The organism is Roseicyclus sp. (assembly GCF_018402035.1).
Lineage (GTDB): Bacteria > Pseudomonadota > Alphaproteobacteria > Rhodobacterales > Rhodobacteraceae > Roseicyclus.
Map to the genome: position 1 here is coordinate 1 of NZ_JAGYJN010000002.1, position 112,115 is coordinate 112,115.

113 protein-coding genes, 2 tRNA genes and 13 pseudogenes (1 of these 128 running past the window's edge) are annotated in these 112,115 nt (G+C 61.8%); 39 read left to right on the plus strand and 89 right to left on the minus strand.

Annotated elements, in window-relative coordinates; all coding sequences use genetic code 11:
- Positions 1–24: 24 nt before the first annotated feature.
- The 4 genes from KG698_RS03985 to KG698_RS04000 are packed head-to-tail and all read right to left on the minus strand — an operon-like array spanning position 25 to position 6,747.
- On the minus strand, positions 25–2,079 hold the full coding sequence (locus tag KG698_RS03985; protein ID WP_213684308.1) for a hypothetical protein: 2,055 nt from the start codon (positions 2,077–2,079) through the stop codon (positions 25–27).
- 2 nt (positions 2,080–2,081) lie between these two features.
- On the minus strand, positions 2,082–4,853 hold the full coding sequence (locus KG698_RS03990) for a DUF4159 domain-containing protein (protein WP_213684309.1): 2,772 nt from the start codon (positions 4,851–4,853) through the stop codon (positions 2,082–2,084).
- Complete coding sequence (locus KG698_RS03995) at positions 4,850–5,743, minus strand: DUF58 domain-containing protein (protein WP_300982893.1); 894 nt, start codon at positions 5,741–5,743, stop codon at positions 4,850–4,852. The genes KG698_RS03990 and KG698_RS03995 overlap by 4 nt, the downstream gene beginning before the upstream one ends.
- Positions 5,740–6,747 (minus strand): MoxR family ATPase, encoded by a 1,008-nt coding sequence (locus KG698_RS04000; protein ID WP_213684310.1) that lies wholly within the window; start codon positions 6,745–6,747, stop codon positions 5,740–5,742. The genes KG698_RS03995 and KG698_RS04000 overlap by 4 nt, the downstream gene beginning before the upstream one ends.
- A gap of 62 nt (positions 6,748–6,809) precedes the next feature.
- On the opposite strand from KG698_RS04000, the gene KG698_RS04005 reads away from it, so the two are divergent.
- Entirely contained in the window at positions 6,810–7,430 is a 621-nt protein-coding gene (locus KG698_RS04005) for a DUF1285 domain-containing protein (RefSeq protein WP_213684311.1), read from the plus strand.
- A gap of 4 nt (positions 7,431–7,434) precedes the next feature.
- Here the strand turns inward: KG698_RS04005 and KG698_RS04010 are convergent, their stop codons facing one another.
- On the minus strand, positions 7,435–8,280 hold the full coding sequence (locus KG698_RS04010; RefSeq protein ID WP_213684312.1) for a cobalamin-dependent protein: 846 nt from the start codon (positions 8,278–8,280) through the stop codon (positions 7,435–7,437).
- Between the two features lie 331 nt (positions 8,281–8,611).
- On the opposite strand from KG698_RS04010, the gene KG698_RS04015 reads away from it, so the two are divergent.
- Genes KG698_RS04015 through KG698_RS04025 form a run of 3 tightly spaced genes read left to right on the plus strand, consistent with a single transcriptional unit; the run spans position 8,612 to position 12,020 of the window.
- Complete coding sequence (locus tag KG698_RS04015) at positions 8,612–9,574, plus strand: TAXI family TRAP transporter solute-binding subunit (protein ID WP_213684313.1); 963 nt, start codon at positions 8,612–8,614, stop codon at positions 9,572–9,574.
- Positions 9,571–10,041, plus strand: coding sequence for a DUF1850 domain-containing protein (locus KG698_RS04020; protein ID WP_213684314.1), 471 nt, complete (start codon positions 9,571–9,573; stop codon positions 10,039–10,041). The genes KG698_RS04015 and KG698_RS04020 overlap by 4 nt, the downstream gene beginning before the upstream one ends.
- Entirely contained in the window at positions 10,041–12,020 is a 1,980-nt protein-coding gene (locus KG698_RS04025) for a TRAP transporter permease (protein WP_213684315.1), read from the plus strand. The genes KG698_RS04020 and KG698_RS04025 overlap by 1 nt, the downstream gene beginning before the upstream one ends.
- 15 nt (positions 12,021–12,035) lie before the next feature.
- Here KG698_RS04025 and KG698_RS04030 read toward each other — a convergent pair whose 3' ends face one another.
- Positions 12,036–12,917 carry a hypothetical protein gene (locus tag KG698_RS04030; RefSeq protein ID WP_213684316.1) on the minus strand — a complete coding sequence of 294 codons (882 nt, stop codon included), beginning with the start codon at positions 12,915–12,917 and terminating at the stop codon, positions 12,036–12,038.
- A gap of 533 nt (positions 12,918–13,450) precedes the next feature.
- On the opposite strand from KG698_RS04030, the gene KG698_RS04035 reads away from it, so the two are divergent.
- A complete protein-coding gene (locus KG698_RS04035) occupies positions 13,451–13,903 on the plus strand; it encodes a helix-turn-helix domain-containing protein (protein ID WP_213684317.1) in 453 nt (150 codons plus the stop codon).
- Between the two features lie 65 nt (positions 13,904–13,968).
- On the opposite strand, the gene KG698_RS04040 is transcribed toward KG698_RS04035, so the two are convergent.
- The 4 genes from KG698_RS04040 to KG698_RS04055 all read right to left on the minus strand — a co-directional run bounded on the left by KG698_RS04040 (position 13,969) and on the right by KG698_RS04055 (position 17,646).
- Positions 13,969–14,045 (minus strand) — tRNA-Arg (locus KG698_RS04040).
- 56 nt (positions 14,046–14,101) lie between these two features.
- Positions 14,102–15,487: an ATP-binding protein gene (locus KG698_RS04045; RefSeq protein ID WP_213684318.1), complete on the minus strand. Its 1,386-nt coding sequence runs from the start codon at positions 15,485–15,487 to the stop codon at positions 14,102–14,104.
- Between the two features lie 24 nt (positions 15,488–15,511).
- A complete protein-coding gene (locus KG698_RS04050; protein WP_213684319.1) occupies positions 15,512–16,924 on the minus strand; it encodes an FAD-dependent oxidoreductase in 1,413 nt (470 codons plus the stop codon).
- A complete protein-coding gene (locus KG698_RS04055; protein ID WP_213684320.1) occupies positions 16,921–17,646 on the minus strand; it encodes a VTT domain-containing protein in 726 nt (241 codons plus the stop codon). The genes KG698_RS04050 and KG698_RS04055 overlap by 4 nt, the downstream gene beginning before the upstream one ends.
- Positions 17,647–17,940: 294 nt before the next feature.
- Here KG698_RS04055 and rpmH point away from each other — a divergent pair, with 294 nt between their 5' ends.
- The 10 genes from rpmH (at position 17,941) to KG698_RS04105 (ending at position 25,147) form a co-directional block, all read left to right on the plus strand.
- Positions 17,941–18,078, plus strand: a complete 138-nt coding sequence (gene rpmH, locus KG698_RS04060) for a 50S ribosomal protein L34 (protein ID WP_168624034.1) — start codon at positions 17,941–17,943, stop codon at positions 18,076–18,078.
- A 14-nt stretch (positions 18,079–18,092) separates the two neighbouring features.
- Positions 18,093–18,476 (plus strand): ribonuclease P protein component, encoded by a 384-nt coding sequence (gene rnpA / locus KG698_RS04065; protein WP_213684321.1) that lies wholly within the window; start codon positions 18,093–18,095, stop codon positions 18,474–18,476.
- On the plus strand, positions 18,473–18,694 hold the full coding sequence (gene yidD, locus KG698_RS04070; RefSeq protein WP_213684322.1) for a membrane protein insertion efficiency factor YidD: 222 nt from the start codon (positions 18,473–18,475) through the stop codon (positions 18,692–18,694). The genes rnpA and yidD overlap by 4 nt, the downstream gene beginning before the upstream one ends.
- 62 nt (positions 18,695–18,756) lie before the next feature.
- Positions 18,757–19,659, plus strand: coding sequence for a tRNA 2-thiocytidine(32) synthetase TtcA (gene ttcA / locus KG698_RS04075; RefSeq protein ID WP_213684651.1), 903 nt, complete (start codon positions 18,757–18,759; stop codon positions 19,657–19,659).
- Between the two features lie 96 nt (positions 19,660–19,755).
- Positions 19,756–21,579, plus strand: a complete 1,824-nt coding sequence (gene yidC / locus KG698_RS04080) for a membrane protein insertase YidC (RefSeq protein ID WP_213684323.1) — start codon at positions 19,756–19,758, stop codon at positions 21,577–21,579.
- Complete coding sequence (locus KG698_RS04085; RefSeq protein WP_213684324.1) at positions 21,576–22,319, plus strand: MOSC domain-containing protein; 744 nt, start codon at positions 21,576–21,578, stop codon at positions 22,317–22,319. Before yidC ends, KG698_RS04085 begins: the two co-directional genes overlap by 4 nt.
- The gene (gene yihA / locus KG698_RS04090; protein WP_213684325.1) at positions 22,316–22,969 is read left to right on the plus strand and encodes a ribosome biogenesis GTP-binding protein YihA/YsxC; all 654 of its coding nucleotides are present in this window, start codon (positions 22,316–22,318) and stop codon (positions 22,967–22,969) included. The genes KG698_RS04085 and yihA overlap by 4 nt, the downstream gene beginning before the upstream one ends.
- A 97-nt stretch (positions 22,970–23,066) precedes the next feature.
- Positions 23,067–23,927, plus strand: a complete 861-nt coding sequence (gene argB / locus KG698_RS04095; RefSeq protein ID WP_213684326.1) for an acetylglutamate kinase — start codon at positions 23,067–23,069, stop codon at positions 23,925–23,927.
- 66 nt (positions 23,928–23,993) lie between these two features.
- Entirely contained in the window at positions 23,994–24,644 is a 651-nt protein-coding gene (locus tag KG698_RS04100) for a ferredoxin (protein ID WP_213684327.1), read from the plus strand.
- Positions 24,641–25,147, plus strand: a complete 507-nt coding sequence (locus KG698_RS04105; protein ID WP_213684328.1) for a histidine phosphatase family protein — start codon at positions 24,641–24,643, stop codon at positions 25,145–25,147. Before KG698_RS04100 ends, KG698_RS04105 begins: the two co-directional genes overlap by 4 nt.
- Positions 25,148–25,270: 123 nt before the next feature.
- On the opposite strand, the gene KG698_RS04110 is transcribed toward KG698_RS04105, so the two are convergent.
- From KG698_RS04110 to KG698_RS04160, 11 genes are all read right to left on the minus strand, one after another.
- Positions 25,271–26,071 carry an amino acid ABC transporter ATP-binding protein gene (locus tag KG698_RS04110; RefSeq protein WP_213684329.1) on the minus strand — a complete coding sequence of 267 codons (801 nt, stop codon included), beginning with the start codon at positions 26,069–26,071 and terminating at the stop codon, positions 25,271–25,273.
- 12 nt (positions 26,072–26,083) lie between these two features.
- Positions 26,084–27,577 (minus strand): amino acid ABC transporter permease, encoded by a 1,494-nt coding sequence (locus KG698_RS04115; RefSeq protein ID WP_213684330.1) that lies wholly within the window; start codon positions 27,575–27,577, stop codon positions 26,084–26,086.
- A gap of 1 nt (position 27,578) precedes the next feature.
- The gene (locus tag KG698_RS04120) at positions 27,579–28,793 is read right to left on the minus strand and encodes an ABC transporter permease subunit (RefSeq protein ID WP_213684331.1); all 1,215 of its coding nucleotides are present in this window, start codon (positions 28,791–28,793) and stop codon (positions 27,579–27,581) included.
- A gap of 129 nt (positions 28,794–28,922) precedes the next feature.
- Positions 28,923–29,942, minus strand: coding sequence for an amino acid ABC transporter substrate-binding protein (locus tag KG698_RS04125; protein ID WP_213684332.1), 1,020 nt, complete (start codon positions 29,940–29,942; stop codon positions 28,923–28,925).
- 237 nt (positions 29,943–30,179) lie between these two features.
- Positions 30,180–30,896 (minus strand): ATP12 family chaperone protein, encoded by a 717-nt coding sequence (locus KG698_RS04130; protein ID WP_213684333.1) that lies wholly within the window; start codon positions 30,894–30,896, stop codon positions 30,180–30,182.
- Positions 30,893–31,573 (minus strand): HAD-IA family hydrolase, encoded by a 681-nt coding sequence (locus tag KG698_RS04135; RefSeq protein ID WP_300982899.1) that lies wholly within the window; start codon positions 31,571–31,573, stop codon positions 30,893–30,895. The genes KG698_RS04130 and KG698_RS04135 overlap by 4 nt, the downstream gene beginning before the upstream one ends.
- Complete coding sequence (locus tag KG698_RS04140; RefSeq protein ID WP_213684335.1) at positions 31,570–32,616, minus strand: RluA family pseudouridine synthase; 1,047 nt, start codon at positions 32,614–32,616, stop codon at positions 31,570–31,572. The genes KG698_RS04135 and KG698_RS04140 overlap by 4 nt, the downstream gene beginning before the upstream one ends.
- The gene (gene crcB, locus KG698_RS04145) at positions 32,613–32,987 is read right to left on the minus strand and encodes a fluoride efflux transporter CrcB (RefSeq protein WP_213684336.1); all 375 of its coding nucleotides are present in this window, start codon (positions 32,985–32,987) and stop codon (positions 32,613–32,615) included. Before crcB ends, KG698_RS04140 begins: the two co-directional genes overlap by 4 nt.
- 126 nt (positions 32,988–33,113) lie before the next feature.
- Positions 33,114–34,430, minus strand: coding sequence for a replication-associated recombination protein A (locus KG698_RS04150; RefSeq protein ID WP_213684652.1), 1,317 nt, complete (start codon positions 34,428–34,430; stop codon positions 33,114–33,116).
- A gap of 47 nt (positions 34,431–34,477) precedes the next feature.
- Positions 34,478–35,065 (minus strand): acyl-homoserine-lactone synthase, encoded by a 588-nt coding sequence (locus tag KG698_RS04155; RefSeq protein ID WP_213684337.1) that lies wholly within the window; start codon positions 35,063–35,065, stop codon positions 34,478–34,480.
- Positions 35,066–35,146: 81 nt separating this feature from the next.
- Positions 35,147–35,758, minus strand: coding sequence for an autoinducer binding domain-containing protein (locus KG698_RS04160; RefSeq protein ID WP_367114029.1), 612 nt, complete (start codon positions 35,756–35,758; stop codon positions 35,147–35,149).
- Positions 35,759–35,852: 94 nt separating this feature from the next.
- On the opposite strand from KG698_RS04160, the gene KG698_RS04165 reads away from it, so the two are divergent.
- Positions 35,853–36,041 carry a hypothetical protein gene (locus KG698_RS04165; RefSeq protein WP_213684338.1) on the plus strand — a complete coding sequence of 63 codons (189 nt, stop codon included), beginning with the start codon at positions 35,853–35,855 and terminating at the stop codon, positions 36,039–36,041.
- Between the two features lie 74 nt (positions 36,042–36,115).
- On the opposite strand, the gene rplQ is transcribed toward KG698_RS04165, so the two are convergent.
- The 39 genes and pseudogenes from rplQ to KG698_RS04355 all read right to left on the minus strand — a co-directional run bounded on the left by rplQ (position 36,116) and on the right by KG698_RS04355 (position 70,452).
- On the minus strand, positions 36,116–36,535 hold the full coding sequence (gene rplQ, locus KG698_RS04170; protein WP_213684339.1) for a 50S ribosomal protein L17: 420 nt from the start codon (positions 36,533–36,535) through the stop codon (positions 36,116–36,118).
- Between the two features lie 139 nt (positions 36,536–36,674).
- The gene (locus tag KG698_RS04175; protein WP_213684340.1) at positions 36,675–37,691 is read right to left on the minus strand and encodes a DNA-directed RNA polymerase subunit alpha; all 1,017 of its coding nucleotides are present in this window, start codon (positions 37,689–37,691) and stop codon (positions 36,675–36,677) included.
- Positions 37,692–37,801: 110 nt separating this feature from the next.
- Positions 37,802–38,191, minus strand: coding sequence for a 30S ribosomal protein S11 (gene rpsK, locus KG698_RS04180; RefSeq protein ID WP_213684341.1), 390 nt, complete (start codon positions 38,189–38,191; stop codon positions 37,802–37,804).
- Positions 38,192–38,206: 15 nt separating this feature from the next.
- Positions 38,207–38,575, minus strand: a complete 369-nt coding sequence (rpsM, locus tag KG698_RS04185) for a 30S ribosomal protein S13 (RefSeq protein ID WP_213684342.1) — start codon at positions 38,573–38,575, stop codon at positions 38,207–38,209.
- A 248-nt stretch (positions 38,576–38,823) separates the two neighbouring features.
- A complete protein-coding gene (locus tag KG698_RS04190) occupies positions 38,824–39,393 on the minus strand; it encodes an adenylate kinase (RefSeq protein WP_213684654.1) in 570 nt (189 codons plus the stop codon).
- Positions 39,394–39,395: 2 nt separating this feature from the next.
- Positions 39,396–40,766, minus strand: a complete 1,371-nt coding sequence (gene secY, locus KG698_RS04195) for a preprotein translocase subunit SecY (RefSeq protein WP_213684343.1) — start codon at positions 40,764–40,766, stop codon at positions 39,396–39,398.
- 133 nt (positions 40,767–40,899) lie between these two features.
- Positions 40,900–41,373 carry a 50S ribosomal protein L15 gene (rplO, locus tag KG698_RS04200; protein WP_213684344.1) on the minus strand — a complete coding sequence of 158 codons (474 nt, stop codon included), beginning with the start codon at positions 41,371–41,373 and terminating at the stop codon, positions 40,900–40,902.
- 110 nt (positions 41,374–41,483) lie between these two features.
- Entirely contained in the window at positions 41,484–41,672 is a 189-nt protein-coding gene (rpmD, locus tag KG698_RS04205) for a 50S ribosomal protein L30 (RefSeq protein ID WP_213684345.1), read from the minus strand.
- A gap of 5 nt (positions 41,673–41,677) precedes the next feature.
- On the minus strand, positions 41,678–42,283 hold the full coding sequence (gene rpsE / locus KG698_RS04210) for a 30S ribosomal protein S5 (protein WP_213684346.1): 606 nt from the start codon (positions 42,281–42,283) through the stop codon (positions 41,678–41,680).
- Positions 42,284–42,513: 230 nt separating this feature from the next.
- Complete coding sequence (gene rplR / locus KG698_RS04215; RefSeq protein ID WP_213684347.1) at positions 42,514–42,873, minus strand: 50S ribosomal protein L18; 360 nt, start codon at positions 42,871–42,873, stop codon at positions 42,514–42,516.
- An 11-nt stretch (positions 42,874–42,884) separates the two neighbouring features.
- The gene (gene rplF, locus KG698_RS04220) at positions 42,885–43,418 is read right to left on the minus strand and encodes a 50S ribosomal protein L6 (protein WP_213684348.1); all 534 of its coding nucleotides are present in this window, start codon (positions 43,416–43,418) and stop codon (positions 42,885–42,887) included.
- Between the two features lie 13 nt (positions 43,419–43,431).
- On the minus strand, positions 43,432–43,824 hold the full coding sequence (gene rpsH, locus KG698_RS04225) for a 30S ribosomal protein S8 (RefSeq protein WP_213684349.1): 393 nt from the start codon (positions 43,822–43,824) through the stop codon (positions 43,432–43,434).
- A gap of 12 nt (positions 43,825–43,836) precedes the next feature.
- Positions 43,837–44,142, minus strand: a complete 306-nt coding sequence (gene rpsN / locus KG698_RS04230; protein ID WP_213684350.1) for a 30S ribosomal protein S14 — start codon at positions 44,140–44,142, stop codon at positions 43,837–43,839.
- Between the two features lie 19 nt (positions 44,143–44,161).
- Positions 44,162–44,722: a 50S ribosomal protein L5 gene (gene rplE, locus KG698_RS04235; RefSeq protein WP_213684351.1), complete on the minus strand. Its 561-nt coding sequence runs from the start codon at positions 44,720–44,722 to the stop codon at positions 44,162–44,164.
- A pseudogene (gene rplX, locus KG698_RS04240) lies at positions 44,715–45,011 on the minus strand (50S ribosomal protein L24); the annotation flags it as partial. The gene rplE and the pseudogene rplX, both read right to left, overlap by 8 nt.
- A 45-nt stretch (positions 45,012–45,056) precedes the next feature.
- Positions 45,057–45,391 (minus strand): annotated as a pseudogene (gene rplN, locus KG698_RS15425) (50S ribosomal protein L14).
- A gap of 55 nt (positions 45,392–45,446) precedes the next feature.
- Positions 45,447–45,708: pseudogene (locus KG698_RS04250) on the minus strand (30S ribosomal protein S17).
- Positions 45,708–45,891: pseudogene (gene rpmC, locus KG698_RS15435) on the minus strand (50S ribosomal protein L29). The pseudogenes KG698_RS04250 and rpmC overlap by 1 nt, the downstream one beginning before the upstream one ends.
- Before the next feature lie 1,885 nt (positions 45,892–47,776).
- Positions 47,777–48,148, minus strand: a pseudogene (rplP, locus tag KG698_RS04255) (50S ribosomal protein L16).
- Between the two features lie 161 nt (positions 48,149–48,309).
- Positions 48,310–48,903: pseudogene (gene rpsC / locus KG698_RS04260) on the minus strand (30S ribosomal protein S3); the annotation flags it as partial.
- 64 nt (positions 48,904–48,967) lie between these two features.
- A pseudogene (locus tag KG698_RS04265) lies at positions 48,968–49,333 on the minus strand (50S ribosomal protein L22).
- A 3-nt stretch (positions 49,334–49,336) separates the two neighbouring features.
- Positions 49,337–49,616 (minus strand): annotated as a pseudogene (gene rpsS / locus KG698_RS04270) (30S ribosomal protein S19).
- A gap of 3 nt (positions 49,617–49,619) precedes the next feature.
- On the minus strand, positions 49,620–50,462 hold the full coding sequence (gene rplB, locus KG698_RS04275; RefSeq protein ID WP_213684353.1) for a 50S ribosomal protein L2: 843 nt from the start codon (positions 50,460–50,462) through the stop codon (positions 49,620–49,622).
- A gap of 166 nt (positions 50,463–50,628) precedes the next feature.
- Complete coding sequence (locus KG698_RS04280; protein WP_213684354.1) at positions 50,629–50,925, minus strand: 50S ribosomal protein L23; 297 nt, start codon at positions 50,923–50,925, stop codon at positions 50,629–50,631.
- The gene (gene rplD / locus KG698_RS04285) at positions 50,922–51,542 is read right to left on the minus strand and encodes a 50S ribosomal protein L4 (protein WP_213684355.1); all 621 of its coding nucleotides are present in this window, start codon (positions 51,540–51,542) and stop codon (positions 50,922–50,924) included. The genes KG698_RS04280 and rplD overlap by 4 nt, the downstream gene beginning before the upstream one ends.
- The gene (gene rplC / locus KG698_RS04290; protein ID WP_213684356.1) at positions 51,539–52,372 is read right to left on the minus strand and encodes a 50S ribosomal protein L3; all 834 of its coding nucleotides are present in this window, start codon (positions 52,370–52,372) and stop codon (positions 51,539–51,541) included. The genes rplD and rplC overlap by 4 nt, the downstream gene beginning before the upstream one ends.
- A 14-nt stretch (positions 52,373–52,386) precedes the next feature.
- Positions 52,387–52,695, minus strand: coding sequence for a 30S ribosomal protein S10 (gene rpsJ, locus KG698_RS04295; RefSeq protein WP_213684655.1), 309 nt, complete (start codon positions 52,693–52,695; stop codon positions 52,387–52,389).
- Between the two features lie 222 nt (positions 52,696–52,917).
- Positions 52,918–54,093 (minus strand): elongation factor Tu, encoded by a 1,176-nt coding sequence (gene tuf, locus KG698_RS04300; protein ID WP_213684357.1) that lies wholly within the window; start codon positions 54,091–54,093, stop codon positions 52,918–52,920.
- An 80-nt stretch (positions 54,094–54,173) separates the two neighbouring features.
- Positions 54,174–56,297 carry an elongation factor G gene (fusA, locus tag KG698_RS04305; protein WP_213684358.1) on the minus strand — a complete coding sequence of 708 codons (2,124 nt, stop codon included), beginning with the start codon at positions 56,295–56,297 and terminating at the stop codon, positions 54,174–54,176.
- 27 nt (positions 56,298–56,324) lie between these two features.
- On the minus strand, positions 56,325–56,795 hold the full coding sequence (gene rpsG, locus KG698_RS04310) for a 30S ribosomal protein S7 (protein WP_213684359.1): 471 nt from the start codon (positions 56,793–56,795) through the stop codon (positions 56,325–56,327).
- Between the two features lie 12 nt (positions 56,796–56,807).
- Entirely contained in the window at positions 56,808–57,179 is a 372-nt protein-coding gene (rpsL, locus tag KG698_RS04315) for a 30S ribosomal protein S12 (RefSeq protein ID WP_085835153.1), read from the minus strand.
- A gap of 261 nt (positions 57,180–57,440) precedes the next feature.
- On the minus strand, positions 57,441–58,370 hold the full coding sequence (locus KG698_RS04320; protein ID WP_213684360.1) for a DMT family transporter: 930 nt from the start codon (positions 58,368–58,370) through the stop codon (positions 57,441–57,443).
- The gene (locus tag KG698_RS04325; RefSeq protein WP_213684361.1) at positions 58,367–59,215 is read right to left on the minus strand and encodes a glycosyltransferase; all 849 of its coding nucleotides are present in this window, start codon (positions 59,213–59,215) and stop codon (positions 58,367–58,369) included. The genes KG698_RS04320 and KG698_RS04325 overlap by 4 nt, the downstream gene beginning before the upstream one ends.
- 135 nt (positions 59,216–59,350) lie before the next feature.
- Positions 59,351–63,554, minus strand: a pseudogene (gene rpoC / locus KG698_RS04330) (DNA-directed RNA polymerase subunit beta').
- A gap of 109 nt (positions 63,555–63,663) precedes the next feature.
- Positions 63,664–67,800 carry a DNA-directed RNA polymerase subunit beta gene (rpoB, locus tag KG698_RS04335; RefSeq protein ID WP_213684362.1) on the minus strand — a complete coding sequence of 1,379 codons (4,137 nt, stop codon included), beginning with the start codon at positions 67,798–67,800 and terminating at the stop codon, positions 63,664–63,666.
- A 257-nt stretch (positions 67,801–68,057) separates the two neighbouring features.
- Positions 68,058–68,435, minus strand: coding sequence for a 50S ribosomal protein L7/L12 (gene rplL / locus KG698_RS04340; RefSeq protein WP_213684363.1), 378 nt, complete (start codon positions 68,433–68,435; stop codon positions 68,058–68,060).
- Between the two features lie 63 nt (positions 68,436–68,498).
- Positions 68,499–69,011 (minus strand): 50S ribosomal protein L10, encoded by a 513-nt coding sequence (rplJ, locus tag KG698_RS04345; protein ID WP_213684364.1) that lies wholly within the window; start codon positions 69,009–69,011, stop codon positions 68,499–68,501.
- Positions 69,012–69,308: 297 nt separating this feature from the next.
- Positions 69,309–69,641, minus strand: coding sequence for a hypothetical protein (locus KG698_RS04350; protein ID WP_213684365.1), 333 nt, complete (start codon positions 69,639–69,641; stop codon positions 69,309–69,311).
- Between the two features lie 34 nt (positions 69,642–69,675).
- Entirely contained in the window at positions 69,676–70,452 is a 777-nt protein-coding gene (locus KG698_RS04355) for a hypothetical protein (RefSeq protein ID WP_213684366.1), read from the minus strand.
- A 68-nt stretch (positions 70,453–70,520) separates the two neighbouring features.
- On the opposite strand from KG698_RS04355, the gene KG698_RS15445 reads away from it, so the two are divergent.
- The gene (locus KG698_RS15445) at positions 70,521–70,649 is read left to right on the plus strand and encodes a hypothetical protein (RefSeq protein WP_300982904.1); all 129 of its coding nucleotides are present in this window, start codon (positions 70,521–70,523) and stop codon (positions 70,647–70,649) included.
- Positions 70,650–70,652: 3 nt separating this feature from the next.
- Here KG698_RS15445 and rplA read toward each other — a convergent pair whose 3' ends face one another.
- The 4 genes from rplA to secE form a co-directional block, all read right to left on the minus strand.
- The gene (rplA, locus tag KG698_RS04360; protein WP_213684367.1) at positions 70,653–71,351 is read right to left on the minus strand and encodes a 50S ribosomal protein L1; all 699 of its coding nucleotides are present in this window, start codon (positions 71,349–71,351) and stop codon (positions 70,653–70,655) included.
- A 3-nt stretch (positions 71,352–71,354) separates the two neighbouring features.
- Positions 71,355–71,807, minus strand: a complete 453-nt coding sequence (gene rplK / locus KG698_RS04365) for a 50S ribosomal protein L11 (protein ID WP_213684368.1) — start codon at positions 71,805–71,807, stop codon at positions 71,355–71,357.
- Positions 71,808–71,980: 173 nt separating this feature from the next.
- Positions 71,981–72,514, minus strand: a complete 534-nt coding sequence (nusG, locus tag KG698_RS04370; RefSeq protein ID WP_213684369.1) for a transcription termination/antitermination protein NusG — start codon at positions 72,512–72,514, stop codon at positions 71,981–71,983.
- A 196-nt stretch (positions 72,515–72,710) separates the two neighbouring features.
- Entirely contained in the window at positions 72,711–72,902 is a 192-nt protein-coding gene (gene secE, locus KG698_RS04375) for a preprotein translocase subunit SecE (protein WP_213684370.1), read from the minus strand.
- A 122-nt stretch (positions 72,903–73,024) separates the two neighbouring features.
- Between secE and KG698_RS04380 the strand changes: the two genes are divergently transcribed.
- Complete coding sequence (locus KG698_RS04380; protein ID WP_213684371.1) at positions 73,025–73,900, plus strand: lysophospholipid acyltransferase family protein; 876 nt, start codon at positions 73,025–73,027, stop codon at positions 73,898–73,900.
- A gap of 25 nt (positions 73,901–73,925) precedes the next feature.
- On the opposite strand, the gene KG698_RS04385 is transcribed toward KG698_RS04380, so the two are convergent.
- From KG698_RS04385 to KG698_RS04400, 4 genes are all read right to left on the minus strand, one after another.
- Positions 73,926–74,001: transfer RNA gene (locus tag KG698_RS04385), tRNA-Trp, on the minus strand.
- A 219-nt stretch (positions 74,002–74,220) separates the two neighbouring features.
- Positions 74,221–75,396 carry an elongation factor Tu gene (gene tuf, locus KG698_RS04390; RefSeq protein WP_213684357.1) on the minus strand — a complete coding sequence of 392 codons (1,176 nt, stop codon included), beginning with the start codon at positions 75,394–75,396 and terminating at the stop codon, positions 74,221–74,223.
- Between the two features lie 133 nt (positions 75,397–75,529).
- Complete coding sequence (locus KG698_RS04395; protein WP_213684372.1) at positions 75,530–76,171, minus strand: hypothetical protein; 642 nt, start codon at positions 76,169–76,171, stop codon at positions 75,530–75,532.
- Between the two features lie 165 nt (positions 76,172–76,336).
- Positions 76,337–78,652 carry a DNA topoisomerase (ATP-hydrolyzing) gene (locus tag KG698_RS04400; RefSeq protein ID WP_213684373.1) on the minus strand — a complete coding sequence of 772 codons (2,316 nt, stop codon included), beginning with the start codon at positions 78,650–78,652 and terminating at the stop codon, positions 76,337–76,339.
- A gap of 128 nt (positions 78,653–78,780) precedes the next feature.
- Between KG698_RS04400 and KG698_RS04405 the strand changes: the two genes are divergently transcribed.
- The 4 genes from KG698_RS04405 to KG698_RS04420 all read left to right on the plus strand — a co-directional run bounded on the left by KG698_RS04405 (position 78,781) and on the right by KG698_RS04420 (position 81,022).
- Positions 78,781–79,290, plus strand: a complete 510-nt coding sequence (locus KG698_RS04405; protein WP_213684374.1) for an SH3 domain-containing protein — start codon at positions 78,781–78,783, stop codon at positions 79,288–79,290.
- 70 nt (positions 79,291–79,360) lie between these two features.
- Complete coding sequence (locus KG698_RS04410; protein WP_213684375.1) at positions 79,361–80,182, plus strand: SDR family NAD(P)-dependent oxidoreductase; 822 nt, start codon at positions 79,361–79,363, stop codon at positions 80,180–80,182.
- 56 nt (positions 80,183–80,238) lie between these two features.
- The gene (locus tag KG698_RS04415; RefSeq protein WP_367114030.1) at positions 80,239–80,445 is read left to right on the plus strand and encodes a twin transmembrane helix small protein; all 207 of its coding nucleotides are present in this window, start codon (positions 80,239–80,241) and stop codon (positions 80,443–80,445) included.
- A gap of 4 nt (positions 80,446–80,449) precedes the next feature.
- Positions 80,450–81,022, plus strand: coding sequence for a cob(I)yrinic acid a,c-diamide adenosyltransferase (locus KG698_RS04420; protein ID WP_213684376.1), 573 nt, complete (start codon positions 80,450–80,452; stop codon positions 81,020–81,022).
- A gap of 40 nt (positions 81,023–81,062) precedes the next feature.
- Here KG698_RS04420 and KG698_RS04425 read toward each other — a convergent pair whose 3' ends face one another.
- The 3 genes from KG698_RS04425 to KG698_RS04435 form a co-directional block, all read right to left on the minus strand.
- On the minus strand, positions 81,063–82,112 hold the full coding sequence (locus KG698_RS04425) for a permease (RefSeq protein ID WP_300982905.1): 1,050 nt from the start codon (positions 82,110–82,112) through the stop codon (positions 81,063–81,065).
- A gap of 55 nt (positions 82,113–82,167) precedes the next feature.
- On the minus strand, positions 82,168–82,485 hold the full coding sequence (locus KG698_RS04430) for a helix-turn-helix transcriptional regulator (protein WP_213684378.1): 318 nt from the start codon (positions 82,483–82,485) through the stop codon (positions 82,168–82,170).
- A 70-nt stretch (positions 82,486–82,555) separates the two neighbouring features.
- Entirely contained in the window at positions 82,556–83,188 is a 633-nt protein-coding gene (locus tag KG698_RS04435; RefSeq protein ID WP_213684379.1) for a ribonuclease T2, read from the minus strand.
- Between the two features lie 128 nt (positions 83,189–83,316).
- Between KG698_RS04435 and KG698_RS04440 the strand changes: the two genes are divergently transcribed.
- On the plus strand, positions 83,317–84,084 hold the full coding sequence (locus KG698_RS04440) for a DUF1013 domain-containing protein (RefSeq protein WP_213684380.1): 768 nt from the start codon (positions 83,317–83,319) through the stop codon (positions 84,082–84,084).
- 178 nt (positions 84,085–84,262) lie between these two features.
- Here KG698_RS04440 and KG698_RS04445 read toward each other — a convergent pair whose 3' ends face one another.
- Entirely contained in the window at positions 84,263–85,249 is a 987-nt protein-coding gene (locus KG698_RS04445; RefSeq protein ID WP_213684381.1) for an MBL fold metallo-hydrolase, read from the minus strand.
- A gap of 53 nt (positions 85,250–85,302) precedes the next feature.
- On the opposite strand from KG698_RS04445, the gene KG698_RS04450 reads away from it, so the two are divergent.
- Positions 85,303–85,905, plus strand: a complete 603-nt coding sequence (locus tag KG698_RS04450) for a TetR/AcrR family transcriptional regulator (protein WP_213684382.1) — start codon at positions 85,303–85,305, stop codon at positions 85,903–85,905.
- Between the two features lie 130 nt (positions 85,906–86,035).
- On the opposite strand, the gene KG698_RS04455 is transcribed toward KG698_RS04450, so the two are convergent.
- From KG698_RS04455 to clpS, 3 genes are read right to left on the minus strand one after another with little or no spacing between them, the layout of a single operon-like run.
- Positions 86,036–86,848: an SDR family oxidoreductase gene (locus KG698_RS04455; protein WP_213684383.1), complete on the minus strand. Its 813-nt coding sequence runs from the start codon at positions 86,846–86,848 to the stop codon at positions 86,036–86,038.
- Entirely contained in the window at positions 86,845–87,870 is a 1,026-nt protein-coding gene (locus KG698_RS04460; protein ID WP_213684384.1) for a methyltransferase, read from the minus strand. The genes KG698_RS04455 and KG698_RS04460 overlap by 4 nt, the downstream gene beginning before the upstream one ends.
- A 19-nt stretch (positions 87,871–87,889) precedes the next feature.
- A complete protein-coding gene (gene clpS, locus KG698_RS04465; protein ID WP_213684385.1) occupies positions 87,890–88,234 on the minus strand; it encodes an ATP-dependent Clp protease adapter ClpS in 345 nt (114 codons plus the stop codon).
- Positions 88,235–88,327: 93 nt separating this feature from the next.
- Between clpS and KG698_RS04470 the strand changes: the two genes are divergently transcribed.
- Positions 88,328–89,032 carry an HAD family hydrolase gene (locus tag KG698_RS04470; RefSeq protein WP_213684386.1) on the plus strand — a complete coding sequence of 235 codons (705 nt, stop codon included), beginning with the start codon at positions 88,328–88,330 and terminating at the stop codon, positions 89,030–89,032.
- A 57-nt stretch (positions 89,033–89,089) separates the two neighbouring features.
- Entirely contained in the window at positions 89,090–89,758 is a 669-nt protein-coding gene (locus tag KG698_RS04475; RefSeq protein WP_213684387.1) for a CDP-alcohol phosphatidyltransferase family protein, read from the plus strand.
- A gap of 36 nt (positions 89,759–89,794) precedes the next feature.
- Here the strand turns inward: KG698_RS04475 and KG698_RS04480 are convergent, their stop codons facing one another.
- Positions 89,795–90,481, minus strand: a complete 687-nt coding sequence (locus tag KG698_RS04480; protein ID WP_213684388.1) for a COQ9 family protein — start codon at positions 90,479–90,481, stop codon at positions 89,795–89,797.
- A gap of 117 nt (positions 90,482–90,598) precedes the next feature.
- Here KG698_RS04480 and rpsU point away from each other — a divergent pair, with 117 nt between their 5' ends.
- Complete coding sequence (rpsU, locus tag KG698_RS04485; RefSeq protein WP_058263026.1) at positions 90,599–90,805, plus strand: 30S ribosomal protein S21; 207 nt, start codon at positions 90,599–90,601, stop codon at positions 90,803–90,805.
- Between the two features lie 92 nt (positions 90,806–90,897).
- Here the strand turns inward: rpsU and KG698_RS04490 are convergent, their stop codons facing one another.
- The 4 genes from KG698_RS04490 to KG698_RS04505 form a co-directional block, all read right to left on the minus strand.
- Positions 90,898–91,548: a hypothetical protein gene (locus KG698_RS04490; RefSeq protein ID WP_213684389.1), complete on the minus strand. Its 651-nt coding sequence runs from the start codon at positions 91,546–91,548 to the stop codon at positions 90,898–90,900.
- Complete coding sequence (locus KG698_RS04495) at positions 91,545–91,685, minus strand: aa3-type cytochrome c oxidase subunit IV (RefSeq protein WP_213684390.1); 141 nt, start codon at positions 91,683–91,685, stop codon at positions 91,545–91,547. The genes KG698_RS04490 and KG698_RS04495 overlap by 4 nt, the downstream gene beginning before the upstream one ends.
- 101 nt (positions 91,686–91,786) lie before the next feature.
- A complete protein-coding gene (locus tag KG698_RS04500) occupies positions 91,787–92,812 on the minus strand; it encodes an MBL fold metallo-hydrolase (RefSeq protein ID WP_213684391.1) in 1,026 nt (341 codons plus the stop codon).
- Positions 92,809–94,497, minus strand: a complete 1,689-nt coding sequence (locus tag KG698_RS04505) for an acyl-CoA dehydrogenase (RefSeq protein WP_213684392.1) — start codon at positions 94,495–94,497, stop codon at positions 92,809–92,811. Before KG698_RS04505 ends, KG698_RS04500 begins: the two co-directional genes overlap by 4 nt.
- 126 nt (positions 94,498–94,623) lie before the next feature.
- On the opposite strand from KG698_RS04505, the gene KG698_RS04510 reads away from it, so the two are divergent.
- A complete protein-coding gene (locus tag KG698_RS04510) occupies positions 94,624–95,574 on the plus strand; it encodes an L-threonylcarbamoyladenylate synthase (RefSeq protein WP_213684393.1) in 951 nt (316 codons plus the stop codon).
- Between the two features lie 238 nt (positions 95,575–95,812).
- Here the strand turns inward: KG698_RS04510 and KG698_RS04515 are convergent, their stop codons facing one another.
- From KG698_RS04515 to KG698_RS04525, 3 genes are all read right to left on the minus strand, one after another.
- The gene (locus KG698_RS04515) at positions 95,813–96,913 is read right to left on the minus strand and encodes a site-specific DNA-methyltransferase (RefSeq protein WP_213684394.1); all 1,101 of its coding nucleotides are present in this window, start codon (positions 96,911–96,913) and stop codon (positions 95,813–95,815) included.
- A gap of 79 nt (positions 96,914–96,992) precedes the next feature.
- The gene (locus KG698_RS04520; RefSeq protein ID WP_213684395.1) at positions 96,993–97,631 is read right to left on the minus strand and encodes a ribonuclease HII; all 639 of its coding nucleotides are present in this window, start codon (positions 97,629–97,631) and stop codon (positions 96,993–96,995) included.
- Between the two features lie 84 nt (positions 97,632–97,715).
- Entirely contained in the window at positions 97,716–98,186 is a 471-nt protein-coding gene (locus KG698_RS04525; protein WP_213684396.1) for a hypothetical protein, read from the minus strand.
- Positions 98,187–98,396: 210 nt separating this feature from the next.
- Here KG698_RS04525 and KG698_RS04530 point away from each other — a divergent pair, with 210 nt between their 5' ends.
- Both KG698_RS04530 and KG698_RS04535 read left to right on the plus strand, forming a co-directional pair.
- Complete coding sequence (locus KG698_RS04530; protein WP_213684397.1) at positions 98,397–98,681, plus strand: hypothetical protein; 285 nt, start codon at positions 98,397–98,399, stop codon at positions 98,679–98,681.
- Entirely contained in the window at positions 98,653–99,354 is a 702-nt protein-coding gene (locus KG698_RS04535; protein WP_213684398.1) for a hypothetical protein, read from the plus strand. The genes KG698_RS04530 and KG698_RS04535 overlap by 29 nt, the downstream gene beginning before the upstream one ends.
- A gap of 379 nt (positions 99,355–99,733) precedes the next feature.
- On the opposite strand, the gene KG698_RS04540 is transcribed toward KG698_RS04535, so the two are convergent.
- A complete protein-coding gene (locus KG698_RS04540; protein ID WP_300982906.1) occupies positions 99,734–100,876 on the minus strand; it encodes a Coenzyme F420 hydrogenase/dehydrogenase, beta subunit C-terminal domain in 1,143 nt (380 codons plus the stop codon).
- A gap of 260 nt (positions 100,877–101,136) precedes the next feature.
- On the opposite strand from KG698_RS04540, the gene KG698_RS04545 reads away from it, so the two are divergent.
- From KG698_RS04545 to KG698_RS04565, 5 genes and pseudogenes are all read left to right on the plus strand, one after another.
- Positions 101,137–103,935, plus strand: a complete 2,799-nt coding sequence (locus KG698_RS04545) for a molybdopterin oxidoreductase family protein (protein WP_213684400.1) — start codon at positions 101,137–101,139, stop codon at positions 103,933–103,935.
- A gap of 322 nt (positions 103,936–104,257) precedes the next feature.
- A complete protein-coding gene (locus tag KG698_RS04550; RefSeq protein ID WP_213684401.1) occupies positions 104,258–105,094 on the plus strand; it encodes an alpha/beta hydrolase in 837 nt (278 codons plus the stop codon).
- Positions 105,091–105,837 carry a 4Fe-4S dicluster domain-containing protein gene (locus KG698_RS04555; protein ID WP_213684402.1) on the plus strand — a complete coding sequence of 249 codons (747 nt, stop codon included), beginning with the start codon at positions 105,091–105,093 and terminating at the stop codon, positions 105,835–105,837. The genes KG698_RS04550 and KG698_RS04555 overlap by 4 nt, the downstream gene beginning before the upstream one ends.
- Positions 105,837–106,715, plus strand: a complete 879-nt coding sequence (locus tag KG698_RS04560; protein ID WP_213684403.1) for a DmsC/YnfH family molybdoenzyme membrane anchor subunit — start codon at positions 105,837–105,839, stop codon at positions 106,713–106,715. The genes KG698_RS04555 and KG698_RS04560 overlap by 1 nt, the downstream gene beginning before the upstream one ends.
- Before the next feature lie 36 nt (positions 106,716–106,751).
- Positions 106,752–107,154: pseudogene (locus KG698_RS04565) on the plus strand (PaaI family thioesterase).
- Between the two features lie 5 nt (positions 107,155–107,159).
- Here the strand turns inward: KG698_RS04565 and KG698_RS04570 are convergent.
- Entirely contained in the window at positions 107,160–107,381 is a 222-nt protein-coding gene (locus KG698_RS04570) for a hypothetical protein (protein WP_213684404.1), read from the minus strand.
- A gap of 21 nt (positions 107,382–107,402) precedes the next feature.
- On the opposite strand from KG698_RS04570, the gene KG698_RS15450 reads away from it, so the two are divergent.
- Positions 107,403–107,525 (plus strand): hypothetical protein, encoded by a 123-nt coding sequence (locus KG698_RS15450; protein WP_300982907.1) that lies wholly within the window; start codon positions 107,403–107,405, stop codon positions 107,523–107,525.
- Positions 107,522–107,813 (plus strand): annotated as a pseudogene (locus KG698_RS04575) (response regulator transcription factor); the annotation flags it as partial. The gene KG698_RS15450 and the pseudogene KG698_RS04575, both read left to right, overlap by 4 nt.
- Before the next feature lie 219 nt (positions 107,814–108,032).
- Here the strand turns inward: KG698_RS04575 and KG698_RS15770 are convergent.
- Both KG698_RS15770 and KG698_RS04585 read right to left on the minus strand, forming a co-directional pair.
- Positions 108,033–108,233: pseudogene (locus tag KG698_RS15770) on the minus strand (5-formyltetrahydrofolate cyclo-ligase); the annotation flags it as partial.
- A 34-nt stretch (positions 108,234–108,267) separates the two neighbouring features.
- Positions 108,268–108,570 (minus strand): hypothetical protein, encoded by a 303-nt coding sequence (locus KG698_RS04585; RefSeq protein WP_213684405.1) that lies wholly within the window; start codon positions 108,568–108,570, stop codon positions 108,268–108,270.
- Between KG698_RS04585 and KG698_RS04590 the strand changes: the two genes are divergently transcribed.
- Complete coding sequence (locus KG698_RS04590) at positions 108,569–109,498, plus strand: MurR/RpiR family transcriptional regulator (RefSeq protein ID WP_213684406.1); 930 nt, start codon at positions 108,569–108,571, stop codon at positions 109,496–109,498. The two genes, KG698_RS04585 and KG698_RS04590, sit on opposite strands and share 2 nt — an antisense overlap.
- A 936-nt stretch (positions 109,499–110,434) precedes the next feature.
- Here KG698_RS04590 and KG698_RS15460 read toward each other — a convergent pair.
- Complete coding sequence (locus tag KG698_RS15460; protein ID WP_367114031.1) at positions 110,435–110,860, minus strand: LysR substrate-binding domain-containing protein; 426 nt, start codon at positions 110,858–110,860, stop codon at positions 110,435–110,437.
- Complete coding sequence (locus KG698_RS15465; protein WP_300982910.1) at positions 110,857–111,060, minus strand: LysR family transcriptional regulator; 204 nt, start codon at positions 111,058–111,060, stop codon at positions 110,857–110,859. Before KG698_RS15465 ends, KG698_RS15460 begins: the two co-directional genes overlap by 4 nt.
- 193 nt (positions 111,061–111,253) lie before the next feature.
- On the opposite strand from KG698_RS15465, the pseudogene KG698_RS04605 reads away from it, so the two are divergent.
- Positions 111,254–112,115: pseudogene (locus tag KG698_RS04605) on the plus strand (aminopeptidase P family protein); it runs 352 nt beyond the window's last position.

A 112,115-nucleotide genomic window follows, 5' to 3' on the forward strand; every position in this document is an offset into this window, starting at 1 on the left:
CGCCTTTCGGCGCACCGCCCGCGATCAGCGCCGCCCTTCGCGCAGCCAGCCTGCAACGCTCAGCGCCAAGATCAACAGCATGAAAAGCCATGCCGCAATCAGCGGGGTAACTTTCACATCCGTGGTCACATAGGCGGCGCGCGGCGTTAGCCCAATCCAACCGCGCCCTTCTGTCATGCGCCCCTCGGCCACGCGGCGCAGATCGGGCATGCCATCTTGCAGGCGCAGCACTGCACCGCTCAGCGGCGCAAGCAGATGATCCGAGGCAATCGTCTGTTCAAACTCACGCGGCGCAGCAGGGCCAAGGGCGATGACCGTCTCGAAATCGCCCTCGACCAGCCGGTAAAGCCCTTGCTCGGCCGCCGTAATCTCGACCGCAAAGCGCCCCGGCATCACTTCTTCTAGCAAAACTGCGCTTTCGCTGCCGTCGGGTGCCGTCACCTTTAGTTGCCCCACCGTGTCGGCCAATGTGCGGCGGGTGACGCGGATGGTCTGGCCATCGGTTTCGGCCACCAGCGCTTCTTCTTCCAACTCGGGCTCACCCATCATCCAATGGGCAAGGCGGCGCAGCATCTCAAGCTGGGGGCCGCCGCCCTGATAGCCGCGATCCCAGAGCCACGCGTGATCCGAGGCCAAAAGCGCCACGCGCCCCTCGCCCACACGGTCCAAAATCAGCAAAGGCGCACCGCCATTGCCCGTCATCACGGTCTGGCCGGATTGTTCGATCACCTCGACCTGTCGGACCCAACGCCCCCAAGGCTGATCTTGGCCCGGAAGTGGCGTATGTGTCGCGGCCAGCCCAGCGGTCACCGGGTGACGCTGACCAAGCTCAGAGATTTCCGGCAAAAACGGCGTCTCGATCACCCGCGCGGTCGGGCGGCCCGGCAAGATATCGGCCAAGGGCGACCGATAGAGCGAGGCTGCCCCCGCATAATCCGGCCCAGCCGCCAGCAACAGCGCGCCACCGTCTTCGACATAGCGGCTGATATTATCGAAATAGGTCAGCGGAAGGATACCGCGCCGCTGATAGCGGTCGAAAATGATCAGGTCGAAATCATCGACCGAGTCCATGAACAATTCGCGTGTCGGAAAGGCGATCAAGCTCAACTCGGTCACCGGCACGCCATCTTGCTTTTCGGGCGGGCGCAGAATGGTGAAATGCACCAGATCGACCGATGGGTCGGCCTTAAGCAGGTTGCGCCATGTGCGCTGGCCCGGATGCGGCTCACCCGAGACCAACAAGACCGACAGGCGGTCACGTATCCCGTTGATCTGCACCACGGCGGCATTGTTGCGCGCGGTCAACTCATCCATCGCTTCGGGGATGGTGAATTGCACGACGTTCTGACCTGCATGCTCCAGCGTCAGCGGCAATTGCAGGGTTTGGCCCGTCGGCACCGCATAGCTTTGGGCGGGGGCGCCGTCGATGGAAATGGCGATCTCGGCCCGGCCTGACAGGCTGCTTGGCACAGCGCCTTGATCCTCGATGCGCAGGGTGATCATCAGCTCTTCGCCGATGATCCCAAAGGCGGGGGCTGTCTCGATCACTAGCCGCCTGTCCCAATCATCGCTGCGCCCGGTCAACAGCGCATGCAGCGGCGCGGGCAGGTCGGGGGCCAGCCCCACATCATGCAATTGCCCATCGGTCACAAGGATCGCACCCGCCACCCGCGCGCGCGGTTCCTCGGCCAACATGCGGGCCAATTCGGTCATCAACAGCGTTCCGGCGTTGTCGGCACCGTCGCCCACCCGCGCAAGCCGCATCTCCATGCCAAGGGCCGCGATCTGCGCCTCGAGTGCTGCAAGGGCCGCTTCGGTCTGATCGGGGCGGTCGGCGATGCGCTGGCTGGCCGATTGGTCAGCCACGACCAGCACGATATCGCTGAGCGGTTCACGCTGCTCTGATTGCAGCGCGGGGTTTGCCAGCGCCGACAAAAGCGCCACCGCCGCCAAGGCGCGCAGCGGCCAGCCCGCCAAGCCACGCCAAAGCGCCAAGCCAGTGATCAGCACGCTCAACACGCCCAGCGCCCAGATCAGCCAGACCGGCACCAGCGGATCGAAGAGGATCGTTTGCGCCATGGCTATTGCCCCAACCGGTCAAGCAGGGCCGGCACATGTACCTGATCGGATTTGTAATTGCCCGACAGCACATGCATCACCAGATTGACACCAAAGCGCAGCGCGATCTCGCGCTGGCGCTCACCTGTGGAGCCGCGCCCGACGGGGTAAAGGGGGCGGCCCATCTCATCTTGCGCCCAAGCAGCCGCCCAAGCGTTGCCGCCGATCATCACCGGCGTGACCCCGTCATTCAGGTTGCGAAATGGCATCCCCTCGACCTGTTCAGCGTCAGCTGGTGCCGCCTCGACCCAAACATCGCGCGAGGCGTGACGCCCCGGAAAATCCTGCAACAGGTAAAAGCTGCGCGTCAGCACGTGATCAGGCGGAATAGGTTCAAGCGGCGGAATATCCAGCGGTGCCGCCAACGCGCGCAAGCGCCGCCCCTCGGGCGTGCCAGAGCCGAAACCGCCGATATGGGCATCGCGCGTGTCGAACACGATCATGCCGCCCGCGCGCATGTAATCATTGAGCCGCCGATAGGCCGTGGCCGATGGCAGCGCTTGATCGGCCAAGACCGGCCAATAGAGCATTGGAAAAAAGCTTAACTCATCTGTTTCAAGATTAACGCCCATCGGCGCGGCAGGTTCGACCGAGGTGCGCTGGAAAAGCGTGTTGGACAGGCCCAAAAGCCCCGCGCGCGACATGGCGTCAATTTCTGCATCACCCGTGATCACATAGGCCAGCGTGACCTCGGCTGTCGCAAGGATGGCGATCTGGTCTTGCGGCGAAAGCGTTTGGGCATTTTGCGCCACCGCCTCTTGCGGCATGGCCCCAAGCGCCAAGATCAAGATGGCTGCATTCCGCGCCAAACCCGTGAGCCGCCCGGCCAGCCACAATGCGGCCAGCGCATCGAGCAACAGCAAAACAAGCGCCGCGATCAAGAATGCCGCCATCAAATCGGTGGGTGTGATCGTAACCAACCCCACCACTGGCACGCCAAGCGGCCATGCGGTCGGGGCAAGCGTGGTCTCGGCCCCAATGACATTGCGCGCGATGCGCCGATCATCGGCCGCATAAAGCCCCGGCAACAGCAATGCCGACACGGGCATCGCGGCCAGATCGGCACCATCGACGCCGGGCCTATCGCCAGCGTCACGCAGTTGCCCAAACCCATCAAGCACCTGCTCGGGCGTCCAGATCGTGCCAGCAAGTGCTGCCGCATCGGGTGCGGCGGGTCGGGTGGACACGGCAAGGCGTTCCAACATCTGCACAAACAGCCCCGAGATCGGCAAGCTCGACCATTCGGCATTGGCGGTGACATGAAACAGCACAACCGCCCCCTGACCTTGCCGCGCGCGGGTGACCAAGGGTGTGCCATCGCTCAGTGCGGCGATGGTGCGTTCGGCCAGCATCGGGTCAGGCTGGGCCATGACCTGCGCGGTGACGGTGACATCGGCGGGAATGCTTAGCCCGAAAAACGGCGATGTATCGTCAAAGGGGCTAAGCGCCTTTGGCTCACCCCAACTCATCGCGCCGCCAACACTGCGCCCACCGGCGCGCAGGCGTACGGGCATCAATGGCCCCGCCACATCGCGCGCGATGTCCGAGGCGGCAAGTCGGGGACCAGCAAAGCGCAAGAGCAAACCGCCCGCCTCGACCCAAGCGATCAGCCCCTCCTCTTCCTCGGGCGAAAGCGTGGCGATATCGACCAGCACGATCACATCAGGGCTGGCCAAGAGCACATCACGCAACGCCGCCTCGATCAGATCGGCGCTGGGGGCAAGCGCTTGGCGCAGGTAATGCAGCGGGGACAAAAGCGCTTGCTGCTCATCACTCGCACCACCCGCGATCAGCGCGACTTTGCGGCGCTGCAACGCGTCGTCGGTCAAGGCCACGCCACCCGCGCCACGCTGGCCTGCAATCTCGAAGCGGGTAATGCGGTTGCGCAGTTCAGGCGGCAAATCGAAGCTGGCCGTTGCGCTGTCGGCACTGGCGTCAAAATCAGCGGTCACGCGCGCCAATTCGCGTGCAATCCCCAGCGGGTCAAGCCCATGGGCCACAACCTCGACGGCCAGCGGGGCGATGGCATCGCGGCGCATGGCAGTGACCTCCAGCATCCCATCGACGACTTGCGGCGGGGCAAGCGCGATCACATCACGCGCCCCCTCAAACACCGAAAGCGCGCCTTTCTGCATCAAGGCTTGGGCCAAATCATCCCGCCCAGCATGGGCGATCCCGTCCGATATCCACCATGTTTCAAGCGGCGCAGGCAGCGCTTGCGCCCACTCTGCCGCAGCCGCCATATCGGGGGCAAAGGGTGCAGGCACAAGCGAAGGCAAGCGCGGCAGCACCGCATTGGCCGATTGCAACGCAATCTCGCCGCCGGGCAGGTCGGTGAGTTGCACCAAAGCGACGGGCCGCCCGCTGCGCGCGGCCTCGTCCAGCAGCAATGCAGCCCGGTCGCGCCTTGCGGCCCAATCAGGGGCCGATGCCCAAGAGCTATCCATCACGATCAAGACCGGCCCGGTGCCATCGCGCAGGGGTTGCGGGTTCAAGACCGGGCCAGAAAAGCCAATAATCGCGGCAGCCAAGGCCGCGATGCGCAGGGCCAAAAGCCACCATGGCGTCTTGTCAGTCTGGCTTTCATCATCGCGCAGCCCCAGCAAAAGCGCCACACCCGGAAAGCGGCGACGGATCGGCGCGGGCGGCACGGCGCGCAAGATCCACCACAAGATCGGCAGCGCCAAAAGCGCCAAAAGCGCAAGCGGCGTGGCAAAGGCCAAACCCGCGATCATGCCCGCACCCGCTCAAGCGCGCGATGCAACCACAAGAGCGTCGGCTCGGCGGGTTGGTCTGTGTGGTGCAGATGATAGCGCCAGCCCGTGCGGCGGCAGATCTCTTGCAATTGCGTTTTGCGCGCGGCCAACCGTTCCAGATAGGCATCGCGCAGGCCGCGCGCCTTGAGCGTTTCAAAACGGATCGCGCCGGTCATGGACTCAAAAATCGTGCGCCCATCGAAGGGAAAACGCTCCTCATCAGGGTCGAGGATCTGGACCAGCGCACCCTTGACCTCGCGGTCGGCGGCGCGACCAACGGCTTGCTCAATCATGCCGATATCGCCGAAGAAATCCGAAAAGAAGGCGGCGCGACTGCCCAATGGCATGATCTGGGCGCGCGGCGTGCCATGATCGACCGCGGCGTGATCCTCCATCAAGGCGGTGGCGATCCGCATCAGCTGCGCGTTGCCCGCGCGCGGCGCATCGGCCAGATGGGTTAGCCCCACACGCTCGCCCCCGCGCAGCGCGATGATCGCCAGCGCCATGGCCAAGGTCTGGGCCCGGCGGCGTTTCTCGGGGCGGGATTTGTGGCCGCTGAACTGCATCGATGCACCATCATCGACACCGATCATGATCGCCTGCGCCGCTTGCCATTCCGTTTGCCGAATGAAATGGCCATCCGACAAGGCCGAGCGCCGCCAATCGATCTGGCGGTAGCTGTCACCTGCCTGTGCCGGGCGATATTGCCAGAACTCATCACCGCTGCCTGCGCGTTTGCGCCCATGCACACCCAATAGCACCGTTGCCGCCAAATGCTGCGCATCGGCCATCAAGGCTGGCGCGGCGGCCGCGACAGCCTCCGAGCGCGAGCGCAGGGTTTGCGCGGTATGGCGGGCGGTATCGCTCAAGCGGCCTTTCCGATCCTTGTGACATGATCGACCACGGCATCGATGACCTGTTCGAGAACCGCACCCTCGGCGCGCGCACCATAGCTCAGCGCCATCCGGTGGCTTAGCACCGGACGGGCAAGGGCCGCGACATCCTCGGGCGATGGGGCAAGCCGCCCATCCAAAAGTGCGCGTGCGCGTGCGGTCAGCATCAAAGCCTGTGCCGCGCGCGGCCCCGGCCCCCATGCCACGGTGCGGCGCACGATCTCGGGCGCTTCCTCGGCGTCAGGGCGACAGGCGCGGACCAGATCAAGGATCAACTCGACCACGGTTTCGCCCACGGGCATGGCGCGCACCACGGCTTGCGCGGCGATCAATTCCTCAGGGGTGAAAACAGCATGCGCGCGCGCCTCATCCGTGCCGGTTGTGGCCAGCAAAATCCCACGCTCAGTCGCGCGGTCGGGATAGCCCACATCGATGCGCACCAAAAAGCGGTCAAGCTGTGCCTCGGGCAAGGGATAGGTGCCCTCTTGCTCGATCGGGTTTTGCGTGGCGAGCACTTGGAACGGGCGCGGCAAGGCATGGTGGGTGCCTGCAATCGTCACCTCGCGCTCTTGCATCGCTTGCAAAAGCGCTGATTGGGTGCGGGGGCTGGCGCGGTTGATTTCATCGGCCATCAAGAGCTGGCAAAACACCGGCCCTTGGATGAAGCGAAAGCTACGGCTGCCATCGGCGGCCATATCCAGCACCTCAGAGCCCAAGATATCAGCAGGCATCAGATCGGGGGTGAACTGGATGCGATTGGCCTTGAGCCCCATGACAGTCGCCAAGGTGTCGACCAAAAGCGTCTTTCCCAACCCCGGCAGACCCATCAAAAGGGCATGCCCACCCGAGAGCATTGCCGCCAAGGCCAGATCAACCACGTCGGTCTGGCCAATGATCTTGGTGGCAATCGCAGCCTTGGCCGCAGCCAGTTTTGCGCCCAGCGCTTCGATCTCGGCGACGCGTGTATCGGGGTCGGACATGGCATTGCTCCGCTGGGTGTTTATATCGAGTCGTGCTAACAGACCTATTGCGCCGATCACAAATGGCAAAGCATCCAAAGGGACAAAAGATCGTGACAGACGCGCAAAGACCCGGCACCGACCAGCTTTTGCAGGCCGCAACGCGTGCTGCGCGCGACGGCGGCTTGCCGCCCATTCACCTTTGGAACCCGCCCTTTTGCGGCGATATCGACATGGAAATCCGCCGCGACGGGACATGGTTTCACGAAGGCACCCCCATCGGACGCGCGCCCTTGGTGCGGCTTTTCTCGACCATCCTCAAGCGCGAGGGGGATCGCTATTTCCTTGTCACGCCTGTTGAAAAGGTGGGTATCCGGGTCGAGGATGCCCCCTTTGTTGTACAAGATTTCGAGGTTTCGGGCAGCGGCCCGTCACAATCCATCACCTTCGTGACCAATGTGGGCGATCATGTGCCCGCAGGCCCCGATTGCGCCATCAGGGTGACGCGCGATGAACAGGGCGCACCGCGCCCCTATGTCCATGTGCGCGCGGGGCTTGAAGCGCTCATTGACCGTAAAAGTTTTTATCGGCTGGTCGATCTGGGCGAGCCACACGAAGTCGCGGGCATAGGCTGGTTCGGCCTATGGTCGCGCGATGTGTTCTTTCCGATCATCCCGCTCAGCGAGTTGGGCCAAGAGGGATAAGCCCTTAAGCCATCGAGGCGCTGCGCCCACGCATGGGCCTAAGGCGGGTCACCTTGGACGAGGACAAAACCGCGTCCAGCCGCGCCATCTCGGCCTCTGCACTGTCAAGATCGCCCACCACCATGACCGGCACAGGCAAGGAAGCGATGCGCGCCGGGTCCGCGATGATCTGGCCCGCGATCAAGAACTGTGCATCGGGACGGGCATTGCCCAATGCTGCCAAAAGGCGGCGCAGCGCGCCGAAACTATGCTCGCCGGAACAACTTAGCCCGATCACCGGCCGGTCGTCGCGGGTCAGGCGGGCCAGCATCTCATCATGGGTGAGCCCGACGAAGAGGCTGACATCCCAGCCGCCGCGCCGAAACAGATCCGCCGCCATCATCACGCCCAATGTGTGCATCTCGCCCGGAACGGCGGCGAAAACCGCACCCGGCCCCCGCGCGGCCCGCAGGCCTGTCCGGCTGATCGGTAAGCGGCGCAAGATCGATTGGATACGCGCAGTGGCAAGCGCAACCTCGGTAAAGGGAAGGCGATCTTGATCCCACATCGTGCCAAGCCGCCGCGCCGCAGGGGCAAGGTGATGGCGACACAAATCCTCGACCGAAATCCCGGCCTCGAGCAGATCATCGACCAAAAACTGCGCCGCGGTTTCGTCTGGGTCGCACAAGGCAAAGGCCATGGCAGCGGCACACGGATCACCCAGCACGCTGACCGCATCGCGCGAGACGGCACCGGCCCTGTTGTCGTGGCACAAGCGCGCCAATGCCCGTTTGGCGAGGACGTCCAAAGCGCCGATTTGCGCCCCCTGACCCGAGGCCACCAGCGAAAGAAAGTCGGTCGTTTTTTTCATCGCGGTCGTTCTTCTCGTATCAACGCGGGGCTGACAGAACGGGCAGCCTGCGCGTATACGCCTTCCCTTTGTATCCCAGTGTACACCGAAAAAAGTGTCAATCAAGGTTTACAATGAACATTTTGTGACAAGTTTACACTACGCCGTTGATCGCATGATACGCAAGTTTGACGTGCAATCTAAGCGTGTAGGCAACTTCGCGTCATCGCCCTATGCGCGATAGCCTAGTGTCGCGCGGCCAATAGAATGCGCCCAAATGTCGAATCTCGTGTTGGAAGCGCGGCATGGATAGTCTAAATGCGACACACAACAAAAACCTTGGGAGGTTACTATGAAACTGTTCAAGGCCCTTGCGGCCAGCACCCTTCTCGTTGTCGCGACGCCTGTTTTCGCGCAAGAGCAACTCTCGATTGCCACCGGCGGTACGGGCGGCGTTTATTTCCCGATGGGCGGCGGCTTGGCCGAGATCATCAACGGCAAGATCGATGGCTATTCGGCCACCGCCGAAGTCACCGGCGCATCGGTTGAGAATATGGGCCTTGTAGCCACCGGCGATGCGGACCTTGCTATCGCCTTGGCCGACACCGTCCAGCAGGGCTACACCGGCACGGGCCGCTTTGAGGGTAATGCGCTGCCGATGGTGCGCGGCCTTGCCTCGCTTTACGCCAACATGATCCAGATCGTGGCACTTGAAGGATCGGGTATCACCTCGCTTGAAGATCTGCGCGGCAAGCGCGTGTCGATCGGCGCACCGGGTTCGGGCACCGAGGTGAACGCGGCGGCGATCCTGAATGCCAATGGCATTACCTATGACGACATCGACGAGCAGCGTTTGAACTTCAACGAAACTGCCGATGCGCTGGCCAATGGCGATATCGATGCAGGCTTCTGGTCGGTCGGTGCACCCACCTCGTCGATCTTGAACCTTGCCACCACCAACAACATCGTGCTGATCGCACTGACCGAGGCAGAGATTGCCGCATCACGCGCAGCCGATGCAACCTTTGCCACCACCACGCTGCCGGGCGGCACCTATAACGGTGTCGATGCTGACATGACCGTTTTGGGCATTCCGAACGTCTTGGTCGCCTCGTCCGAAATGTCGGATGATCTGGCCTATGCGATCACCCGCGCGATGTTCGAGAATATCGCCGACCTGCAGGCCGTGCATCCGGCGGCGAACGAGACGACGGTTGACTTCACCATGTCGGCCACGCCCATCCCGCTGCACCCCGGCGCCATCCGCTACTACGAGGAAATCGGCGCTACCATCCCGGACGCGCTGCGCCCGTGAGCAAACGGCTTGGAGGGGGGCTTTTTGCCCTCCTCCTTCTGACCGCACCCTTTTGTGCAACCGCAGCTGAGCTTGTCGCCACGCTAGAGGATGGCACGGAAATCGCGCGCTTGCCTGTGCCCGATGGCGCGGGTTGGTGCGTGTTGTGGCACCACTCCGTAAAGGGCTTCGAAGTTTCCGACTGCTACGAGAACCGCGCGGGCCAGATGGTCTTGGTGCGCGCACATCTGCCCGATTTTGCCGCAGGGCTTGATCACATCCCCGGCCGTGGGCGACAGGTGTCGGATGGGCAAGGCGGATACTGGATTTTGGATATCGACGAGGTGGTCGCAGGCAACGCCTATGTGCTGCGCCCCGGTCGCGGCATCGTCGACCACCGCTTGCAGGTGGGCAGCACGACCGTCTCGCTCTCGGCCATCGCGCCGCGCGCAAGGGTCACGATTGCATTGATGGAAGGTATGGATTGATGGTCAGCGATACCCAGATGACGGCACCGCAAGCGCAAGAACCTTGGATCGTGCTGCGCGTGATCGCGGTCGTTGGCATCGTCTTGTCGCTGTTCCATCTTTACGCCGCAGGTGTGCAGCCCTTGGGGCTTTTCTATCAACGCCCGATCCATCTGGGCTTTATCTTGGTGCTGTGTTTCTTGATCTATCCCGTCTGGGGTCGGGGGCGTGCGCGCGGGGCTTTGGGCTGGGCGATTGACGGCACGCTGATCGCGGCTGGCATCTTGGTCGGCGCATGGCTGCCCATCAATATCGACATTATCGCCAACCAGATTTTCCCGCGCAGCATCGATGTCTGGGTCGGTATTCTGACGATCCTCGTGGTGCTTGAGGGTGCGCGCCGGGCCGTGGGTCTTGGCATGACGATCATCGGCGCATTTTTCATCGTCTATGCCTTTGCCGGAAGCCGGGGCGAGTTGCCGTTTTTGGCCGATTGGATGCCCGGCATCATGAACCATCGCGGCTATTCGCTTGAGCGTGTGTCAAGCCAGATGACCTTGGGTGCCGAGGGGATTTTCGGCATCCCGCTGGGGGTTGCTGCAACCTTTATCTTTGTCTTCGTGCTGTTTGGTGCCTTTCTCGAGGTGACGGGCGCGGGCAAGTTTTTCATCGATTTGGCCTATGCAGCGACGGGCAAACAGCGTGGCGGGCCGGCAAAGGCCGCGGTCATTGCAAGCGCGGGCATGGGCTCGATCTCGGGCTCGGCCATTGCCAATGTGGTGACCACGGGGGCCTTCACCATCCCGCTGATGAAAAGGCTGGGCTACCGTCCGGCGCAAGCAGGCGGGATCGAGGCGGCGGCCAGCACCGGCGGGCAGATCATGCCGCCCTTGATGGGCGCGGGCGCCTTCTTGATGAGCGAGTTCACCCGCGTGCCATATGTCGACATCGTGCTGGTCTCGATCTTTCCAGCGATCCTGTATTTCGGGGCAGTCTATCTGTTGGTGCATATCGCGGCTGTCAAACAGGGCATGACCGGCCTTTCGGCTGAGGAATTGCCCAGCGTGCGCAGTGTCTTGGCGGGGGGCTGGCATTTCCTTTTGCCGCTGGTGGCGCTGGTCTGGCTTTTGGTCGCGGGCTATTCGCCGATGCGCGTGGGCTTTTACGCCATCGCAGCCATTGTCGCAGCAGCCAGCGCGCGGGCGCTCTGGGTATTTTTCGCCAATGGCCCCACAGCTACGGGCTTTGTTGCCCTTTGCCAGCGTGGCATCGCGCTGACCTTGCAAGCGCTCGAACTGGGCGCGCGCAACGCGGTGGCCGTGTCCATGGCCTGTGCCGTGGCGGGCATTATCGTGGGTGTCGTGGGCCTGACCGGTTTGGGGCTGAAATTCTCGGCCATGATGATCGCGTTCTCGGGCGGCAACATCGTCTTGGCGCTATTGTTGGTGCTACTGGCCAGCCTGATCCTTGGCATGGGCCTGCCGGTGACGGCGGCCTATATCGTCTTGATCATCCTTGTCGGTCCCGCGCTCACGCAGGAATTCGGCATCCCGCTGTTGATCGCGCATCTGGTGGTGTTTTGGTATTCGCAAGACAGCAACGTGACCCCACCCGTGGCCCTTGCCGGTTTTGCAGGCGCGGCCATCGCCGGATCGAAACCGATGGAGACAAGCTTGCAAGCGTGGAAATACGCCAAGGGTCTGTACCTGATCCCGCTGTTCATGGTCTTCAACGAAGAGATCATTCTGGGCGGCCCCTTGCCCTTGGTAATCTGGAGCGGTGCGATTGCCATCATCGCGCTGGTGGGCTTTGCCGCAGCGCTCGAGGGGTTCTTGTGGCGCGCCATGCCACTGTGGAGCCGTGCCTTGATGGTGCCGGGCGTGGTCGCCGTCTTTTGGCCCAGCTTGACGGTCGAAGTGGCAGGTGTTGCCTTGATCATCGCCCTGCTGGCGCTGAACTGGTGGGGTAGCAAGCAAATCGCAGCACCGCGCGCCGCTTAGAGTATCCATCCCGCATCATAGGGCGGGCTTCACCCTGTCCCAGTCAGCAAGCATGGCGGACAGATCACAGGCCTCCGCTTGCGCCAAATCACAGCGCGCGATGATTTCGGGCAACCATTGAGGGTTCGGCACCACCGCACAGCCGCCGGGCATTGGCAGCACAAGATCTGATCCAATCACAGCAGAGGGATGCAATCTCGCCTTTGCGAAATTGATCACCATGACCGAGATCCCGGCGGGCAAACCCGCTTGCCAGGCGGTAAGCTTGTGCTGTTGCTCGTGCCATGCGGCCGGACCCAGCGCTGCGTAGCACCCGCATCCTGCATGCATTGCCGCAAGCACCTGTTCATCGATCAAGAGCAACCCATCGGGCTGGGCTTGGAAGGGGGTGGCGTCATCATCCGCTACCCAGAATTCCGGCGCTTTGGACGCATGATCTGTCAAACCTTCGCAAGCCATCACCGCCGCCGTTTTGGCCGCCACGGGAAGGGTTGCAAGCAAATAGATGAACCGCTTGCCCTGCCTGTCATGCCACAGCCGTGCACAAAGATCGTCAATCGTGGCTGTGGGGTGAAACTGCACCTGCCCCCAATCCCCCATGCTGGGAGGGGGTGTTGGCAAACCCGCGATCTGGTTGGCCAGCCGCGCGGCCAATGCCATGTCGCCCACCCCTTCGGCAATGTCGGCTTGCACCCGGAACTCGGCAACGAGGGCCGCTTGGATATCGTCGCGCTGGCGACCGCCACACCCCGGCACCGCCTCAAGCCCCGCCACGAAACCGGCCAGCCCATCGGGCGATGTCATGATCGCATCAAGCGAAACCGCCAACACGCGGTCGGCAAGCACTGACTTGCGCACACGCAACGGCGCATAGCCATCGCGCAACAGTTGCGCCACGCTCCATCCGCGTCTTTCCTGCCGTTTGATGGTCAAATGCGCAATTCCTCGCCCAAGTGCTCTCGCGTTGATGGCAAAAGCACGCCGACCTGAAGCTATCAACACGATTGATCTTTCAGCCGGGTTGTAAACTGCGCAGTGTCGTTGCCTGAGTTCAACTCCCCCGCATGCCCAATTTGGGCAGATGCGCGGATGGCTTGGGATACAGCGCTCTCAATCTTGCCCGTTTTGCGTATGCCCAAAATGGGCATGCGCACCTGTTGCGCTTGGTCCGGATGGCTGTCCAGATATGGTGCGAAATCATTGATAAACCACATCCTTTGATCCGCCACTGGGTATCGAAGGACGACTTATCCCCGAAATAATCAAAAAGGTGATCGCAATTGGATGACGACACGCACCCAAGGCCAGTTTGGTTGACCCCGGCATGGCAGATTGCGTGCTCCCGACGTCAGATCAAAGCCGCAACTCAGAATTGCGCGTAAATTGCCGTCACGCCACTGCGACGGCCCAATCAGGAAGAGTGAACCACGATGTCGGATACATCTCAGCGGAGAAAGCCGCGCGAACGGATACTGGACGCTTTTGGAACGATATTTCCGGTACATCTGGCCAGTTCCGCCCGGCTTTTACATGCCGCGCGACAATGTTTCGACGGCGATCTGGACAAGCTGTTCATCCTTTGCGTCATCCTTGCCTCCGAGGACGAGGCCGCTTGGCAGGGCATCTTGCTTGATACGGTCAATACGATGCCAAGGATGGGCTGCACGAACACCGTCTCGATTGCGCTTTCTACAGGCATCCCGCGCGCGACGGTGCAGCGCAAGCTGGCCGAGTTGGTGGCGCGCGGTTGGGTCGAACGCCGCCCCGCAACAGGTTGGAGCATGACACCCAAAGCCGCACAGGATTTGCGCGGCCTCTCGGTCGAAACGCTGCGCTATCTTGAGGCGATCACCACAGCGCTGCGCAAAAGCGAAGCGCTGTGAAGCGTCAACAAAGGTTCGTTTGCAACACCAGAGGGTGTGATTGCGTCAGTTGGACAAGGGGAAAGTGGCGGACTGGGGAGGATTCGAACCCCCGACCCCTTGATTCGTAGTCAAGTACTCTATCCAACTGAGCTACCAGTCCGTGAGGGCGGGGTTTAACCGCGGGCTCGCAGCGTTGCAAGCACAATTCCGGGATGGTCAGGCCGCCAAACCCGCAGGCAGGAAAATGCGAAACAGCGTGCCGTCGCGGCCGGTACGGATCAGCTCAAGCCGCCCGCCATGCCCCTTGATCAACTCGGCGCAGATCGCCAGCCCAAGACCAGAGCCACCTTTGCGCACGCCACCGTGAAAGGGTTTGAACAGATGCTCGCGCGCCTTTTGCGGCAGGCCGGGGCCGGTGTCTGACACATCGATTTCCCAACCATCGTCGCTGTCGCGCGCGGCGACATCAATACGCCCCTCAACGTCCGTGGCGGCGATGGCCAGCCGCGCATTGCGCACCAGATTGGCCAAGACGCGGTAAAGCTGCTCAGGATCGGCGCGCAGCACCAGCGCAGGCGCGATGTCGCAGCGATAGGCGATCTTGTCACTGTCATCGGCCAGCTTTTCATTCTCGAACACATCCTCGACCAATCCGCGCAGCGCCACGCGCGTCAGCTTGGGGGCGGGTTCCTCGGCCCGGCCAAAGGCAAGCGTCGCCTCGGTCAGGTTGATCGCCCGATCAAGCGAGGCGACAAGGCGCGGCGCGATGCGCTGCACGGCCGGGTCTTGCGAGGCCTCAAGCCGGTCGCCCAGCATCGTGGCGACAGACAACATATTGCGCAGGTCGTGGCTGATCTTGGCCACCGCCTCACCCAGCTGGGCCAGCCGCTCGCGGTGGCGCAATGCGCCGGTCAAATCGGTTTGCAGCTTATAAAGCGCCTCCTCGGCGTCGCGCAGTTCAAGCACGCGCCCCTCAGGGCGGATGATGCGCGCGTCATCGCCCGGTGCCTCGGCATAGCGGGTCATGGAGGTGACCAAGCGCTTGATCGGCGTGACCATCAATTGGCGCACAGCGATGAACAACAAAACGGCGGTAAAAATCGAGATGACCGCCGATAGCACCAAGATACGCAGCCCGTAATCGATCAGCGCGGCGCGCAACGGGGCGGTGGGCATCGTGATCTCGATCAACAGCCCCGCTTCGCGCACCGGCTCACCGATGACGCGGATCACCTCATCGCGGGGGTTGAGCATACGGGCCAGCGCATCGCGCATCAGCACCCAAGAGGCCGGGTCGCGCATGTCGTAGCTTTTCGCGATCATCGGCATCTGGTCGGTCGACAAGATCAACTGGCGTACCGCGTCGCGCCTGAGCACGACGTTGAGCACCTCGGCATTCTCCAAAAGCTCGACCTCAAGGGCTTCGTCGATCATCCCATCGGTCGCAAGCAAGGCGAGCGAGGCAATCTGCGCGCGTTCAAGGCGAGCCAAAAGATAGTCTTCGCGAAACCGCGCGACCGAGGGCACAAAGATAAACACCTCGGCCAGCATCACGAAGATGACGGTAAGGATCAGAAATCGCCCTGAAAGTGTATTGGCCACGCCTACCCCGGTCCGCCCTGACGATCAGCGCAGGCGCTGCACGATTCGCACCACCCGCTTGACCCATCGGCTTTCAAACAATCTAGGCGCAAAATAGGCACCCGCGACACGTTTGTTAATCTCTCCCAATGTCGGATATGGCGCGATCATGCCGGCGATGGCCGACATCTTGAGGCGCGAGGCCATCGCAAGCGCCCAGATTTGGATCAATTCGCCCGCCTGTGGGCCGATAATCGTCGCCCCGACCGGGCGGCCGCGCACCACCATGACCTTGGCGAAACCATGCGCCTGTCCGGTGGCGATGGCACGGTCATTATGGGCAAAATCAGCGCGCACAACACTCAGGCGCGCGCCATGGGCCTTGCGCGCCTCAGCCTCGGTCAGGCCGACTTGGGCCAATTCGGGGTCGGTATAGGTGGCGCGCGGAATGTGATCCGTCCGCGCGCGCGCCCGCAGGCCAAACAGCATGGGCCGCAAGATCAGACCCGCCTGATAGCCCGCCACATGGGTGAACTGTGCGCCACCCGTCACATCACCGATGGCATAGATGCGCGGGTTGGATGTGCGCAGCCCGGCATCCACGGAAATACCCTTGGGGCTATGGGCGACCGCCGCCTGATCAAGCCCAAGATCGTCAAACACGGGCCGCCGACCGACCGCCACCAAAAGATGGGTACCAGTTATGCTGGCCCCTGCCGCTGTTTGCACGGTCATGGCACCATCCTGACCCGCGACCGATGTGACCGCCGCATCTTCGATGATCGTGATCCCTTCAGCACGCAGCTGCGCCAAAACGAGCGCGACCGCCTCTGGGTCATCGCGGCCAAGCGCGCGCGCGCCCTCAATCACCGTCACCGCGCTGCCCAAGCGGCGATGGGCCTGCGCCATCTCAAGCCCGATGGGGCCACCGCCGATGATGATCAGGTGCTCGGGACGGTCGCGCAGATCAAAGATCGTCTCATTGGTGTGATAGGCCACGGTGCTCAAACCGGGGATATCTGGCACAAAAGGTTGCGATCCTGTCGCAATCACAAAACGGCGTGCGGTGATGCGTTGGCCGCCTGCCTCAAGCATATCGGGCGCGACAAAGCGGGCGCGGGCGCGGATGACGGTAACACCCAAGCCCTCGAACCGCTCTTGGCTATCGATGGGGGCGATGCGGTCAAACACAGCGCGCAGATGATCCTTAGCGGCGGCGAAATCGGGGGCGGGATCATGGCCCGCAACACCGAATGCGGCCTGCGCCGTGTGATGCGCCTTGTGACCTGCGGCAAGCAGGGCCTTTGATGGCACACAGCCCGTGTTCAGGCAATCGCCGCCCATCTCGCCCGCCTCGATCAGCACGACGCGCGCGCCCATCTGCACGGCACCCGCCGCCACGGACAGACCGGCAGCACCCGCACCGATCACGCAGATATCGGTTTTCAGATCGCTCATCCGATCCCCCTTTCGCCGCGCACCATCTTGAGCATGACAGGCAGCAGCGCCAATGCGCAAAGACCGATAATGGGCAACAGGATCGCCGGTGTGAACAACAACCCCAGATCAGGGGCCGCGCCACGGGCAAAGACCTCGGACAGGCCCGCACCGATGGAGGTATAGACCAAAGCCCCCGGCATGATCCCAAAGAACGTCGAAATCACATAGCGGTGCAGCGGCACATCCAGAAAGGCGGGCACCAGATTGGCGATAACAAATGGCACAGCAGGCACAAGCCGGATCAAAAACAGCATCGACCATTGGTTGTTGTCGATCCCATCCTTGATGCGTTTGACCATACCTTCGGCCCCTTCAAGGCGGGCCGCAAAGCCCGCGCCGATGCTTGAGCGCGCGATTAGAAAGATGGCACTTGCCCCGAGCGTGGCACCCAAGACATTGAAAATCACACCGGGAAAGGTGGCAAACAAGAACCCACCCGTCAGCGTGGCGATACTTGCGCCGGGCAGCGAAAACCCGACGATCAGCGCATAGGCAAGGATAAACCCCAACACGGTTGCGGCGTAATTTGCATCGCGCAGCGCCAAAAGCGCCTCGCGATTCGCGGCTAGCGCTTCGAAATTGAGCAAATGGCCGAACCACCACCATCCCAACGCAGCGCCAAGCGCGATCACGGCCAGTGGCCATAGGCGGCGCAGGCGAGTTTTGGCGTTTTGCATCATCAATGCGTCATCTCTTGGATTTATCCATCTTGCAGCCATAGATGCGCCATCTGGCCGCCATGCGACAGGGGTGTCACGCCAGCTTGATCGGCTGTAACCTCTGCTAGCCGGTCAAGAAAACATGACCTAATCCGGCAAGCCTGCGAAAAGCGTGTAAAAACCGCCTTTGGCGATGCGCTGTTTGTTGACAGCCCGCCCGGCTTTCCGTATCTGCCGTGCTCTAGCGGAGATTCCCTTGGACCGTAGCGGCGCGTGTGTGGCGCGACCCGGTCCGATCGAACCACGGAGAAGACAATGTCGAAGCGTACTTTTCAGCCTTCCAATCTGGTGCGCAAGCACCGCCACGGTTTCCGTGCGCGCATGGCAACCAAGGGTGGCCGCAAGGTGCTCAATGCCCGCCGCGCCCGCGGTCGGAAGCGCCTGAGCGCCTGATCAAGGCCGGACCGATGGTCCCTGACACGCCTCCGCTGGGCGAAAGCCCGACGGGGGCTTTTTCTGTTTTGCGCAAGCGTGCCGATTTCCTGCGCGCTGCCCGCGCCCAGCGTGTGCCGCTGCCCGCCTTTTTGCTGCAAGCCCGACTGCGTGACCCGTCAGAGCCTTCGGAAACAGCGGTGCGCGTCGGCTTCACCTGTTCGAAAAAGGTCGGCAATGCGGTCGCGCGCAACCGTGCCAAGCGTCGCCTGCGCGAAATTGCGCGCGCGGTCTTGCCGGTGGATGGACGCCCCGGTTGGGATTATGTCTTGATCGGACGCGCCGATGCGACCGCTGACCACCCTTTTGAGGCGATGAAAGCCGATCTGGCCCGCGCCTTGCGAAAGCTGCATAAATGAGCCCGATGGCCTATATCGTCTCGCTGCCGGTGCGGTTTTACCGCTTGGTCTTTAGCCCTTGGGTCGGGCATGGCTGTCGGTATCAGCCGACCTGTTCGGCCTATGCGATGGAAGCGCTTGAAAAACACGGCGCACTCAAGGGAAGCTGGCTTGCCGCGTGGCGGATTGCGCGTTGTCACCCCTGGGGCGGATCGGGGATCGACAACGTCCCCGATTGAGGCGCGCTTGACGGGCGACCCGCCCCGGCCATATGGCCAGCCACGCAGGACAGGAGATGGTGATGCTCGACCGCGACGATATCGAGAACGATGGCTTGCCCGAGGCGGACGATATCCACCCGCTGTTTCATGGCGCACCCAAAACCACCGAATTCCGCAAGCTGCGCAAGCGCATCATCCGCGAAACCCGCGAGGCAATCGACCGCTACGGCATGGTTGACCGCAACCCCACCGCCCCGCGTCAGAAATGGTTGGTCTGCCTGTCGGGCGGCAAGGACAGCTACACGCTATTGGCCGCGCTGACCGAATTACAATGGCGCGGGCTTTTGCCCGTCGATCTGTTGGCCTGCAATCTCGATCAGGGACAGCCGGGCTTTCCGGCGACCGTTCTGCCCGAATTTCTGACCCGCATGGGTGTGGTCCATCGCATCGAATATGCCGATACCTATTCCATCGTCGTGGATAAGGTGCCGCAAGGCCGGACCTATTGCGCGCTTTGCTCGCGCCTGCGCCGCGGCAATCTTTACCGCGTCGCGCGCGAGGAAGGTTGCAGCGCCGTGGTGCTGGGCCATCACCGCGACGACATTCTGGCGACGTTTTTCTTGAACCTGTTTCACGGTGGTAAGCTTGCCACCATGCCGCCAAAGCTTTTGAATGACGAGGGCGATCTGTTCGTCTATCGCCCCCTCGCCCATGTGGCCGAGGCCGATTGCGAGGCGTTTTCGCGCTCCATGAACTACCCCATCATCCCATGCGATCTCTGCGGCAGCCAAGATGGGCTGCAACGCCAAGCCATCGCGCGGATGCTTGATGAGTGGGAAACCAAGGCACCGGGGCGCAAGGGCAAGATGTTCTCGGCGCTGATGCATGCGCGCCCCTCCCATCTGCTTGATCCCGAGCTGTTCGATTTCGCAGGTCTGGCACCGCGCGCGGCGCAAGCCACCCCTGACAAAGGCAAGGCTTAGCTGCGCAGGAACCGGCCCGCGCGGAAAAGGCCCCTTGACCTTTCGTCCCCCGATCTGTTGAACCCGCCAGAGCATCAATCGCGGGAAAACTGAGTAATGGACGATCAGAACAAGAACCTGATCCTGGCCACGGGCCTGAGCTTTTTGGTCATCCTCGTGTGGTTTGTCTTATTCCCGCCGCCGATGCCCGAGACAGACCCCAATGCGCCTGCGGTTGTGCAAACCCAAGATGGCGCAACAAGCACCGATATCGCCTTGCTGCCCCCGGCCGCAGGTGACGGCAGCGCGGCACCGGCTGATGCAACGGCTGCCACGACCGTTCCCGCGGCACCGCGTCTGCCCATCGACACGCCGGAACTGGAGGGCAGCATCTCGCTGATCGGCGGGCGCATCGATGATCTGTCGTTGCGCGGCTATTTTGAAACATTGGCCGAGGATAGTGCGATTGTCCGCCTTCTGGCCCCTGTTGGTAGCGCCGATCCCTATTACGCGCTTTATGGCTGGGCGCCCGGCGGCGATCTTGGCTTTGACGATGTGCCGGGTGCCAACACCGAGTGGCGCGTGGAACAGGGTGAAAAACTCACCCCGGAAAGCCCCGTGACGCTGGTCTGGGAGAACGGCAAGGGCCTGATTTTCCGCCGCGTTATCAGCATTGACGCCAATTTCATGTTCAGCGTCACCCAATCGGTCGAGAACACGGGCGCTGCCGCTGTGCGCCTTGCCCCTTATGGCATTGTCGCGCGTCATGGTTTGCCTGACGACCTGCAGAATTTCTTCATCCTGCACGAAGGTGTGGTGCGCAAGGTCGATGGGCAACTTGACGAACTGGCCTATGACGACATTCCCGATCTCGACGTTGTCGCGCGCGAAGGTGCCGCCGCCGAGGTGGTCGATGTTGCCGCCAACGGCTGGATCGGCTTCACCGATAAATACTGGATGACGACACTGATCCCCGGCGCTGACCAGCCCTTTAGCAGCGTCACGAAATATGTCGCCAATGCTGATATCTACCAGACCGAGGCGCGCCTGCCCGTCATGACGGTCGAGGCCGGGCAAAGCGCCTCGGTCACTACGCAGCTCTTTGCAGGTGCCAAAGAATGGGAAACCATCCGTAACTACCAAAACGCAGGCGGCATTGAACGCTTTCTTGATTCGATTGATTGGGGTTGGTTCTATTTCCTGACCAAGCCGATCTTCTGGTTGCTGCACAATCTCAATGTGCTGATCGGCAATATGGGTCTGGCCATCATCGCGCTGACCGTGATCATCAAGGCCGTACTGTTCCCGCTGGCCTATAAATCCTACGCCTCCATGGCGAAGATGCGCGAATTGCAGCCGCAGATGGAAAAGCTCAAGGAACGCGTGGGCGACGACCGCCAAAAGATGCAGCAAGAGATGATGGAGCTTTATAAGCGCGAAAAGGTGAACCCAGCCGCAGGCTGTTTGCCGATCTTGCTGCAGATCCCGATCTTTTTCTCGCTCTACAAGGTGATCTTTGTCACGCTGGAATTGCGCCATGCGCCGTTCTTTGGCTGGCTCAACGACCTGTCGATGCCTGACAGCTCATCCACCTTCAACCTCTTTGGTCTGCTGCCTTGGGATGCGCCCGAACCCACCAGCATCCTTGCGCTGATCTTCATCGGGGTACTGCCGATCTTGCTCGGCATCTCGATGTGGTTGCAGCAAAAGCTCAACCCGCAGCCGACCGATCCGACGCAGGCCGCGATCTTTGCATGGTTGCCTTGGGTGTTCATGTTCATGCTGGGCGGCTTTGCCAGCGGCCTGTTGGTTTACTGGATTGCCAACAACATGATCACCTTTGCGCAGCAGTACATCATCATGAAGCGGCACGGCTATACGCCCGACCTCTTCGACAATATCCGCGGCAGCTTTCAGCGGAAAAAGCCGGCGGACAAATGATCGGGCAACTGGCCCAGATTTGGCGTCACCCGATCAAGGGTGTCGGCGCTGAAGAGCTGGCCCATGTGGGCCTGCATATCGACCGGCCCCTGCCACTGGATCGGGCATGGGCCGTGCTGGAAGAAGGCGGCGAGGCGGCCGATGGCTGGCGCGCCTGCCGCAATTTCATTCGCGGGGCCAAAGCACCATCGCTGATGGCTGTACGTGCGCATGTGACGGGCGATGATTTCCACCTCTCCCATCCCAATCTCACTGATCTTGTGATCACGCCCGGCACGCCAGATGCTGGCCCTGCCCTGATCGCTTGGCTGAAACCAATCTATCCGACCGATCGACGCGCACCCGCTGCCTTGGTCAAGGCACCTGCAAGCGGCATGACCGATGCGCCCTATGCCTCGGTTGCGATCCTCAACCGCGCGTCGCTGCGCGCGCTCGGTGACAAATTGGGCCAAACCCTCGACCCGCGCCGCTTTCGCGGCAATCTGTGGCTCGACGGGTTGGCCCCATGGGAGGAGTTCGATCTCGTGGGCAAGCGGCTCCGCATCGGCGAGGCAGAGCTTGAGGTGATTGAACCCATCACCCGCTGCCGCGCGACCGAGGCAAACCCCGAGACAGGCCAGCGCGATGCCGCAACCTTGGCCGGACTTGAGGATGGCTGGGGTCATACAGATTTTGGCGTCTATGCCATGGTTCGCCGCGCAGGCCGCGTGGCCACAGGCGACAAGGTAACCCTCGCATGACTGCCCTGCCCTTTCCGCTTGCCCCCGAACCCGATGCGTTCACCACTGAGGTGGGGCGCAAGCTCTTCGCAGGCGGTGCAGATTTTCTCAAAGGCGTGGTGGCAATGGATGGCCTGCCCCCCGCCGACCGGGTCGAGGTTTGCTTTGCCGGCCGATCCAACGTCGGAAAATCGACCCTGATCAATGCCTTGACGGGGCGCAAGGCGCTGGCGCGGGCCTCGAACACGCCGGGGCGCACGCAAGAGATCAACTTTTTCACCCTGACCGAGCGCTACTATCTCGTCGACCTGCCCGGCTATGGCTATGCCGAGGCGCCGGTTGCCGTGGTGGCGAAATGGCAAAAGCTGCTCAAAGCCTATCTGTCAGGCCGCGCCACCTTGCGCCGGGCCTTTGTGCTCATCGACACGCGGCACGGGGCCAAACAGGTCGATGAAGAGATCATGAAACTGCTCGACAGCGCGGCGGTGCCGTTTCAGGTCGTGATGACCAAAGCCGATAAGGTAAGAGAAAAAGACCGCGACGAGGCGCTTGCACGCACCCGTGCGGCGCTGGCCAAGCATCCGGCTGCTTATCCTGAGATCATTTTGACCTCGTCGGAGATTGGCGAGGGCATCCCTACCTTGCGCGCCACCATCGCGGCGATCACCTAAGGCGCGGCCTTCATCTTTCTTGAAATACGCAAACGCGGTGCTTCACACGCGCCTCGCGCTCGCCTATGGATCGCACATGTCAGCCATAGGCCCCGAGATGAAACAACGAGACATGACCCGTGACCACCTTGCCGTCGCCCGCACGCTGAGCGAGGCGCTTCCCTATTTGCAGCGGTTCAAAAACGCCATCATCGTCGTGAAATTCGGCGGCAATGCGATGGGCGATGATGAGACGATGACCAGTTTCGCACGCGATATCGTGCTGCTCAGACAGGTTGGCGTGAACCCCGTCGTGGTGCATGGCGGCGGCCCGATGATCAATGAACTGCTTGATAAGCTTGGCATAAAATCCGAGTTCATCGATGGAAAGCGCGTCACTGATGCGGCTACGGTCGAGGTGGTCGAGATGGTTTTGTCGGGGCTGGTGAACAAGCGGATTGTGCAGGCGATCAATGCACAAGGGGGGCGCGCCGTAGGGCTGTCGGGCAAGGACGCGGAATTGATGATCTGCGAGGCGGCCGATCCCAAGTTCGGCTTTGTTGGCGAGCCGGTCGAGATCAATACCGAGGTGCTGAAGAACCTGTTCGGCGATGACATGATCCCGGTGATCGCGCCCTTGGGCATGGGCCGCAATGGCGAGACCTTCAATGTCAACGGCGATACCGCTGCCGGTGCCATCGCCGCAGCACTCAAGGCTGACCGCTTGTTATTGCTCACAAATGTCGCGGGCGTGAAAAATGCCGCCGGTGAATTGGTGACTGAGTTGAAGGCCGCCGAGGTCGAGGAAATGACCGCAAGCGGCGTCATCTCCGGCGGCATGATCCCCAAGACCGAAACGGCCCTTCAGGCGGTGCGCGGCGGGGTGCGCGCCTGCACCATCGTCGATGGCCGCGTGCCGAACGCCGTGTTGTTGGAGCTGTTCACCGAACATGGTGCCGGGTCGATGATCCGGGCCTGATGGCCAGTCACAGGGCGTACACAGGCTGTACACATCGCGTACATATAGGAAGTGGACAGGCCTGCTATGACCCTTGAGGAGATCGAAGCCCGCCTCGCCCCCCAAGGGCTGAGCATTTTCGGCGGCTTTCATCCCGGCCCCAATGACGGCACACCGGCAGGGTTTGACACCTTGCTGATGCTCGGCCCGCGCGAGCCGGGGTTTTGGGCGCATGTGACAGCTGAGGCAGAGTTCCAAGACGGGCAGCCCGATCCGCTGGACCGCTGGTCGCGCCGGGTCATCGGGCGCATCGCCTGTGATCTGGGGGGCAAGGCGCTGTTTCCCTTCGGCGGGCCACCCCATCACCCCTTTATCGCCTGGGCCTTGGCCACGGGGCGCGCATGGTCGAGCCCAGTGGGGCTATTGGTGCATGACCAAGCAGGGTTAATGGTGTCTTATCGCGGCGCGCTGGCCTTGCGCGGGCGGCTGGCCCTTGGCGCACCGCCGACGCAGAGCCCCTGTACCGACTGCCACCGCCCATGCGAAAGCGCGTGCCCGGTGGGCGCACTGGGTGCGCGTGGCTATGATGTTGCTTCCTGCCATGATCATCTCGCGACCGATGCGGGCCGCGATTGCATGGAGATGGGCTGTCGCGCGCGGCGCATTTGCCCGATCAGCCAAGGTGCGGGCCGCGCTGCCGCCCAATCGGCCTTTCATATGCGGAATTTTCATCCATGAGTTTGCATCTGATCCTGACACGACATGCGAAATCGGATTGGGATGATCCCGCGCTCAGCGATCATGACCGCCCGCTGAACCCAAGGGGGCAGCGGGATGCGCCGCGGATTGGCGCTTGGCTGCAAAGCCATGGGCATCGCCCCGATCTGGCGCTGATCTCATCGGCGGTGCGCGCACAAGAGACTTGGGCGCGGCTTGCGCCGGCCTTTGGCGCGGATGTGGCGATGACCACCTTGCCGGAGCTCTATCTTGCCGAAGCAGAGGTGATGCGCCGCGTCTTGTGCCAGATGGGCGGTGGTGCGCAAACCGTGATGATGATCGGGCATAACCCCGGTATCGGCGATTTCGCCCAGCGCATCGTCAGCCAGCTTGTGGCCCACCCACGCTTTCACGACTACCCCACCTGCGCCAGCTTGGTGGTCGGGTTCGCGGCACAGCAATGGGCAGAGGTCGATTGGGGATCGGGCCGCGCGGTCGATTTCATCGTGCCACGCGATTTGTGAGCGCCGTGACACAGCCGTTGCGCGATTGGGAAAACCGCAGTTTTCCCTGTCGCAAAACCCGGGTTTTGCGGGTGGGAAAACCCGGGTTTTCCCGTGCGTTTTCCGTGTCGGAAAACGCGCCCCTCAGTGACCCAAGATCTGGCTCAGGAACAGCTTGGTCCGCTCGTTTTGTGGGTTGTTGAAAAACGCCTTGGGCTCATTTTGCTCGATGATCTGGCCCTGATCCATGAAGATCACGCGGTTAGCCACAGCTTGGGCAAAGCCCATCTCATGGGTGACACAGATCATCGTCATGCCTTCTTCGGCAAGTGCGATCATGGTGTCGAGCACTTCCTTGATCATCTCGGGGTCGAGCGCCGAGGTGGGTTCGTCAAAGAGCATGATCCGCGGCTTCATGCACAAAGAGCGCGCAATCGCCACGCGCTGTTGCTGACCGCCCGACAACTGGCCGGGGTATTTCAACGCTTGTTCGGGGATCTTCACCTTTTCGAGGAAATACATCGCCGTTTCCTCGGCCTCGCGCTTGGGCACTTTGCGCACCCAGATGGGGGCCAGCGTGCAATTCTCGAGGATGGTCAGATGCGGAAAGAGGTTAAAGTGCTGAAACACCATCCCCACTTCCGAGCGCACCTTGTCGATGTTCTTGAGGTCAGTCGATAGCGTCGTGCCATCGACGGTGATCTGGCCCTTTTGATGCTCTTCCAGCGCGTTGATGCAGCGGATGAGCGTAGATTTCCCCGAGCCAGAGGGGCCACACACCACGATCCGCTCGCCACGGTTCACGGTCAGGTTGATGTCGCGCAGCACATGGAAGGTGCCGTACCACTTGTTCATCCCTGTAATCTGGATCGCGATCTCATCGGAGACCGTCATCTGCGAGCGGTCAATCTGACGCTCTGCCAGGGCGGTTTGTGCCTCACTCATCTTGTGGTCTCCTTATCGGCGGTCGGTCTGAAGCTTGCGCTCCAGATACATGGAATAGCGGGACATGAAGAAGCAGAAGGTAAAGAAGAGGAGCGCCACGAAAATGTAGAGCTCCCAGTAAATACCGTTCCATTCCGAGGTGGCGCGGATCGCGTTGGTCAGGCCAAGCGGATCGCGCAGGCCGACAAAGACCACCAGCGTGGTATCCTTGAACAGGCCGATAAAGGTGTTCACGATGCCGGGGATCGAGATCTTGAGCGCCTGCGGCAAGACGATCAACTGCATGGATTTCCAATAGTCGAGGCCAAGGCTATCGGCGGCCTCGTACTGGCCCTTGGGGAGTGCTGCCAAACCACCGCGCACCACCTCGGCGATATAGGCCGAGGCAAAGAGCGTCACCAAGATGATCACCCGCAAGAGCGCGTCAAAGCTAGAGCCGGGCGGCAAGAAATACTTGAGCAGGGTCGAGGCCACGAAAAGCCACACGATCAGCGGCACGCCGCGGATCACCTCGATAAAGGTGACACAGACCCAGCGGATGAAGGGCATGTTCGACTGTCGGCCCAGCGCCAGCAAAATGCCGATGGGCAGTGACAGCACGATGCCAGAGGTGCCGATAATGATGGCCAGCATAAAGCCGCCAAACTGGTCAGAGGGGATTGCAGGCAGGCCAAGCGGGATCACGCTGGCGGCCAATCCCTTCACATGCGGGAGCAGAGGAAACAGCCCCCCATGATCGATAAAGGGCAGAGGGTTGAGGAAGATAATGATAAAGGCCGCAACCGCCGCAAGCCCGCCGCCGAGCATCCCATACCCCGCAGCGACGAACCGACCGATATAGAGCGACGCCACGATCCCGAGCGCCACCATCACCGGACCCCAAACCGAGCCGCCCCAAAAGAGGAAGACCCCGATAAACGGATAGGCCAAGGAAAAGAGCAGCATTCCGCGCGGCAGGCTGGCGTAAAGGATCGGGGCGACCGCCACGACCAGCAAGAGCACCGCCACAAGCGGACGCCAGTAGCCGAAGAAGAAGATGGTCAGATTGCTCAGTTCCGCCTTCATCGCGTTGACGAATGCGATCCGGTCCGTGGCGTTGGAGCCCGCGCCAAACACCGCCTCGAGGCCACCGGCCGCTGCAAGCTGGTCGGCGTAGAAGAGGCTCGACAAGAGCCGGTCATCGGTCGGGTAGAAGCCGAACAAAAGCTGCAACCAGCGCTCGTTGATCACGGCCCAGCAGGCCGCACTTTCCAGCCCGCGCGCATCGCGGATCTCGCGGCATTCAGAGAGTGAGCCCGCCGCCCAGATACCGTTCAGCGTCCATGGCATGATGGCGGAGAGGACGCTCCAGATCAGGTAGATCGACAAGATGGTGAGCAAGGTATTGGTGACAGACGAGAACAGGTTCTCGCGCATCCATTTGACCACCCCCGCCTGACCGGGCGGCGGTGGTGCGGGGGGGAGGATCTCGCGCCGGACGAAAGCGACGGTGGATTGGTTGCTCATCTCACCGCTCCTTCAGTTTGACGCTGGAATTGTAGTAATTCATCGCCGACGAGATGATCAGGCTGACGATGAGATAGAAGGTGCCGAGCAGCAAAATCCCCTCGATCTCGCGGCCGGTCTGGTTGATCGTGATCCCCCCGAGCGTTGAGCGGACATCCATGTAGCCCACGGCCAGCGCCAGCGACGAGTTCTTGGTCAGGTTCAGGAATTGCGAGATGAGGGGTGGGATGATCACGCGCAGCGCTTGCGGCAAGATCACCAGCTGCATGGTGCGGTTGGGCTGCATGCCCAGTGCGAATGCCGCCTCGGTCTGGCCGCGCGACACGGCCAAGATGCCCGAGCGCACGATCTCGGCGATGAAGGCTGAGGTATACAGCGACAGGGCCAGCCAGAGCGCGATCAGCGAGTTGCGGATTTGAATACCGCCAACAAAGTTGAAACCGCCTAATTCTGGCATCTCAAGCGTGATGGGCTGGCCCATGACGAAAAAGGCCAAAAGCGCTGGGATGAAAAACAATGCAAGCGACAGGCGGAAAACGGGGAGTTGCTCACCCGTCTGTTCTTGGCGTTTGCGCGCGACGCGGCGCAGGATGAAAATCGCCGCGATGGACAGCAAGAAAACCGCCACGACAAGGCCCGAGCCCTCGCCCCAAAGCGGCTTGGGCACAAAAACGCCACGGTTCGAGATCGCGACACTGTCCCACAAGATCATCGAGGCGCCGCCACCTTCGCGGAAATCGCGCGGCTGCGGTGTCGCCTCGGTCATCACGGCGAACACGATCAAGATCCAGATCAGAAGCGGCGTGTTGCGCATCGCCTCGACATAGAAGGTCATGATGCCCGCAACGACGAAATTCTTGGACAGGCGCAAGACCCCGGCCAAAACGCCGATGACGGTGGCCAAGATACAGCCCATGAAGGCGACAAGCAGCGTGTTCAGAATGCCCACAAGGGCCGCGCGCGCATGGGTATCTTGCGATGAAAAGGGGATGATCTGCTGGTTGATGTCGTAACCTGCAGTCGTCCACAAAAAGCGGAAGCTGAAATCCTTGCCCAGCGCCGCAAGGTTTTGGACGGTGTTGTCAACCAACCAGGCCAGCGACAGCATCAGCAACATCGCGGCGATGACCTGAATGGTCATCGATCTATAGCGCGCGTCGTAGAGCAGCTGGCTCAGGCGGAATGTGTCCCGCGGCGTTCCTGTCATGTCGGCCATGCGCACTCCATTGGGTAAGGGGTGATGGTCCCACCGGACAAAAACCGGTCGACGAAATGGGTCAGTCTGGGCGGAAAAAAGGGCTGATAGGAGCCCGTGAATACACGGGCCCCTATCGTCAGATGCGGATCAGTTGAACGGCATTGCGTACATCAAGCCGCCATTGGTCCACTGCGCGTTCAGGCCACGCGCCAGACCAACGGGGGTATTTTCACCGATATAGGCTTCGAAAATCTCACCATAGTTGCCGACGGAGGAGATCACGTTCACGATCCAGTCGCTGGACAAGCCGAGCTTCTGACCAAGTTCACCCTCGGTGCCGAGCATGCGGTTAATCTCGGGGTTGTCGGTTGCCGCGCTCGCGATTTCGCGAACATTGGCCGAGGTGATCTCGTGCTCTTCAGCCGCGAGCAGAGCAAACAGCGTCCAGCGTACGATATCGCCCCACGCGTTGTCGCCATGGCGCACAACCGGGCCGAGCGGCTCTTTGGACACAACTTCCGGCAGGATGACGTGGTCGCCAGCGTTCTCAAAGGTCGCGCGGGTCGCCGCGAGGCCGGAGATGTCTGTGGTGTAAACGTCGCAAGCACCGGCGAGGTACTGCTGCTGGCCTTCGGCATTGGTGGCAACGGGAACCGGCTCGTAGCTGATGGCGTTGACGCGGAAGAAGTCAGCGAGGTTCAGTTCGGTGGTGGTGCCGGTCTGGATGCAGACGGTCGCGCCATCCAGCTCACGTGCCGAGGACACGCCCAGATCCTTGCGGACCATGAAGCCCTGACCGTCGTAGTAGTTCACACCGACGAAATCGAGGCCGAGATCGTTGTCACGGGTGAAGGTCCAGGTGGAGTTGCGGACCAGAACGTCAACTTCGCCAGCGGCCAGCGCGGTAAAGCGGGTCTGGCTGGTCAGCGGAACGAATTCAACCGCTTGCGCATCGCCGAGGGTCGCAGCAGCGATTGCCCGGCACAGCGCGACGTCAAAGCCCTGCATGTTGCCGTTGGCGTCGGGGAACGCAAAACCTGCGAGGCCTTCGTTCGAGCCGCACTTCAGCGAGCCACGTGCCTGAACATCCGCCAATGTCTGTGCGGATGCAAGACCGGCTGCAAGCCCGGCTACGGCAAGCGTGCCGAGAAAAATGGATTTTTTCATGTCTACCTCTTCCTGATGGACCGCCCTTTTGGGCTGTCGATTCCAATCCCCCAAAGGGCTTTGGTAAGTTCGTGTAAACGTATGTTAACGCTTACCGGGCGTAACTTGGACAAAATCCCATGCAGAGGTCAAGTGCCCGCACTCTAGCTACCCTAGGGTCATGCTGCATTTTTCCGCGAAGCCACCCGGTGCTGCATCTTTTTTGGCAGTATTTTTGGACTTATGCCCTAGGCTTGCTCAATCCGGGTGGGACATGGCCCAAAATTGCGCCGCGCGGAGAAAATCGCTGCGTTTATGGGCGGCCATGGCGGCGGCTTCCTCATCTGCGCCCCATTGCGCGATCTGCCAATCCTCATCGATTCGCGAAATCGCCCAAGCCTGTTCGGGTGCAAGCCGCCCCGCCGTGGTCGCCAGCGCGATGATCAGCGATCCAGAGATCGTGACCAGATCATGCAGGCCGGTCAGTTTGAACGCGTCAAGCGCAGCGACTTGGGCAGCAAGCCGGGCCAAAGAGGTGGGTGGTTGATCAACTGGCAAAACGCCCACCGTGGCGATCAGCGGTGCCGCAAGTGCCGCATCGGCCCATGCCAAAAGCGGATCCCATGCCGCGGCTTGGCCTGCGACCAGCGCGACGGGGGCGGCTGCGCGGTGACAGATCAGATCCGTTTCGGCGTAAGCGGCAAGCATGGCGGCCACTTCGGCGCGTTGCGGGGTCACACGCTCGATGGCGGAGTTGGCAGCGCGGGTGACAGGCATGCTGAGCGGTGCAATCTCACCCTCTTGCGCGTCCCATTCCGCGGCGATGGCATGGGCCATCATGCGGCTGGGCAGGGTCAGGGGAATTTTGCCCGGCGTCATGACGCGGCGTGCGTCAAGCATCACGCCATAGCCGCCATCGACCTCGGAGACCGAGACCGCGCTCCAGAACCGCTTTGCTTTCCATCCACCTGTCATGTGGGCGGACATATACGTGCAAGCGCCATGGGCAATGCGTCAAAGCTGTGCAAGATCGCGGCCGCGCCCGATGCGGTCAGGTTTTGGGCCGGGTGATAGCCCCATGCGACACCCAGCGCATGGATGCCCGCCGCGCGCCCCATATCGATGTCATAGGTCGTGTCGCCCAAGATCACGGCACGCGCAGGCAGGGTGCCCGTGTCGCGCAAACAGGCCGCGATCATGGAGGGGTGCGGCTTGGAGGGGTGGTCATCGGCGGTTTGCACCGATTGGAAGAACCCGCGCAGATCATGCAGATCAAGGATATGATCCATGCCACGGCGCGATTTGCCGGTGGCGATGGCCAAGAGCGTGTGATCCTCAGCCGCGAGCGCCTGCAATGCCGCCAGCGCGCCGGGGAAAAGCGGTGAAAGTGCTGCGCCATCAGGGGCGCGGCGCATCTGGCCAAAGGCATCTTTATAGGCCTCGACCAATGTTGGCTGATGATCGGGGTGATCGGGGGCAAGACGCGCCATGGCGATGGGCAGCGACAGCCCGACGATGGAGAGCGTCGCTGCACGCGCAGGCGGGGATAGGTTATGGGCCGCAAAGGCCGCATCCATCGCCGCCACGATATGGGCCTGACTGTCGATCAGCGTGCCATCGACATCAAAGATGACAAGGCGCAGATCGCTCAACCTAGGTCCTCGAACGGGTCTGCGGGCACATCGCTGGCGCGCCATTCCAGATGGTCCCATGTGCGCTGCATATGCTCGGGCAAGGGAGCGGTAAAGGTGAGGCGCTTGCCCGTGACCGGATGGGTCATGGTGATGGAGCGGGCATGCAGATGCAGCTTGCGGCTGATATCGCCGCCCAGCTGCGCGCCCCAGCCATCGCCAAGGTTTTCCTGACCCGAGCCGCCATATTTGCCGTCGCCCACGACCGGATGACCGATCGCGGCCATATGCGCGCGCAGCTGGTGCGTGCGCCCCGTGATCGGCACAAGTGCCACCCAAGCGGTACGCGAACCCAGCGCCGAGAGGACGGCGTAATCGGTATGGGCGTGCTTTGCGCCCTCGGTCGTGTCGATGTCATGGGGGGCGACGATCTGCATCTTTTCACCCTCGCCGCCCTTGCCGTGGCCGGGGGCTTTGACAAGGCCGTAGCGGATCGTGCCCATGCGGGGGCTGGGCACACCAGCGCAAACGGCCCAATAGATCTTGCGCGTGTCGCGCGCGCGAAAGGCTTTGGTCAGCGCATCGGCGGCCGCGCGGGTGCGCGCCAGCAGCAAAACGCCCGACGTATCCTTGTCCAAGCGATGCACAAGGCGCGGTTTTTCGGAAAGATCGAAACACAGCGCCTCGGCCAGACCGTCGATATGGCGGCTATGGCCCGACCCACCTTGGGTGGGCAGGCCCGCAGGCTTGTTCAGCGCGATGATGTGATCGTCGCGCCAGATCACCGCCGCGCGCATCATTGCGACATCGGCATCCGAGATGCGCGGCGCGGCCACGGGATGATCAGGCGCGGCCTCGTCCGGCAGGGGCGGGATGCGGATGGTCTGGCCCGTCTCGACCCTTGTGGCGGGCTTGGCGCGCGCGCCGTCGATACGAATTTCGCCCTTGCGGCACATCTTTTCGATGCGGCCTTGCGAAATCTGGGGAAACTGGCGGCGGAACCAGCGATCAAGGCGCTGATCGCCATCGCCGATAGCGACCGTCAGGGTTTGAACGCCGCTCATGCGAGACTCCGGCCTAGGGCGAGGCCGAGCATCAGCGCCGCGATGGAAATGGTGACATTGGCCAAAACATAGATCGCGGCAAGCCCCAGCGCGCCACGCTCATAAAGTGCGACCGCTTCGAGCGAGAAGGCCGAAAAGGTGGTGAACCCACCCAAAATGCCCGTCACGATCAAGGGCGATAGATGCGTCAGCCCGCGTGGCGCGGCCAGACCCACAAACAACCCTGCGGCCAGCGCGCCAAGGATGTTGACGGTCAGCACACCCAAGGGCATGGGCGTCGCCCCGAACAGGCGCAGAATGCCGATCCCGGTGAGGTATCGAAGCACGGCACCGATGGCGCCGCCAAGGGCGACTTGGAGAATGGCTGTCATGAATGGCTGCATGGGTCGGCGGCTTTGGGGAGTCAATGGGCAGGCAGCGGCAAGGGGGCGAAAAACTGCAGTTTTTCGTGGGGGAAAACTGCAGTTTTCCCCTGCGTTTTCCTTGAGGAAAACGCCTTAGCCCTTGCGCTTGGCGCGCAGGCCCGCGAACCAATCCAGCCGTTTCTTCAGATCGCGCTCATAGCCTCGTTCGACAGGTGCGTAAAAGCTGGGGCGCGACATGGTGTCGGGGAAATAATTCTGCCCGGAAAACCCATCCTCGGCGTCGTGATCATAGGCATAGCCCGCGCCATAGCCTTGATCCTTCATCATCTTGGTGGGCGCATTCAGGATATGCTTGGGCGGCGGGGCCGAGCCCGTGCTGCGCGCGCTGGCGCGTGCTGCCTTATAGGCGACATAGGCCGCGTTCGATTTGGGCGCGAGCGCCAGATAAAGCACCGCTTGCGCCAAGGCCAATTCCCCCTCGGGGCTGCCCAAACGCTCGTAAGTGGCCCAAGCATCAAGGCATTGGCGCTGCGCGCCGGGATCGGCCAGCCCAATATCCTCGACCGCCATGCGGGTGATGCGGCGGGCAAGAAATCGCGGGTCTTCGCCCCCTTCAAGCATCCGCGCAAGCCAATAAAGTGCCGCATCGGGATCAGAGCCGCGCACCGATTTATGCAGCGCCGAGATCAGGTTATAATGCCCCTCGCCGGATTTGTCGTATTGCGCCGCGCGCCGCTGGAGGCGTTGGCCAAGGGCTGTGGCATCAAGGGCTGTGTCCAGCTTCCATGCCGCGACTTGTTCCACAAGATTCAAGAGCGCGCGGCCATCGCCATCGGCCATGGAGATGAGCGCCGCCTTTGCATCAGGGGTGAGTGGCAGGGGATGGTTCAGCGTCGCCTCGGCATGGGCGATCATCTGCGCGAGCGCGTCATCATCGAGCCGGTTCAGCACCAAGACTTGGGCGCGCGACATCAAAGCGGCGTTCAACTCGAAGCTTGGGTTTTCGGTGGTGGCACCCACCAACAGGATCGTGCCATCCTCCATATGCGGCAAAAACCCATCCTGCTGGGCCTTGTTGAAGCGGTGGATTTCATCGACGAACAAAAGCGTGCCTTGGCCGCCCGCATGGCGCAGTTTCGCCGCCTCGAACACTTTGCGCAGATCGGGCACGCCGGTAAAAATCGCGCTGATTTGGACGAAATGCAGCTGCGTTTCTTGCGCCAAAAGCCGGGCGATGGTGGTTTTGCCCACGCCGGGTGGACCCCACAAAATAAGCGAGGTGAGCGCGCCTGCATCGCACATGATCCGCAGTGCACCCGTGGGGCCAAGCAGGTGATCTTGCCCGATCACCTCGGACAGATGCTTGGGCCGTAGCCGGTCGGCCAGCGGGCGCGGGCCAGCGGGGCGGGCGGCATCAGGGCCGGTTGGGGGCGTGTCGAACAAATCCATACGGGTTAGGCTACGCTCCCCAGCGCCGCTGCGCCAGATCATGCGTGTCAATGCATCTTGGAGGCCATGGTGACGAAATAGCACCGATGCGCGACGCCGCCGATCTTCATCAAGGGGCCGGCCGGTTCCATGTCGATGCCCAAACGCCGCCCAAGGCGCGGCACGGCGATGGGCAAAAGCCCGATCAGGGTCGAGGCCCCAAGTTCGCGCGCCGAGCGCACCATATGGCCCATCAGCGATAGCTGCACCGCGTGGCGGATATCTGTCGTCACCCCCTCGGCCACGAAAAGCCGGTTGGCATCCCAGATATGGTCGGCAATCGGCGCTGTCGCATCCAGCAGATGGGCAGGGATCGCATCAAGCAGGCCGCGCTGCGCATCGCGCACCATGTAGGAATAGATGCCGCAGCGCGCCGTGGTGGGCGTAAGCCGCACCCCCGCCAGCACCCGGTCGCCCGCATGCACACAGACCCAGCGGCTTTGCGCTGTGTCGTATTGGTCAAACTCCATCCCATCGGCATTGGGCAATTCCCAATTCATGCCCTCGATGAAGGTACGGTGGCGTGCGCGCAGCATGTTCGAGAAGAGCGCCCCATGCTGGTGCATATTGGCGAAAGACAAGGTCGTCATTTGCATTGGATAAGCCCCTTTTGTTGGCCGGTCGTCGAAACTCCGCACCGTGGGGGGACCCCCGTTTGCTTAGCGATCAGTGCCGTCCTAGATCAATCCGTATTCCCTTGCGCGCTGCACAGCCTCGGCCGTGGTGCGCGCCATCAGCTTTTGGCGCGCCGCGGTCAGGCGGGCCTTGAAAGCGCTTTCGGATATGCCCAGTCGGGCGGCGGCAGCTGCATGACGGTCCCCATCCGCGATGCATCTTAGGGCGTCGGCCTGCGGGCGCGACAGGCGCGCGGGCGGCTCGGACAGATCGTGCATGCGCTGCACGATCCGATGAATATGGGCCATCTCGTCATCGGTGAATTCGCGATCTGCACGCGCGGCACCCGCGATCGTGCGCGATGACATCGGGCCGGTTGACGAAATCATGCCGTAACGCAGCCCGAACTGCGCGGCTTCGGTCAAAAGGCCGAAAGGATCGGGCAGGCCGATCTGCGACCAGCGCCGCGTGCCGGAATGGCTGAGCCCCCATGCCAAGGTCGGGTCGCGTAGCCCATAGACCTTGGCGGTATACACCTCCTGCCAATCTTCGGGGTAGGTGTTGACCATGATCAGCGGCGAGACATAGCGAATATGCAGCCCAACGGCGAAGCCAGACGGCGCAGCAAGCGCCATCTCATGCAGCAAAAGATCAATAACCGGCGCTTTTGACACGAAAAACTATCCAAAAGGTCATGTCCTTTTAGACAGGTTGCCAGAAATGCGGTCAACCGTATTCTCGCGCTATGTTTGCGGAATGGTGAGGCGAATGGACGAAAAGATCGACCCGGATCTTTTTGCGCGTCTCATGCGGCTGTCGCCGCGCGCGCGCAAAGACATCCTTGAATATCTTGGCCAAGGCCCGGTGTCCTCAAAGGGGATGCTCGGCGGGATGTTGATGGCGGACGCATCAAAGCTGTCACCCACAGCCAAGGCGAAAGCCAACGCGGCTGAGTAAGCCAGATACGAAAACGCCCCCGCGGTGCGGGGGCGCAATCAGATCGCGGGATCACCCGAATGGGTGGGCGCGGATTATTCTGCGGTCGCCTCTTCGGTGGCGAGGCGGGCACGGTCGGCCGCACCTTTGGCGTCAAGATCACGATCAACGAATTCGATGATCGCCATCGGGGCCATATCACCATAGCGGAAGCCCGCTTTCATGATGCGGACATAGCCACCCTGACGGGTTGCATAGCGGGGGCCGAGGATCTCGAACAGCTTGGCGACATAAGCGTCTTGCTTGAGCTGCGAGGCGGCCTGACGGCGGGCATGCAGATCGCCGCGCTTGCCCAGCGTGATCAGCTTTTCGATGATCGGGCGCAATTCCTTGGCCTTGGGCAGGGTCGTTTTAATCTGCTCATGTTCGATGAGCGAGCCGCACATGTTGGAAAACATCGCCTTGCGATGTTCGTGGGTCCGGTTCAGGCGGCGGTATCCGCGGGCGTGACGCATGGGTCAATCTCCTATCACATTTTGCTTTGTCCGGAGGTCCGTGCGTGCAGACCTCTCACCTATTGGGGCAGAATTGCCCAGGGTTTGATGGTGGGTTTCACCCACCCTACGCGCGTGTAGGATGGGTGAAACCGACCGATCAGAAGTTGTCTTCGTACTTCTTGGCCAGTTCTTCGATATTGTCTGGCGGCCAATCGACGATATCCATTCCGAGATGCAGACCCATGCCCGAGAGCACTTCCTTGATCTCGTTGAGCGACTTGCGGCCGAAGTTCGGGGTGCGCAGCATCTCGGCTTCGGTTTTCTGGATCAAATCGCCGATATAGACGATGTTGTCGTTCTTCAGGCAGTTGGCCGAACGGACCGAAAGCTCTAGCTCGTCAACCTTCTTCAGCAGAAGCGGGTTGAACTCCAGATCATCCTCGGCATCGGCGCGGCCTGCGGCCTCGGGCTCGTCGAAGTTGACGAAGATCGAGAGCTGATCTTGCAAGATGCGCGCAGCATAGGCCACGGCGTCATCAGGCGTGACCGATCCGTCGGTTTCAAGCTTAAGGGTCAGCTTGTCGTAATCGAGCACCTGACCTTCGCGGGTCGGCTGCACCTCGTAGGAGACCTTTTTGATCGGCGCAAAGATCGCGTCGATCGGCATCAGGCCGATGGGTGCATCCTCGGGGCGGTTTTTGTCAGCCGAAACATAGCCCTTGCCGGTGTTGACCGTCAGTTCCATGTAGAGATCGGCACCGTCATCAAGATGGCAGATCACGTGATCCTTGTTGAGGATCTCGATCCCGGCGCTTTCCGAGATGTCACCGGCGGTCACGACCTTGGGGCCTTTGGCCGAAACGGAAACCCGCTTGGGCCCGTCGACATCCATACGGATCGCGACGCCCTTGAGGTTCAAGACGATGTCGGTGACGTCTTCGCGCACACCAGCCACCGAGGAGAACTCGTGCAGCACACCGTCGATCTGGACGGAGGTGATGGCTGCGCCCTGAAGCGAGCTCATCAACACGCGCCGCAGCGCGTTACCGAGCGTCAGGCCAAAGCCGCGCTCGAGCGGTTCGGCGATGACCGTCGCCTTGCGTGCGGGGTCGGTGCCCGGCTGAACGATCAGCTGGGTTGGCTTGATCAGCTCTTGCCAATTTTTATGGATCATGCGTCGCCTCCATTCTTGCACCGGGCGGATCCAGCTCCGGCACGCTCGAGGATCAAAATGACGTCAGCGGGCCACGCAGATCGCGTAGCCCGCCGTTGTTTCGTATCGGCTCAGACGCGGCGGCGCTTGGGCGGGCGGCAACCGTTATGGGCAATCGGGGTCACATCGCGGATGGATGTGATCTGAAAGCCGCAGGCCGCCAGAGCGCGCAACGCGCTTTCGCGACCCGAACCGGGGCCCTGCACCTCAACCTCGAGGGTCTTGACGCCATGCTCTTGTGCCTTCTTACCGGCGTCTTCGGCGGCCATCTGGGCGGCGAAGGGCGTCGATTTACGGCTGCCCTTGAAGCCCATCGTGCCGGACGAGGACCACGCAATCGCGTTGCCCTGAACGTCGGAAATCAGGATCTTGGTGTTGTTGAACGAAGAGTTCACATGCGCAACGCCTGCGGCGATGTTCTTGGAAACCTTACGCTTTGCGGGACGACGATCGCGTGCCATGGACCCGGTCCTCCCTTATTTCTTCTTGCCGGCAATGGCCTTTGCGGGGCCTTTGCGGGTGCGTGCGTTGGTGTGGGTACGCTGACCGCGAACGGGCAGGTTGCGGCGATGACGCAGGCCGCGATAGCAGCCAAGGTCCATCAGACGCTTGATGTTCATCTGCGTCTCGCGGCGCAGATCGCCCTCGACGGTGAGGTTGGCGTCGATATGCTCGCGGATCTGGAGCACTTCGGCGTCCGACAACTCATTGACGCGGCGCGACTGGTCGATGCCGACCGCATCACAGATCGCCTTTGCCGAAGTATGTCCAATGCCGGTGATATAGGTCAGCGCGATGGGTACGCGCTTGGATGTGGGGATATTGACCCCTGCGATACGTGCCAAGGTATTCTCGTCCTTTGCGTTGCGAGCCCGTAATGCCAGGCCCTTTTTTCACAACTAAAGGCCCCTGGTCGTAATGACCGAAGGACCCTTTCGTTCAGGTCGATCCAGCGCGACAACCGTCACAGAAGGATCATGATTCCCAATGGGAAGACGCCGTGTAGGCGCATTTGCCCGGGGCGTCAAGGGTTCGGGGCCTTGCTTGTCAAGGGAAAATTCTGCCGCTTTTGGGAATGGTAAACACGCACGCCCTAAAGCAACGCCGCGATATCGGTGGCGACCGCGTCAATCTCGGCCAGACCATCGACCGCCTTGAGCAACCCCTTGGCATGGTAGTAACCGATCAGGGGCGAGGTCTGCTTGTAATAGGCCATGAGCCGAGTCTTGAGGCTCTCGGCGTTGTCATCTGCCCGCACGGGTTGACCGGCGGCGCGGGCCTGTTCGGCGCGGCCCACGATGCGGTCAACCAACACCTCATCATTGACGCGCAATTCGATCACCGCATCAAGGCTTTGGCCCATCTCGGCCAGCAAGGCGCCAAGCGCATCGGCTTGAGCCAGCGTGCGTGGAAAGCCGTCGAAGATGAAACCAGAGCCACCCTGCCCCAGCTTTTCGCGGATCAGACCGATGACAATCTCGTCGGTGACAAGCTGACCCTTGGCCATGACATCGGCAACGATCTTGCCCATCTCGCTGCCCGAGGCTTGCGCCTCGCGCAGCATATCGCCGGTCGACAGCTGCACCAAGCCACGGGTTTCGGTCAGGATACCGGCCTGCGTGCCCTTGCCCGCGCCGGGCGGGCCGAGGAGGATGATATTCACACTCATCTGCGCGCGGGCGGCTTGCGTGGCTTGGCGGTCGTGCCTTTGCGGCCGCGCAATTGCGATTTCTCGATCAAGCCTTCGTATTGATGGGCCAGAAGATGCGATTGCACCTGCTGCACCGTATCCATGCCGACCGAGACGATGATCAAGATCGAGGTACCACCGAAATAGGCCGTGATGGCCAGATTGGTGCGCACGATCTCGGGCATGAGGCAGACGAGCGCGAGATATCCAGCACCCAGCACAAGCAGGCGATTGACGACATATTCCAGATACTCAGAGGTCTTTTTGCCCGGGCGGATACCGGGGATAAAGCCATTCTGGTTCTTGAGATTATCGGCAACATCATCGGTCTTGAACGACACGTTGAGCGTGTAGAAATAGGTGAAGAACACGATCATCGCGGCGAAGAACAACAGGTAAAGCGGTTGGCCGGGGCCGAAATTGGCCAAAATCCAACCCATCACCGGGCCTGCTGCCTCACCACCCGAGAAGGTGGTCAGCGTCGTGGGCAACAGCAACAGCGACGAGGCAAAGATCGCGGGGATCACGCCCGCGGGGTTCACCTTGACCGGCAAATGGCTAGAGCCGCCGTCATATACCTTCATCCCCACCTGACGGCGCGGATATTGGATATGGATCTTGCGCAAGCTGCGCTCCATGAACACCACGAAGAAAAGCGTGCCGATCAGCATCGCGATCACACCAAGGATCGCAGGCGTGCTGAGCGAGCCCGAGCGGCCCGATTCAAAGAATTGCGCCAAGGCGGCGGGGATTTCCGCGATAATGCCGACGAAGATGATCAGCGAGATGCCGTTGCCGATGCCGCGCTGGGTGATCTGTTCGCCCACCCACATCAAGAACATCGTGCCGCCGACCAGCGTGATCACGCAAGCCGCGCGGAAGAACCAGCCCGGATCAGAGGCAAGACCGCCCGATTCCATGCTGACGGCAAGGCCATAAGCCTGTGCGGTCGCCAAGAACACCGTGCCGTAGCGGGTATATTGGTTGAGCTTTTTGCGCCCTGCCTCACCCTCTTTTTTCAGCTGCTCCATCGCGGGGACCATGGCGGCCATCAGCTGCACGATGATCGAGGCCGAGATATAGGGCATGATGCCAAGCGCAAAGACACCCATCCGCGACAGCGCGCCGCCGGTGAACATGTTCAGCACACCGCCCAAGCCCGCCGCAGCCTGATCGAAGAAGGCCCGCAATTCGACACCGTCGATCCCCGGAACGGGGATATAGGTACCAATGCGATAGATGATGAGAAGGCCGAGGGTGAACCAGATGCGCTGGCGCAGTTCGGTTGCTTTACCGAATGCCCCCCAGCTCATGTTCGCGGCCATTTGCTCCGCTGCTGATGCCATGACGCCTCTCTCATGGGCAATGCGCCGCCGGATCGGATTGAGCGATCCTGCGGCGCGTACAAAACCTAAGCGCTATGTAGGCCGTGACGATACGGGCCACAAGCGACGGGGGGCCGCAGCCCCCCGATCTGGATCACTCCGCCGCAGTCGCCTGCGCGACGCGCAATGTGCCGCCGGCTTTTTCGACCGCGTCGATGGCCGCGCGCGAGGCGCCGGTCACCGCGATGGTGAGCTTGGTAGTCACCTCGCCCTTGGCCAGAACCCGGATACCGTCAAGCTTGCGGCGCACCAGACCCGATGCGACCAGCGCGTCTTCGGTGATCTCGGCGGTTGCGTCGATCTTGCCCGCTTCGACGAATTTCGCGATCAGGCCCAGATTGACCACGGCGAATTTCTTTTGGTTGGGCTTGTTGAAGCCACGCTTGGGCAAGCGCTGGTAGAGGGGCATCTGGCCACCCTCATAGGCGTTGATCGCAACGCCCGAGCGGGATTTCTGACCCTTGATACCACGGCCAGCGGTCTTGCCCTTGCCCGAACCGGGGCCGCGGGCGATGCGCTTGGCTTTCTTGGTGGCGCCGGGATTATCGTGAAGTTCATGCAGTTTCATGTCGCGTCTCCTTTGGACCGGATGTGACCTGCCTGCGACGGGCAGGCCAACCTCGGCATGTCGATAAATGGGCCATCGGGCGGGGCCAAGGCCGCCGCCCGATGAAGGGCTCAGCCCCGCTCTTCGATGATTTCAACCAGATGCGGGATCTTGGCGACCATACCGCGCACCGAGGGGGTATCCTCAAGCTCGCGGGTCTTGTGCATCTTGTTGAGCCCCAACCCGATCAGGGTGCGGCGCTGGATGTCGGGGCGGCGGGCCGCCGATCCGATCTGTTTGACGACGATCGTCTTTGCCATGGAACTCAGGCCTCCTCTGCGACGGCTTCAGCCGCGGGCGCGCCATCACGCTTCGGCAAAATGTCAGCCACTTTCTTGCCGCGACGGGCCGCGACCTGACGGGGCGAGGTTTCGTTGCGCAGACCGTCAAGCGTTGCGCGGATCATGTTGTAGGGGTTCTGGGAGCCGGTCGATTTCGCGACGACGTCCTTGATCCCCAGCATTTCGAACACGGCGCGCATCGGGCCACCGGCGATGATGCCGGTACCTTCGGGTGCTGTGCGCATCACGACATGGCCCGCGCCATGATGGCCCTGTGCGTCATGGTGCAGGGTACGGCCCTCTTTGAGCGGCACGCGGATCAACTGGCGGCGCGCCTGTTCGGTGGCCTTGCGGATTGCTTCGGGCACTTCCTTGGCCTTGCCTTTGCCAAAGCCCACGCGACCGCGCTGATCGCCAACGACCACGAGTGCGGCAAAGCCAAAGCGCTTACCACCCTTCACGGTCTTGGAGACGCGGTTGATCGCGACCAGACGTTCGGCGAATTCCGGTGTTTCTTCGCGCTCTTCGCGGCGGCGTCCCCGACGCTGGTCGCCACGCTCGCCCCGGTCACGTTGTTCACGTTCTGCCATATTCGGCATCCTTCTATCGGTGACGCCGCAGGGCGCCGGTTTGTTCGATCGCAGTCAGCGGGTATTGGCCCCTGCCCGATCATCGAGGCGGCGATTGCCGCCTGCGCTATCGTTTGCCATATCGGTGGGGGTCACCCACCCGACGCAGCGGGAAGGGTGAAACCGACCGTATGGCGTAGGGTGGGTGAAACCCACCGTGTGCCGTAAGGTGGGTGAAACCCACCACCAGCTTAGAACTTCAGCCCGCCCTCGCGCGCGGCGTCGGCCAAGGCCTTGACGCGCCCGTGGAACAAGAAACCGCCGCGGTCGAAATAGACTTCTTCCACACCGGCTTGCTTCGCGCGCTCGGCAATCGCGGCACCCACCTTTGCGGCGGCCTCCACGTTGTTCTTGCCCACGAAGCCCAGATCTTTTTCCAGCGAAGAGGCGGCGGCCAGCGTCACCCCATTCACATCGTCGATCAGCTGGACGCTGATATTCTTGCTCGAACGATGAACGGACAGACGGGGACGTCCGTTCGCCATCGCGCGCATTTTGTTCCGGTTGCGCAGGCGGCGCTTTTGGAACAGCTCTCTCTTGCTCAGTGCCATATGCGTCGCCCTTACTTCTTCTTGCCTTCCTTACGGAAGATATATTCGCCCTTGTAGCGAATGCCTTTGCCTTTGTAGGGCTCGGGCGCGCGCCACTCGCGGATGTTGGCGGCCACTTGGCCAACCAGTTGCTGGTCGATGCCTTCCACCACGATCTCGGTGTTCTTGGGGGTCGTGACAGTCACGCCCGCAGGAACGGCGAAATCAACGTCGTGGCTATAGCCCAAGGCCAGCTTCAGGCTTTCGCCCTGTGCCGTGGCGCGGTAACCCACACCTTGGATCTCAAGCTCGCGCTTGAAGCCTTCGCTGACGCCGGTCACCAGATTGGCGACCATGGAACGCGACATCCCCCACTGCTGGCGGGCGCGCTTGGACTTGCCGCGCGGAATGACCGACACAGCGTTGTCCGCGACCGTCAGCGTGACGTCGTCGGTTGCAGTGAATGTGCGGGTGCCCTTGGGCCCCTTCACTTCGATGGTCTGGCCGGAGACGGAGGCAGAAACCCCCGACGGCAGCTCGACCGGTTTTTTCCCAATGCGAGACATTAGCCGTTCCTCCTCAGAACACGGTGCAGAGCACTTCGCCGCCGACATTGTGCGCGCGGGCCGAAGCATCGGTCATCACGCCCTTGGACGTGGAGACGATGGAAACGCCCAAGCCCTGACGGACCTGCGGAATGTCGCCAACGCCCAGATAGACGCGGCGGCCGGGTTTCGAGACACGCTTGAGTTCGCGGATGACCGGTGTGCCCTCGTAGTACTTCAGGCTGATTTCGAAGGCCGGGTGGCCATTCACATCGGTCGCGGACTCATAGCCACGGATGTAGCCCTCATCGACCAAAACATCGAGCACACGTGCGCGCTGCTTGGAGGCAGGGGTCATGACGGTGGACTTTCCACGCATCTGCGAATTGCGGATGCGGGTCAGCATATCGCCGATAGGATCATTCATCGGGCGCTCTCCTTACCAGCTCGACTTGACCATGCCGGGGATCTGACCCATCGAGGCCAGATCGCGCAGCATGATCCGCGACATTTTCAGCTTGCGGTAATAGGCCTTGGGCCGTCCGGTCAGCTGGCAACGGTTGTGAAGCCGGCTTGGCGAAGAGTTCCGCGGCAATTGCGCCAATTTCAGGCGTGCCTTGAAGCGCTCTTCAAACGGCTTCTGTTCATCATTTGCGATCTCTTTCAGCGCAGCGCGCTTGGCGGCGTAGCGGGCCACCAGCTTCTGACGCTTGAGTTCGCGTTCAACCATGGAAACTTTTGCCATGTGTCTCTCTCCCTCTGCGTCAGGCGTTAAAAGGCATGTTGAAGTTCTTGAGCAGCGATTTCGCTTCATCATCGGACTTTGCGTTCGTGACGATAACGATATCGAGGCCCCAGACTTCGTCGACCTTGTCGAAGTTGATCTCGGGGAACACGATGTGTTCCTTGATCCCCATCGCAAAGTTGCCGCGCCCGTCGAATGCGGGTTTCACACCACGGAAGTCGCGGATGCGGGGCATCGCGACGGTGATCAGGCGGTCGAGGAAGTCATACATGCGGTCGCCGCGCAGCGTGACCTTGGCACCCAGCGTCATCCCTTCGCGGACCCGGAAGCCTGCGATGGAATTCTTGGCGAGGGTCGCCACGGCCTGTTGACCGGCGATGGTGGTCAGATCCTCGACAGCGGATTTCGCTTTCTTGGAGTCGCGCACCGATTCCGCACCGCAACCGATATTCAGCACGATCTTTTCAAGACGCGGGATCTGCATATCGTTTTTATAGGCGAACTCTTCCTTCAGCGCGGGCTTGATCGTCTCGCGGTAGAAGGTCTTGAGGCGCGGGGTATAGGTTGCTGTATCAAGCATCGATCACGTCCCCCGTGGTCTTGGCGACACGCAGCTTTTTGCCGTCTTCGATCTTGAAGCCGACGCGCGTGGGTTTGCCGTTCTTATCGAGCAGCGCAAGATTCGACAGCGCGATCGGCATCGCCTGAGGGATGCGGCCGCCCTGCGAAGAGGCGCTTTGCTTGGTGTGGCGGATGGCGATGTTGATGCCGTCCACGACAGCCTTGCCGTCCTTGGGCATCACGGCGGTGATTTCACCGCTTTTGCCCTTGTCCTTGCCGGCAAGCACGACGACCTTGTCGCCCTTTTCAGCTTAGCAGCCATTACAGCACCTCCGGCGCGAGCGAGATGATCTTCATGAAGTTCTTCGCGCGTAGCTCACGACCACCGGCCCGAAGATACGGGTGCCGACGGGCTCGTTGTTGTTGTTGAGGATAACGGCGGCGTTGCGGTCGAAGCGAATGGCGGTGCCATCCTCACGACGCACTTCTTTGGCGGTGCGCACGACGACGGCCTTGCGGACGTCGCCTTTCTTCACACGGCCACGCGGCATGGCCTTTGACCGGAGACGACGATAATGTCGCCGACCGGAACGTCGCTGGCGGTGTGAACCACCGAGGACCTTGATGCACTGAACTTTCGGGCACCGGAATTGTCAGCACCATCCAGATTGGTCTGCATCTGGATCATTTGGTTCTCCCTGACGTCCGGGGCCGCCTTGTCAGGACATTGACCCGGGTTTCGATCAAACCGAGATGTGATCGCCCGCGTCGAGCGCGGTCGACACCTCCCAGCGCTTGGTTTTCGACTTGGGCGCGCATTCCTGAATGCGAACAGTATCGCCTACGTTGAACTGGTTGGTCTACGTCGTGGCGCGCGGTACTTCTTGGACTTCCGGATCGTCTTTGGCGAGAACGGGGTGCTTGAAGCGACGCTCGACCGACACAGTGACAGTCTGGGCATTGGCGTTGGACGTGACGGTGCCCGGACAGGATACGCTTGGGCATCAGTTGGCCTCCCCTGCTGCGGCGGTCGCTTTTTTTTCGTTCAGGATGGTCGCTTTGCGACTGTCACGCTTGACGGTGCGCATGCGGGCCGTGTTCTCGAGCTGGCCCGATTGGCCTGCTGGAAGCGGAGTTGAAGGCCTCCTTCTTGAGCTGGACGAGCTGTTCTTTCAGCCCACAGTCCAGCGTCTTCTCGCGAGAAGTTCGCTGGCGTTCATCGCCTTGGTCCCTTTCAACATCACCGGGACGCCTGGGCGCGAGGTCGCCGATTCATGGAGGTCGGTGAATAGAGGGCGCGGCCATAGGGCAAAGCAGGGATCGCCGCAACCCCATATTCCTGCCGTCTGGGCTGGCCAGTATATACAGCCGTATAACCCTGAGGTCCGCCATGATCGAAACCAAGATCCGCAGGTCGGCGAATTTAACCGTCATGACCCTGCTCTGCCGAGATGCTGGCAGCCCTCGACGCCAAAGGCGTTTGCGCTGCGCTGTCGTGCGGGGCGATGACGAATCGCTGCGCATCATGGCGAATGATCCGGCGCTGGCGGCGGCGCTGGCAGCAGGTGAAACCGTGATGGACGAGAACAGGGGATCTTCTTCAGGCTCTGGCGTAACCGTGCCCGTACGGGTGCCATCCGCGCCGTCATCACCACCTTTCCGACCAGCGAATCGCACGTCGCGGCGGGGCGCCAGGATGCGGGACCGGGCTGCTGCGGAAGCGGCCTGCGCGCCCGTCCGGTGAACCGGGCAGCCTATGGCGAGACCGACCTTCATGCTGGCAGCAGCCCTGTGCCTTCGGGATCTGTAAGGCCCATGCTTTTGTGGATGGGGAACAAACGGACGGCGTTTGTCACGACGCTGACGTTCTGACTGAACGGGCTACAGATGCGCCCCGACCCGGCAGAGGGTGTGCGGATGATGGAGGACTTGGCTGCGGGGCGGTGACGAGGCGGCCTTCACCAGTTGGTTGGCAGGCCTGACCTCGCGGCTTTAGGCGGAGGGCGTTTCAGTCGGGCGGCCAGCCTCCATAGGGACTCGATTGTATCCGCGCGCAGGGTCGTTGGACGCAGAGTCGCTTGATCGTCATTTCTACCCTGCCACTTCGATCTTGTCGTCGCCTTCGAAAAGGATTTCCGCCGAATGCTGAAATCCATCAACTCTTCTTTGGAAAAGGTAGCCTCGACCAAACGATAATCCCGCTGTCCCAAATACCGGATAGTGTGGCCGTTGTGACCAATATCGCATAGCAGCAAATTTTTCCGTTTGATGTGATCTTAGCCAGACGTGTGTTGAATTTCTCAACGCTCAATCATCCCTGGGTTGGGGGCGTGAGGTTTCGCCCCTCTCCACCGATGGTTGAAGCTGACGCTCACCCCCGTCATCGCATCCATGTTCATCGGCACCTCGTGGCGCAGCCAACACCCACAGCGGCGCATTAACCCGCCTGCCCGGGTAGACGAAGGCACGCAACTCCCCTCGCACGGCCGTGGGGCGGCGGGTGGGGGCAGCCATCATCATGCGCGGCGCGGTCTTCCAGCTTGATGGATTTTTGCGCCGGGGGACGACCATAGGTCGTGCGGAAATCACCGAATGGGGGTGGTGCTGGCTGGTGTGGCGGTCGCCCTCGGGCGGATGTTGATCCAGATCTCGCGCTGCACGATCCCTCGAGGTGTCGAGATTCGAGGTCGGCTACGAAGGCGCGACGTGCGCATCGAAGCGCCACCACCAGCGTCTTGAAGATCGGAAAGCGCCACGGCAGGTCGGTCAGCGACGCGTAGGAGGTGTAGCCCGGAAGCTGTTTTCCTCGCACCACTCCTGCGCCTCGTCATCCTCGGCGATGGAGGAAGCACGAGGCTTCCAACTCGTCAGCGTCCACGGCGGAGCCAAGCTCGGCCAGTTTGTGTGATGAGGCGGGTGACGAAAGCGACAGTCGTGGGCATGGGCGTGATCCTTGGCGTTTGCGTAGGGTGTGCCGTCTGGCTGCCCGGCGCAACGGGGAAAAGAAAAAGCCCCGGCGCGATTGCGTCGGAGGCTCTTTCTCTGGTGCGGCGCGTGTTTGCAGGCAAACACGCTACCTACGCGCGCGGATTGGTGTTGCCGATCCTCGCGGACGTCGGGTTTTGATCGGCAGCTTCATCGCGGCAAGGCGCAGGGCCTCTCGCGCGCGGTTTCTTCGTTCACGCCGTCGATCTCGAACATGATCCGGCCCGGCTTGGCGCCACAGGCCAGTAATCCGACCGAACCCTTACCTTTACCCATCGGACTTCACCGGCTTGGGTACGACGGGCGTATCCGGAAGATCGGGATCCACGCACCCGGCCCTGACGCTTCATGTGGCGCGTCATGGCCCGGCGGGCGGCCTGATCTGGCGGGCGGTGACCCGCTCGGGCTGGGGCATGAGGCCGAAGGTGCCAAGGTCAGGTGGATATACTTGCTTCGCGATGCAGCCTTGTGGAGCTTTGCGGAACTTTGTGCGTTTTGCGGTTCTGGCATCATCTCGCGCTCCTTACCGGTCACGGCGGGGACGTGGGCCCCCACCTTCCTGGGCTCCGCCTGACGGCGATCGCGGGCCGACGGATCATGCCTCAGGATCCTTGAAGATCAGACCTTGACCCCGATGATCCCATACGGGGTCGAAGCTTCGGACAGGGCATAATCGGTATCGGCGCGGAGCGTGTGCAGCGGCGCCCAGCCCTCGCGATGCATTCGGTCGGGCGATCACCGGCCGCCAAAGGCGGCCCGCGACGTTGACCCGGATGCCCAGGGCGCCCATGCGCATGGCGTTCTGCACCGCACGCTTCACTCGCACGACGGAACGACACCCGGCGTTCCAGCTGCTAGGCCGATGGATCTCTGCGACCAGCGCGGCGTCCAGTTCGGGCTTGCGGACCTCGACGATGTTGAAGGTGCAGTTCCTGACGCGGTCAGCGTTCGGCCAGCTTCTTGACGCAGGCCTTCGATGTCGGCGCCCTTCTTTGCCGGTGAGTCCACGCCGGGGCGGGCAATGTGTGGATCGTTGACGCGGCACTTGCGGTGCGGGCGCTCGATGATCACGCGGCTGACGCCGGACTGCTTGCGCTCTTCCTGCGGATGAACGCCGCGCTTGATCTTGAGGTCTTCCAAGCAGAGCGCTGCCGTGTTCGCGGGTGTCGTGCATACCAGCGGCTGTCCCAGGTGCGGTTGGACCTGCAGGCGCATGCCGATCGGGCTGACTTATGTTACCCATCTGGCAGTCTGCTCGGCTTGAGCGGACCTTTGATGGTCAGCTCGCTTCTGAAAACGGCTTGACTGAATCTTGCCGGAACCGGGCCACGGCGCCCGCGGGCGGCCCCGCTTCATGACCGCGGTTCTTGCCGACCCAGGCCTCTGCGACGACCAGCGCGTCGACGTCGAGGCCGTGGTTGTTCTCGGCATTGGCGATGGCGGACTGAAGGCATTTCTTCACGTCGTCAGCGCGTATCCGCTTTTCGGAGAAGGCCAGGTCGCTGCAGGGCCTTTTCGACGCTACCGTTGCCGCGGATCAACTGCAGCCAGCAGGTTCAATAGCTTCTGCGGGCTGGTCTTCAGCATGCGCAGCTATGCCATCGCCTCGTTATCCGCCACGCGGCGGGGATTTATCCTTGCCCATGGCTTATTTCCTCTTGGCTTTTTTGTCGGCCGCGTGACCGTAATAGGTCCGCGTCGGCGAGATATTCCCCGAATTTCTGGCCGATCATATCCTCGGTGACATTCACCGGCACATGCTTTTGACCATTGTAGACCCCAAAGGTGAGGCCCACGAACTGGGGCAGGATGGTGGAACGGCGCGACCAGATCTTGATGACCTCGTTGCGGCCGGATTCCCGGGCTTTCTCGGCCTTCTTGAGGACGTAAGCGTCGACAAAAGGCCCTTTCCAGACGGAACGCGACATGGATCAGCGCCCTTTCTTCTTGGCGTGACGCGAGCGGATAATCAGCTTTTGCGACGCCTTGTTCTTGTTGCGGGTACGACGACCCTTGGTGTCCTTACCCCAAGGCGTAACCGGTGTACGGCCACCCGAGGTCCGACCCTCACCACCACCATGGGGGTGATCGATCGGGTTCATCGCGACACCGCGAACGGCAGGACGCTTGCCCATATGGCGGACACGGCCCGCCTTGCCGAGGTTCTGGTTGGAATTGTCGGGGTTCGACACGGCACCGACGGTGGCCATGCATTCCTGACGGACCAGACGCAATTCGCCCGAGGACAGGCGGATCTGCGCATAGCCGCCATCGCGACCGACAAACTGGGCATAGGTGCCTGCTGCGCGCGCCATCTGGCCACCCTTGCCGGGCTTAAGCTCGATGTTGTGCACGATGGTACCGATCGGCATGCCCGAGAAAGGCATCGCATTGCCCGGCTTGATGTCGACCTTGGACCCGGCGACGACCTTATCGCCCACGCCCAAACGCTGGGGGGCAAGGATATAGGCCTGTTCGCCATCCTCATAGCGCACCAGCGCAATGAAGGCGGTACGGTTGGGATCGTATTCGATCCGCTCGACGGTTGCCGAGATATCGAACTTGGTGCGCTTGAAATCGACGATGCGATACAGACGCTTTGCGCCACCACCACGCCGGCGTGCGGTGATCCGTCCGGTATTGTTCCGGCCGCCATTTCCCGTCAGACCCTCGGTGAGGGATTTGACAGGGCGACCTTTCCAAAGCTCCGAACGGTCGATCAGCACCAGCCCGCGCTGGCCCGGCGTCGTCGGCTTATACGACTTGAGTGCCATGCTTTCTGTCTTCCGTTGCTTTGCGGGGCAGGGAGCCCCGATTTTGGTATAGGGCCCCGAAGGTCCCCGGTGGAATTCGCCGGTCAGATCGCGCGTATCGCGCCCCTACCCCGGGAAAAACACGCGGCCCCGAGTAAACCCGGAGCCGGCAAGATGCCGCGATCTATTAAAGACCGGTTGCGACGTCAATGGTGTTACCCTCTTCGAGGGTGACATAGGCCTTTTTGACATCCTTGCGGGTGCCGGGACGGCCACGGAAGCGCTTGTTCTTGCCCTTGGTGATGGTCGTGTTCACGGCCTTCACCTTGACGCCGAACAGCTCTTCGACGGCTTGCTTGATCTGCGGCTTGTTGCTGTCAATCGCCACTTCGAAAACGACGGCACCATTCTCGGATGCCATGGTCGCCTTTTCGGTGATGATCGGCTTGCGGATCACGTCGTAATGTTCTGCTTTCGCGCTCATTGCAGACGAGCCTCCAGTGCTTCGAGACCAGCGCGGGTAATCACCAGCGTGTCACGCTTCAGAATGTCATAGACGTTGGCGCCCATCGAGGGCAGCACATCGAGACCTTCGATATTGCGCGCGGCCATGACGAAGTTTTCGTCCAGCGTTGCCCCATCGATGATCAGCGTGCGCTTCCAGCCAAGGTTCTTGACCTGCTTGGCCAGTGCCGATGTCTTGGCGCTGTCCATCGCTGCGGCGTCGAGAACGACGAGGTTCCCCTCGGCGGCCTTGGCGCTCAGCGCATGCTTGAGGCCAAGCGCGCGGAACTTCTTGGGCAGATCATGCGCATGGCTGCGCGGTGTCGGGCCCTTGTAGATACCACCCTTGCGGAAGATCGGCGCATTGCGGTCACCGTGGCGTGCGCCGCCGGTGCCTTTTTGCTTGTAGATCTTCTTGGTCGAGTAGCTGGTTTCCGAGCGGGTCTTGACCTTGTGGGTGCCAGCCTGCGCCTTGTTGCGCTGCCAGCGGACCACACGGTGCAGGATGTCGGCGCGAGGTTCCAAGCCGAAGATATCTTCGCCCAGATCGACCGAGCCGGCTGTGCCGCCGTCCAGTTTGATCACGTCGAGTTTCATTCCTCACCATCCTTCTTCTCGGCCGATGCATCAGCCTCGGTGGCGTCCATCGCGGCGGCTTCTGCTTGTGCTGCGGCGGCTGCGGCGGCTTCTGCCTCGGCTACGGCTTGTGCGGCGGCGGCCTCAGCGGCGGCGGCTGCTTCGGCGGCGGCAACGGAGCGCAGCGCTGCGGGGAGCACGGCGTCATCGGGGAACGGCTTTTTCACCGCATCCTTGACGGTGACCCAACCACCCTTGGAGCCGGGGACAGCACCCTTGACCATGATCAGGCCACGGTCGCTATCGGTGCGCACAACCTGAAGGTTCTGCGTCGTCACGCGGGCAGCACCCATGTGACCGGCCATCTTCTTGCCTTTGAACACCTTGCCGGGGTCTTGACACTGACCGGTCGAACCATGCGAGCGGTGGCTGATCGACACACCGTGCGAGGCACGCAGACCGCCGAAATTGTGCCGCTTCATGGCACCGGCGAAACCCTTACCGATCGAGGTGCCCGTCACATCGACGAACTGACCTGCAAAGTAATGATCGGCGATGATTTCTTCGCCGACGGGCAGCATATTCTCGGCATCCACGCGGAACTCCACAAGCTTGCGCTTGGGGGCAACGTTTGCGGCAGCGAAATGGCCACGCATCGGCGCGGTGACGCGCTTGACCTTGGCGGTGCCCGCACCAAGCTGAACGGCGGTATAGCCGTCACGCTCGGGCGTGCGCTGTGCCACGACCTGCAGATTATCGAGTTGAAGAACGGTCACGGGCACTTGCCGTCCGTCTTCCATGAACAGCCGGGTCATGCCCAGCTTCTTGGCGATGATACCAGAGCGCAACATTGTCATTGCCCCCCTTATACCTTGATCTCGACATCCACGCCGGCGGCGAGGTCGAGCTTCATCAGCGCGTCCACCGTCTGCGGGGTCGGATCGACAATATCAAGCAGACGCTTGTGGGTACGAATCTCCCACTGGTCACGCGATTTCTTGTCGATGTGGGGGCCACGGAGAACCGTGAACTTCTCGATCTTGTTGGGAAGCGGAATCGGGCCGCGCACTTGGGCGCCGGTGCGCTTCGCAGTGTTCACGATCTCCGCTGTGGAAGCATCGAGAACCCGGAAATCGAACGCCTTAAGGCGGATCCGGATATTCTGGCTGGCAATCGCCATCTTGTTTTCCTTTCAGTTGAGAGGAGGGGGGATATCCACCCCTCGTCGAACCGGTTTCATTGATCCGGTCTTTTGACCGGTGAAGGCCGCGCAAATACAGCGCGACCTTCGATTGTTCAAGCCAAGATCTCTAGGATCAGGACCGTATCTGCGATCAGGCGAGGATCTTCGACAAACCCCTTTGGGCGCGTCGGGTGATCCTTGCCCGATCTGCGATCAGGCGAGGATCTTCGACACGACGCCTGCGCCGACGGTGCGGCCGCCTTCGCGGATCGCGAAGCGCAGGCCGTCTTCCATCGCGATGGGCGCGATCAGCTCGACCGTGAACTTCAGGTTGTCGCCGGGCATCACCATCTCGGTGCCGGCGGGCAACTCAACCGTGCCGGTCACATCCGTCGTGCGGAAGTAGAACTGCGGGCGGTAGTTCGCAAAGAACGGCGTGTGACGGCCACCCTCTTCCTTGGTCAAGATATAGGCCTCGGCCTCGAACTTGGTGTGCGGCTTGACCGAGCCGGGCTTGCACAGCACTTGGCCGCGCTCAACCGCCTCACGGTCGATCCCGCGCAAGAGCGCGCCGATGTTGTCGCCCGCCTCACCACGATCCAAGAGCTTGCGGAACATCTCAACACCCGTGCAGGTCGTCTTCTGCGTCGTGCGGATACCCACGATCTCAAGTTCGTCGCCCACGTTCACAACACCGCGCTCAACGCGGCCGGTCACAACCGTGCCACGGCCCGAGATCGAGAACACATCTTCAATCGGCATCAAGAAGGGCTTGTCCACCGCGCGGGTCGGCGTCGGGATGTAGCTGTCAACCGCTTCCATCAGCGCGCGGATCGAGCTCTCGCCGATCTCGGGCTGCGTGCCGTTCATCGCATGCAGCGCCGAACCCTTGACGATTGGAATATCGTCGCCGGGGTAATCATACGAGGTCAGAAGCTCGCGCACTTCCATCTCGACGAGCTCCAAAAGCTCTTCGTCGTCAACCTGGTCGACCTTGTTGAGGTACACAACCATGAAGGGGATGCCCACCTGACGGCCAAGCAAGATATGCTCGCGCGTCTGCGGCATCGGGCCGTCGGCCGCGTTCACCACCAAGATCGCGCCGTCCATCTGCGCCGCACCGGTGATCATGTTCTTCACATAATCCGCGTGGCCGGGGCAATCGACATGGGCGTAGTGACGCGCTTCGGTCTCGTATTCCACATGCGCCGTCGAGATCGTGATCCCGCGCGCCTTCTCTTCCGGCGCGCCGTCGATCTGGTCATAGGCACGGAATTCGCCAAAATACTTCGTAATCGCCGCCGTCAGCGTCGTCTTGCCATGGTCCACGTGACCAATCGTGCCGATGTTCACATGCGGCTTGTTACGTTCAAACTTTGCCTTTGCCATGATGGCCTCCTTAACGGGTCGATGGGGCAACGCCCCACCCTACGGTGGTGGGTAGGGCGGGTTTGACCCCGCCGCCCCGGTTATGCGTATTTCGCTTGGATCTCTTCCGAGATGTTGTGCGGAACCGGCTCGTAATGGTCGAACAGCATCGTGAACTGCGCGCGGCCCGAAGACATGGAGCGCAGCGTGTTGATGTAGCCGAACATGTTGGCCAGCGGAACGAAAGCGTTGATCACATTCGCGTTGCCGCGGCTTTCTTGGCCGGTCACTTGACCACGACGCGAGGTCAGGTCGCCGATGATGCCGCCGGTGTAATCCTCGGGCGTCACCACTTCGACCTTCATGATCGGCTCGAGCAGCTTGGCCCCTGCCCGCTTCAGACCTTCGCGCATGCCCATGCGGGCGGCGATCTCAAAAGCGAGAACCGAGGAGTCCACATCGTGGAACTTACCATCCAAGAGCGCGACCTTGAAATCGATCACGGGGAAGCCCGCAAGCGGACCGCTGTCCATGACCGACTTGATGCCCTTTTCGACGCCGGGGATGTATTCCTTGGGAACCGCGCCACCCACGATACGGGATTCGAAGGTGTAGCCTTCGCCCGGTTCGGTCGGCGAGATTTCCAGCTTGACCTCGGCGTACTGACCAGACCCACCCGACTGTTTCTTGTGGGTATAGGTATGTTCGATCTTTTGGCCGATGGTCTCGCGATAGGCCACCTGCGGCGCACCGATATTCGCCTCGACCTTGAATTCACGACGCAGGCGGTCGATCAGGATGTCGAGGTGAAGTTCGCCCATGCCACGCATGATGGTCTGGCCGGATTCGATGTCGGTTTCCACGCGGAACGAGGGATCTTCGGCCGCCAAACGCTGCAGGCCGAGCGACATTTTCTCTTGGTCGGCTTTGGTCTTGGGCTCGACCGCAATCTCGATCACCGGATCGGGGAAGGTCATGGTTTCCAAGACCACCGGATGGGCCGGATCACACAGCGTGTCGCCGGTGGTGGTGTCTTTCAGACCCGCAAGCGCGATGATGTCGCCGGCAAATGCCTCGGCGATTTCTTCTTGCTTGTTGGCATGCATCATCACCATGCGGCCGATCCGCTCGCGCTTGCCCTTGGTCGCGTTCAGAAGCTGGTCGCCCTTCTTCATCTGGCCCGAGTAGATACGGGTGAAGGTGAGCGTGCCCATGAACGGGTCGTTCATGATCTTGAACGCCAGACCGGCGAAGGGCTGTGCATCTTCTGCCGAGCGCGCGATGTTGCGGGTTTCCGTCTCATCGCCCGGTGCAAAGCCCATATAGGCCGGCACATCAAGCGGACCGGGAAGGTAATCGACCACAGCGTTGAGAAGCGGCTGAACACCCTTGTTCTTGAAGGCAGAGCCGCCAAGGACAGGCACGAAGGTCATCGACAAGCAACCCTTGCGGATCAGCTTGCGCAGCGCCGGGACGTCGGGCTCTTGGCCTTCGAGATAGGCCTCCATCGCCGCGTCATCCATTTCGACCGCATTCTCGATCAGAACGGAGCGCCACTCATCGGCGAGGTCTTGCAACTCGGCACGGATAGGCTGACGCGTCCAAGATGCGCCCAGATCTTCACCTTCCCAGACCCATTCTTCCATGGTCACGAGATCAACGATACCTTCGAGCTGATCTTCGGCACCGATTGGGAAGTTCACGGGAACAGGTGTCGCACCTGTGCGGTCTTTGATCATCTTCACGCATTTGAAGTAGTCAGCGCCGATCTTGTCCATCTTGTTGACAAAGACCATGCGCGGCACCTTGTAGCGGTCAGCCTGACGCCACACGGTTTCGGTCTGAGGCTCGACACCGGCGTTGGCGTCAAGCAGAGCGACCGCGCCGTCAAGAACCGCCAGCGAACGCTCGACTTCGATGGTGAAGTCCACGTGGCCGGGGGTGTCGATGATGTTGAAGCGCACCTTGGTATCCGAGGTGCCTTCGGCGGTCGGGTCTTCTTGCCACTGCCAAAAGGTCGTGGTCGCAGCAGAGGTGATGGTGATCCCGCGCTCTTGCTCTTGCTCCATCCAGTCCATGGTAGCTGCGCCATCATGGACTTCGCCGATCTTGTGAGACCGACCAGTGTAATACAGGATACGTTCTGTCGTTGTGGTTTTGCCCGCGTCAATATGGGCCATAATCCCAAAGTTGCGGTAGCGCTCCAGCGGATATTCGCGTGCCATCTGGTGGTCCTCAGGCTAGAATTAAAATTACCAACGGTAGTGGCTAAACGCTTTGTTGGCGTCTGCCATCTTGTGGGTGTCTTCACGTTTCTTCACGGCTGCGCCGCGCGCATTGACCGCATCCACCAATTCGCCAGCAAGGCGCTCTTCCATGGTGTTCTCGTTGCGGGCGCGGGCCGCGTTGATCAGCCAGCGGATTGCAAGGGCTTCACGGCGCTCAGGGCGCACTTCAACAGGCACCTGGTATGTCGCACCACCGACGCGGCGCGACCGCACTTCGACGGCGGGCTTCACGTTGTCGAGCGCTTCGTGGAACACTTCCACCGGCGCGCGCTTGAGCTTGGCCTCGACCCGCTCGAACGCGTTGTAGACGATGCGTTCTGCGACCGATTTCTTGCCATCGATCATCAGGTTATTCATGAACTTGGTCAGGACCGTATCGCCGAACTTGGCATCGGGCAGGACCTGGCGCTTTTCAGCGGCGTGACGACGGGACATCTTTCGATCCTCTTACTTGGGGCGCTTCGCGCCGTATTTCGAACGACGCTGGCGGCGATCCTTGACGCCCTGCGTGTCGAGAACACCGCGAAGGATGTGGTAGCGCACGCCGGGAAGGTCCTTCACCCGGCCGCCACGGATCAGGACAACCGAGTGTTCCTGAAGGTTGTGGCTTTCACCCGGAATGTAGCTGATGACCTCGAACCCGTTGGTCAGGCGCACCTTGGCGACTTTCCGCATGGCCGAGTTCGGCTTTTTCGGCGTGGTGGTGTAGACGCGCGTGCATACGCCGCGTTTCTGCGGGCAGGACTCCAGGTGCTGGGACTTGGAGCGTTTCACTTTGGGCTGCCGCGGCTTGCGGATCAGCTGTTGAATCGTCGGCATTCGGTTCCCCGTCTTGCTCTCTCATGTCGGCGGCATTTCCACGCGATGCGCGAAAACACCAAAGCCGCAAGCATCCCTTCCCTACCTGGAGGACGCTGCGGTGGAAGTTTCAGAGGATCGGGGCACATCAAAGGCCCGGATCATGACCACTACAAATCTGTATTAGGCAAGGCGTTACCCCTGCCGAGTGAGCGGGCTATAGGGGGAGTCGGAGCGGGTGTCAACCGCGCCCGGCATTGCCACCAAAACAGGCGCAAATCATCACCCATGCGGTGCCCCCGGCGTTGTTGCGGCCTTGGCCGCGCTGCGACGGTTGGCGCGCGCGACCATCCGTTCGCGCAAAAGCGTGAAGATCCCCGTGCCCACCACGATCACCCCGCCGATCAGGGCTAAGGCATTGGGAAACTCATCAAACACCACCAAGCCAAGGATCAGCGCAAAGATGAGCGAGGTATAGCGGAAGGGCGAGACAAAGCCGACCTCGCCCACGCGCATCACCATGATGCCAAAGACATAGCCGCCGATGATCAGCACCGCCGCCGCCGCGATCAGCGCCGCCTCGCGCAGATCAAGCGCGACCCATGGCGTGAATAGCGATAGCACGCCGCCCACAAGGCAGACCGCCCCTGCAGTCAAAACCGCGACTGTCATCGTCGGCACCGCGGGGCTAAAGGCGCGGGTGAACAAATCGCGTGCGGTGATGACCAAGACCGACAACAACACCAACAGCGACCAGATATTAAAGCCATCGGTGCCGGGCTGCACGATCAACAAGACCCCCACAAAGCCGATGCAGATCGCCAATAAGCGCCGCCAACCGACCGGGTCGCCAAAGACAAGCGCCGCCCCCAAGGTCACCACCAAGGGGAGTGCTGCAAGGATCGCGGTTGCATTGGCGATCGCCATATTGGTCAAGGCCAAGGTAAATGTCACCATCGCCGCGATCTCGGCCAAGGTGCGCCCAGCGATCAAGGGGCGGTCGCGGCGCGGCCAAGCGGGGCGCAGGCCAATGGTCATCTGCACGAACAAGGCCAACAGAACCGTGGTGCCAAACCCGCGCAGAAAGATGACCTGAAACAGCGGCACGGTCTCGGCCACCAGCTTGACGCAGGCATCGTTGAGCGTGAAGGCCGCCATCGACAGCGTCATGTATAGCGCGCCCCGCAAATTGGGGCTGAGCGGTGTGCTCATGTTGCGTCATCCGGCGCTTGCTGCATCATCGACTGGAGTTTCCACGGCAACAGGCCAAAGCGGCCCTTGAGCAGTTTATGGGCCTGCGCCGTAGCAAGCGGGCGTGCGTCGGGCGGGATGGCGCGGCCACTGTCATTATGCCCATGCAAGGTGCGCAGGAACATAAAGGCGTTTGGATCGCTCCAACAGCGCACTTGGCTGGCCAAGCGACGGTGGTTCCAGCGGTAGATATTGGTCATCGCATCAGGGGTGGTGATCATCGCTGCGGCAAGGCCAAGCGGCTCTTTCTCGGCATAGTCCCAAAACTGCGTCTCCTCTGGGCGGGCCATGTCCCAATAGATGCCGCGATGAAAACAGATCGCGACGGGGGTTTTTTCATCGGCCCATCCCATCGTGAGGAGTTGGTCGGCAATCTCGCGGGTGCGCGCGATATAGTCGATGGCGACCGCGTCATCATCATCGATGCGAAAACCCGTGATATAGGTCGCGGTGCCATTCCATCCCCGGCGAAAGGCGCGCCGGGTGGAATTGAGCGGCCCCGCTGCTGCGAGCGTGCAAAGTTCGAGAAACGGATATTGCGCCATCAGCCCCTTCAGGCGCTTGCGCCAACGCAAGGGCATGGTGTCGCCTGTCAACACAACGAGGACAAAATCCTGATCGGTTTGCGCGGCCAGCGACGGCAGGCAGATATTCTCGAAATAGGCAAAGCGGCGCTGCATGCGTGCCGTGTCGTAAAGGACGCGCGCGGCTTGCTCGGCATCTTGGGTTTGCGCCTGAAAACCGCCATCCCCGAGATAGGAGAAGCGGCAGACGCCGACAATCTGGTTATCTTTACGCGTGGGCATGGCGTCGATCTGCTACGTTGTTGCGCCAAAGGTTAGGTCAAAGCGGCGCGCAGCGAAACACCCCTTGCACCCGCCACAAAAGAAAACGCCCCACCGAAAACGGCGGGGCGCTGCTTTGCTTGTGCGGGACCGGAATTATTCGGTCTCGTCGCCCGTTTCCATGACCGGGGCGGCAAGGGCCGCTGCGGCGGCCGCTTCGGCGCGGGCGGCTTCGATCACGGTCATGTCGCGGGCCTTGGCGATCCGCTCGACACGCTGGGTGGCACCACCGGTGCCCGCCGGGATCAGGCGGCCCACGATGACGTTCTCCTTGAGGCCCACGAGCTTGTCGACCTTGCCCTGAACCGAAGCCTCGGTCAGCACGCGGGTCGTCTCTTGGAAGGAGGCGGCCGAGATGAAGCTGCGGGTTTGCAAGCTTGCCTTGGTGATCCCCAGCAAGATCGGCTGCGCCTCTGCCGGGCGGCGGCCATCGGCCTCTGCCTTGGCATTCATCGCTTCCAGCTCGGCCTTGTCCACATGCTCGCCCTTGAGCAGCGTGGTCTCGCCGCTTTCGAGGATTTCCCACTTCTGGAGCATCTGGCGCACGATCACTTCGATGTGCTTGTCGTTGATCTTCACGCCCTGCAGGCGATAGACCTCTTGCACCTCGTTGATCATGTACACGGCCAAGGCCTCGACACCCATGATGGCGAGAATGTCATGGGGCGCAGGGTTGCCATCCATGATGTAGTCGCCCTTTTGGACGAAGTCGCCCTCGGCCACGGGGATGTGCTTGCCCTTGGGCACCATGTATTCCACAGGCTCAAGGCTTTCATCGGTCGGCACGATGGTGATCCGGCGCTTGTTCTTGAAGTCGCGGCCGAATTTCACATAGCCGTCGATTTCGGCGATGATGGCGTGATCCTTGGGGCGGCGGGCTTCGAACAATTCCGCCACGCGGGGAAGACCCCCGGTGATGTCCTTGGTCTTGGCACCTTCGCGCGGGATACGCGCCACGACTTCACCGGCTTGGATGGTCTGACCATCCTCGACCGACAAGATCGCATCGACCGACATCGTGTAGGTCACGGGGTTACCCACGTCGTTACGCACCGGCTGGCCTTCGGCATCGACGATCAAGATCTCGGGCTTGAGCTCATTGCCCTTGGGCGCTGTGCGCCAATCGGACACGATCTTTTGCGTCATGCCGGTGGCATCGTCGGTCTCGTCACGGATCGAAACACCCGAGGTCAGATCGACGAATTTCACCGTCCCCGATTTCTCGGCGATGATCGGCAAAGTATAGGGGTCCCATTCGAACAGGCGATCACCACGCGCCGACCTTTTGGCCCTCGGCGACATGCACCTTGGTGCCATAGCCCAGCTTAAAGCTGGCGCGTTCGGCGCCATGCTCATCGCTGATGACAAGCTGCATGTTGCGGCCCATCACAACCTGTTCGCCTGCGGGGTTCTTGAGCAAGGTGGGGTTGGCGAAGTGGACGATACCCTCGACGTTCACCTCTTGGAAGGATTGCTGCGCACCTTGGGCAACGCCGCCGATGTGGAAGGTCCGCATCGTCAGCTGTGTGCCGGGCTCACCGATCGACTGGGCGGCGATGATGCCGACCGCCTCGCCGGTGTTGACGCGCGTGCCGCGTGCAAGGTCACGACCATAGCACGAGGCGCACACACCCTCTTCGGCCTCACAGGTCAGCGGGCTACGGATCTTGCACGTCACGACGCCTGCGGCTTCCACCGCATCGGCGCGACGCTCATCGATCATCTCACCACGGGCAACGATCACCTCATCGGTGCCGGGGACGCAGATATCCTCGCCCGCGGTGCGGCCCAAGATACGCTCGGCCAGCGAGGCCACGACCTCACCGTCATTGACGGCGGCGGATGCGGTGATGACGTTCTCGGTGCCGCAATCTTCCATCCGGATGATGCAGTCTTGCGCCACATCGACCAGACGCCGGGTCAGATAGCCCGAGTTCGCGGTCTTGAGCGCCGTATCGGACAGACCTTTGCGCGCGCCGTGGGTCGAGTTGAAGTATTCAAGAACGGTCAGACCTTCCTTGAAGTTCGAGATGATCGGCGTCTCGATGATCTCGCCCGAGGGCTTGGCCATCAGGCCACGCATGCCGCCCAGCTGCTTCATCTGGGTGACCGAACCCCGCGCGCCCGAATGGGCCATCATATAGACGGAGTTGGGTTCCAACTCAGAGCCGTTCTCGTCGAACTTCTTGGCCGAGATGGTATCCATCATCGCATCGGTGACCTTGTCGTTGGCTTTCGACCAGGCATCGATGACCTTGTTGTACTTTTCACCCTGGGTGATCAGGCCGTCCATATACTGCTGTTCGAATTCCTTGACCTGATCGCGGGTCTCATCGACCAGCGCCCATTTGGTATCGGGAACGACCATGTCGTCCTTGCCAAAGGAGATCCCGGCCTTGAACGCCTCGCGGAAGCCCATGCCCATGATCTGGTCGCAGAAAATGACCGACTCTTTCTGACCGCAATAGCGGTACACATTGTCGATGACCTGCTGCACCTCTTTCTTGCGCAACAAGCGATTGACCAGATCAAAGGGCGCCTTGGCGTTGAGCGGCAAAAGATCGCCCAAAAGCGCGCGGCCAGCGGTGGTGTCGAAACGCACCCACACCTCGTTGCCCTCTTCGTCGATCTGCTTGATGCGGGCCTTGATGCGCGCATGCAGATGCAATTCGCCGGCGTCGAGCGCGTGACGGATTTCATCGACATCAGAGAAGATCATATCCTGACCCTTCATCCCCTCACGCTCGAGCGTGACGTAATAAAGGCCAAGGATCATATCCTGCGACGGCACGATAATCGGCGCACCGTTGGCAGGCGACAGAACGTTGTTGGTCGACATCATCAAGACGCGCGCTTCGAGCTGGGCCTCAAGGCTCAGCGGTACGTGCACGGCCATCTGGTCGCCGTCGAAATCGGCGTTGAAAGCCGAGCAGACCAGCGGGTGAAGCTGGATCGCCTTACCCTCGATCAGCACGGGCTCAAACGCTTGGATGCCCAAACGGTGCAGCGTCGGCGCGCGGTTGAGAAGCACGGGGTGTTCGCGGATCACCTCATCGAGGATATCCCACACCTCGGGGCGTTCTTTTTCCACCAGCTTCTTGGCTTGCTTGACGGTCGAAGACAGACCCTTGGCCTCGAGCCGCGAGTAGATGAAGGGCTTGAACAGTTCGAGCGCCATCTTCTTGGGCAAACCGCACTGGTGCAGTTTCAACTCGGGGCCGGTCACGATCACTGAGCGGCCCGAGAAGTCGACGCGCTTGCCGAGCAAGTTCTGGCGGAAGCGGCCCTGCTTGCCCTTGAGCATATCCGAGAGCGATTTCAGCGGGCGCTTGTTGGCACCCGTGATCACGCGGCCACGACGGCCATTGTCGAACAGTGCATCGACCGCTTCTTGCAGCATCCGCTTTTCGTTGCGCACGATGATATCGGGCGCGCGCAATTCGATCAGCCGCTTGAGGCGGTTGTTCCGGTTGATCACGCGGCGATAAAGATCGTTGAGATCCGAGGTCGCGAAACGGCCACCATCAAGCGGCACCAGCGGGCGCAGTTCGGGCGGGATCACGGGGATCACGGTCAGCACCATCCACTCGGGGCGGTTGCCGGATTCAAGGAAGCTTTCGACGATCTTCAGGCGCTTGATGATCTTCTTGGGCTTCAACTCACCCGTGGCTTCTTTCAGCTCTGCGCGCAGGGTGTTGGCCTCGGCCTCGAGGTCGATATTGGCCAGCATCTCGCGGATCGCTTCGGCACCGATATTGGCGCTGAACGCATCCGAGCCATAGGCGTCTTGCGCGTCGAGGAATTCCTCTTCGCTCATCAACTGGCCATAGGACAGATCGGTCAGGCCCGGCTCGATCACCACGTAGTTCTCGAAATAGAGAATCCGCTCCAGATCGCGCAGCGTCATGTCGAGCATCAGGCCGATCCGGGAGGGAAGCGACTTGAGAAACCAGATATGGGCAACGGGCGCGGCCAGTTCGATATGGCCCATACGCTCGCGGCGGACCTTTTGCAGGGTCACTTCCACGCCGCACTTCTCGCAGACGACGCCGCGATACTTCATCCGCTTATATTTGCCGCACAGGCATTCGTAATCCTTGATCGGCCCAAAGATGCGGGCGCAGAACAGGCCGTCGCGCTCGGGCTTGAAGGTGCGGTAGTTGATGGTTTCGGGCTTTTTGATCTCGCCGAAGGACCAGCTGAGGATGCGCTCTGGCGATGCCAGCGAGACCTTGATCTCGTCAAAGGCCTTGGGCGGCGTCAGCGGGTTGAACGGGTTGTTCGTGAGTTCCTGGTTCATTTTGATACCTCGAAATCGGGCGGGAGGGGGAGACAGAGAGGGAGGTGGGTTTCACCCACCCTACGTCGTTTGCGTAGGGTGGGTGAAACCCACCATCGGGCGTTGGCCCTTATTCCTCATCCTCCGCATCCAGGAGTTCCATGTTCAGGCCCAGACCCCGGACCTCTTTGACGAGAACGTTGAACGATTCCGGCACGCCGGCCTCGAAGTTATCCTCACCCTTGACGATCGACTCGTAGACCTTGGTGCGGCCTGCCACATCGTCCGATTTGACCGTGAGCATTTCTTGCAAGGTGTAGGCTGCGCCATAAGCTTCCAGCGCCCAAACCTCCATCTCGCCGAAGCGCTGGCCACCGAACTGTGCCTTACCGCCCAAGGGCTGCTGGGTCACAAGGCTGTATGGGCCGGTCGAACGGGCGTGGATCTTGTCGTCCACCAAGTGGTGCAGCTTCAGGAGGTACTTGACCCCCACCGTGACCTTGCGGGCGAAACGCTCGCCCGAGCGGCCATCGAAAAGCACCGACTGACCCGAGGTGTCAAAGCCCGCGCGTGCCAGCGCATCATTAACATCGGCCTCTTTAGCACCGTCGAAAACCGGGGTGGCAATCGGCACACCACGGGTGACATTGCCTGCGGCCTCAAGCACCTGCTCCTCGGCCATGACGCCAAAGGCCTCTTCATAGGTCTCGTCGCCATAGGCAAGGCGCAGCGCCTCGCGCACCGGGGTCATATCGCCCGAGCGGCGATATTCATCCAATGCCTCGTCGATCTTCAGGCCAAGCGCACGCGCCGCCCAACCCATATGGGTTTCAAGGATCTGACCCACGTTCATCCGCGACGGCACGCCGAGCGGGTTGAGAACCAGATCGACCGGTGTGCCATCCTCGAGGAAGGGCATATCCTCCATCGGGACGACCTTGGACACGACACCCTTGTTGCCGTGACGGCCGGCCATCTTGTCGCCCGGCTGTAGCTTGCGCTTCACCGCGATGAAGACCTTGACCATCTTCATCACGCCGGGGGGCAGATCGTCGCCACGGCGGACCTTTTCGACCTTATCCTCGAAGCGGTGATCAAGCGCGCGCTTTTGCGCCTCGAACTGCTGGTTGAGCGCCTCGACTTCGGCGGCGTCTTTCTCGTCGCCAAGGGCCAACTGCCACCACTGGCCACGGCTCAGCGTGCCAAGGAGCTCTTCGTTGATCTCGGCACCGGATTTGACGCCCTTGGGCCCTTTCACCGCGGATTTGCCGAGGATCATGGACTTCAGGCGCGCATAGATGTTGCGCTCGAGGATCGCCAACTCGTCATCACGGTCACGGGCCAGACGCTCGACCTCTTCACGCTCGATCTGAAGCGCGCGCTCGTCTTTCTCAACGCCATGGCGGTTAAAGACGCGCACTTCGACGACCGTGCCGAAATCACCGGGCGGCAAGCGCATGGATGTGTCGCGCACATCGGATGCTTTCTCGCCAAAGATGGCGCGCAAAAGCTTTTCTTCCGGCGTCATCGGGCTTTCGCCCTTGGGGGTGATTTTACCGACCAGAATATCGCCCGGGCCCACTTCGGCACCGATATAGACGATGCCCGCCTCGTCGAGGTTGCGCAGCGCTTCCTCGCCGACATTGGGGATGTCGCGGGTGATTTCCTCTGGCCCAAGCTTGGTGTCACGCGCGGCGACTTCGAATTCCTCGATATGGATCGAGGTGAAAACGTCGTCACGCACGATCCGCTCGGATATCAGGATCGAGTCTTCGTAGTTGTAGCCATTCCACGGCATGAAGGCGACGACGACGTTCTTGCCGAGCGCCAGTTCCCCCATATCGGTGCTGGGGCCATCGGCGATGACCTCACCCTTGCCGACCGTATCGCCCACCTTCACCAGCGGACGCTGGTTGATGCAGGTGTTCTGGTTCGAGCGCTGGAACTTGCGCAGGCGGTAGATATCGACGCCGGCATCCCCGATGGTCAGATCCTCGGTTGCGCGCACAACGATACGCTGGGCGTCGACCTGATCGACGACACCGGCGCGGCGGGCCTGAATGGCCGCGCCACTGTCGATGGCAACCTTGCGCTCGATCCCGGTGCCGATAAAGGGGGCATCCGCCTGCAGGAGCGGCACGGCCTGACGCTGCATGTTCGAGCCCATCAGCGCGCGGTTCGCGTCGTCATTCTCGAGGAAGGGAATGAGCGAGGCGGCAACCGACACCAACTGCTTGGGCGAGACGTCGATCAGGTCAACCTGATCGCGCGGCGCCAGCGTGTATTCGCCAGCCTGACGGGTGTTCACCATCTCGTTGATGAACTGGCCATCTTCGCTGAGGTTGGCGTTGGCCTGCGCCACGGTGTGGCGCATTTCCTCGGTCGCGGACATATAGACCACATCATCGGTCAGCTTGCCGTTTTGCACCTTGCGATACGGTGTTTCGATAAAGCCGTATTTATTCACCCGCGCAAAGGTCGCGAGCGAGTTGATCAGACCGATATTCGGCCCTTCCGGCGTCTCGATGGGGCACATCCGGCCATAATGGGTCGGGTGAACGTCGCGCACTTCGAAACCTGCGCGCTCACGGGTCAAACCGCCCGGTCCAAGCGCCGAAAGGCGGCGCTTATGCGTCACTTCCGACAGCGGGTTGGTCTGGTCCATGAACTGCGACAGCTGGCTTGAGCCGAAGAATTCCCGCACAGCCGCAGCGGCCGGTTTGGCGTTGATCAGATCTTGCGGCATGACCGTGTCGATCTCGACCGAGGACATACGTTCCTTGATCGCGCGCTCCATGCGTAGCAGGCCGACGCGGTACTGGTTTTCCATCAATTCGCCGACCGAGCGCACCCGGCGGTTACCCAGATGGTCGATATCGTCGATATCACCCTTGCCGTCGCGCAATTCGGTCAGCGCCTTGATGCAGGCGATGATGTCCTCGCGGCGTAGCGTGCGCAGCGAATCCGGTGCATCGAGATCAAGGCGCATGTTCATCTTGACCCGGCCCACGGCCGAAAGGTCGTAGCGCTCGCTGTCGAAGAAGAGTTGATCGAACAAGGCCGAGGCGGCCTCGACGGTCGGCGGCTCACCGGGGCGCATGACGCGGTAGATATCCATCAGCGCGCCATCACGGTTGAGGTTCTTGTCAGCCGCCATGGTGGTGCGGATATAGCCGCCCACATTGATGTTATCGATGTCGAGAACGGGGATCTCGGTGATACCCGCATCGATCAAGGTCTTGAGGGTGCCGCCGGTGACGTCACCTTCCTTATCGGTTTCCCAAGTCAGCTCGTCGCCGGCTTCGATGTAGATCGCACCGTTGGACTCGTCGATGATGTCCTTGGCGGCATAGCGGCCCACGATCTGGTCGAAGGGCAGCAAGATCTGACTGACCTTGGCATCTTCGATCAGCTTCTTGACGGTGCGTGGCGTGATCTTTTCACCGGCTTTGGCGATGATCTCGCCCGTATCGGCATCGACAAGGTCAAAGGTCGGACGGGTGCCGCGCACACGCTCGGGGAAGAAGCGCGTGGCCCAGCCGCGGTTCTTTTCAAGCTTGAAGCTGACGGTGTTGTAATAGGCATCCATGATGCCTTCCTGATCGAGGCCAAGCGCGTAAAGCAGCGTGGTCACGGGCAGTTTGCGGCGACGGTCGATGCGGGCAAAGACCATGTCCTTGGCATCGAATTCAAAATCCAGCCACGAGCCGCGATAGGGAATGATGCGGCAAGCAAACAACAGACGGCCCGAAGAATGGGTCTTGCCCTTGTCATGGTCGAAGAACACGCCGGGGCTGCGGTGCATCTGCGAGACGATGACGCGCTCGGTGCCATTGACGATGAAGGTTCCGTTGGGCGTCATCAGCGGCATGTCGCCCATGAACACATCTTGTTCCTTGATGTCTTTGACCGACTTGGCGCCGGTATCTTCATCGACATCGAACACGATCAGGCGCAGCGTGACCTTCAGCGGTGCGGCATAGGTCAGATCGCGCTGCTGGCACTCTTCCACATCGAACTTCGGCTGCTCCAGCTCGTATTTGACGAACTCGAGAACGGCGGTCTCGTTGAAGTCCTTGATCGGGAAAACCGACTGAAAGACACCCATGATGCCTTCGCCTTCGCGCGGTGCTGGGCCGTCGCCGGAATTCAAGAACAGATCATAAGAAGATTTCTGAACCTCGATGAGGTTCGGCATCTCGAGGACTTCGCGGATTTTGCCGAAGTATTTGCGGATTCGCTTTTGGCCTGCGTAGGTCTGAGCCATGCTCTAACGCACCTTTCAATGTGTTTCGCTGTACCGTTCACGCCGCCGGGGCCTCGGCGGAACGGCACCCTGAAACAAGAGATGACGGATCCATCTGTCTGCCGTCCCACCGGCAAATCCCGATCCTGTTGTCACCGTCTTGGAAAACGCCCCCGATGGGGCCCTTGCCAAGACGCCGATAGCTGGACCCAGAAACGCTCTGGGCCCAGCTATATTTGGTGTCGACCGGCCCGTGTTGGACCAGCCGGATCTTTGCCTTAGGCCAGCTCGACCACGGCGCCAGCTGCTTCCAGCTTGCCCTTGATCTCGTCTGCTTCTGCCTTGGAGATGGCTTCTTTGATTTTGCCACCAGCCTCGACCAAGTCTTTGGCTTCTTTCAGGCCCAGACCGGTGATTGCGCGCACTTCTTTGATCACGTTGATCTTTTGTGCGCCGGCGTCCTTGAGGACGACGTCAAATTCGGTCTTTTCTTCGGCAGCGGCCGCACCGGCGTCGCCGACGGGGCCAGCCATCATCACAGCGCCGCCAGCGGCGGGCTCGATGCCGTATTCATCCTTGAGGATCGTCTTCAGTTCCTGCGCCTGCAGGAGGGTCAGACCGACGATCTCTTCCGCGAGTTTCTTCAGATCAGCCATTTTTCAGGTTCCGTATGTATGAATGTGTTCCAACGCCGCAAGCGGCGGGTCTTGATCGGGTGCTTACGCGGCCTTTTCCTCGATCGTGGTGAGGATGGACGCGATATTCGAAGCAGGTGCGCCAATTGCACCGGCGATGTTCGAAGCAGGCGCGCCGATGCAAGACACGATCTGAGCGATAAGCTCTTCACGCGACGGCATCTTCGCGACGGCCTTCACACCGTCGGCAGTCAAAACAGTTCCGCCCATCGCGCCACCAAGGATGACATATTTGTCATTGGCCTTGGCGTACTCGTCCGCGGCCTTAGCGGCTGCGACCGGGTCTTCGGAATAGGCGAGAACGGTCATGCCCGTCAGAAGATCAGCGATGCCAGCGACATCGGTGCCTTCAAGGGCGATTTTGGCGAGCTTGTTCTTGGCGACACGCACGGCCCCGCCTGCACCGCGAACGCGGGCGCGCAGATCTTGCATCTCGGCAACCGTGAGACCCTCGTAGTGTGCAACCACCACGACGCCAGAGCTTTCGAAGATCTGGCCGAGTTCCTCGACCACTTTCTCTTTCTGGGCTCTATCCACAGGTTTACTCCAGTTTGGGGGTCACCCCCCGGCTCAGTTCTACCGGATCGCTCCGGCGGTTTTGGTCCGTTGGTCACGGGTCCAAGACCACCAGGCGCTCAACGATGAGCCCAAGGTTATTCGGTCTGATCCCGCCTCGGGCAGGATTTAACGGGTGATCACACCCAACCCACCGTCTCGGACGAAAGCAAAAAGCGAGCGACGAATCGCCCGCTTACTGCGTGTGGTTGGATTAGACCCATTCGGCACGGGTGCCAAGCCCCGATGCCAAACAATCCCGTCGAAAGTTTTACGCGCTCAGGAAAGATAGCCCGAGAAGAACGACGCGACAAAGCCCGACGAAAAGGTGTTGGTCGCACCACCTGGCAGCGTCACGGTAATGCTGCCGTTGGGATTTACGTTGACAACCGTGCCACCCGTCAGGGTCACGGTCGTCGGCGTGCCTGACAAAGCGGCCCCGATAATCGTGGAGAAGCTTGGCGTCAAATAGATCGAGGCCGGCACAGTTGGAAAGGCAGGGCTAAACACCGACGGCGTGTTGGGCACGGTTCGATCGCCAGCATGGGCCATTGGCGCGGCCATGGCGATGGTAGCAGCCACGATTAATGCAAGCGGTTTACGAATAGCCATCATTATGCTCCTTCGGGCAGCGAGGATATGAACGTCAGAACGAGAAAGATGCGCCAAGCGAAACCTGCTGGCGGCTGGTATTGTCGGTCACATCGAACATGCCAAGCGAGAGGCCAAGCCCCGGCAACTGTTCGACATTCAGCGAGAAGCCAACATTGAACTGGCTTTCCGTCGCAGAAAGGCTGGCCGACAGGGATTGCGTGACACCAACACCAACGCCGACGAATGCCCCCGGCCCAACCGTGCCGCGCCCATCATCGGACATCGTCGTCTCATTGCCGTAGCCCACCGAGATCTGCATCGGGATCTCGCGCCCACCCGCCGTGGTGAAACCCATCAGGCGCGACACAGACACGGTATAGGTCTCGTTATTGTTTTCCGCGTCACCCCAGCCAAGCAGATCACCAAAGCCCAGGCCAATAAAGGTGATCGAATTGTCGCCCGCATGCACAAGGCGCGAGAAAGCGACTGACAAGGTGCCGTCTTCGCCGAAGGGCTCAAGCCCAAGGATATTGGCCGCGACAGTGGCGCTCACGCCATCGATCGGATTGCCGATGGTGTAGCCAACGGACAGATCGCCATCCCCATCGCTGCCCGAAATACCGCCACGCGGGTTCACATAACTCAGCGCGACGAAACCACCACCGCTACGCGGCGGCACGGCAGAGGCGACGCCAAAAATGGATGGAAAGGCCAATTGCGCAACAGGCGCGGCCCCCGTTTCAACCAAAGCGCCGCCGTTTGCCTGCGCTGCACCGGCTGCGACAACCGCGACGCCACCCAATAGGATTGCACCAATCGTGTTTCTCATGACTGCCCCATTTCCATAAGCACATACTTTGGGGCAGGTTGCACAACTTTCGATTACACCGCAACCGCATGGATAAAAAACGCCTGATCCTTGTGGTTTTGTGGCATATCGGCACTACAAACGCGGCGGATATCCGCGCCTTGAATAAAAAAGAAGCGGGCATTGCTGCCCGCTTCCATCAGATCACAGATTTATGACGCTCAGTTGCCAGTGGCACTGTCGAGGTTGATCGACACGCCCGGGCCCATGGTCGAGCTCAGCGAGATGCGCTTGAGATATGAGCCCTTGGCACCTGCGGGCTTGGCCTTGCTGACCGCGTCCACAAAGGCGCGGACGTTTTCGGCCAATTTGCCATCATCAAAGCTGACCTTGCCGATACCGGCATGGATCACACCGGCCTTTTCGACCTTGAACTGCACCTGGCCGCCCTTTGCCGCCTCGACGGCCTCTTTGACGTCCATGGTCACAGTGCCGATCTTGGGGTTCGGCATCAGGTTGCGCGGCCCGAGGATCTTACCCAAACGGCCGACGATCGGCATCATGTCAGGCGTCGCGATGCAGCGGTCGAAATCGATCTTGCCGCCCATGATGGAGTCCATCAGGTCTTCGGCACCCACGATATCAGCACCGGCTGCCTTGGCCTCATCAGCCTTGGCACCACGCGCGAACACCGCAACGCGCACCGTCTTGCCGGTGCCGTTGGGCAGGTTGACCGTGCCACGGACCATCTGGTCGGCATGGCGGGGGTCAACGCCGAGGTTCATCGCAATCTCGAGCGTTTCATCGAACTTGGCGGCCGCGTTGGCCTTGATCAGCGCGACGGCCTCCTCGACGGAGATGTCCGACTTGCCTTCAAAGGCGGTCCGGGCGGCCTGTAGGCGTTTTGCAATCTTACCCATGACTTACCCTTTCACCTCGATACCCATCGTCTTGGCAGAGCCAAGGATGATCTGCATCGCCGCTTCGACATCATTCGCGCTGAGATCCTTCATCTTGGCCTCAGCAATTTCGCGCAGCTGCGCCAGCGTGATCGTGCCAACCGTCTCGCGGCCCGGCTTGGTCGCGGCCTTGGGGCGGTTGCGCTTGCCAACGGGCTTCAGGCCAGCAGCCTTCTTGAGGTAATAAGACGCGGGCGACGTCTTGATTTCCATCGTGAAGGACTTGTCCTGATAATACGAGATCACGGTCGGACAGGGTGCGCCCGGTTCCAAATCTGCGGTCTTGGCGTTGAACGCCTTGCAGAATTCCATAATGTTGATGCCGCGCTGACCCAGTGCAGGGCCGACCGGCGGGGAGGGTGTGGCTTGCCCCGCCTTCACTTGCAGCTTCATCTTACCAATAAGCTTCTTGGCCATCTGGCCTGCTCCTTCTTACCAACAGCTTTGGGGCGCGCCCCGCGGCCTTTGTGGACGTGGTCCGGTCTGACGGTCGCGACCGCCGCACCTCCCACGATGAATCAGATGCGTCACCCGCATCCGACAAGGCCCGCCGCGTAACGCGAAACGGGCGATGTTTCAAATGGAATCGCTCAGCCCTGCTTGGCCACCTGCGTGAATTCCAACTCGACCGGCGTGGCGCGGCCGAAAATCGACACCGAGACCTTGAGGCGCTGATGCTCTTCGTCGACCTCTTCGACCATGCCGTCGAAATCTTCGAAGGGGCCATCGGCCACTTTGACCTTTTCGCCGATCTCAAAGGTGATCGTCGAGCGCGGCGAGGCTTCACCCTCTTCAACGCGGTTGAGGATCGAATTCACCTCTTCGTCGCGCATCGGCATCGGGCGGCCCTGCGGGCCAAGGAAACCGGTGACGCGTGCAATCGAATTGATCGCATGATAGGCCTGATCGGTCATTTCCATACGCACAAGCACATAGCCCGGCATAAAGCGGCGCGGCACGGTCACTTTCTTGCCGCGACGGATCTCGATCACGTCTTCCTCAGGCACGAGCACTTCCTCGATCACCTCTTCGAGACCTTTTTCAGCCACAGCCGTGCGGATCTGTTCCGCAATCCGCTTCTCGAAGTTCGAAAGGACGCTGACCGAATACCACCGTTTCGCCATCGTGATCCCGTTCCTTGTCCCGGCCACCCAAAGGCGCGCCGCTTTTTCGTTTTACATCAATGCCCTAGCTGGGCTCCCGAAAAAGAAACAGCGTGCATCACGACTCGATGCACGCCATCATTTCGGGGAATTGCCTTGCCGCTTACCCCCCTACCCCCGGAAAATCAAGGGCCGGAAAGCCAAAGGCGGTCGGCGTTTAGCCGAAGGTGGTCAAGATCAGCTCAAGACCGTTGCGGATCAGCCAATCCACAAAGAAGAAGAAAATCGCAAAGACCACGGCCAAGACAAAAACCATCGCGGTTGTCACCAACACCTCGCGGCGCGACGGCCAGACCACTTTCGCGATCTCGGAACGGGTCTGTTGGAGGAACTGAAACGGGTTGGCCATGGGTGATCTCTTGTGCTTGTTGGGGGGGCATATACGCATCTCGACCGCCCCGCGCAAGCCGCCCGGCCCATCGCTTGCCGTTTTGCCTTGGCAAGGGCCGCGCGACTGGCCATTTAGACAAGATGCTCCCGCGCCCTATTCGCTCAACTTGGAACCACCTGCGCTACATCCCGCTGCTCTCTGCGCTGACATGGTCGCGCTGGCAGGGGTTTGCGATGCGTTCGCGCGCGCTTGGCGCGGCGGTGGGCTGGGTTTTGCGCTGGTTTCCTATCGCAAGGCGGCGGTTTGACCGTGAAATCACCCATATCTTTCCCGACATGCCCAAAGCCGAGCGCGCGCGGCTTGCCCGCGCCATGGGGCGGCGGATGGGCCAGACATTGTTCGAAATCTATCACTGCGCGGAATTCCAAAGCCGCCAAGAGGCGTTCACCGTCTCAGGCCCGGGCATTGCCGCCCTAGAGGCCGCGCGTGCCGCGGGCAAGGGCGCATTGATCGTCTCGGGCCATTTCGGCCAATGGGAAGCCGTGCGCGCCGTGCTCAAGGCCCGCGGCATGGAAACCGGCGCGGTTTATAAACCGCAAACCAACCCCCATTATCAACGCCGCCTCTTGGCCGGGATCGAGGCAGGGGGCAAACCAATCTTGGAGACGGGCCGCATCGGCACAACCGCACTGGTGCGGCACCTGCGCGCGGGTGGCTTCATGGCGATCTTGCTCGATGAGAAATACACCGAGGGTGTGCGCCTGCCCTTCCTTGGGCGTCCGGCGCTGACCTCGCTTGCGGCGGCCCAGCTTGCGCTGAAATACGATCTGCTCATGGTGCCTGCCTATGGCATCCGCAGCGACGATGGCGATCATTTCAACGTGGTTTTCGAAGACCCTATCGCCCATGGCGATCCGGTGGCGATGACGCAGGCCTTCAACGATAGCCTATCGGCCCGCATCTTGGCCGATCCCGATCAATGGTATTGGCTTTTGCGGCGCTGGCAGGGCGCCTAAGCCTTCGTCATTATCATGAAGGATTTGGCAGGGGCGGAGGGACTCGAACCCCCGACCGTCGGATTTGGAATCCGATGCTCTACCAACTGAGCTACACCCCTAGGCCGCCGTCCGGATAGGGCGCTTTGCACCGATTGTCCAGACAGGAAAGCAGCGCCTCGCGCAGGGCACTGCGACCAAGGTCGCGCGCCAATGCCCAAGCCGCAGGCGTGGCGCGCAGCCGACAGAAAAGACGCGCCTTGGTCACGAGAAAGGGCCGCCTCTCGGCGGCCCTTCGATTGTTCAAGCCAAGATCTCTAGGATCAGGACCGTATCTGCGATCAGGCGAGGATCTTCGACACGACGCCTGCGCCGACGGTGCGGCCGCCTTCGCGGATCGCGAAGCGCAGGCCGTCTTCCATCGCGATGGGCGCGATCAGCTCGACCGTGAACTTCAGGTTGTCGCCGGGCATCACCATCTCGGTGCCGGCGGGCAATTCAACCGTGCCGGTCACATCCGTCGTGCGGAAGTAGAACTGCGGGCGGTAGTTGGCGAAGAACGGCGTGTGACGGCCACCCTCTTCCTTGGTCAAGATATAGGCCTCGGCCTCGAACTTGGTGTGCGGCTTGACCGAGCCGGGCTTGCACAGCACTTGGCCGCGCTCAACCGCCTCACGGTCGATCCCGCGCAAGAGCGCGCCGATGTTGTCGCCCGCCTCACCACGATCCAAGAGCTTGCGGAACATCTCAACACCCGTGCAGGTCGTCTTCTGCGTCGTGCGGATACCCACGATCTCAAGTTCGTCGCCCACGTTCACAACACCGCGCTCAACGCGGCCGGTCACAACCGTGCCACGGCCCGAGATCGAGAACACATCTTCAATCGGCATCAAGAAGGGCTTGTCCACCGCGCGGGTCGGCGTCGGGATGTAGCTGTCAACCGCTTCCATCAGCGCGCGGATCGAGCTCTCGCCGATCTCGGGCTGCGTGCCGTTCATCGCATGCAGCGCCGAACCCTTGACGATTGGAATATCGTCGCCGGGGTAATCATACGAGGTCAGAAGCTCGCGCACTTCCATCTCGACGAGCTCCAAAAGCTCTTCGTCGTCAACCTGGTCGACCTTGTTGAGGTACACAACCATGAAGGGGATGCCCACCTGACGGCCAAGCAAGATATGCTCGCGCGTCTGCGGCATCGGGCCGTCGGCCGCGTTCACCACCAAGATCGCGCCGTCCATCTGCGCCGCACCGGTGATCATGTTCTTCACATAATCCGCGTGGCCGGGGCAATCGACATGGGCGTAGTGACGCGCTTCGGTCTCGTATTCCACATGCGCCGTCGAGATCGTGATCCCGCGCGCCTTCTCTTCCGGCGCGCCGTCGATCTGGTCATAGGCACGGAATTCGCCAAAATACTTCGTAATCGCCGCCGTCAGCGTCGTCTTGCCATGGTCCACGTGACCAATCGTGCCGATGTTCACATGCGGCTTGTTACGTTCAAACTTTGCCTTTGCCATTGCCCTTGCGCCTCGTGCATTCGGGGGCCGTTGCAGGGGCGTTGCCTGCGGCCCGATTCAACATCGCGGGCGAACTAGTCGGCTCACGGGGAAAAATCAAGCCGATAAGCGCAAACCGCGTTGAGCGATGCGCTTAGTTGGCCAAACCCGAAACCGGCGGCGGCAGCGTCTCGACGGAAAATGCGGCCTCATTGGCCAGCCGCGCTGCACGAAAGGGCGGTGCCTCGGGGTCGATGGCGAACCATGCCGGGTTCTCGCGCAGCCAGCGCTGGATCTGCCTTGCGGCATTGCGGGCCAACACTTGCATCTGTTCCTCGCGCGTGCGCGCCAGCCCAGAGCCGATAAAGGCCGTCTGGCGCGAGCTTCCCTCGAAAACAAGGATCTGTTCGGCCTCGGTGTTCAGCTTCACACCCAGCGCGTCATCCCAGACATTGACCGACAAGACCAAGACCGACCGCGGGTTGAGCACCAGCGGGATACCCGGCGGGGCCAGCGCATAGCCTTCGACAGCGATACCCAGATGATAGAGCCGCTCTCCCTCATAAGGGGCAAAGCGCCGGTCGATCTCTGCGCCCAAGATCGCGCTCCACTCCTCGGGCGTGGCATTGCGCGAAGGCGGCACCTGTTGCAGGTTGTCGGTCACCAAGACCGCATGGCCCAAGCGAAAATCACCCATATTCGGCAATTCATCGGTCAGCGGATCGGGCGCTTGCCCACATGCGACCAAGGCCAAGAGACAGGCAAAGACCGCAAAACGGGGGGGGCGAAAGGGCATCGACATTTCCAATCTATCAAGCGCCCCTTACTGATAGCGCAGCGATGGGTTCAGCGCAAATGCCACCCATCTTTGCGCGTCTCGCTGACGCCTTCTTCGTTTCACAAATATCCTCGGGGGGGCGCGCCAAAGGCGCGGGGGGGCAGACAGCCCCCCAGCGATGGCTCAGTTAAAGCGATTGTCGCGCGGAAAGCCACGCGGTGCCATCCGCCCGGCCGAGGCGCGCTTGCCGTCCCATTCCGCCAAATCGGCCTCGGTCCGCGTCCGGCCCGCAGGATCGCGCCATGACAGCCCCGCCGCGCGCGCAAAGCTGCGTGCATCGGCCAGACCGCCATCCTTGTATTTCTGCAACCGCACACCTTTGCCGCGGCCCATCTCGGGCAATTCGTCCATCGCAAATATCAACAGCTTGCGGTTCTCGCCGACCACGGCAATCGCATCATCGCCCGTCGCCACCGCGACGCAGACGCGGGCCGTGACCCCCTCGCCAAGGTTCAGCACCTGTTTGCCGGCACGGGTCTGGGCCACGACATCGGCCTCTGCCACCAAGAAGCCGTCACCGGCAGAGGAGGCGACCAGCAATCGGCCCTCGGGTCGATGGATGAACAGATCGACGATCTCGGCCTCATTGGGCAGATCGACCATCAGCCGCAGTGGCTCGCCCAAGCCGCGCCCACCGGGCAGGCCCGCCGCCGACAGGGTGTAGAACCGCCCCGCCGATGAAAACACCAACAGCTTGTCGGTCGTCTCGGCATGGAACAAGAAACGCCCCTCGTCGCCATCGCGGAACTTCATCTCCGAACTCAGGTCGATATGGCCCTTCATCGCCCGGATCCAGCCCATCTTGGAGCACACGACCGTGATCGGCTCACGCTCGATCATCGCCTCAATCGGCACCTCGGCCACTTCGCCTGCCTCGGCAAAGGCGGTGCGCCGCGCCCCGCCGGGGGTCTTGGCACCAAATTTCGTGCGCACTTCGCGCAGCTCGTCTGCGATCCGGTCCCATTGCAACCCGTCTTCGGCCAAAAGATCTTCGAGCCCTGCGCGCTCAGCCATCAGCGCGTCGCGCTCGCGGACCAATTCCATCTCTTCCAGCCGTCGCAAGCTGCGCAGCCGCATATTCAGGATCGCCTCAGCCTGCACCTCGGTCAACTCGCCCTCGCCCGGTGGCGGTGAGCGGTAATCCTTTTCCGAAGTCGCGCGCACGAAATCGCGCCCCCAATCCTCACGCATCAAGGCGGGCTTTGGATCATCATCATAGCGGATGATGTCGATGACCCGGTCGAGATTGAGGAAGGCGATGATGAAACCTTCCAACACCTCAAGCCGGTGGTCGATCTTGTCCATCCGGTGCTGCGAACGCCGGATCAGCACCGCGCGCCTGTGATCAAGAAAGGCGCGCAGCACCTCTTTCAGCGAACAGACCTTGGGCGTGCGCCCGTCGATCAGCACATTCATATTGAGCGAGAACCGCGTCTCGAGATCCGAGTTGCGAAACAGCGTGCCCATCAGCACCTCGGGGTCCACATTCTTGGAGCGCGGCTCAAGCACGATGCGGATGTCATCGGCGCTCTCATCGCGCACATCGCCCAAGATCGGCACTTTTTTCAGCTGGATCAGCTCGGCCAGCCGCTCGATCAGCTTGGATTTCTGCACCTGATAGGGGATCTCGGTGATCACGATCACCCATGTGCCACGGCCTTGATCCTCGACCTCCCATTTCGCGCGCAGGCGAAAGGCACCACGGCCCGTGCGATAGGTCTCGGCGATGCTGTCCGCTGGCTCGACGATCACGCCGCCGGTCGGAAAATCCGGGCCTTTGATGTAGCTCAACAGCGTATCATCGCGCGCATCGGGCGTTTTCACCAGATGCAGGCAAGCGCCGATCAATTCATCGAGGTTATGGGGCGGGATATTGGTCGCCATGCCGACCGCGATGCCGCTTGAGCCATTGGCCAACAGGTTCGGCACGGCGGCGGGTAGCACCTCCGGCTCTTCCAGCGTGCCGTCGTAATTGGGGCGGAAATCGACGGCGTTCTCGTCCAGCCCCTCCATCAGCGCTTCGGCGACAGCGGTCATGCGCGCCTCGGTATAGCGACTGGCGGCCGGGTTATCGCCGTCGATATTGCCGAAATTGCCCTGGCCATCGACCAGCGGGTAGCGGATCACGAAATCCTGCGCGAGGCGCGCCATGGCGTCATAAATCGCCATATCGCCATGGGGGTGATAATTCCCCATGACATCGCCCGAGATCTTGGCAGATTTCCGAAAGCCGCCATTGGACGACAGCTTCAACTCACGCATCGCGTAAAGGATGCGCCGATGGACGGGTTTTAGACCATCGCGCGCATCGGGCAGCGCGCGGTGCATGATCGTGGACAATGCATATTGTAGGTAACGTGCGCCAATAGCCCGGGCCAAAGGCTCGGATGTATGGCGGTCAGTGCCCCCATCATCTTGTGTGTCGCTATGCTCGGTCATCTAGCGGTCGTGATAGCCCAAGGGTGCATGCGCGTCCAGCACCTCAGGGTGCCAATTTTGGCGATCATGGGTCGGCGAATCGGCCGTTTCCCGCTTATAGAAACCCACGTGTAAGGGGTGTGTGCGTGATGTTGCGTTTGAGTATCTTTGCGATTGCCGTGATGTATGTCGGCCTGACGATCTTGTCCGAGAAATCAGTCGCCAATGCCGATGTGGCCGGCGGTGATGGGTTGGTCTTGGATCGGACAATGGCCCCGCCGATGGGTGATGGCGCAACCGTCATGACCGCCGATGGGCGCAGCCTTACAATCGTCGCCATCATTGATCCCAGCGGGCCAAACGATGTGCGTGATGGCGTCCCCCTCGTGGTCACACCACGCAGCATCGCCCCTATCGCCCCGGAAACACCCGCGCCCATGGCAGAAGCTGGTCGCAGCCTGCCCTTGGCCGAAGTCACGGGAACACAGGTGAACCTACGCGCAGGGCCATCCACGCGTGACCCGGTGCTGGCCGCCTTGCGCCAAGGCGATCAGGTGGCGTTGATCGGCGCCACCGGTGATGGCTGGGCGCAGATCCGCGTGCTCGCGGACGGGCGCGAAGGCTTTATGGCCATGCGCTTTCTGAGCCCCATGAACTAAGGTCGATTGCCCCGCGCGCGGGGCTGGCTTAGGCAGGCGGCGCATTCACCAAGCAGCGGAGGCGCAAAGCATGGCGCGGCGGGTTCTCATCACCGGGTGTTCCTCGGGTATCGGGCGGGCGGCTTGTGACGGCTTGCGCGCGCGCGGCTGGACGGTGATCGCATCGGCACGCAATCCCGACGATGTCGCAGCGCTCAAGGCCGATGGCTTTTTGGCCGTGCGCATCGACCATCACGACAGCGCCAGCATCGCCGCAGGTTTCGCCGAGGCCGTGACGCTTGCAGGCGGGCGCATCGACGCGCTTTTCAACAATGCAGGCCACGGCATGCCCGGTGCCGCCGAAGACCTGCCGCGCGGCGCGCTGGAGGAGGTGTTTTCCTCGAACGTTTTCGGCCTGCATGAGCTGACCTGTCACGCGATCGCCCATATGCGGGCCAATGGGGCTGGGCGGATCGTGCAACATTCCTCGGTCGTGGGCTTCACGGCACTCAGATGGCGCGCGGCCTATGTGGCCACCAAGCACGCGCTTGAGGGGCTGACCAACACCATGCGGATCGAATTGCGCGGCACGGGTATTCATGTCGCGATCTTGAACACCGGGCCGGTGACATCGGGGTTTCGGCACCGCTCCATGGCGCAGTTCGACCGTTGGATCGATCTCGATCGCTCGCGCCATGCGGAGTTCTACCGCGTGAAATGGCTGGCCCGCCGCGAAGCAGGGCCAGACCTGTTCGAGCTTGGCCCCGAGGCGGTGGTCAAGAAATTGGCCCACGCGCTGGAAAGTCGCAGGCCGCGCCGACGCTACTACATCACCACGCCTGCCTACATCGCGGCGGTGCTGACCCGCGTTCTACCCGATGCTGCACAAGATTGGATCATCGCGCGGCTCTAGCTTTTTGGTCGCCGCGCGCTAGGGTGACCGGCTCGCACAGTTGAAGGGACAAGACCGTGGAAGACCCGCTATTGATCATTGCATTGATCGCCTGTCTTGGCGTTGTGTTCATCTTGCTGATGGGCATCAATTCATTCCGCAAAGGCACGGCCGAGGCGGCAAAACAATCAAATAAATTCATGCGCTGGCGGTTGATCGCGCAATTCGGCGCTGTGGTGCTGATCATGATCTTCGTCTGGGTGCGCGGACAATCAGGGGGCTAAGCAGATGGTGGTACTGAACAAAATCTACACGCGCACGGGCGATGCGGGCGAAACCGCGCTTGGCGATGGTAGCCGCGTGGCCAAGCATTCGGCCCGCGTGGCAGCTTACGGCACGGTGGACGAGCTCAACGCGATGCTGGGCGTTGCACGGCTACATGCAACGGGCGAGATGGCCGCACAGCTGCAGGCGATCCAGAACGATCTCTTCGATCTGGGGGCGGATCTTTGCACGCCCAACATGGAAAAGGATGATGAGCGCCCCTACCCCGCGCTGCGGATCATCGCGGCACAGGTTGACCGGCTCGAGCGTGAGATCGACGCGATGAACACGCGGCTCGAACCCTTGCGCAGCTTCATCTTGCCCGGTGGTTCGGCGCTGTCGGCGCATCTGCATATCTGCCGCACCGTCGCGCGCCGTGCCGAACGGTTGAGCGTCGAGCTTGGCACCGTCGAATCGATCAATGCCGAAGGGGTAAAATACCTCAACCGCTTGTCCGATTGGTTCTTTGTCGCAGGCCGCATCGCCAATAATGACGGCAAGGATGATGTGCTTTGGGTTCCTGGCGCGAACCGCTGACAAAGGTGTGGCGCGGCCAAAGGGCCGCGCCAAACATGGATCAAAGCGTGACCCAAAGCTGAAACAGCAGACCGGCGGCAAAAGCGCCGCTGAGCGACAGGCCGATGTATAGGGCAAAGACCTGCGGCTTGGCCAAGGCCCAGACCGCCATCGCCGCCGGGATCGAGGTGACACCACCCGCGACCAAAAAGGCCATGCCCGCACCGGGCGCCATGCCCTGTTCCATCAACCCACCGACCAGCGGCAAGGCCGCATAGCCGTTGAGATAAGCAGGCACCCCCACCAGCGTCGCGGTCACGATGGGCCATAGCCCGTTGCCGCCAAGCGCCGCGGTCACTGTCTCGGCCGGGATCCAGGCCAACATCAGGCTTTCCAGCACAAAGGCCAGCGTCAGCCATTTGGCCAGGAACATGGTCGTGCTGATCGCGGTCTTGCCGAATTTGGCCCGGCGGTCGGTCTCGGCCCAAAAGCGCCAAACCACGGGCTTGGGTGCGCGGATCTTTGCACCGCCACAGCCGCCATTGCCAATCCCCTCGCGCAGCGGATCGGCCAGCGCGCCATTGCCCGCCAGCACATGCACCACCACACCGCCAAAGATGCCAAGGCCGATGGCGGTCAGCGTCTTGGCAATGGCGAACTCCAGATCCAGCACGCCCGCGGTCAGCACGAACATCGACGGGTCCATGATCGGCGAGGCCAGCCAAAACGCCATGACCGCAGAAAGCGGTACACCCATCGCCAAAAGCGCCGCGATCAACGGGATCACCCCGCAGGAGCAGAAAGGCGAGATGCCCCCCGCAAGCGCCGCCAAACCGATCATCAACAAGGGTGCGCCGGTAAAGGCGCGCGCGATCAGGTTATCGGCCCCCGTCGCCCCGGCCCATGCCGCAATCGCAATCGACAAGATCAGATAGGGTGCGGTGTGCAACAGCGCGCCGCCTGCAAACAGCGCACTGCCGCGCGCCTGCGCCGGATCAAAGACCGCAAGCGCAAGCAAGATCAGCCCAGAGACGATCCAGACCCGCTGGTCGCGCCAGATCGCGGCAAGGCTGTTGCGCCAATCGGGCCGGGGAAGTGTTGCGTCGCTCATATCCATATCTCCGGGATCATCGTGATGTTTGCGTGCAAAAACGCGCGTGTAATTGTCATGCCGCATCCTCGGCCGGATCATTGGCCACACCGGCGCAGCATTCAGCGGTCAGAAATCCAAGGACACGGTGCATCGCCGGGTAATCGGCCCGGTTGAACACCTCGCGCCCCTGTTTTTCCTGCACCACAAGACCCGCATCAACGAGCGTGGACAAATGATGGGCCAGCGTTGACGGGGCAAGGCCCAGATGCGCGCCGATCTCGCCCACGCGCAGGCCATCCGGCCCCGCCGTCACAAGCAGGCGAAAGATCGCAAGCCTTGCATCATGGCCAAGGGCGGCAAGGGCGCGGGCATGGGGGGTCATCGTTGTCATAGGGTGAATATACCTAATATTCCGGTTATGTCGAATCTTTCCCACAACGCCCCGCGCTTTCGCAAACCCCTCAGCGCATCGGGGCGAAAATCGCGTCACGCAAGCTGCAATCGCGCGCGACATCGGCCCCACATTCCCGCGGTTCCAGATCGCGGGTGAGGCAAATCCGCACCTCCTGCACATGTCCCGCGCGACAGGTCACGGTCAGCATCTCGGGCGAAAGGTCCGGGTTGACCTCCAAGAACGCCTCCTCGACCACACTTGCCGGCAAGCGTACGGTCCGGTCCAAACGGCGCAGCACCTCGGGCCGCGTGACCCGACCATAGGCCAACCGCGACAGGCGGAAATAATCGCCCGCAGACAAGCCGCTACAGACACCATGCTTGCGCCATTGGTGCCATGCCAGCCCACCCGAACCCATGATATCGGCCATCTCGGCGGTCATTGCCCGCGATGGCGCGCGCGCGGTGGTGGGGCAAAAACTGGGCCAGCCATCCGCGTATTGCGGCCAAAGCCCATGCAGGGTGAAGCCATGCCCCTGCCCCGGTTCGCATTGCTCCGAGGCGCGCGCATCCCCCTCGAGCGCGCACCAATTCGGTGTCCAGCTCAGCGCAAGCACATAGTAATCAAAATCGCCCGGTCGCTCTCCCTCGGCTGCCGCCATACCGGCCAACCAGACCAGACATACCACCAAAAACCGCATTTCCTCTTCCCTCTGCGTGACACCGCGCCTATATACCCTGCGACTTCCCCGAAATCGAGGAATGGCGGACTGGCTCCGCCGCCGGCCCGACCGGCAGGGGATGAGGCGTATCTGAAGGACGGATCACGATGAACAAACCGATCATGGCCAAAGCCACCGCCGTTTGGCTGGTTGACAACACCACGCTCAGCTTCAAGCAGATCGGCGATTTCTGCGGCCTGCACGAGCTTGAGGTTCAAGGCATCGCCGATGGCGATGTGGCCCAAGGCGTCAAGGGCTTTGACCCCATCGTCAACAACCAGCTGACGCAAGAAGAAATCACCAAGGGTGAGGGCGATCCGGCCCATAAACTCAAGCTCAAATTCAACGCCGCCGCCGTCGGCGAGGAAAAGCGCCGTGGCCCGCGTTACACGCCTTTGTCCAAGCGGCAAGATCGGCCTGCCTCGATCTTGTGGCTGGTGAAATTCCACCCCGAGCTGACCGATGGCCAGATCGCCAAGCTGGTGGGCACGACCAAGCCCACGATCCAAACGATCCGCGAGCGCTCGCATTGGAACATTAACAACATCCAGCCCATCGACCCCGTGGCGCTAGGGCTGTGCCGCCAGTCCGAGCTTGACGCCGCCGTGCAAAAAGCCAACGCCAAAAAGGCCCGCGAGGGCGGCGTGATGACCGATGACGAGCGGATGAAGCTTGTCTCGACCGAATCAAGCCTTGGCATGGGCACCGAGCCGCGCATCCCAAGCGCCATTGCCGGGCTAGAGGGTTTCAGCCTGTCCAATGACGAAGAAGAACGCCCCCGCCGCGATCTGGATGCCAGCAACCTGTTCAACCTTCCCGCCGCATCCGATGATGACGACGACGAAGACGAGGACGACCGCCGCAACCGCCGCTAAGGCGCAAGCAGCAGCGCGAAACAGAAAACCCCGGTCCGCAAGGTCCGGGGTTTTTTCTTCGGTGCCGTTCTGGCGCTGCGCGCTGGTCTAGCAGGGGGCAGGCATGCGGCACAGCGAAGACTCCGGCATAGCTGGATCATGCAAGACCTACGACCCGCCGCGAAAGCCTGAGCCAGCCTCAACCCGGTTGCGCAAAAGCCGCCAGCTTCGCCGCGTTTGCGGGGTCGTGGGTGAACAAGGTCAGCGTGGGCTTCTCCTGCGCCGCCCTGCGCAGCCTGTCGTAGGTGGCCAGCGTGGCCGCGCGCTGCTCGACGATGCCGGGGATCGTGCCCTGCACCACCTGGTCGTCGTCGAAGGCCGCGTCACCCGCGAGGACGATCCTGCGCGCGCCGAGGTCGATCACGACGCTCTGGTGGCCCGCGGTATGACCCGGCGTCGCCGCCACGAAGACGTCGCCCCGCGCGGTCAGCGGCATGACCGGGCCGAACGCGTCCCGTGTCGCGCTCCTGGCGGTCTGCTGCACGCGCCCGTCCTGAGGCAGCTTCGGCAGCAGGCGGCCCGACCGCGCGGCGGGGACAAGCTCCTCGGGCGAGACCAGCAGCCGGGTCGATGCCGGCAGCGTGTCGAGGTTACCCACATGGTCGGAATGGGTGTGGGTCAACACGCAGAGGTCGATGTCAGCCATCTTGTGCCCAGTCGCGGCAACCATCGCGGGCAGATCGTTCCCCGTAGCAGCAGTCGCGTCGATGATCTTGGGGTAGATTTTCCCCATGCTCTTCGCCGCCGCACCGAAGTAATCGGGCGTCCCGAACCCCGCACTCTCGCCCGTATCGACAAGGATGCGCCGCTCTGGATGGTCGATTAGCCATGCCGTGCAATCAAGCCAGCCGGTGATCTTGCGATCTGACATCATCACCGGGAAACGGAGCTTGTCATCCACGTAGGCCAGATCGGCAGTCAGGGCGCGGTGGCGCTCGCGGATGCGCACGACGCCGACAGGCAGGCGCCACAGCGTAATGCCATGGCCGAGGTCATGCGCCGTCGGCGCGGGCGCGGCAGGCAGCGGCGGGCGGGGCGACCACCTTGCGATTGGCGGCCCTACGAAGGCGGTCATCATTCTGGCGACATGGCCGAGGCGACGGGGCAGAGAGAGGGACTTGGTCATTGGTCGGATTTCCACTATCTAAACATTGTTTAATTTACGCGGAGGACAGCACCTTGGATCACCCAGACCAGCAGGAAAAATCCTATCATCACGGGGATCTTCGCCGGGCGATCCTCGATGCGGCTGAACGGCGGCTCACGGAAAACGGGTTCGATGCGGTGACCATCCGCGCCTGCGCGCGCGATGCCGGCGTATCGCCAGCCGCGCCGATCCATCACTTCGGCTCGCTCAAGGGCCTGCTGAGTGCGCTTGCCGCGCGCGGCTTCGAACAACTGGTTGCAAGGCTCGACGCCGATCTGGCGACGCGCACCGAGAGTGGCCCTTCGCTGCTTGTCGGGGCCTACGTCGCTTTTGCAGTCTCCTCGCCGAGGATGTTCGACCTAATGTGGCGCGAGGACGTGCTTGATCCGGACGGTGGCGACCTGTCCTGTGCGCGCCGCGTCGCACTAGAGCGTTTGCAGGCCCACGTGAAACCGACGCAGGCGAGTGGGGATGAGCGCATCCGCGCGATCCGCGCATGGTCGCTAGCTCATGGATTGGCCACCTTGCTGCAGCACGGCCGCATGCAAAAAGCCCTCGGTGCGCCCGGATCGGCGCTGAGCACGACGCAAGACTTTGCCACGCTGGCCTATGACGACGGCTTCTCTAGCTTTTGAACGGTGATCAGAGCGTAAGAACGGCGGTCAACTACAAACGTGGCGCCGATTGGACCGAGTCACGCAGTTGGGCCCTAAACCTCCGCGTCCCGCCCAACTCATCGCTCACCCGCGAGCTCCATGCGCACCCTCAATGCGCGGGTATGCCGACCCCGTCCAACAGGCTCCGCCCACCATCGACCGTAATGATCTCGCCGGTCACGAACCCCGCCCCTTCGGAGGCGAGGAATTGCACCGCCCCCGTCACCTCGCGGGCGGCGGCGATGCGGCCCATCGGCGTGGATTGGCGGATTTCGTCGCGCAGCCCGTCATGCTCGGCCAAGGCGGTCTTGAGGCTATGTGACATGACCGAGCCGAACGAGACGCCATTGACCCGGATACGATGCGGCGCAAAGGCCAAGGCCAAGCTGCGCGTGGCTTGGTCAAGGGCAGAGGCCGCCACCGAATAGGCCAAAAGATCGGGGTGGCTGCGCGGGGTGGCGATGGTCGAGATATTGATGATCGACCCAATCGCCCCCTCATCGGTGTTACCATCCGCCTCGGCCTGCGCGATCATGCGGCGTGCCACCGCTTGGCTGAGGCGCAATGCGGTCAGCATGTTTTGCTCAAGCAATGTCTCAACCGAGGTATCGGCTGGATCAAGCGGATCAGTGACCATCAATTGGCGGCTGGCATTGACCAGAATATCGATCCGGTCAAAGGCATCGACCGTGGCCGAGACAAGGTTTTCAACCGTCAGCCTTTGGCGCAGATCGCCCGAGAACCAGCGCAGATGATCTTGGTCATCGCTCATCTCGCCGCATTCATCGGTCAGCCGCGCCTTGTCGCGGTCGGCAAACATAACCTTGGCCCCGCGGTCGAGGAAGTGGCGTGCAATGGCAAGGCCCACGCCATTGGCAGCACCCGTCACAATGGCGGTCTTGCCTTGAATGGAAAGTGTCATCTGCTGGTCGCGTCCTTGGCTGTGGGCAGGTGGCGCTTGGGTTTCGCCGCCTCGTAGATCTTATAGCCCTCAAGCTCTCCCAACAGGCGACCGGTCCCAAAGGCCGCCTTGAGCGCGTCTTCATACGGCAAATGCCGATTTGCGACCATGAAAAATCGCCCCCGTGGGCCAAGCATCCGGGCCGCCGCGGCGATAAAGGCACGGCCCAAGGCCGGGTCGGCATGGCGCCCGATATGAAAGGGTGGGTTGGCGACAATCGCGTCATAGGCCGCGTCTGGCTGAAAGCGGGTGACATCGGCCCAGTGAAACCGCGCGCGCGGATCGTCGATATTGGCGGCGGCGGCGGTGAGCATGGCATAATCCGCCTCGATCAGATCAAGGGCCTCGATCCCCGCTTGTTCCGACAAGATCTCGCCCGCGACATAGCCCCACCCCGCGCCCAGATCGGCGACGCGGCCCGCAAGCTGCGGCACAAGCGCCACCAGCAATTCCGACCCACGATCTGGGCCATCGGCAGAGAACCCGCCCGGCACGGTCAGATACCCTTCTTCGGTCTCGATCGGCTCAGTCAACCAGCCCAGCGCAGCCTCGGGCAAGTCTGCGGGGCGGTTGAGCCAAAAAAGCTTACCATGCGCCTTGGCATAGCTGCCCGCGACCTCGAAACTGGCGCGCACCGTCTTGAGGATCGCATCGATCCCCTCATCCTTTTGGCCATCGACAAGCAACAGACCGCCCGGCGCAAGCGCGCCCAAAGCGCTCACAATCGCGCCCATGGTGGCGGCCTTGGCCTTGACGATCTGCACCAAAGCCACGGCAAACTGCCCCTCATCGGGCAGATCGGGCGTCACGGACAGCCCGCGCGCGGCCAAACGGTCATGATCGGGGGCAAAGCCCTGCACGCAATGGACATCCCCCAATGCGCCCAGATCGGCATCGCCACGCGCATGCATTACGAGAACAGGGCCCGGGGGCAAGACAAGCTCACCCGCCTCCAAAGCAAGTATCCAACGATCAGCGGTCATATGGCGATGCGAGGACGGTTCAGTCCTCTTTCTCCATCGTGCATTGTAGCGGGTGCTGGTTGCGGCGGGCGAAATCCATCACCTGCGCCACCTTGGTTTCGGCAATCTCGTAGGAGAACACACCCACGACGGCCACGCCCTTTTTATGCACGGTCAGCATGATCTCGACCGCGTGGCTATGGCCGATGCCAAAGAACCGCTCAAGAACATGCACGACGAATTCCATCGGCGTGTAGTCATCATTGAGCAGCAGCACCTTATACATCGGCGGGCGCTGGGTCTTTGGTTTCGTCTTGGTGATGACATTGGCATCGCCCTCGGTCTTGGGCTTGTCCGCCATCATCTGCCAGCGGTCGGTCTGCATCGCGTCTCCATTCCGCTCTGTTCTGCCGGGTGTCCCTTGCATGGCCACACTATATAAGCCGCAGAGCGATTCCGAAAAGAGGAGGTTTATGCCATGGCCGCCGATTTGACCACTATCGGCTTTGATGCCGATGATACGCTTTGGCAAAACGAGACCTTCTTTCGCCTGACGCAAGAGCGTTTCAGCGCGCTATTGCGTGATTACGCCGAGCGTAGCCATCTCGAAGAACGCCTTCTCGCGGCCGAGCGGCGCAACCTTGGGCATTACGGTTTTGGCATCAAGGGATTCGTTTTGTCGATGATCGAGACCGCCATCGAGGTGACCGATCGCAAGGTTCCGGCCAGCGTCATCGCGGAACTTCTCGCCGCAGGCCAAGAGATGTTGCGCCACCCGATCGAGCTCTTGCCCCATGCACGCGAGGTGGTGGCCGAGCTGTCCGCCGCGCATAGGCTGGTCTTGATCACCAAGGGCGATCTTCTCGACCAAGAACGCAAGCTTGCCCAATCGGGCTTGGGCGAGATGTTTGATGCGGTCGAGATCGTCTCGGACAAGACGCCCGCCACCTATCACAGTGCCTTTGGTCGTCATGGCGACGGGCCGGACCGGGCGATGATGGTGGGCAATTCGATGAAATCCGATGTGCGCCCCGCACTTGAGGCCGGCGCTTTTGGGGTCTTTGTGCCGCATGGGCTGACTTGGGTGTTGGAACATGCCGAGGCACCGGTCGCGCATGCACGGTTTCATGAATTGCCCGATCTGGGTGCCTTGCCCGCACTGGTGGCCAGCCTTTCCGGCTGACGAGGATGTGCGCCGCGAGCAATTGACCCGCGCGTGCGCAAGCGCCAAAGCTGCAGCATGTTTGACGCCGCACTCCTCCCCCTCCAACGTCGCCTCTTGGCCTCTCCGGGCCGCTATTTCGCCGCGCGCGGGGTGCGCGCCGACCAGATCACGCTTGTGGGCTGTGCCATCGGCTTGGCGGCCGCGGGCGCAGCGGCGCTGGGGCTTTATTGGCTGGCGTTCTTGGGTCTGGCCTTCAACCGTTTGGCCGACGGGCTGGATGGGGCAGTGGCGCGTGAAACGGGGCCAAGTGATCGCGGTGCCTTTCTCGACATCACGCTCGATTTCGTCTTTTACGCGGGTTTTCCCTTGGGTTTCGTGCTGGCCGATCCGGGTGCCAATGCGCTGGCTGGTGCCGTGCTGATCGCAAGCTTCATTTTATCGGGCACATCATTTCTGGCCTTTGCCGTGATCGCGGCCAAACGCGGGCTAAGCGCCGATGATTACCCGACCAAGGGGATCTTCTATCTTGGCGGGCTGACCGAAGGGGCTGAAACCATCGCGGTCTTCGCGTTGTTTTGCTTGTTTCCAGCAGCGTTCCCGTGGCTTGCGCTGATCTTTGCCTTAGCCTGCGCGATCACCGGGGTGACACGGCTTGTCACAGCTTGGCATGTGTTTGGGACCGAGCCGTTTTCCGCACGGAAAACGGGCGGGAAAACCCGGGTTTTCCCAAACGAAAACCTCTAGGTTTTCGCCGCGGAAATCTTGAGATTTCCGCCCCCCCTAGCGCCGCCAACGGCCCGGCAAATCCGCGGGGGCCGCACCCGGCGCCTTGATTTTTGCAGCCAGCCACTCTGGCCCCGCCATGAGCGGCCCCAAGATCTTGCTCTCGCGCACGGCCTTTTTCGCGCGTTCGATCTGCATCACATCGTCGATGCGACGCTCGAGGAATGCCCAGCTTGCGCTGTGATCCATCGACTGATCGCCCAACCAATAAAGCACGGTGGCCGAATAAACCCCCGAGAGCGTCGCGCGCTTGGTGTACCAATTCAGATCGTCCGATGTATCGCCCAAGGCGGTCCAGATCGCATCCGCCGTCTGCCACAGCGCCTTGGCCCCGTCGGCGGCATGGATCGGCAGCGCAAACAGCGTAACGCCCCGGCGCACCGCCTCCTTGTCATGTTCGACCAGTTCCAACCTTGTGCGAATCGCAAAGGCCACCCGGTCCGAATAGCGCAGCGCGCCCAGATCGGTTTCGGCCAGACGCGCCACCATGGCGGCATCACCTTGCGCGTGAAAGGCCAAGGCCAGATCGACCGCCCCGCGCGCAAACAGCGCGCGCGCCTCGGGCAAACTTAGCCCCGCATCATGGGCTGCGGCGCGAAAACTTGCCTCTGACCAGCCATCAAAGGGCACATGCATCAGCGCCGCGGCAATCATCGCAGCTTTGGGATCGGTGCTGTCGGACATGGTTTGGCCCTTTCAAAAGCATCTTGCGCGAACAGTAGACAAGATAGGGGGGCTTTGCTATACGGCCACCTCCTGCACTCAAATGCAACTTTAACTTAGGAAGGTGGTGACACCAGAATGCAGGTTAGTGTTCGCGACAACAACGTCGATCAAGCGCTCCGGGCTCTGAAGAAGAAACTTCAGCGCGAAGGCGTTTTTCGGGAAATGAAGCTCAAGCAACATTTCGAAAAGCCCTCCGTGAAAAAAGCGCGCGAGAAGGCCGAGGCCGTACGCCGTGCCCGTAAGCTGGCGCGTAAAAAGGCGCAGCGCGAAGGTATGCTCTAAGGCTTGCCTGATCGGTCACGCGATCCAAAAAGAAATAAACCCCCGCGGCTCGGCCACGGGGGTTTTGTTTTGTCTGGTGCGTGACCGCGCGTTCAGTTGCCAGCGGCCACCGCAGCGGCGATCTGACGGCTCAATTCAGCGCGCGCCTGCGCTTGCAGCAGTTCCAGATTGTCATCGGCATCCGTGTCATAGATGCGGCTTTCGCGTACACCGTCTAAGCGTCCGAATTGTTCCATCGTGCGGATGGGAAACCAATTTGCGGTGATCGCTTCAAACCCCGGCGTGTCGCCCAGCACCCGGCTGATCGACAGCGAACAGCGCGCGGGCGGCACCGCACCATGCGCCTGCACCGCCGCGATCAAGCTTGCGGCGGTCTCGGGGCTGACCTCCAACTCTTGGACGACGATGTGATAGGTCTCACGCGCGTGGTAATCGGTGTAGAACTGCAAGAATTGCGGGGTCATGCCATAAAGCACATCGTTACGCTCGGGGATCATCGGGTGATACCAGCTTCCCGCCGGATCAAAGAGCACACGCTCAGCGCCATCGATCATCAAGGCAGAATGACCGCCACGCCCGTCGCGGTTGGACACCATCGTCATCAGGGTCAGCGTCGCTGGCCCCGTTGGGCGGTAATTCGCGGCGCTAACAAATGTGTCAGGTGCCCAGACCTCTTCGGCCACGCAGCCACCAAGCGCGCTGACCATCGCCAGCGCGGCCGCGATGCGTAGCAAGGGCTTCATCGAAAGAAAATCGCCAACACAATGACGATGGCGATCGAGATAAGGCCAACATTGACGCTCATCCGCATAAAGCCCGCAAAGGTCTTTTCCTGCTCGCTGATGTCCATCTCGCCGTGCTTGTGGTCTTGATCGGCCATATCGTGTTGTCTCCGGTCTGGGTAAGGCAATGCTTTGACCGGGCAATACCGCATTCCAACGGCTCTGTCAGCCCATCGCGGATCGGGCACTGCGCCGCAGGTCAGCGCGCTAAATGATAAAGCCACGCCCCATCCGCGCGCCTTGTCCGCGTCACCGCACCCAAGCGCAGCAGATGGTTCAGATGGGCCACCGCCTCGACCAAGGCAAGGCCATATGTCCCCGCGTCGATCTGGCGTTTGAACAGCGGCGCAAAACATTCCGCCGCACTGCGCGGCCCGCCCGCAAGATGACCCCGCAGCCGGTCCAGCGCGCCGTGATGATTGTCGATCAACTGCACCAAACGCTCGGGCAAGCCCGTGAAAGGCAGCTTGTGACCCGGCAGCACCAGATGCTCGGCCCGCGCCAAAGGTTGAAACGCGGCGCAGCTGTCCAGCCATTCGCCCAGCGGATCGGCCCCCGGTTCGGTCGCATAAACCCCCAGATTGGGCGAAATCGTCGCCAAAAGCTGATCGCCCCCGATCACCAGATGATCATCGCGGCTCCAGAAGGTGGCGTGATCGGGCGCATGCCCCTGACCGAAGCGAATATCCCAATCGCGCCCGCCCATGCGGATCATCCCGCCATCATGCAGCCGGGTAAAGCCCAAGGGCAAAGGATGGACCACATCGCAGAAGTTGAAGGGCCGCTCGGCCCGACGCGTCTCGAACAGGGCTTCATCCATTCCCGCGCCCTGCCAATGGGCCAAGGTCTCGGCCGATGGCATGGGCTGTTCATCCAAGATCAGCATCCGCGCCATCAACCACGCGGTGCGCGGCATGATCAGTTCCGCGCCGCGCGCCTGAAACCAACCCGCAAGGCCCACATGATCGGGGTGGTGATGGGTTACGATCAGCCGCCGCACGGGCAACCCCGCCAATGGCCCGGCCAAGGCCGCCTCCCACAGCGCGCGGGTCTTGCTTGTATCAAGCCCGGTATCGATCAGCGTCCAGCCATCATCATCGCGCAGCGCATAGGCGTTGACATGATCAAGCACCATCGGCAGCGGCACGCGCAGCCACAGCACATCTTCGGCAATCAGGGTGGCCTCACCCGGTTCAGGGGCGGCTGCAAAGGGCATCTGGATCATGCGCAAAGGTCTTCTGCGCTTAGGTCGTAAAGCCCCTTGGCCCCATGGCCCGCCTGCGCGAACAGCCCCGCCGCCTCGGGCAACAGCCGATCAATGTAGAACCGCGCCAAGGCCATGCGCCGCGCCGCGCCCGATTGGGCGGCGCGCAAATGGTAGATTGCGCCCAAAACCCGCGCAAACCCCATCAGATAGGGCACCGCGCCCCCAAAGCGGTCGTTCAGCTCCATGCCCACCATCGCATCGGTCGCCACGCGCAACTGACCCGCCATCGCGGCCACAGGCGCACCCATCGGATCACCCATTGCCTCGCTCTCCATAGCGTCGATCAGCGCGTGGATCGCGGCCCCCCCATCGGCCATCTTGCGGCCCACCAGATCCATCGCCTGTATGCCGTTGGTCCCTTCATAAATCGCGGCAACCCGCACATCGCGGGCAAATTGGGCCACCCCAGTATCCTCGATAAAGCCCATGCCGCCATGCACCTGAATGCCCATATTGGCGACCTTGATCCCCATCTCGGTGCCATAGGACTTGGCGATTGGCGTCAGCACGGCGGCGCGCGCGGCCTGCACTGCATCACCCGCATGGCCCAGATCGATCGACACCGCCAGATCAAAGGCCAAGGCCCGCGCGGCAAAGGTTTCGGCCCGCATTTCCATCAGCATGCGCCGCACATCGGCATGATCAACGATCATCCCCGTGCCGCCCACCAAGGGCTGGCCCTGCTTGCGCCCTGCGGCATATGCCGCCGCCGCTTGCGTCGCGGCCTCGGCAATCGAGACACCATGCAGTGCCACACCCAAGCGTGCATTGTTCATCATGGTGAACATCGCGGCCAGCCCGCGGTTCTCCTCCCCGATCAGCCAGCCCGTCGCGCCATCATACTGCATCACGCAAGTGGGGCTGCCATGTAGGCCCAGCTTATGCTCAAGGCTGACGACCTTCAGGCTATTGGCCACCCCCGGCGCGCCGGTCTCATCGGGGATCAGCTTGGGCACCAAGAACAGCGAGATCCCCTTGGACCCCCCCGGCGCATCGGGCAGCCGCGCCAGCACCAGATGCACCACATTCGCGGCAAAATCCGTATCACCCCAAGAAATATAGATTTTCTGTCCTGTCACCGCATAGGTGCCATCGCCCCTTGCCACGGCCTTGGTCGCAAGCGCGCCGACATCTGAACCTGCCTGCGGTTCGGTCAGGTTCATAGTCCCGCACCATGCGCCACTGATCAGCTTGGGCAGGTAAAGCGCCTTGATCGCATCCGAACCATGATGGGACAGCGCCTCGATCTGGCCTTGCGTCATCAAGGGGTTCATCTCAAGCGCCAAACAGGCGCCGCCCGCCATATCATTGATGCAGGCCGCCACCGTCTGCGGCAGGCCCAAACCCCCATAGGCCGGATCGGCCGCGATCGCGGTCATGCCCGCATCGGCCATGGCGCGATATCCCGCCGCGTAACCGGGCGATGTGCGCACCACACCGTTCTCAAGCCGCGCGGGGTGCAGATCGCCTTGCCGGTTCAACGGTGCCAGCACCTCGTCACAGATGCGCCCTGCCTCGGACAACAACGCGGCGACCGTCTCATCCGTTGCCTCGGCATAGGCGGGCTGGGCGCTCACGCGGTCAAAACCCACCACATGGCGCAACAAGAACGTGAATTCGGCGACCGGTGCACGATAAGGCATGGAACGGCTCTCCCCCGCGATGATGCCAATTGATTGCATGGGCGCGCCCTTCACGCTACCCCCGCGGGCAGAGTGTGGGCCAGCCGCCCGCCCGATCAACCCCTACGTGACGTCAGAGCGATGCGCATGGCCGAAGATCTTCACCCAGATGCGACAGGGATCGCGCGCGCTGCAGCCTTGCTGCGCGCAGGCGCGCTTGTCGCGCTGCCAAGCGAAACGGTCTATGGTCTGGCCGCCGATGCCACGCAAGACGATGCCGTGGCCGCAATCTACACCGCCAAGGGCAGACCAGATTTCAACCCGCTGATCGTGCATCTGCCCGATCTCGACAGCGCCATGACCATCGCCGATTTCCCGGGTGCCGCCCGCGCCTTGGCCGATGCCTTTTGGCCGGGGCCACTGACGCTGGTGTTGCCGCTTAAACCCGGCCATGGGCTCTCGGCGCGGGTCACGGCGGGGCATGCGACCGTGGCGATCCGCCTGCCCGCCCACCCGGTAATGCAGGCGGTGCTGCGTGCCGCGGCCCGGCCCATCGCTGCCCCCTCGGCTAACCCTTCGGGCAAGATCAGCGCGACCACGGCGGCGCATGTGCGCGCGGGTCTGGGCGCACGGATCGCGGCCATCCTTGATGGTGGCCCAACGCAGGTCGGGGTCGAATCCACCATCCTTGCCCCCGGCCCCGATGGCACAAGGCTCTTGCGCGAAGGTGCCATCCCGCGTGAGGCGATCACCCCCATCACTGGCCCGCTGATCACCGACACCACCCCCGGCGCGCGGGTCGAGGCACCGGGCCAGCTTGCCAGCCATTACGCACCGCTGACCCCGCTCCACCTCGGCGGCACGGCGCAACCGGGCGAGATCATCATCGGCTTTGGCCCCATGACCTGCGCGCTCAACCTGTCCGAAAACGGCGATCTGGTTGAGGCTGCGACCCGGCTCTTTGCCACGCTCCACCAAGCCGACGCGCTGGCCCAAAGCCATAGCGCCCCGGCGATCCGCGTGGCCCCCATTCCCGAGATGGGCCTTGGCCGCGCGATCAACGACCGCCTCCGCCGCGCCGCCGCCCCGCGCGCCTGACCCTTCTGCTTCTCTGTTTTTCAAATATCCCAGGGGGGTTTGGGGGGACAGCGTCCCCCCATCAAGGACAGCGGGTTTGGGGGGACAGCGTCCCCCCATCGCCTGCTCTGCGGGCAGACCCGACCGCCAAGAACAAAAAACGCCCGCCGGCCAAAAGGCACAGGCGAGGGCAAGGTGCAAACCGGCGCAGGCGGCGCGCTGATCTGCGGTTCAACTCTTGAGACATTCAGGCGGGGATTTACCCCTCCATCTCCGCGCGCAACTGCTGGCGCAGCACATCGATGGGCACGCTTTGACCCTCGCGGCGGAAATGCCAATAGGTCCAACCATTGCATGAGGGCGCACCTTCCAGACGGGCGCCGACCTGATGGATCGATCCTTTCACATCATCGGCGATCAAGGTGCCATCGACGCGCACCTTGGCCATCTGGCCACGCGCATTGGTCAGCATCTCACCCGGACGCAGCATGCCGCGCTCGACCAACTGGCCAAAGGGCACACGCGGCTCGGCACGTTTGGACCCCGTCACCTCCAACGCGCTCCGGTCAAGGCGGCGCACATTGCCCAAACGCTTCTCAGCGATCTTGCGATAGCTCTCTTCACGCTCGATCCCGATGAAATCGCGGCCCAGCATCTTGGCCACCGCCCCCGTGGTACCGGTGCCAAAGAATGGGTCAAGCACCACATCGCCGGGGTTGGTCGTGCCGACAAGGATACGGTGCAACAGCGCCTCGGGCTTTTGCGTCGGATGCGCCTTGTCGCCCTTGTCGTCCTTCAGACGCTCACCGCCGTTACAGATCGGGATCACCCAATCCGAGCGCATCTGCACCCCCTCATTGAGCGATTTCAGCGCCTCGTAGTTAAAGGTGTATTTCGCCCCCTCGCCTTTCGAGGCCCAGATCATCGTCTCATGCGCATTGGTCAGGCGCATCCCGCGAAAATTCGGCATCGGGTTGGATTTGCGCCACACCACATCATTCAAGATCCAATAGCCTTGGTTCTGCAACTCGGCACCGACGCGGAAAATATTATGGTAGCTGCCGATTACCCAGATCGCGCCACCGGGCTTCAAAAGCCGCCGCGCGGCGACCAGCCAATCGCGGGTAAAGCTGTCATAGGCCGCGAAACTGGCAAACTGATCCCAGTGATCATCGCAGGCATCGACCAAGGTGTTATTGGGGCGATGCAAGCTGCCCTTGAGCTGCAAATTATAGGGCGGGTCGGCAAAGATCAGGTCGACCGACGCCTCGGGCAGCGCGCGCATCACCTCGATGCAATCACCAGCCAGAATCGAATTCAACGGCAGTGAGACTGCCTCAGCTTTTGTCTTGGTTTTCATATCTGCCTCTGTTCCGCGCCTCTGACGGGCTTTTGCGGTGTTCGGAGGTAGAATCGCTCAAAGGTGATTCGCAGTCAATTTATTTTTTGGAATCAATATGTTGCGCGTCATGCGATAGCAAGATGTTGTGTACCGGACGGAAGGATCGTCTATGATGGGGCGTCACCCCCATATCTTGTAGTGCGGCCAGATGTGACGCCGTTGGGTAGCCTTGGTTGACCTCCCAGCCATAGCCGGGATGGGCTTTTGCAAGCCCCGCCATGACCCGATCACGCGCCACCTTGGCAATGATCGAGGCCGCCGCAATCGACAGGCTTTTGGCATCGCCCTTCACCAATGTGACACCGGGGCACGGCAAGCCCTTTGGGCAGGCATTGCCATCGATCAAGGCCGTATCGGGGCAAATCGCCAACCCCGCCACCGCGCGCCGCATCGCCAAAAGCGACGCCTCGCGGATATTCAGCGCATCGATCTCTTCCACGCTGGCCCAACCAATCGCGACATCGGCCTGCGCGTTGATCAGGTCGAATAGCGCCGCGCGCTTGGCTGCCGAAAGCACCTTGGAGTCGTTCAGACCGGGCGGAATATTGGCCCGGTCCAAGATCACCGCCGCTGCGCAAACCGGCCCCGCCAAAGGGCCGCGCCCCGCCTCGTCGACACCGGCGATCAGCCCACCAAGGGCGTCTTCATGGGCAAGATCGGGAATGGGGCGTGGCATTACCCCTCATCCCACAGCAGGACGCGCCAAACAAGATCGGGCGGCCCAGACGGGGCCACCCGCACAGCCAAGGCGCCATCATCCTCAGGGCCGAAAGCCTGCCTCGCGCACCCAGCCATTGTTGGCCAAGCACCGACCGGCATAGATCTCGCGCGGGCCGCGCTGGGTATGAACCGTGGTCAGGCAAGCCTGCGGCAATTGCCGGGGATGGGCGGTGTTATTTTGCATGCAGCGTCGCCCATAACCACGAAAATGGCCGTTGTGATCGCGACCTTCGACAAAGCAACGCGCCGGTGCCACAAGGGCAGGCGGCGGCGCGGGCACATGCGGCTGGGCACGGGTGACCGGCACATGCGGCACCTGCCGGTCGGCACGGGTGTGAGTGTTCAGCTCAATCGCGCGCCCAATGGCATAAAGCGCGATCACACCGCCAAGGATACGCGCCACATCGCGGTTGTCAGCCCGCGCAGGCACAGCACTGGCCGAAAGCGCACCAAGCGCGATCAGGCCGCTAAGGGCGAATGCAGAAAGGTTTTGGTAAAGTTTGGGGAACATGCGAGATCTCCGATCCAGAACAGGGGCGCGCCTTTCGCGACGCCCTGCCAAGGATCTCGGGGCCAAGGGCCATGCCGCACAATATCGCCCCGCCGCTATCGGATAACATCGCCCCGGCGGGTTGCGGCCATTGCATGACAGCCCCGGCATGGCCATCCTCTCCCCATTGCCGCGCCATCAGGGCGCAGCGTGCAACCAATGGATGGTCCCATGTCGCCGCGCATCGTCACGCTGACTTGCCTTGCCATGCTCGCCGCAGCGCCCGCGCAGGCCTGCTACGCCGATTACCGGGCCAAGATGGATAACCCGCTGCGCTTGCACTACGGTGTCATCGCACTGCCCGATACGGCCTGCACTATGGATGCGGCACGGCCCATCATCGCCACACGGCTTGCCGCGGCGGGCTGGGAGCTGCTTCAGATCGTATCGATTTTCGGACCAGACGATCTTGCAACAAGGAGGTCCGATGCCGGATCGTATTTCCTCCGTTTCTGAAACCCGCATGGCCACGGGCCGTGTGCTGGTCATCGGGATTGTCGCCGTGGTCGCGGTGCTTGGTCTATCGGCGAGCCTGCTGTTTGTGAACCTGCCCGATGCGGGCGCGTTCAATGCGGCGGTCGCCGATGTCTTTGTCTTGATGGATGTGCGCAATCCCGATGCGACGCGCGTGCTTGAAATCATGGCCCAAACCGGCACCGCCTTTTCACAAGTGCTCGAAAGCTACCGCGCGGTGATCTTCGTGCTCATGGTCTTTGCCACGGCATTGCTTGTGGCCTGCTTGGTTTTTCTGGTGACCATTGTCACCCTCAACCGCCGCATGGCCGAGATCGAGCGCCAAGGCATTCAGGTCTCGTCACTGGTCCTTAGCCGTGAAGAGCGCGTGGTGCTGATCAACAACCTTGCGTTCAAACTGACCGATGCGGCGATGGAAACACTCGCCGTTCTGGCCGAGGCCCGCTTGGACGACGAGGTGCTGAGCGGCGCACAGATCGAGGCGATGATCGCAGGCAAGCACACAACCGAAGCAGACGAGGCCGCAGGGGCCACCCGGATCAAACGCCTACGCGACAGCCTTGGCAACCAGATCGTCAGCGAACTTTTGGTCAAGAACATCGCCCGCCACGGATATGTGCTGGCCATTGATAAATCTGTGATCAAGATGATCTGAGCCCCTGCGGGCGGAGAGATTCTTGGGGGGCGCTGCCCCCCGTCACCCGTTTTACGGGTGCCTCCCCCCGGGATATTTTTGAAACGAAGAAGGCTCTTTATCTTTTGTTAATCAAGATCAGCAAAGCTGCAATGGCGGTACAGGCGGGGACGCCGATGACCGTAAACGGAGAAGCCCCGGCCGCTCGCAAGACGGTCGGGGTGAACAGTGCTCTATGCTTCTTCGTTTCAAAAATATCCCCGCCGGAGGCCTCGGACAGCGCAAGCGGCGCGAACCGCTGGCCCGATGCGATCACGGGCCCACCACCAACCCTGAGCCGCGCCCAAAGGGCGCGCGCGAGGCAAAAGATACGCGCGCAAGCGCACCGTTTGGGTAAAGTTCAATCGCCGCGGGTTTCTTGCGACGCAGGGACCAGACCATAGCGCGCCGCGACGCGCCAGACATGCTCGGGGACCATGTTCTTGATCCGCGCAGGATGGGCGCGGCGCAGATGCAAGATCGTCTCGATTGCCTTCATCTCGACACGCGCCCGCGCGAATTCCAGACCACGCGGCCCGATACGGGGCTGCAAAAAGGCAACGATGGGGCGCGCCCAATCGGGCATGGCGCGCAGTGGCAGGCCACCCGCCGCACGCGCGGTATTGGCCAAGAAACCCTTGACCGCGCCCATCCGCTTGCCCTTGTCGGTCAAGGGGCGCTCAACCAACCGATCCGTGATGCCCGACAGCATCTCGGCCCCGCGATGATTGCGCGTGATGACCCATTGATCGCCATCCCCACCCATGTATCCCACCGTGATATCGGCCAAGCGGTTGGTGTAATCGACGCAGGTCTTGCAGGTCATCGGAAAGAAATCGCTCGGCAATTTCGAGATCGGCAACTTCAAGAAAGGCACGAATTTCGCCGGACGCCCGTCATCAAAGCGCATTTCCACCCGGTAATCGGCGCGAAACTCTAGGTAAGAAATCGTCTCTGGCCTTGGATCGAGCAAAGCCAGAAAAGCGTGGAAGCTTTCGGTCGTTGTATTGTCCGAGCAGGGCGTGCCGATGACATAGATCCGTTTGAAGCCCAGCGTCGCCTCGATCGCGCGCAGCGCATAGACTTGGCACGGAATACCGATAACGGCGATCCGCTTATGCCCTGCCGCCGCCGCCGGTTCGAGGGCGGCCAAGGTTGGCGCATAGCCCATCCGCATGCCCCGGCATTGCGCCAATTCGGCGGGGTCGGTGACAATCACGGGTTCCGGCCGCCAGCGATCATGCGGATCGGCGCGCACGGCAAGCACCGCATCGACCTTGCCACGGCGCAAGAGATCAGCGGCAAGCGCCGTGGTGATCCCGCTCCACTGCGCCCCTTCGGCAGGCGGGTTCAGCGCCAAGCGCTGCATTGCAAGTGTCACGCCGAAAAACGCCTCATCCCCAAGCGAGGGATCGGCCACGCGCCCATGCACGCGATGCTCGGCGCTGGCATAATCGGGTTGGATGAATTGACAGGCCTGACCACAGGCGCGGCCATCGCCCATGCGACTGACGCCGCAATCTGTGCAAAGCCCCGGACGCGCCGCACCCGCAAGAACGGGCACACTGAAACCGGGTACAGGATGATCCTTAGGCATGGGCGCGCGCTCTCCTCGGGCAGGGCTGAGTATCGCGGTGCACAGCAAATATGTCAACTTTGGTTTACACATGCATGGGCCACATGAATGACCCGGTCACAGGCCATTGCATCCCACCGCGCAGCCCGTCACAACTGTTTCAGGAACCTAAGCCGCGGGGAGGGCGGATGAGGCACCAAGACATCATCCTCGATCTGTCGCCCAAGCTGTCCGACCAGACGGCCAAAACGACCTGTTACATGTGCGCCTGCCGCTGCGGCATCAATGTGCACCTGAAAGACGGGCGCGTCGCCTATATCGAAGGAAATCGCGACCATCCGGTCAACAAGGGCGTGCTTTGCGCCAAAGGTGCCGCCGGCATCATGCAGGTCACCGCCCCCTCCCGCCTGCGCGCCCCCCTGCGCCGCGTGGGCCCGCGCGGCTCTGGCCAATTCGAGGAAATCAGCTGGGACGAAGCGCTCGCAACCGCCACCGCATGGATGGCCCCCTTGCGCGCAACAGCCCCCGAAAAGCTTGCCTTTTTCACCGGGCGTGACCAGTCGCAATCGCTGACCGGCTGGTGGGCGCAACAATTCGGCACACCCAATTACGCGGCCCATGGCGGGTTTTGCTCGGTCAATATGGCGGCGGCGGGCATCTATACCATGGGCGGCGCGTTCTGGGAGTTTGGCCAGCCCGATTGGGAGCGGACCAAGCTTTTGTTGCTTTTCGGCGTGGCCGAGGATCATGACAGCAACCCCATCAAGATGGGGCTGGGCAAGCTCAAGGAACGCGGCGCGCGCGTGATCGGCATCAACCCGATCCGCACCGGCTATAGTGCCGTGGCCGATGATTGGATCGCCATCACCCCCGGCACCGACGGGCTGTTGATCTTGTCGCTCATCCATTGCCTGCTCACGGCGGGCAAGATCGACCTCGACTATCTCGCGCGCTACACCAATGCACCCGTCTTGCTGAACGAAGACCCATCCTCGCCCGATCACGGGCTATTTTTGCGCGACGCAAACGGCAAACTCTTGGTGATGGACCGCACGACGGGAAAGCCCATGGCTTTTGACGCGGCGGGCGTCAAACCCGACCTCGCCCATGGCCTGCGCCGCGCGGGCATTACGCATCGCCCCGTGTTCCAGCTCTTGGCCGAACGCTATCTCGACCCGTCCTATGCGCCCGAGGCTGTGGCGGAACGCTGCGGCCTATCTGCAAAGCGCATCCATGCGCTGGCCGCCGAGCTTGCCCGTGTCGCCTTTGACGAAGCAATCGAGATTGATCAGCCTTGGACCGATTTTCGCGGCGAACGGCATGAAAAGATGACGGGCCGCCCTGTCGCAATGCATGCGATGCGCGGCATCTCGGCCCATTCCAACGGGTTTCAGATCGCGCGCGCGTTGCACCTGCTACAAATCCTGCTCGGCACCGTCGAAACGCCCGGTGGCTTCCGCTTCAAACCCCCCTACCCAAAGCCGCCCGAGGCGCATCCCAAACCGCATGCCACCGCCACCCCCGGCCAACCGCTGAAGGGCCCGCATCTGGGCTATCCGATGGGGCCAGAGCATCTGGCGCTGCACCCCGATGGCAGCCCCCAGCGCATCGACAAGGCGTTCTCATGGGAAAACCCGCTCTCGGCGCATGGCTTGATGCATATGGTCATCGCCAATGCCCATGCGGGCGATCCTTATAAGATCGACACGCTGTTTCTCTACATGGCGAACATGGCGTGGAACTCCTCGATGAGCACGGGGCGCGTCATCGAGATGCTCACCGACAAAGACCCCGAGACGGGCGAATATGTCATCCCGCGCATCATCTATTCCGATGCCTATAGCTCCGAGATGGTGGCCTATGCCGATCTGATCTTGCCCGACACCACCTATCTCGAGCGCCATGATTGCATCAGCCTGCTTGACCGCCCGATCTCCGAGGCTGACGCGGCGGCCGATGCGATCCGCTGGCCGGTGATCGAGGCCGACCGCGATGTCCGGGGCTTTCAATCCGTGCTGATCGATCTGGGCGCGCGCCTTGGCCTGCCGGGCTTTGTTACCGATGACGGTGCGCCCGCTTTCACCGATTACGCCGATTACATCACCCGCCACGAACGCCGGCCCGGCATCGGCCCCTTGATGGGCTTTCGCGGGGCGGGCGACCAGACGGGGCGCGGCGCGCCCAACCCCGATCAGCTCCAGCGCTATATCGACAATGGCGGGTTCTTCACCCACCACATTCCGCAAGCGGCGCAATACTACAAACCATGGAACACCGCCTATCAGGATTGGGCGGTGGATCTGGGCCTATACGACAGCCCGCAGCCTTACCTCTTCAACCTTTACCTAGAGCCGCTCCGCCGCTTTCAACGCGCAGCCGAGGGGCATGGCGACCGCCAGCCCCCCGACCATTTGCGCGACCGTATCCGCACCACGATGGACCCGCTGCCAATCTGGTATCCGCCCTTGGGCGATGACGCCCAGACCGCGCAAGATTTCCCGCTGCACGCGCTGACCCAACGCCCCATGGCGATGTATCACAGCTGGGGCAGCCAAAACGCATGGCTGCGCCAGATCCACGGCCATAACCCGCTTTACGTCCCAACCAATATCTGGGTGGCACATGGCTTTGCCGATGGTGACTGGGCGCGCCTCACCTCACCGCACGGGTCCATCACCGTGCCGGTGGCGCATATGGCGGCGCTCAACCCCAACACGGTCTGGACATGGAACGCCATCGGCAAGCGCAAAGGCGCTTGGGCGCTCGACCCCGCCGCGCCCGAGGCCACCAAGGGCTTCTTGCTCAACCACCTGATCCACGAGCTTCTGCCGCCCAAGGGCGATGGGCACCGCTGGTCCAACTCCGACCCGATTACAGGACAGGCCGCATGGTTCGACCTGCGCGTGCGCATCGAAAAGGTCAGCCCTCCACCGGAGGTGCAGCCAAACTTCCCAACCCTCGCCCCACCGCATGGCGGGACAAGATGACGCCGATGACGTCTTCTTCGTTTCAAAATATCCTCGGGGGAGCGCGAGGGGGCAGACACCCGCACCTCTCCTTCCGGCGGTCGCGTGGGGACAGAACCCTGCATCCTTCCGCGGTACGCTGGGTGCGCAACCCTCGCACCTCTCTCGCGGTCCCGGGGCAGACAGAACCCTCGCACCTCTCCTATCCTCGGGGGAGCGCGAGGGGGCAGACAGCCCCCTCGCACCTCTCCTTCCGCGCGGTGCGCGCGGAGGTGGGGCAGACAGAACCCTCGCCGCCGCCCTATTCCGCGGGCACCGCAGGCGCAAAGGCGGGCCAGACGCCATGACCACCCACTTCGCCACCTCCTCCGACGGCACGCAGATCGCGTTTACCCGCAAAGGCGATACCGCCCTGCCGCCGATCTTGCTCATCCATGGCTGGGCGCAGGCCGGGATGTGCTGGGAGGCTCTCACTGAACGCCTGTCCAACCGCTTCCACCTCGTCGCGATGGATCTGCGCGGGCATGGCGCCTCGGGCAAGCCCGACGATCCCACAGCCTATGCCGATACCACGCTGTGGGGCGATGATGTCGCCGCCGTGATCGCGGCCGCAGCGCTCGACCGCCCCAGCTTGGTCGGCTGGTCCTATGGCTCCCGCGTGATCGCGGCATATCTCACCACCCATGGCAGCGCGCATCTTGCGGGCGTCGTGCTGGCGGGCGGCATCCTTGCCATCGGGGCCGCGCGCGAGGATTGGATGGTTGGCCCCGCCTCACCCGGTCTTGACCGCGATCTTTATACCGAGGATCTGAACCGCCGCCTGCATGCCACCGCGCGTTTCGTCGATGCCTGCACGGCAAAACCCCTTCCCCGCGCGCTCTATGGCGCGATGGTGGGGGCCAATATGCTTTGCCCGCCCCATGTGCGCCGCGCGCTTTTCGGGGCGGATCTCGACCTGCGCCCCGCCTATGCCGCGATGACCTGTCCGGGGCTTGTCATCCACGGCACCGATGATGCGGTCGTGACCGCCGCAACCGGGCAAGCCGCCGCCGCTGTCATGCCGCATGGCCGCTACCTGCCCTATGACGGGATCGGCCACGCGCCTTTCGTGGAAGACCCCGACCGTTTCGCCGCCGATCTGGCGGATTTCGTCACCACCAGCCGGGGGGAGCAGCCATGACCAGCCTGCCCGAGACAACCCAGCGCAAGCTTGGCCTTGTGATCGACCTCGACACCTGTGTTGGCTGCCATGCTTGCGTGATCGCCTGCAAAGGCTGGAACACCGAGAATTACGGCGCGCCCCTGTCCGACCAAGACCCCTATGGCGCCGCCCCCTCTGGCACCTTCCTCAACCGCGTCCATAGCTACGAGATCACGCCGCCGCATGGCCAAGCCCAGCTTGTCCATTTCCCCAAATCCTGCCTGCATTGCGAAGATGCGCCTTGCGTCACCGTCTGCCCCACCGGTGCTTCCTACAAACGCAGCGAGGATGGCATCGTTCTTGTCAATGAATCCGATTGCATCGGCTGCGGGCTCTGCGCTTGGGCCTGCCCCTATGGCGCGCGCGAGATGGACCCCACGGCCAAGGTCATGAAGAAATGCACCCTCTGCGTTGACCGCATCTATAACGAGAACCTCCCCGAAGAAGACCGGACCCCGGCTTGCGTGCGCACCTGCCCGGCGGGGGCGCGCCATTTCGGCGATCTGGGCGATCCCGACAGCGATGTCAGCCAGCTTGTCGCGGCGCGCGGTGGCTTTGACCTGATGCCCGATCTGGGCACCAAGCCCGTCAACAAATACCTCCCCCCCCGCCCCAAGGATCAGTGGGAGGAAACCGATATCCTCGCCCCCTTCCTCGAACCCGTGGCCGAAAGCCCGCAAGGTTTCCTTGGCTGGCTCGACCGCGCGTTGGAGCGGCTCTGATGCATCCGGCCCCTTCCGTTATCATTTTCACCACGCTTTCGGGCTTAGGCTTTGGGCTGTTGGTCTTTCTAGGCTTGGGCCTTCCGCCCGTCACGGGCTGGGTGGCCTTTGTCTTCTTCTTGATCGCCTATGCGCTTGCGGTGGGCGGGCTTTTGGCCTCGACCTTTCACTTGGGCCACCCGGAACGCGCGCTCAAAGCCTTCAGCCAATGGCGCACAAGCTGGCTCAGCCGCGAAGCATGGGCCGCCGTGGCGGCCCTTGTCATCATGGCGCTGTACGCATTGGGTGCGGTGTTTTTCGACACGCGGATCAGCGCCTTGGGCTGGCTCGGCGCGGGCCTGTCATTTGCGACCGTGATCACCACAGCGATGATATATACCCAGATCAAGGCCGTGCCGCGCTGGCACCAAGCCCTGACGCCCCTGCACCTGAGCACGGCCAGCCTTGCGGGCGGCGCGCTTTTGGCCGGGCAGATCACCATCGCCCAGATCCTTTTGTTTCTTGCCGGGATCATCCAGATCGCCCATTGGCTGCGCGGCGATCAACGCTTTGGCGAGGCGGGCCAATCCATCGCGTCTGCCACGGGCCTTGGCAGCCCCGGCCGCATCCGCGCCTTCGAGGCACCCCATACCGGCACCAATTACCTGCTGCGCGAAATGGTCCATGTCGTGGGCCGCAAACATGCGCAGCGCTTGCGCCTCATCGCGCTGGGTTTGGGCTTTGCCCTGCCACTTGGCCTGATCATGATCCCCGGCGCGTCGCATGGCTTGGGCGGTCTTGCGGTCCTCAGCCATATCTTGGGCATGCTCGCCTCGCGCTGGCTGTTTTTTGCACAGGCCGAACATGTCGTGGGGCTTTACTATGGCGCACGCGGCTAAAGGATCAGGCGCATGTTGAAATTCACCATTCCCGAGATGGCGCGCTTCCTCGCCGAGGTCTTTCCGCAGGTCGCGGGCCAGTTCGCCATCGACCAGATGGATGAGGCGCTTTTGATCATGCGACTTCACCATGATGAACGGCATTTGCGCCCCGGTGGCACCGTATCCGGGCCGTCCATGTTCGCACTGGCCGATGTCGCGGCCTATGTTGCGACCATGGCGCGCATCGGCCCCGAGGCGCTGACCGTGACCACGCATTGCAGCATTGATTTCATGCGCAAACCCGAGGCCGGTGTCGATATCCTCGCCCATGCCCGCGTGCTGAAACTGGGCCGGACATTATCCGTGACCGATGTGCTGCTCTATGCCGAGGGCGGCACCGAGCCCGTGGCCCATGCCAGCCTCGACCTATGCCATCCCGCCACGGCGGGAGACATAGGCCGGTCATTCGTATTTGCGCTGATCGTCGATCACCTTGCCATCATTGGGCAAGCTGCCGGGGGCCACGATCTCGACGATCATCCCCTCCATCGCTGGCGTCTCATAGGCTGCCGAATCTTCCAAGACCAGCGGGCCGGTCACACTGTCATCAGGCGCGATAAAGTCGGTCAGCGTGACCCATGCGGTGGACCTGTCGCGCTTTTGTCGCGGATTGCGGCCAAGCAACCTATGTTGCGGCTTGCGCTGATGACCTCGCTGCCCAGTGGCGACCCGCTGCGCTGCGCCGGGGCGGCGCGCTGGCCGGTGCTGGCCAAGCCCATCGGCGCAAAGACGCTGCACAGGCTGTTGATGCAGGAGCCCGCCGCATGACCGCGCCACTTATTGCGATCCTCGATGACGAGCCGCAGATCCGCGCACTCTGGTCGAAACCTTGACCGAAGCAGGATTTCGCACCGCCGCATTTGCGCGCGCGACGGAGTTTGAGGCCGCGCTTGCGCGCCACCATGCCCGATGTCTGCCTTGTCGATCTTGGCCTGCCCGACCGCGACGGGCTGGCGCTGGTGCATCGGCTTGCCTTGGAATCGGGGGCCGCGATCATCATCATCTCGGGACGCGCGTGAGGTGCAAGACCGCGTCACCGGATTGGAACTGGGCGCTCCTCTTGTTGCGATGGGTCAGGCAAGGCCTTGCAGGCGTTGAAGCTCCTGCAGAGGCGGTGTGTCGGCGATCTGCTTGGGTTCGAGCAGGGGCCATTTCACGCCGCGGGGCCGCTTGGCGCGGCGCTCGACCACATGGGTGCGCGTTGGCGTGGATATCAGTGTCAACGAGAATGTCGGTCTCCGAGGGCTGCAACTGGTCCTCGACAAGTTGCACGTCATGTACGACGGCGTGGACCGGCGTGTCGTCATCTACGAGGCCAAGATCCGTGAACATGCCCCATTCCAGGTCGAAGAAGCCGTGCCCCTTGCCGAACCGGACACCGTTGACGGAAACGGCAGACGCACCTGTCACTAGGTAGTCGAACCGGCCCTTTCGAGCGATCTCCTCCAGTGTGATCGGCACGCCGAAATGCTCCATCCCATCCAGCCAAGAGGCATAGAGTGCTGCGCCTTCAGGCACTGTTGCGGGATCCAGGTACAGGAACCCGCGGTAAATCCCCGTAGGTCGACATCACGAATGGCTTGCCGGCCTCGATCATCCGACGCCGCAGGTCGGCTAGGCAGTTGTCGGGCGTAATAAAGGCAAAGCGGCTGTCGGCATAGGCCCGGTCCTGCACGACGCGTTCCGTGGCTGCTTCGGACCCTTCGAAATCTGGGATGACCTCTGCAAAGTTCATGTGGAAGCGGGTGTCCGGTCTCGCCACGTCCTTCAGTTTCGTCCATATCTTTTCGCGGATTGTCTTGGAGGTCGACATGGTGTCCATTTCGTGTGTTTCATTGTTTCACAACCATGAAACAAGAGTTCCAAACGTCAAGAGAAATCGTGCCCCATGGCCTCACGACTGGATCCTCAGAATCCAGGAGCGTTCGTCGCGCCTGACATCAAGCGAGAAGAAGATAGCGCAGGTTCTCTTGCAAAATCAGGGCCTTGTCGAAACGCACACCGCCACGGAACTGGCTGCACGCGCCGGCGTTTCAAAGGCCACAACTGCTCGTTTTTCCGCAGTTTGGGTTATGCCGATTTCGAGGAGGTTCGGCTTCAGGCCCGTGAAGAGCGCAACCGGCGCGAGCCCTATTCAGACCTCAGATCGATATCCCAGCCCGCAACCTTTGGGCGGACAATTTCCGATCATCTCGAACTGGAACTGCAGCAACCTAACGCGGACCTTCGAGGAATTGCGCTCAGACCTGTTGCCCGAAATCGCGCAGATCCTCGAAACCGCGCCCCGCATATGGTTTGTGGGGTTCGGCGATGAACAAGGCGTGGCCCGGCTGGGTCAGTCGCTGTTCGCGCGGCTGCGTCACGGCGTACAAGAGCTGCGTGGGGAGGGGCAGACCTGGGCCAACGAGCTGTCGATGACGGGCTCGCGCGATGTGCTGATTGTGTTGACCTTCGAACCCCGGCCCAAGGTTCTGAGATCACTGCTGGCCCATGCCCGAACCACGCGCATGCGGGTCATCACTCTGACCGATCATAGCGCTATGCGGCGCAGGCAGAACGGTTTTCGGAAGTGGTCCTGCCTTGCCATGTCGCGAGCTACGGCCCGTTTCCACGCACGCCACAATGCTGTCGGTTTTGCGGTTGGATCGCGGTTGCACTATCTGGGCCGGAACCCTGAGGCTGTAGGCCAACGGATCTCGACCTTGGCCGCCATCGACGAAGAGCTGGATCAATTCGAGTGATCCTTGTGGGGCGAGACGTCAAGTTCCGCGTTTCCCTGGCCTTAGGTGTCGCTGATCCCATTATTTTGTGGTGGGATGCTTTTACAGGGATGGCAGCAGCACCATTCGGATTGTAATTTAAGGCAACGTTACATCGTGTGGCCAGTCAGATTGTGGCCACGGCTTCTCAAACCCAATTGTCTTGACTGCCAAATGGCAGTTTCACCAAATCGAGTTTCAAGTCGACCGTCCGCTCTCCGCCCGTTGCGACCTCGGGGCTCTCGATCAATACCTCGCTGAAATTCGCATCACTCCGCACAACCACGCCGCCTTCGGGTGTCTCTGTTCGTACCGAAAGGAAACGGACCTGCTTCAACTGCGGCGTAGTTCGATTTTTGCAGGGGGCTTGCGCGCCATTGGCCGGGCGTGGGCATGGCGGAGGCGCATGGATGCCGGTGAGTTTGGGCCTGTTCGCGATCTGGCAATCGCCGTGAACCTTGCAGAGAGCCATGTTAGCAGGTAGCTGCGTCTGGCCTATCTGGCGCCTGAAGTGTTGAAACGGCTGGTGTTTGGTCGGAAAGTTACGGCACTGACCCTCATGCAACTGACCGAGAGTGCCGCGTTGCCGTGGGTGGAACAGGCAGGGGTGGTGTTCGAGACCGCGAATTGATGTGATCGGTCCAAAATTCCGGTTCCGCCTGATTCAAGACCCTCAGTTCACGCTGATCAAAGGTTACGTTTTATTGCGCGCAATGTTCGCTATCTGCTGAGAGCCTGCCCTACGCTGGTACTGGCTAGCCATCGGCAACCCTGATCTTGCGCCATGGCCCAAGACCAGAAGGTGGTCGCACCGGCGCGCGCTCCTGTGTTCGGCGCGCAAGGCGTAGTAGCCGGCGCCTTCCAGCACGCTCACCTCCGACAGCTGGTACAACCGCCCGGCGTCCAGATCATCACGGATCATCGCCCGCGGACAAAGTGCTGCGCCTTGCCCGCCAGCACGGCGGCGCGCAAAAGATTGAAATCCTGATAAACAGGGCCCGACAAATCCGCCGGCTGGTCCTGCCCCGCCCGCGCGAACCATTCCCGCCAGCCGGCTTCGTCGGTGTCATGCAAGAGCGGCATCTCTTGCAGCCTGCCGTCGGCAAGCGCGGGACTGACCACTGGCACGGCCGCACCGGGCAAGAACAATTCGGCCAAGGCACCGGGCCGTCGAACGAGCGGGACCGGCGAATAGACAAAGGCCAGATCGACCTCGGTGAAATCGACTTCCTGTCCGTGAAAGGCATAGACGATGCGCAATTCGATACCGGGGTGAGCTGCGCGAAAGTTTGTCAGTCGCGGAATCAGCCAGCACAGCGCAACCGAAGGGATAGCCGCAATCACCAACGGCCCGCCGCGGGCCTTTTCCCCAGCCGCTCGCAGGCTGCGGTAATGCCATCGAGCGACAAGGCCGCAACGCGGGCGAGGTCCTCGGCCTCGGGGAGAAGACGGGGCCTTGTGCCGCTGCGGTCGAAGAGCGGCCGATCCAGCCATTCCTCCAGATGCCGCACCTGATGGCTGACCGCGGATTGCGTAACGCACAAAATCTGTGCAGCTCCTTTGAAGGAACCCGCCCGAACAACAGCATCAAAAAGCACGCAACGCGTTCAACGGCACCTGCATTTTTGGACCCTTGATGAGAATTTCTCATGGAAACATGAGAATCACTCCTTTGACAATGGCATGTCACCTCGCATCCACTAATGAGGAAAGATCATCGTGACAAAGGGGGATGTTATGCAGCGCGAACGGCTTCAGAACTATACGGGCAACGGTGTGTCGGTGACACCGACGTTCCCGGCAGCCGAGATGGAACGCCGTCTGAGCGCGATCCGCCAAAGCATGGCGCAGGCCAACATCGATGCCGCCCTGTTCACGAGTTATCATAACATCAACTACTACAGCGATTTCCTGTATTGCTATTTCGGGCGGCGCTACGGACTTGTGGTCGACCACCAGCAGATAACCTCGATCAGCGCAGGCATAGACGGCGGCCAGCCGTGGCGGCGCACCTATGGCGGGCGCAACATCACCTATACCGACTGGCAAAAGGGACAACTGGTTTCACGCGGTCGGGCAGGTCATACCCGGCGTAAAGCGGTTGGGCATCGAGTTCGACCATGTCTCACTCGACACATTCGCGTTGCTCAAGCAGGAATTTCCTCAGATCGAATTCGTCGATATCGCGGCCATCGCCATGCGTCAGCGGATGATCAAATCCGATGTGGAAATCGCCCATATCGAACAAATGACCCGTATCGCGGATATCGGGGGCTGCTTGCGCAGAGGCGGCAACGATTGGCACAGCCGAACATGAGGTCGCCCTACATTCCACAGCCACAATGGTACGTGAAATTGCAAAAACCTGGCCTGGCGGTGAGCTATTGGACACATGGACCTGGTTTCAATCAGGCATCAACACAGACGGCGCGCACAACCCGGTTACAAGTCGCAAGATTGAGCGCGGGGATATTCTTTCGCTGAATTGCTTCCCCATGGTGGCGGGTTATTACGTTGCACTCGAGCGTACGCTTTTTGCCGGACAACCCTCGGACGAACACCTCCGCCTGTGGGAATTTAACTGCCGTGTGCACGACCG

Excerpts from the sequence above, each read along its gene's own strand:
- KG698_RS03985 (WP_213684308.1), bottom strand. The coding sequence starts at position 2,079 with ATGGCGCAAACGATCCTCTTCGATCCGCTGGTGCCGGTCTGGCTGATC.
- KG698_RS03990 (WP_213684309.1), bottom strand. The coding sequence starts at position 4,853 with ATGATCGCGGGTTTGGCCTTTGCCACGCCGCTTGCGCTTTTGGCGCTT.
- KG698_RS04000 (WP_213684310.1), bottom strand. The coding sequence starts at position 6,747 with ATGTCCGACCCCGATACACGCGTCGCCGAGATCGAAGCGCTGGGCGCA.
- KG698_RS04005 (WP_213684311.1), top strand. The coding sequence starts at position 6,810 with ATGGCAAAGCATCCAAAGGGACAAAAGATCGTGACAGACGCGCAAAGA.
- KG698_RS04010 (WP_213684312.1), bottom strand. The coding sequence starts at position 8,280 with ATGAAAAAAACGACCGACTTTCTTTCGCTGGTGGCCTCGGGTCAGGGG.
- KG698_RS04015 (WP_213684313.1), top strand. The coding sequence starts at position 8,612 with ATGAAACTGTTCAAGGCCCTTGCGGCCAGCACCCTTCTCGTTGTCGCG.
- KG698_RS04025 (WP_213684315.1), top strand. The coding sequence starts at position 10,041 with ATGGTCAGCGATACCCAGATGACGGCACCGCAAGCGCAAGAACCTTGG.
- KG698_RS04035 (WP_213684317.1), top strand. The coding sequence starts at position 13,451 with ATGTCGGATACATCTCAGCGGAGAAAGCCGCGCGAACGGATACTGGAC.
- KG698_RS04050 (WP_213684319.1), bottom strand. The coding sequence starts at position 16,924 with ATGAGCGATCTGAAAACCGATATCTGCGTGATCGGTGCGGGTGCTGCC.
- KG698_RS04055 (WP_213684320.1), bottom strand. The coding sequence starts at position 17,646 with ATGATGCAAAACGCCAAAACTCGCCTGCGCCGCCTATGGCCACTGGCC.
- rpmH (WP_168624034.1), top strand. The coding sequence starts at position 17,941 with ATGTCGAAGCGTACTTTTCAGCCTTCCAATCTGGTGCGCAAGCACCGC.
- rnpA (WP_213684321.1), top strand. The coding sequence starts at position 18,093 with ATGGTCCCTGACACGCCTCCGCTGGGCGAAAGCCCGACGGGGGCTTTT.
- yidD (WP_213684322.1), top strand. The coding sequence starts at position 18,473 with ATGAGCCCGATGGCCTATATCGTCTCGCTGCCGGTGCGGTTTTACCGC.
- ttcA (WP_213684651.1), top strand. The coding sequence starts at position 18,757 with ATGCTCGACCGCGACGATATCGAGAACGATGGCTTGCCCGAGGCGGAC.
- yidC (WP_213684323.1), top strand. The coding sequence starts at position 19,756 with ATGGACGATCAGAACAAGAACCTGATCCTGGCCACGGGCCTGAGCTTT.
- KG698_RS04085 (WP_213684324.1), top strand. The coding sequence starts at position 21,576 with ATGATCGGGCAACTGGCCCAGATTTGGCGTCACCCGATCAAGGGTGTC.
- yihA (WP_213684325.1), top strand. The coding sequence starts at position 22,316 with ATGACTGCCCTGCCCTTTCCGCTTGCCCCCGAACCCGATGCGTTCACC.
- argB (WP_213684326.1), top strand. The coding sequence starts at position 23,067 with ATGAAACAACGAGACATGACCCGTGACCACCTTGCCGTCGCCCGCACG.
- KG698_RS04100 (WP_213684327.1), top strand. The coding sequence starts at position 23,994 with ATGACCCTTGAGGAGATCGAAGCCCGCCTCGCCCCCCAAGGGCTGAGC.
- KG698_RS04105 (WP_213684328.1), top strand. The coding sequence starts at position 24,641 with ATGAGTTTGCATCTGATCCTGACACGACATGCGAAATCGGATTGGGAT.
- KG698_RS04110 (WP_213684329.1), bottom strand. The coding sequence starts at position 26,071 with ATGAGTGAGGCACAAACCGCCCTGGCAGAGCGTCAGATTGACCGCTCG.
- KG698_RS04115 (WP_213684330.1), bottom strand. The coding sequence starts at position 27,577 with ATGAGCAACCAATCCACCGTCGCTTTCGTCCGGCGCGAGATCCTCCCC.
- KG698_RS04120 (WP_213684331.1), bottom strand. The coding sequence starts at position 28,793 with ATGGCCGACATGACAGGAACGCCGCGGGACACATTCCGCCTGAGCCAG.
- KG698_RS04125 (WP_213684332.1), bottom strand. The coding sequence starts at position 29,942 with ATGAAAAAATCCATTTTTCTCGGCACGCTTGCCGTAGCCGGGCTTGCA.
- KG698_RS04130 (WP_213684333.1), bottom strand. The coding sequence starts at position 30,896 with ATGACAGGTGGATGGAAAGCAAAGCGGTTCTGGAGCGCGGTCTCGGTC.
- KG698_RS04140 (WP_213684335.1), bottom strand. The coding sequence starts at position 32,616 with ATGAGCGGCGTTCAAACCCTGACGGTCGCTATCGGCGATGGCGATCAG.
- crcB (WP_213684336.1), bottom strand. The coding sequence starts at position 32,987 with ATGACAGCCATTCTCCAAGTCGCCCTTGGCGGCGCCATCGGTGCCGTG.
- KG698_RS04150 (WP_213684652.1), bottom strand. The coding sequence starts at position 34,430 with ATGGATTTGTTCGACACGCCCCCAACCGGCCCTGATGCCGCCCGCCCC.
- KG698_RS04155 (WP_213684337.1), bottom strand. The coding sequence starts at position 35,065 with ATGCAAATGACGACCTTGTCTTTCGCCAATATGCACCAGCATGGGGCG.
- KG698_RS04165 (WP_213684338.1), top strand. The coding sequence starts at position 35,853 with ATGGACGAAAAGATCGACCCGGATCTTTTTGCGCGTCTCATGCGGCTG.
- rplQ (WP_213684339.1), bottom strand. The coding sequence starts at position 36,535 with ATGCGTCACGCCCGCGGATACCGCCGCCTGAACCGGACCCACGAACAT.
- KG698_RS04175 (WP_213684340.1), bottom strand. The coding sequence starts at position 37,691 with ATGATCCATAAAAATTGGCAAGAGCTGATCAAGCCAACCCAGCTGATC.
- rpsK (WP_213684341.1), bottom strand. The coding sequence starts at position 38,191 with ATGGCACGCGATCGTCGTCCCGCAAAGCGTAAGGTTTCCAAGAACATC.
- secY (WP_213684343.1), bottom strand. The coding sequence starts at position 40,766 with ATGGCATCAGCAGCGGAGCAAATGGCCGCGAACATGAGCTGGGGGGCA.
- rplO (WP_213684344.1), bottom strand. The coding sequence starts at position 41,373 with ATGAAACTGCATGAACTTCACGATAATCCCGGCGCCACCAAGAAAGCC.
- rpmD (WP_213684345.1), bottom strand. The coding sequence starts at position 41,672 with ATGGCAAAGACGATCGTCGTCAAACAGATCGGATCGGCGGCCCGCCGC.
- rpsE (WP_213684346.1), bottom strand. The coding sequence starts at position 42,283 with ATGGCAGAACGTGAACAACGTGACCGGGGCGAGCGTGGCGACCAGCGT.
- rplR (WP_213684347.1), bottom strand. The coding sequence starts at position 42,873 with ATGGCACTGAGCAAGAGAGAGCTGTTCCAAAAGCGCCGCCTGCGCAAC.
- rplF (WP_213684348.1), bottom strand. The coding sequence starts at position 43,418 with ATGTCTCGCATTGGGAAAAAACCGGTCGAGCTGCCGTCGGGGGTTTCT.
- rpsH (WP_213684349.1), bottom strand. The coding sequence starts at position 43,824 with ATGAATGATCCTATCGGCGATATGCTGACCCGCATCCGCAATTCGCAG.
- rpsN (WP_213684350.1), bottom strand. The coding sequence starts at position 44,142 with ATGGCAAAAGTTTCCATGGTTGAACGCGAACTCAAGCGTCAGAAGCTG.
- rplE (WP_213684351.1), bottom strand. The coding sequence starts at position 44,722 with ATGCTTGATACAGCAACCTATACCCCGCGCCTCAAGACCTTCTACCGC.
- rplB (WP_213684353.1), bottom strand. The coding sequence starts at position 50,462 with ATGGCACTCAAGTCGTATAAGCCGACGACGCCGGGCCAGCGCGGGCTG.
- KG698_RS04280 (WP_213684354.1), bottom strand. The coding sequence starts at position 50,925 with ATGAGCGCGAAAGCAGAACATTACGACGTGATCCGCAAGCCGATCATC.
- rplD (WP_213684355.1), bottom strand. The coding sequence starts at position 51,542 with ATGAAACTCGACGTGATCAAACTGGACGGCGGCACAGCCGGCTCGGTC.
- rplC (WP_213684356.1), bottom strand. The coding sequence starts at position 52,372 with ATGTTGCGCTCTGGTATCATCGCCAAGAAGCTGGGCATGACCCGGCTG.
- tuf (WP_213684357.1), bottom strand. The coding sequence starts at position 54,093 with ATGGCAAAGGCAAAGTTTGAACGTAACAAGCCGCATGTGAACATCGGC.
- fusA (WP_213684358.1), bottom strand. The coding sequence starts at position 56,297 with ATGGCACGCGAATATCCGCTGGAGCGCTACCGCAACTTTGGGATTATG.
- rpsG (WP_213684359.1), bottom strand. The coding sequence starts at position 56,795 with ATGTCCCGTCGTCACGCCGCTGAAAAGCGCCAGGTCCTGCCCGATGCC.
- rpsL (WP_085835153.1), bottom strand. The coding sequence starts at position 57,179 with ATGCCGACGATTCAACAGCTGATCCGCAAGCCGCGGCAGCCCAAAGTG.
- KG698_RS04320 (WP_213684360.1), bottom strand. The coding sequence starts at position 58,370 with ATGAGCACACCGCTCAGCCCCAATTTGCGGGGCGCGCTATACATGACG.
- KG698_RS04325 (WP_213684361.1), bottom strand. The coding sequence starts at position 59,215 with ATGCCCACGCGTAAAGATAACCAGATTGTCGGCGTCTGCCGCTTCTCC.
- rpoB (WP_213684362.1), bottom strand. The coding sequence starts at position 67,800 with ATGGCTCAGACCTACGCAGGCCAAAAGCGAATCCGCAAATACTTCGGC.
- rplL (WP_213684363.1), bottom strand. The coding sequence starts at position 68,435 with ATGGCTGATCTGAAGAAACTCGCGGAAGAGATCGTCGGTCTGACCCTC.
- KG698_RS04350 (WP_213684365.1), bottom strand. The coding sequence starts at position 69,641 with ATGGCTATTCGTAAACCGCTTGCATTAATCGTGGCTGCTACCATCGCC.
- KG698_RS04355 (WP_213684366.1), bottom strand. The coding sequence starts at position 70,452 with ATGAGAAACACGATTGGTGCAATCCTATTGGGTGGCGTCGCGGTTGTC.
- KG698_RS15445 (WP_300982904.1), top strand. The coding sequence starts at position 70,521 with ATGGATAAAAAACGCCTGATCCTTGTGGTTTTGTGGCATATCGGCACT.
- rplA (WP_213684367.1), bottom strand. The coding sequence starts at position 71,351 with ATGGGTAAGATTGCAAAACGCCTACAGGCCGCCCGGACCGCCTTTGAA.
- rplK (WP_213684368.1), bottom strand. The coding sequence starts at position 71,807 with ATGGCCAAGAAGCTTATTGGTAAGATGAAGCTGCAAGTGAAGGCGGGG.
- nusG (WP_213684369.1), bottom strand. The coding sequence starts at position 72,514 with ATGGCGAAACGGTGGTATTCGGTCAGCGTCCTTTCGAACTTCGAGAAG.
- secE (WP_213684370.1), bottom strand. The coding sequence starts at position 72,902 with ATGGCCAACCCGTTTCAGTTCCTCCAACAGACCCGTTCCGAGATCGCG.
- KG698_RS04380 (WP_213684371.1), top strand. The coding sequence starts at position 73,025 with ATGCTCCCGCGCCCTATTCGCTCAACTTGGAACCACCTGCGCTACATC.
- tuf (WP_213684357.1), bottom strand. The coding sequence starts at position 75,396 with ATGGCAAAGGCAAAGTTTGAACGTAACAAGCCGCATGTGAACATCGGC.
- KG698_RS04395 (WP_213684372.1), bottom strand. The coding sequence starts at position 76,171 with ATGCCCTTTCGCCCCCCCCGTTTTGCGGTCTTTGCCTGTCTCTTGGCC.
- KG698_RS04400 (WP_213684373.1), bottom strand. The coding sequence starts at position 78,652 with ATGACCGAGCATAGCGACACACAAGATGATGGGGGCACTGACCGCCAT.
- KG698_RS04405 (WP_213684374.1), top strand. The coding sequence starts at position 78,781 with ATGTTGCGTTTGAGTATCTTTGCGATTGCCGTGATGTATGTCGGCCTG.
- KG698_RS04410 (WP_213684375.1), top strand. The coding sequence starts at position 79,361 with ATGGCGCGGCGGGTTCTCATCACCGGGTGTTCCTCGGGTATCGGGCGG.
- KG698_RS04420 (WP_213684376.1), top strand. The coding sequence starts at position 80,450 with ATGGTGGTACTGAACAAAATCTACACGCGCACGGGCGATGCGGGCGAA.
- KG698_RS04425 (WP_300982905.1), bottom strand. The coding sequence starts at position 82,112 with ATGAGCGACGCAACACTTCCCCGGCCCGATTGGCGCAACAGCCTTGCC.
- KG698_RS04430 (WP_213684378.1), bottom strand. The coding sequence starts at position 82,485 with ATGACAACGATGACCCCCCATGCCCGCGCCCTTGCCGCCCTTGGCCAT.
- KG698_RS04435 (WP_213684379.1), bottom strand. The coding sequence starts at position 83,188 with ATGCGGTTTTTGGTGGTATGTCTGGTCTGGTTGGCCGGTATGGCGGCA.
- KG698_RS04440 (WP_213684380.1), top strand. The coding sequence starts at position 83,317 with ATGAACAAACCGATCATGGCCAAAGCCACCGCCGTTTGGCTGGTTGAC.
- KG698_RS04445 (WP_213684381.1), bottom strand. The coding sequence starts at position 85,249 with ATGACCAAGTCCCTCTCTCTGCCCCGTCGCCTCGGCCATGTCGCCAGA.
- KG698_RS04455 (WP_213684383.1), bottom strand. The coding sequence starts at position 86,848 with ATGACACTTTCCATTCAAGGCAAGACCGCCATTGTGACGGGTGCTGCC.
- KG698_RS04460 (WP_213684384.1), bottom strand. The coding sequence starts at position 87,870 with ATGACCGCTGATCGTTGGATACTTGCTTTGGAGGCGGGTGAGCTTGTC.
- clpS (WP_213684385.1), bottom strand. The coding sequence starts at position 88,234 with ATGCAGACCGACCGCTGGCAGATGATGGCGGACAAGCCCAAGACCGAG.
- KG698_RS04470 (WP_213684386.1), top strand. The coding sequence starts at position 88,328 with ATGGCCGCCGATTTGACCACTATCGGCTTTGATGCCGATGATACGCTT.
- KG698_RS04475 (WP_213684387.1), top strand. The coding sequence starts at position 89,090 with ATGTTTGACGCCGCACTCCTCCCCCTCCAACGTCGCCTCTTGGCCTCT.
- KG698_RS04480 (WP_213684388.1), bottom strand. The coding sequence starts at position 90,481 with ATGTCCGACAGCACCGATCCCAAAGCTGCGATGATTGCCGCGGCGCTG.
- rpsU (WP_058263026.1), top strand. The coding sequence starts at position 90,599 with ATGCAGGTTAGTGTTCGCGACAACAACGTCGATCAAGCGCTCCGGGCT.
- KG698_RS04490 (WP_213684389.1), bottom strand. The coding sequence starts at position 91,548 with ATGAAGCCCTTGCTACGCATCGCGGCCGCGCTGGCGATGGTCAGCGCG.
- KG698_RS04495 (WP_213684390.1), bottom strand. The coding sequence starts at position 91,685 with ATGGCCGATCAAGACCACAAGCACGGCGAGATGGACATCAGCGAGCAG.
- KG698_RS04500 (WP_213684391.1), bottom strand. The coding sequence starts at position 92,812 with ATGATCCAGATGCCCTTTGCAGCCGCCCCTGAACCGGGTGAGGCCACC.
- KG698_RS04505 (WP_213684392.1), bottom strand. The coding sequence starts at position 94,497 with ATGCCTTATCGTGCACCGGTCGCCGAATTCACGTTCTTGTTGCGCCAT.
- KG698_RS04510 (WP_213684393.1), top strand. The coding sequence starts at position 94,624 with ATGGCCGAAGATCTTCACCCAGATGCGACAGGGATCGCGCGCGCTGCA.
- KG698_RS04515 (WP_213684394.1), bottom strand. The coding sequence starts at position 96,913 with ATGAAAACCAAGACAAAAGCTGAGGCAGTCTCACTGCCGTTGAATTCG.
- KG698_RS04520 (WP_213684395.1), bottom strand. The coding sequence starts at position 97,631 with ATGCCACGCCCCATTCCCGATCTTGCCCATGAAGACGCCCTTGGTGGG.
- KG698_RS04525 (WP_213684396.1), bottom strand. The coding sequence starts at position 98,186 with ATGTTCCCCAAACTTTACCAAAACCTTTCTGCATTCGCCCTTAGCGGC.
- KG698_RS04530 (WP_213684397.1), top strand. The coding sequence starts at position 98,397 with ATGTCGCCGCGCATCGTCACGCTGACTTGCCTTGCCATGCTCGCCGCA.
- KG698_RS04535 (WP_213684398.1), top strand. The coding sequence starts at position 98,653 with ATGCCGGATCGTATTTCCTCCGTTTCTGAAACCCGCATGGCCACGGGC.
- KG698_RS04540 (WP_300982906.1), bottom strand. The coding sequence starts at position 100,876 with ATGGGCGATGGCCGCGCCTGTGGTCAGGCCTGTCAATTCATCCAACCC.
- KG698_RS04545 (WP_213684400.1), top strand. The coding sequence starts at position 101,137 with ATGAGGCACCAAGACATCATCCTCGATCTGTCGCCCAAGCTGTCCGAC.
- KG698_RS04550 (WP_213684401.1), top strand. The coding sequence starts at position 104,258 with ATGACCACCCACTTCGCCACCTCCTCCGACGGCACGCAGATCGCGTTT.
- KG698_RS04555 (WP_213684402.1), top strand. The coding sequence starts at position 105,091 with ATGACCAGCCTGCCCGAGACAACCCAGCGCAAGCTTGGCCTTGTGATC.
- KG698_RS04560 (WP_213684403.1), top strand. The coding sequence starts at position 105,837 with ATGCATCCGGCCCCTTCCGTTATCATTTTCACCACGCTTTCGGGCTTA.
- KG698_RS15450 (WP_300982907.1), top strand. The coding sequence starts at position 107,403 with ATGACCTCGCTGCCCAGTGGCGACCCGCTGCGCTGCGCCGGGGCGGCG.
- KG698_RS04590 (WP_213684406.1), top strand. The coding sequence starts at position 108,569 with ATGGTGTCCATTTCGTGTGTTTCATTGTTTCACAACCATGAAACAAGA.
- KG698_RS04585 (WP_213684405.1), bottom strand. The coding sequence starts at position 108,570 with ATGTCGACCTCCAAGACAATCCGCGAAAAGATATGGACGAAACTGAAG.